Below are 112,601 nucleotides of genomic sequence, written 5' to 3' on the forward strand. Positions count from 1 at the left end.
CTTTGCGGCGCAGGCGCCGCAGGCGGGCAAGGACGACCGGGGCGAGGCCGTGGCGCAGGCCCTCGTCGTCAACATCATCGACCAGCGGGTGGAAAAGCTGACGCCGGAATTCATGACCTATACGATTGCCAAGATGGGTCTTTGGGCCTTTACCCGCACCGCGGCGCAGGCGCTTGCGCCGATGATCCGGGTCAACGGCATCGCACCCGGGCCAACGCTTCGCGGCGCGCGTCAGGATGACGAACACTACCGCCGCCAACGGGCCGCCACCATTCTGGAACGCGGGGCTGATCCTTCTGACATTACTGCGGCTCTCGGATATCTGATCGAGGCGCGATCCGTTACCGGGCAGCTTCTGTTCGTTGACGGGGGGCAGCGGCTTGCCTGGCAGACGCCGGGCATCCTCGGCACGAAATAACCTTTCTTGTTCTTTCTGGCGGTGACAAGCGGCGGCGAGACTTGACTTTTCCATAGCGGGCTTTGCCCGTCACGAATTGTTCACGATTCATACGCATTTGCGGCCGCTTTGCCTGCGTCAAAAAAATTAATCATCAAAATCAATATGTTGTAGTGATGCTCAAAAAATGGGCAGCTTGACGAAGGGGCAGGAAAACAAGGAAAAAGGCTCTCTGCCAGGAAGTTGTCTCCAGACTTATCCACAAAAATGGTGGACTCCTTTTCCCTTGCATACCGAGTGCCCAGATTGCAGCCCATGCCGGGAATCGACCCGGTTGCCAAAAGGAGAGCCAGCCCGTGACCGCTGCCGAACCCAGACCGGACCAGCCGAAAACCGGACATGCGGTGATCGCGGATTATCTTCGCACGCTCGACGCCTCGCCCGGTGTTTACCGGATGCTGGATGGCGAGGGGCGGGTGCTCTACGTCGGAAAAGCGCGAAACCTCAAGGCGCGGGTGTCGAACTACGCGCGCCCCTCCGGTCATTCAGGGCGCATTGCCCGGATGATCCGCGAGACGGCCTCCATGATGTTCCTGACGACCCGGACGGAGGTGGAGGCTCTGCTGCTTGAGCAGAACCTCATCAAGCAACTGAAGCCGCGCTACAACGTTCTGTTGCGCGACGACAAGAGCTTTCCGAACATCCTGTTGTCGCGGGAGCACCCCTTTCCGCCGATCAAGAAGCACCGTGGGCGCAAGGCGGAAAAGGGGGATTATTTCGGCCCCTTCGCCTCGGCCGATGCGGTGAATCGGACAATCAACCAGTTGCAGAAGGTGTTCTTGTTGCGCACCTGCTCCGACGCGACCTTCTCCAGCAGGACGCGCCCCTGTCTGCTCTATCAGATCAAGCGGTGTTCCGCGCCCTGCGTCGGCCACGTCTCGGAGGAGGGCTATGCGGGCCTCGTCCATGATGCGAAGGAGTTTCTGGAAGGCCGTACGACCCATGTGCAGGCCGAACTCGCCACCGAGATGCAGGCCGCCTCGGAAGCGATGGAGTTCGAGCGTGCCGCCGCGCTGCGGGATCGGATCCGGGCGCTGACGCAGGTGCAGTCCTCGCAGGGGATCAACCCGCGCGGAGTGGCGGAAGCGGATGTGATCTCGCTCTACATGGAGGGTGGACAGGCCTGTGTGCAGGTCTTCTTCATCCGTGCGAACCAGAGCTGGGGCAACCGCGATTACTATCCCCGGACCGGTTCCGGTGCAGAGGCGGGGGAGGTGCTGGAGGCGTTTCTGACGCAGTTCTACGATGACAAGACGCCCCCGCGCCTGATCCTGCTCTCGCAGGAGATCGACAATGCCGATCTGGTGGCGGAGGCCCTGCGGGAGCGCGCGGGCAGAAAGGTGGAGATCAGCGTACCGCTCCGGGGTGAAAAGGCGGAACTGGTGGCCAATGCCCTCCGCAACGCGCGGGAGAGCCTTGCCCGCCGCCTGTCGGAGAGCGCGACGCAGGCCCGGCTGCTGGAAGGGCTGGCGGAGGCTTTCGGGCTTGAGGGGCCGCCCACGCGGATCGAGGTCTACGACAACTCCCACATTCAGGGCACGAACGCGGTCGGCGGCATGATCGTCGCGGGGGCGGAGGGGTTCATCAAGTCTCAGTATCGCAAGTTCAACATCAAGGGCACCGAGATCACGCCCGGCGATGACTTCGGCATGATGAAGGAGGTGCTGACCCGGCGTTTCCAGCGGCTGCTGAAGGAAGACCCGGAACGGCAGGGAGAAGCCTGGCCCGACCTGCTGCTGATCGACGGCGGGGCGGGGCAGGTTTCCGCCGTGCACGAGATCATGGCGGAACTCGGGGTCGAGGACATCCCCATGGTCGGCGTTGCCAAGGGGATTGACCGGGATGCCGGCAAGGAGGAGTTCTACCGCCCCGGCGCGCCGCCCTTCGCGCTCCGCCACAATGACCCGGTGCTCTACTTCGTCCAGCGCCTCCGCGATGAAGCGCACCGATTCGCGATCGGCACCCACCGGGCAAAGCGGGCGAAATCCGTCGGGGCCACGCCGCTGGACGAAATCCCGGGCGTCGGCGCGTCGCGGAAACGCGCGCTGCTTCAGCATTTTGGTTCCGCCAAGGCCGTGGCGCGCGCGGGCCTTTCCGATCTCAAGGCAGCGCCCGGCATATCTGAGGCCATCGCTCAGACGGTTTACGACTTCTTCCACAAGGACTGAGGCCCCTAGATCTCCGCTTCATCGAAGAAATCCCGATCGACCGTCCTGACGAGATAGGTGGCGCGGGTCCGCACGCCTACGCCATGGGCAAGCATCAGCTCGGCCAGCCGGCGGCCGTTGATCAGGACGACACGGTGTTGCACCCGCCGCAGATAATCCGCGGCATCCCGCGAAAAATCGGAAGTCGTGACGAAAACCCCCTTCGTGGCGCCTTCACCGGTGAGCGATCCGATGAACTTCTGCATGTCCGGCCGACCCACCCGATGATCCTCCGCATAGCGCTTGGCCTGCACGAAAACCGCATCGAGGCCCAGGGCGTCCTCATGGATGATCCCGTCAATCCCGTCATCAGCGCCCTGGGCCGTCAGGCGTCCGTTCGTCAGGTCTCCGCCTCCGAACCCCATTGCCCCAAGCAGCTCCAGGATGACCCGCTCAAAGCGCCGCGGGGTCATCTGGCGCACAAGGGTCAACAACTCGTCCCGCACCGCGGCATTGAGCTGTTGTGATGCTGTTTCGATGGCGTCTTCGGGGGTCTGCTCTATTGCAGAACGTTCCTCGGCAGCACCTGCGACTGGCGAAGAGAATGTCTGTCCCGGAGCCGAACCCCCCGTACGTGAGATTTCCTGCCAGTGAAGGTAGGTTGGATATCGTTCCAGCATTTTGAGGTCGATCTTGTCTGGCCTGGAAGCCAGCAACGCCCTTCCTTCCGCTGTGATCTCATGGGTGCCTCGCCCGACCGACCTTAAAAGCCCGGCTTTGGCGAGATAGGTCCGGGCCCAGTGTATGCGATTATGAAGGACTGTCTGCTTCCCGCTGGAAAGAAGGGCATCGGCATCTTCATCACTGATATGCAGCTGCGACTGCAGGGCGCCAACACACTCGCCGACGCGCCGCGGTCGTTCGTCCTCAAGCAGTGTAAGGAGCGGAAGCATGAAAGCCTGAAAGTTTGGAAGGGTCATGATACACCGGAGCAGAAATCTTGGTATTGGTAGACCGGTCGCAACCTCCGCCGCAAGAAGCGGGCTCTCCTCTTTCAACCCCCGGTCCGAAGGGCTAGGTATGTCGCCGAGACAAGAGGGGCGTCGCGCATGAAATGGAACATTCCGAACATCCTCACCGTGTTCCGGCTGATCGCGGCAGCGGGGATACCGGTGATGTTTCTCTACTTCGCCCGCCCCTGGGCCGACTGGTTCGCGCTGGCGCTTTTCATCGGCGCGGCGGTGACCGACTGGATCGACGGCTACCTCGCCCGGGCCTGGGGGCAGGAGAGCCATTTCGGCGCGGCGATGGATCCGATCGCCGACAAGGCCATGGTGGTGATCGCCCTGCTGGTGATTACCGGCTATTCCGGCATGAACCCGTGGCTCATCCTTCCGGCGACCGTCATCCTGTTTCGCGAAGTGTTCGTCACCGGCCTGCGGGAGTATCTGGGGGACCGCTCGCGGCTCCTGAAGGTGACCAGGCTCGCCAAGTGGAAGACGACGGCTCAGATGGTCGCGATCGCCGTGCTGTTTCTGGGTACCGGCCTCGACTATCTCAAGGGCATCCACCTGCGTGGCATGACGCCAGAGGCCTATGCCCGTGCGGTGGAACTGGGAACGGCAGATCCGGTCCGCACCTGCTTTGCCAGTGGCTGCGCCGGCGCGGCGACCGTCCTGGGTCTGGGACTGATCTGGATCGCGGCCGGACTTACCATCGTCACCGGCTTTGACTATTTCAGAAAGGCTCTGCCCTATCTGAAGGAGCCGAAATGATCGACGTTCTTTATTTCGCCTGGGTGCGGGAGCGGATCGGTCTGCCGAGGGAGCGGCTTGAAACAACTGCCCCCGATGTCGCCGCGCTGGTTGAGGAGCTCAAGGCGCGGGAGCCGCGCTATGCCGCCGCTTTCGCCGATACGCGCGCTCTGCGTGTCGCGCTGGACCAGGAGCTTGCCGATTTCGACGCGCCGCTGGCCGGTGTGAGGGAGGTCGCCTTCTTCCCGCCGATGACCGGGGGCTGAGACATGGAGATTCGCGTCCAGAGCGAGGCCTTTGCAGCGGGGCAGGAGCTTGACACCTTTACCCGTCGGGCCTGCGCTGCGGGGGCTGTGGTCAGCTTTACCGGCGTGGTGCGCGATGTGGCGGGCGGTCTTGTCGCCATGGAGATCGAGCATTACCCCGGCATGACCGAACGCGCCATCGCCGGGATGGCGGAGGAGGCCGTACGCCGCTTCGCGCTGGTGGATGCGCTGGTGATCCACCGATACGGAAGGCTCGCGCCGGGAGAGCAGATCATGATGGTCGCCACCGCCTCCGCTCACCGTGGAGCGGCCTTCGCTGCGGCGGAGTTCCTGATGGACTGGCTCAAATCCCGCGCGCCCTTCTGGAAGAAGGAACTGACGTTGGGTGCTGCCGACTGGGTTGCCGCGCGTCAGGAGGATGAAGATCAGCTTGACCGCTGGCGGGACTGACCGCACGCCAGAAGCACGGTCCACGTGCCGGGTACTGATGGGGGCGGCGGCGGGTCGGTGAGATCGGCTCTCGGGCTCCCACGACAGCCGCAGCCATGGGCGCGGCGCGCGACCAGCCTCCATCCCGGGGTGCCTTCCTGCATTTCCCTGATACGGTTGGAGATTGATCGGCGCGTCCGGCGCCGGGGCGGGAGACCACAGATAAAATCAGCCGGACCTACCCCGGGCGGCCCGCCAGGCCACTGAAAATCCTCGCGTTTCCGCTTGGGTGTTCCGCCGGCCTGCCTGCTATCCATGGCGAGCGCCTGAAAGGTATGCCCTGTCCCGGATGTGCTCCGCGCAGGTGGGCGCAGGACCACATCAAGGGTGTGGCAAGCCTCTCTCCACCGGGGTCAGGCTTCCTGAGCCAGAAGCAGAATGTCGTTGCGACGCGCGACCTGGCATTCATGGAGCCGCGAGGCGGGCAGGCTTCTTAAGCCAGAAGGAGAATGTCGTTGCGACTGCGGAGACGAAGGTCCGGGCGGCAATCATCGCGGGCATGGATGCGTCACCAGCCCCTGGAACATGTTCTCGCTCCGGTGGCGCTGTCGGGAGAGCGGGTGCTCATGCGCGGGTTTTGCGATGTCTGGAGGACGGCTGCAGGCGATCCTCCATGACGGCTCCCGTTACAAGCTCGACACGCCGTAGACCACTTTAACGGGTCTTTCGGACTGGTCCTCCGACCGTCAGGAAACCCTTCTGACCATTCGGGGGCATGTCAGGAACACGGGTGGCGGTGCATGAAAGATACCCTTTGATGGGGTCGAGACAGGTCAGGGTGTTGCGATTGCCCTGTCACAGCCGGGCTGTCCGCGGGGGGAGGCATGTATGGGGCCTGGCTCACTCCTCTGGGAGCCGGAGGCCCGCCGTGCGCATGGGCAGGGTCGACACGAAGAAGGGGCGGAATATCCCGGACTGGACCTCACCCGCCGCGAAGGGCATCCAGAGGGTGCCCGATGCTGCGCCCTCATCCCCGCGAGACGGGGCCGAAAAGCTCGCCCGGCGCCTGTCAAAAGGCTCAGGAAAGGGCATCACAGCGCAGGCGTAGGAAGAGGCCGATGGAGGGAGCAGGGGAGAGGCATCCGGTCAGCTTTCGCCCACCGATCGGCGGTGGAGGCTCGAGGGCGAGATGGCGTGGCGCAATGGCAGATACTGCCCCCTTCGCCTCCAGCAAGCGCACATCAGGGTAAAGCTTCGCTGGTGCGCCTCACGATCATGTAGCGCAGCCAAGCCGAGGTTCCGTCACACCGAAGTCCGGTCGCTCGGCCGGCGAGCCGCCACTGTTGCGCCGCTCAGGGCTCCCCCAGCTTGTGCCGGAGGCGTTCATTTTCCTCCCGTGCCTGCCGCACGGCGTCCATCGCCGCCATCAGTTCGGCTTCCCGGCCCTCGCTCTCGTGGCGCATCTCTTCCTCCCGCGCGGAGAGATGGGCGAGCGCCGCGTCCCGTGTCTCCTCTGCATCGTGGAGCGATTGCGCCATGCTCTCCAGCTCGTCCAGATCGGCCTGCGATACGCGGGTCAGCCGGTGGACGAGCCAGTGTGCGATCCAGCCCAGCAAAAAGGCGATGAACAGCGCAATGGCGGTGGCGATGATGAATTCGGTGCGGTTCATGGGCTCGGTCGTCGCTAAGTTGCCGGGGGGATCGCCTGCAGGAGAGCGGCGGATCAGTTCGTATCTGGAGTTGCGGCGGAGGGGGCCTCGTCGCCATCGATCGTATCCATCGGTTCACCCCCTTCACTCGCATCATCATTCAGGGTGGACGGCTCCTCTCCCGGCGGTGCTTCTGCTGCGCGGGCGGCGTCGGTCACTGCCTCCGGTCGGGCATTCGGGGCGGGTACCGGCTCGGGCAGTGCGGGTTGATCGGGGGATCCTATGATGAGGGTGAAGGCGATGCGCCGATTGGCCTCCCGGCCCTCCTCCTTGCCGTTATCGGCAATGGGGCGCGTCTCGCCATAGCCACGCGCGGTGAGATTGGAGATCGGCACCCGGCGCGCGAGCAGCGCCTCCAGCACGGCTTCCGCCCGCGCCTGGCTGAGCTGGAGGTTCATTTCGTCCCGTCCCTGGCTGTCGGTATGGCCGCCGATCTCCATCTTCACGTCGATGCAGGGGATCATTGCCTCCGCTACCCTGTCGAGCGTCTGGCGGGCATCGGCGTTGATCGTGGCAGAGCCGGGTGCGAAGGTGATCTTGTGGCTATCGAGGATCGTGTTGATCGTCCGTACGCATTCCTGTGGCGTCGGCAGCGCGGCCTGCGGATCCAGCCGTTCGTCATAGCTGACATCCACGGTATAGGCCGCGCGCCCGAGACGGGAGGAAAGGGTGCGGGTGATGTTGCCGCGTGCGGCCTTGTCGCCGGTGACGCCGCGGACGGCGATGCGGTCCTTCGTGACCAGCAATTCACCGCGATTCAGCTCTCCCAGCGCCTCCAGCCCCGCCAGCACGCGGAGCGCCCAGCCCTGCGGCAACCCGTCATCGAGCCGGGTCGAGACGTTGACCGCCCCGGCGCCGAAACGGGCGCGGGCATAGCTTTCGACGGCCGCGCGCTGGCGTTCGTCAAGGAACCGGCCGCGCAGCACGACGCCGCCCTCGGCATCCAGCGTCGCGGTGAACTCGGGCGGGCCGCTCTCGGCGGCGGCTGTCTCCTGCACCGGCGCGACCGGACGGCTGGCATGGAGGGAGAAGAGGCCTGGGAGGGACGCGTCGAGATTGCTGACCACTTCCTCGAACCGCTGCGCCTCGGTGCCTTCGGCGGCTTCGAGCGTGATATCCGCATCCGCGAGCGTCACGGTGCCGCCGCCAAGGGCCGCCAGCGCCGCGATGCTTCGCGCGGCGGCCTGCCCCCAGTCCTGCGAGGGCGCGCCGAGGCCGATCTGACAGTCGACCGGGCTTGCCACCCCCGCCTCCCGTGCGGCGACGATGATCTCGCCCAGAGCCGCGTCATCCGGTGCGGCGCAGGCGTCGAAATGCGGGCCTTGACCGTCCATCACGAAGCGCAAGGTGAACGGCGTGATGACCGGACGGGGTGCAGAGATGTCGAGCGTGACGGGAACGCTCCCGGGTATCTGGGCCCGCAGTTCCCGTTCCAGCCGCTGTTTCTGCTCCGGGCTGTCGGCGACGGCGGTTACCGCCACCTTTCCCGCCGCGATGGAGATCTTGGAACGCGGCAGGAGTTCCGCCGCCTTCACCCCGAAACCGACCGCCTCCGCCCAGCCTTCCGGCACCGGCTGCTGCGTGGCCTCCACCATGTCGGAGACGCGCACGCCGTTCGCCACGCGGATGAGAGGGTTGAGGATCGCCTCCCGCCCTGTCGCCACCGGGATCAGGCCGATCACGGAGATGCCGTCGCGGTTGCGCAGGATTTCCACCGAGAGGGTCGGGGCGGGGATGACGGCGGCTGCCGCCACCTCCAGCGCATCGACGACGCGGGACGGCTCCACCACGCCCCCCGCTACGGTGAGCGCGCGGAACCGGGCAGCCTCCGTCGGCGCGGTCCCTGCCAGCGTCACCGTCAGGCCATCGGCCGAGGCGCGCGCCCATGTCAGGTTCGCCGTGTCGAGCGCGCCATCCACCGCCCGAACGGCACGGTCCTCCACCGCGCGGGCGGCAAAGCTCGCCCCGATCAGGGAAAGGCCCGCCGCGGCGGCGAGCGCAAGAGTGCTGAGAAGCGCAGGGGAAAGACGCATATGGGCCCCGTGTCGGTTCCGGTCGGCGCCTGCTTAAGTCCCCTGTCCCCCGGCTTCAATCAAACGAAAAGTGAGATGGCAAGAAACAGCGCAGGGATCAGCCCCGCATCGCGGTTGGAGCGGAAGAGCCGGAGGCACAGTTCCGAATCGTCGATACGGAGCTTGGTCAGTTGCCACCACAGGTGAAAGCCGAAGCACCACACGCCCGCCAGCCCGAGGATCAGCTTCAGCGGGCTGCCCGTCGGCCCGAGGGCGGAGAGGAAGGCAAAGCTCATCAGCACGACGGAGATGCCGAGGAAGATGGTCAGCCAGAGGTGGGTATCCTCGCCGAACAGCCGGGCGGTGGATTTCACGCCGATCAGCGCGTCGTCCTCCTTGTCCTGATGGGCATAGATGGTGTCGTAGAACAGCGTCCAGGAAATCCCCGCGAGGTAGAGGAACACCGGCGCCCAGGACAGGCTGCCCATATGCGCCGCCCAGCCGAGCAGAGCCCCCCAGTTGAACGCGAGACCAAGAAACACCTGCGGCCACCAGGTGAACCGCTTGGCGAAGGGGTATATCGCGACCAGCCCCAGCGACAGCACACCGAGTGCGATCGCGAACCAGTTGAAAGTGAACAGGATCAGGGCGGCGATGCCGGCCTGCACGCCCATCCAGATCGCTGCCTGCCGGACCGTGACCTGACCCGACGGAATGGGGCGGGAGCGGGTCCGCGCAACGGAGCCGTCGAAATCCCGGTCGGTGATGTCGTTCCAGGTGCAGCCCGCGCCGCGCATCAGGATCGCGCCGACGCCGCTGGCGAGGATCAGCCACAGGTCGAACAGCGTGAACCGCGTGGCCGAGGCGGCGAGCAGGATGGACCACAGCATCGGCAGGTAGAGCAACCATGTCCCGATCGGGCGGTCCGCGCGCGACAGGCGGAGGTAAGGCCGGAACACGCGGGGCGCGCGGGTATCGACCCAACTTCCGCTGACCGCGTCGGCGACGCGTCCGTCCGCCTCTGGCATTCCGAAGGGGTGGGTCATAATCTCGCCCTCATGTCACGCATCAGACTTCATGTAGACCACCCGCTCGCCCAAGGGCAATCGCTCCCGCTGACGGAGGCGCAGGCGCATTACCTGTTCGGTGTCATGCGGCTTGGCCCGGGCGATGACATCCTCGTGTTCAACGGGCGGGAGGGGGAGTTCCTCGCCCGTGTCACCCGTGCGGCCAAGCGGGGGGGAGAGCTCGAGGTGGAGGAGGAGACGCGGCCCCTGCAGATCCCGCCCGATCTGTGGCTGCTCTTTGCCCCGATCAAGAAGGCGCGTACCGATTTCATCGTGGAGAAGGCGACGGAGCTTGGCGCGGCGCGTATCTGCCCGGTTCAGACCGATTTCACCAATGCCGAGCGCATCCGGCAGGACCGGTTGCAGGCCCATGCCATTGAGGCGGCGGAGCAATGCGGAGGAACCTTCGTGCCGGTGGTGGAGGAGTTGCGCCCGCTCTCCCGCTGGCTCTCCGGCTGGGACGCGGAGCGGAGGATCCTCTGGGCGGACGAAAGCCTCGTCGGCGCGGCCGCGGCGCTTTCGGGCGCCATGCCGGGACCATGGGCCATCCTCATCGGGCCTGAGGGTGGCTTCTCCCCCGCCGAAAGGGACAGGCTCCGGGCATTGCCCTTCGTCTTGCCGGTTTCCCTCGGCCCGCGCATTCTGCGGGCGGATACGGCTGCCGTCGCGGCGTTGACCTTGTGGCAGGCTGCGCTGGGGGACTGGGGATGAGAGCTGTCATGGGGCCTCATGCGGCAGCGGGGGCAGGGGGCTGCGCGCCCTTGTCCCTCCCGGCTGCCGGCTTCCGCCTCTCGGCGATAGGCAGGCCGCTCCGGGAATCAGCGCATGCGCGGCCCGCTGGCATCGGGCCACAGGGGAGTGGAGGAGATGATCTCTGAAATCGTCATGAACACCGATTCCTCCGACGCCCCGCCCATCGTGCGGCGGGTCAGGGCGCAGGACGTGCCCGCGCTCTCGGCCTTTCTCGCCCGCCATGCGGAAACCTCCATGTTCTTGCGGGAAGCCCTGCTTTCCGGTGTCGACGGAGGGCCAGGGCCGAGGGATGCGCGCTTCTGGTGGGTTGGCGAGGGCGTCGTCGCGCTCAGCACGGCCGGGTTTCTGTCGATTCAGATGCCCTCCAGCACACCCGGCGATCTGGACGCGCTGCGTGCCGCTCTGGCAGGGGAGAGTGTTTTCGGTATTGCCGGCGAAGCGGCGCAGGTGGCGGCGCTCCTGCCGGCGCTGGCGCTCGGAACACCGCAGTTCGACGGGGCGGAGCCGCTGTGCCGGCTGCCTCTCCACGACCTTCGCCTGCCGGAGGGGGACGCAGTCCTGCGCCGTCCGCTGCCCGGAGATCTGGGGTGGCTGGGCCGCTGGCGGCAGCGCTATGAGGCGGAGCTTCACGGTGCGGCGGAACTTGCGGCCGTGACCCGTCATGTCGCTACATTGATGGCGCAGGACCGGCTCCGCATCCTGATGCAGGGTGGCGTGCCTTTGGCGCTCACGGCGTTCAACGCGCGCCTGCCCGCGCCTGCGCAGATGGTGCAGGTGGGCGGCGTCTATACGCCTCCCGCTTATCGCGGACGCGGCTATGCCCGCCGCGCCGTCGCGCTGCATCTGGCGGAAGCAAGGGGGGAGGGGGCGGAAACGGCCATTCTCTTCGCGTCCGGCCCGCCGGCGCTCCGCGCTTATCAGGCCATCGGCTTCCGGCAGATCGGCGCCTATCGGCTGACGCTCTTTCCCGGGGCGCGCCTTGTACCTGCATTGCCATCGTCCAGGGCTGACACCGCTGCCGGTTCCGACCGGAACGCCGATCGCACACCTTCACCGCGGAAGGAAAGGCTATGAGCCCGCCGCTTCTCCGCCCCGAGGCGGTGGCGACGCTGCGCCGCTGGCAGGAGGTGCTCATCGGCCTCGGCATCGCTGCCGTGGGCCTGTGGGTGGGGCTCTTCGGAGGCTGGTTCTTTGGCGCGGTTGGCGTGCTTGCCGGCATGACGGGACTGGGATTGGCAGTGATCGGGATCCGGCGGCTGCGCTTCCGGCCCGTCACCACGGGCGTCGGGGCGGTCGATGTGCTGGAGGGGCAGATCGCCTATCTCTCGCCGATACCGGAACGGGGCGGCTTTGCTTCGATCCCCGAGATCACCTCCCTCTCCCTCGTTCTTTCGGATGAGGGGCGGGCCTGGCGGATCGGGCAGGCGGGGGCACCGCCGCTGGTCGTTCCTGTGGATGCAAGGGGGGCGGAGCGCCTGTATGACGTGTTCGCGAGCCTTCCAGGCCTGCATCTGGGAGCCGTGCTGGCGGCGCTGGAGCGGAACGAGGGCGATGTGCTCATCTGGCGCCGTCCTGTTCGTCAGGTCACGTCGAAGCCTTGACTTGGGCCGCGCCGATTGCGACGAGTTGCGACCGTTAAGAACTTCCCCAGAACTGCCCGGAGAGCGACATGTCCATTCCCCAGTCCGGCGGCGGGCCGATCGAGAACCGGGCCGCGCTGGCCGACTACCTCGCCTCCGGGTGCAAGCCGGCGTCCGAGTGGCGCATCGGCACGGAGCATGAGAAGTTCGGCTTCCTGACCGACAGCCACGCCCCGCTACCCTATGACGGCGAGCGTTCGATCCATGCACTGCTGAAGGGCCTGCAACGCTTCGGCTGGGCGCCGGTGGAGGAACAGGGCAAGCTCATCGGCCTCTCCCGCGATGGCGCGAGCGTGAGCCTCGAACCCGGCGGGCAGTTCGAACTGTCCGGCGCTCCCCTCGCCACGGTGCATGAGACGGCCGCGGAAACCGCATGCCATCTGGCCGAAGTGGCGGCGGTCACGGCCGATATGGGCGTGGCGTTCATGGGTCTCGGGGCCGCGCCGGAATGGTCGCAGAACGAGATGCCGGTGATGCCGAAGGGCCGCTATCGGCTGATGACCGAATACATGGGCCGCGTGGGCACCCACGGCACCCAGATGATGTATCGCACCTCCACCGTGCAGGTGAACCTCGACTTCGGGTCGGAAGCCGACATGGTGAAGAAGTTCCGCGTGAGTCTCGCGCTGCAGCCCGTGGCGACGGCGCTGTTTGCCAACTCGCCGTTCTTCGACGGCAGGCCCAATGGCCATATGAGCTGGCGGAGCCGGATCTGGCGCGATCTCGATGCCTCCCGCACCGGAATGCTGCCCTTCGTCTTCGAGGAGGGCTTCGGGTTCGAACGGTATGCGGAGTGGGTGCTCGATGTGCCGATGTACTTCGTCTATCGCGACGGCAATTACGTCGATGCACGCGGGCAGTCCTTCGGCGATTTCCTCGACGGGCGTCTGCCCGCCCTGCCGGGAGAGACGCCGACCCTTTCCGATTGGGCTGACCATCTGACCACGGTCTTCCCGGAGGTCCGTATCAAGAAGTTCATGGAGATGCGCGGCGCGGATGCGGGCGACAGGGCGCAGCTTGCGGCGTTGCCCGCCTTCTGGGTCGGGCTGCTCTACGATCAGGGGGCGCTGGATGCGGCCTGGGATCTGGTGAAGGGCTGGGACGCGGCCACGCGGGAGGACTTGCGCATCGCCGCCTCCGTCTCGGCGCTCCGCGGCGAAGCGAATGGCGTCCGGCTCCACGACGTGGCGCGGGAGGCGCTGGCGCTGGCGGAAGGCGGGCTGAAGGCGCGGAACCGGCTGGATTCCGAGGGGCGTGACGAAACGGTATTCCTCGCGACCCTGCGGGACAGGGTGGCAAGCGGCAAGGTGCCTGCCGACCGGCTGCTTGATCTCTATGACGGGGAATGGGGGCGCGACCTGTCCCGGATCTACGCCTCCCAGCGGTATTGAGCAGGGGCGGGAGGGAAGGCCCTCTCGCCGTCCGTCACATCATTTCTTCGCCCCGATCCGGGACTCGGTTCCCGCGATCAGGCGGGAGATGTTCTCGTGATGGCGCAGGAAGATCAGTACCACGAGCAGCAGGATCAGCCCCACCGTCTGCTGATATCCCAGCATCCATGCCCAGACGGGCGACAGCGCCGCCGCCACCAGCGCGGAGAGCGAGGAGTATCGTGTGGCATAGGCCACCACGAGCCATGTCATGCAGGCCGCGACCCCCACCGGCCAGGCCAGCGCCAGCACCACGCCAAGGAAGGTCGCAACCCCCTTGCCGCCGCGAAAGCCGATCCAGACCGGAAACAGATGGCCAAGGAAGGCCGCCAGACCGGCCACCTGCGCCGCATCCTCGCCCAGCAGGTTGCGGGCGATGAGGACAGGCACCGCGCCCTTCACCGCATCGAGCAGCAGGGTCAGCGCCGCCGCTTTCTTGCTGCCCGTCCTGAGCACGTTGGTCGCGCCGATATTGCCCGAGCCGATCTCGCGCAGGTTGCCAAGCCCCATTGCACGGGCCAGCAGCAGCCCGAAGGGGATCGACCCCACCAGATAGGCCAGGGCCGCCGTGACGATCAGCGCGAGCGGGGTGGAGGTCAGCGCAGGGATCACGCCTGCCCCCCCAGTTTCGCGCCATAGACCTGCCGGCCGGAGACGAAGGTGGCAGCGACCTTGCCCTGCATCCGCTCTCCGTCGAACGGCGTGTTCTTGGATTTCGACAGCAGGGTGAAGCGATCCAGCACGAAAGGCGCATCCGGGTCGAAGAGAACGAGGTCGGCGGGCGCACCCTCCGCGAGCCGCCCCCCTTCAAGCCCGAGCCTGCGCGCGGGATTCAGCGCCATGGCACGGAACAGCACCGGCAGGCTCACCAGCCCGGCATGATGAAGGCGCATGGCGGCGGGCAGCAGCGTCTGAAGCCCGACAGCGCCGGGGGCGGCCTCCTCGAAGGGGAGACGCTTGGACTCCTCGTCCTGCGGCGTGTGGAAGGAGGAGATCGTATCGATCAGCCCCGAGGCCACGGCCTCCACCACCGCGCGGCGATCCTCCTCCGAGCGAAGCGGCGGCGTCACCTTGAAGAAGGTGCGGTAGTCGCCGACATCGAGGTCGTTCAGCGTAAGGTGATGGATCGACACACCGGCGGTAACGTCCAGCCGCGCCTTCGCCCGTTCGAGCACCGGCAGCGCGCGGGCGGTGGTGATCTGATCGGCGTGGTAGCGCACGCCGGTCATCTCGACGAGCGTCATGTCCCGCTCCAGCCCCATGCGTTCGGCGATGGGCGAGACACTGGGCAGGCCGCGAAGCGAGGCGAACTTGCCTGAAGTCGCCGCGGCGCCCTCGGAAAGGCCCGGTTCCTGCGGATGGCCGATCACCAGCGCGCCCAGCGACTTCGCATAGATCAGGCAGCGGGACAGCACCTTGGTGTTGGTCACTACGTGATCGCAATCGGAGAAGGCGACGGCGCCCGCGTCGATCAGGAAGCCGATCTCCACCATCTCCCGGCCCGCCCGCGCGCGGGTCAGCGCGGCGATATGGCGGATATGGACGGGGGAGACCTCCGCCGCGCGGCGGGTGACGAACTCCAGCATCTCCGGGCTGTCGATCGCGGGGTTGGTGTCGGGGCGCACGACCATCGTCGTCACCCCACCGGCCGCCGCCGCCAAGCCGGCGGAGCGGAAGCTCTCCTTATGGCGCTCGCCCGGCTCGCCGACCTTCACGCCCATATCGACGATGCCGGGGGCGAGGTAGAGGCCCCGCGCGTCCACTGTCTCGCCGGTCCTGTCCTGTCCGTCCACGGCGGCGATGCGGCCCTCTGCGATGCGGACGGTGCCGGGGCGCACCTCGCCCGCCTCGGGATCGACCAGCCGGACATTGGTAAGCAACAGGCCCGCACCGCTGTTGGCGGGCGGTGCGGCAAGAGCTTCGCCGCTCCCCGTCAGAGCTTCGTTCGCCTCGGTCATGGCAGCCTCCGCCTCCGTTTTCGTCGCGGCGTCATGCCGCGTCATTTCCATTGCGGCGTCGAGCCGCTGTAACTTGCACAATCCCGCGGCGCTCGATCTGCGATTTCGCCGTGGCGGCGCTGCTGCATTCGCCCGGGTGTCGCGCGGCCGCGTAGGTTTCCATGTGGGTTTCCATACCGTCCCGCAAGGCGCGGGTCCATGGTCCGGCCGGGTGATGAGGCTCGGTCGCTGGGTAAACGCCTGCCCGCATCGCAGCCCCCGGCCTCTCCGCCAAAGACCCGCATCGCGACGCCGGCGGGGTGATTCCAGATGCCTTCCAGGGTCTCGTCGGTCGCATATCCCTGACCCGACCTTCGCGATTGAGTGCCGGTCCTCAAGGCCGTACGATCTCCCCACCTGCGCGGATCTTCCGCATCATGTCATAGACGCGGCGGGCCTCGGCGATCCGCTGAAAGCCGACGCGGCGGCGCCCGGGGCGATTGGGGTTGAACTGTTGCCCGAACCAGATCGTGCCGGGCACCTCTCCGTCGTAGTCGAGCAGCACCATCTCATCCAGCGGCCAGGATTTCAGCCGTTTGCGCCCCATCGGATCGGTCGCGATGAAGGCCCGCCTGTCGGTGAGCGTATAGACGGTGTGCCGCAGGACGTAGGAGTCCCAGAGAAGCCGCAGGCCGCCATGCCACAGCCCGCCGATGAGGATCATCACGCCGAACAAGGGAAACAGCCGCGCGATGAGGTCGTCTCCCCCCGCCTCGACCGTCACGGCGATCCAGAAGAGGCCGAAGATCACCAGCGGCAGGGCCGAGGCAAGGCGGCCCAGCGAGGCACGTGACAGGTCCAGCCCCGGCTCGGGCTGCCCCTGCCAGAGAACCCGCTCTCCCGGTTCGAGGATGCCTTCCCAGCCGCCGGAGGCGGAAGCGCCCTGTGTCAGGCCCACTCACCCACCGCCTGCCGCCCGCGCTCCGCCCGCAGGTTGCGGGCCAGCAGGTCCATCGCCGCCATGCGGACGGCCACGCCCATCTCCACCTGCTCCTGAATGACCGAGCGGTTGATGTCGTCGGCGATGGTGCCGTCGATCTCCACCCCCCGGTTCATCGGGCCAGGATGCATGACGATGGCATCCTCCTTTGCGTGGGAGAGCTTCTCCGCATCCAGACCGTAGCGGTGGAAGTACTCGCGCTCCGACGGGATGAACGCCCCGTCCATCCGCTCCTTCTGAAGGCGGAGCATCATGACCACATCGGCGTCGGCAAGCCCGGCCTTCATGTCGTCATATACCTCCACCCCGAACTCCTGCACCCCCGTGGGCATGAGCGTCGGCGGGCCGATGAGGCGGACACGATTCTCCATCTTGCCGAGCAGGATGATATTGGACCGCGCGACCCGGCTGTGGGCGATGTCGCCGCAGATCGCGATGGTCAGCCGGTGGAGCCGCCCCTTCGCCCGCCGGATGGTCAGGGCGTCCAGCAGGGCCTGCGTCGGATGTTCGTGCCGCCCGTCGCCTGCGTTTAGCACGGCGCAGTTCACCTTCTGCGCGAGCTGGTCCACGGCGCCGGAATTCTGATGGCGCACCACGAGAAGATCCGGGTGCATGGCGTTGAGGGTGAGCGCCGTGTCGATCAGCGTCTCCCCCTTCTTCACGGAGGACTGCGACACGGCCATGTTCATCACATCGGCGCCGAGCCGCTTGCCCGCGAGCTCGAAGCTCGCCTGCGTGCGAGTCGAATTCTCGAAGAACATGTTGATCTGGGTCATGCCCGCCAGCACGTCCGACTGCTTCACCGTGCGCCGGTTCAGCTCCACATATTTGTCGGACAGATCGAGGACGGTGCGGATTTCCTCGGGGTGCAGGGGTTCGATACCCAAGAGATGCTTCGCCCGGAACGTCATGCGTGCCCCCTTCGCTGCCTGCCCGCTTATAGGGCAGGGCGGACGGGCGGGCAAGGCGGCGCCGGGGCCTCACAAGGGAGTTTACCCAACACGCGGCGCGGCGTAGGGAAGGGACATGCTGGAATCGCTCGATCACGAGACGGCCCTCGCGCTGCTGGAATGGCAGATCGAGCTCGGTGCGACCGAGGCGATCGGCGAGGGTCCGGTCGATCGCTTCGCCGAAAGCGCCGCAGCCCGTGCCGCGCGTCCCGCGACCCTTTCTCCGGCGGTCCCCGAGGCCCCGCCCGCCCGTGCCCCCCGCCAGAGCCGCCCCGCGACCCCTCAGCGTGATGGGGAGAGCGCTGGTGATGCGGTGGCCGAGGCTCGCGCCCTTGCCGCCGCCGCGCCCGACCTCGCCGCGCTGCGGGAGGCAATGGCGGGCTATGGCCATTGCGAACTGAAGAAAGGCGCACGGAACCTCGTCTTTGCTGATGGCCAACCCGGTGCCCGGGTGATGATCGTTGGCGAGGCGCCGGGGCGGGAGGAGGATCAGCGCGGCCTGCCCTTCGTCGGGCGTGCAGGGCGGCTGCTCGACCTCATGTTCGGTGCCATCGGCATGAGCCGGGCCGCGCCCGATCCGGCGAAGGCGCTCTATATCACCAATATCCTGCCCTGGCGGCCCCCGCAGAACCGCGATCCGTCGCCGGAGGAGATCGCGATGATGCTGCCCTTCGTGGAGCGGCATGTGGCGCTGGCCGACCCGGATTTCCTTGTCCTCATGGGCAATATCTCCTGTCAGGCGCTGCTGGGGCGCAAGGGGATCACCCGGCTCCGCGGTAATTGGCAGACGGTGTTCGGGCGTCCGGCCCTGCCGATGTTTCACCCTGCCTTCCTGCTCCGCAATCCGGTGTGCAAGCGGGAAAGCTGGTCCGACCTGCTGCTTCTGCAATCCCGGCTGGAGGGAAGATGACCGATTTCATACCCGTGCGTTTCGCTATCCTGACGGTTTCCGACACACGCACGGCGGCGGAAGACCGTTCCGGCGATACGCTGGGCGCGCGGATCACGGAGGCCGGGCATGTGCTTGCCGCGCGCGGCCTGCTGCCTGACGACCGCGCCGCCATCGCGGGCCGGCTGCGGGAATGGATCGCGGAGGAGGGGATCGACGTGATCCTGACCACCGGAGGCACGGGGCTCACGGGCCGCGATGTCACGGTGGAAGCGCATCGGGACGTCTACGAGAAGGAGATCGAGGCGTTCGGCACAATCTTCACCATCGTCTCCATGCAGAAGATCGGCACCTCCGCGGTGCAATCACGCGCCTGCGGGGGTGTGGCGGGCGGAACCTATCTCTTTGCTCTTCCCGGCAGTCCGGGCGCCTGCAGGGACGCCTGGGACGAGATACTCGTCCACCAGTTCGACTATCGCCACAAGCCCTGCAACTTCGTGGAAATCCTGCCTCGTCTCGACGAACACCTGAAGCGCAAGTGATCAGCAGTTGGGCACGTTGACGGCGAGGCCCCCCAGCGAGGTTTCCTTGTACTTGTGGCTCATGTCCGCACCGGTCTGACGCATCGTCTCGATACAGGCGTCGAGCGGAACGAAATGCGTCCCGTCTCCCCGGAGCGCCAGCGACGCGGCAGAGACGGCCTTGATCGCCCCAAGCCCGTTCCGCTCGATACAGGGCACCTGAACCAGACCCTTCACCGGGTCGCAGGTCATGCCGAGATGGTGCTCGAGCGCGATCTCTGCCGCGTTCTCCACCTGCTCCGGTGTGCCGCCCATCACCTGCGCCAGCCCCGCCGCCGCCATTGCCGCCGCCGATCCGACCTCTGCCTGACAGCCGCATTCCGCCCCGGAGATGGAGGCATTGTGCTTCACGATCCCGCCGATGGCGGAGGCGGTCAGCAGGAAATCCCCGATCCGCGACGCGCTGGCCCCCGGCACATGGTCGAGCCAGTAGCGCAGCACCGCAGGCACCACGCCCGCCGCACCGTTGGTGGGTGCGGTCACCACTTGTCCGCCCGCTGCATTCTCCTCGTTCACCGCCATGGCGTAGCAGCCGATCCAGTCATTGACGGTATGCGGCGGCGCGATGTTCAACCCCCGCTCCCGGAGCAGCGCCGCGTGGATGGCGGGGGCCCGGCGCCGCACGTTCAGGCCGCCCGGCAGAATTCCCTCGCTCGCCAGCCCCCGGTCTATGCAGCCCGACATGACCGTCCACAGACGGTTCAGGCCGTCCTCCACTTCCCGCCTGGAATAGACCGCGCGTTCATTGGCCCGTTTCATCTCCGCTATGGAAAGGCCGGCCGCGGCAGACATGCGCAGCATCTCCGCCGCGCTGGCGAAGGGATAGGGCACACTGATCCGAGCCGCGCCGCCCGGACCCGCCGCCTGTTCCTCCGGCGTCACCACGAAGCCGCCGCCGATGGAGTAGTAGGTTTCGCTGACAAGGGTATCGCCCTGTGCATCACGGGCGGAGAGGGTCATCCCGTTCGGATGGCCGGGAAGCGGCGGGCCGTAGTCGAACACCAGATCGAGATCGGGCCGGAAGCCGAGCGGCGGCAGGCCCGGCGGTGAAACCTCGCCCGTCTCGCGAATGCGGGCGAGCGCCGCTTCGGCGTGATCCGCGTCATAGGTCGCGGGCAGGAAGCCATCCAGGCCGAGGATCACCGCGCGGTCCGTCGCATGGCCGACCCCGGTGAAGGCCAGCGACCCGTGCAGGCTGCACCTGAGCGCCACGGGCCGGAAGGGAGAGCCGCGGAGCAGGTCGAGAAACCGCCCCGCCGCCACCATCGGTCCCATCGTATGGGAAGACGACGGGCCGATGCCGATCTTGAAGACGTCGAAAACGGACAGAAACATGATGCCTCGCGATTTACCTTCTACATAGTACCCGCCGCCGCCCGCGTCTCCCCCCTTGCCAATGCTTGGGTTGTAGTCAGTCTTCCGCTCTCCGCTCTCCGCTCTCCGCTCTCCGCTCTCCGCTCTCCGCTCTCCGCTCTCCGCTCTCCGCTCTCCGCTCTCCGCTCTCCGCTCTCCGCTCTCCGCTCTCCGCTCTCCGCTCTCCGCTCTCCGCTCTCCGCTCTCCGCTCTCCGCTCTCCGCTCTCCGCTCTCCGCTCTCCGCTCTCCGCTCTCCGCTCTCCGCTCTCCGCTCTCCGCTCTCCGCTCTCCGCTCTCCGCTCTCCGCTCTCCGCTCTCCGCTCTCCGCTCTCCGCTCTCCGCTCTCCGCTCTCCGCTCTCCGCTCTCCGCTCTCCGCTCTCCGCTCTCCGCTCTCCGCTCTCCGCTCTCCGCTCTCCGCTCTCCGCTCTCCGCTCTCCGCTCTCCGCTCTCCGCTCTCCGCTCTCCGCTCTCCGCTCTCCGCTCTCCGCTCTCCGCATTTCGTTTGTTGGGCTGTCGTGTTGAGGTTCCGCCATCCGACTCGCGCCGGGAAGCGGTTCTGTACACTGCCTTGGTTGTCGGCGAGCCTCGTCGCCGGGCTGGCCTTGGAAATAACGGAATTCCATATCGCGGGCCGGTGGGCGCCGGACAGACGGCGGAAGTGATCCTGTCGGTTTGACCAGCAGAGTGCCGCTTTGCCGTCATCGCAACGCTCCGAGCGAAGAGCGCGTGACGCTGATCTGACCGTGGTAGCCGCACTCTCCCGGGTCAACGGCGACATTGCCCCTGCTCCCTGCCGCAGCCTTCGAGGGGCGAGCAGGGTCGAGGCGTCGAGTCTTCCCCTCCGGCCTGACGTGGATATCCGTAGCGGCACGACACGCACCGATAAGACAGAGGCACGGATCATGCCGATAAGGGGCTTGCAGAACATGCCAGTTCTGCTTCGTCCCTTCGTCCCTTCGTCCCTTCGTCCCTTCGTCCCTTCGTCCCTTCGTCCCTTCGTCCCTTCGTCCCTTCGTCCCTTCGTCCCTTCGTCCCTTCGTCCCTTCGTCCCTTCGTCCCTTCGTCCCTTCGTCCCTTCGTCCCTTCGTCCCTTCGTCCCTTCGTCCCTTCGTCCCTTCGTCCCTTCGTCCCTTCGTCCCTTCGTCCCTTCGTCCCTTCGTCCCTTCGTCCCTTCGTCCCTTCGTCCCTTCGTCCCTTCGTCCCTTCGTCCCTTCGTCCCTTCGTCCCTTCGTCCCTTCGTCCCTTCGTCCCTTCGTCCCTTCGTCCCTTCGTCCCTTCGTCCCTTCGTCCCTTCGTCCCTTCGTCCCTTCGTCCCTTCGTCCCTTCGTACCTTCGTACCTTCGTACCTTCGTAACGCCCCGGAGCTTCTCCTTGACCAGCCAGTTGACCGGTCAGCCGGCCGGAGCATTCCCTGTCCAATCGGGGATCCCGGACTGACGTGCCGAACGCGGCCTTCCCTCGCTCCCGGCGATCCGCTAGAGGCTTTGGCTGAAACCCTCGGCCCGAAAGGGAATATCTCCATGGACCATTTCCTTTATCGCGACGGTATCCTCCACGCCGAGGATGTCGCGATTCCCGACATCGCCCACACCGTCGGCACGCCGTTCTATGTCTATTCGGCGGCAACTCTGACCCGGCATTACCGGCTGTTCACCGAGGCGTTGGCAGGGGTGCCGCATCTGGTCTGCTTCTCGGTGAAGTCCAACTCCAACCTCGCAGTGCTGAAGCTGCTGGGCGATCTCGGGGCCGGGATGGATGTGGTCTCGGGCGGCGAATATCGGCGGGCGCGGGCAGCGGGTGTGCCGGGTGAGCGCATCGTCTTCTCCGGCGTCGGCAAGACGGGGGAGGAGATGGCCCTCGCGCTGGAGGGCGGGATTCGCCAGTTCAATGTGGAGAGCGAGGCGGAGTTGCGCGCGCTCTCCCGTATCGCGGAAGGTCTTGGGCTACAGGCCCCGGTCACCGTCCGCGTCAATCCCGATGTGGACGCCCATACGCATGAGAAGATCTCCACCGGCCGGAAGGAGGACAAATTCGGCATCCCGATCTCCCGCGCGTCGGAGGTCTACGCGCTGGCGGCCTCCCTGCCGGGGATAGAGGTGGTCGGGATCGACGTGCATATCGGCTCGCAGCTCACCGATCTTGCCCCCTTCGAGGCCGCTTTCGCCAAGGTGGCGGAACTCACGCGGCAGCTTCGGGCGGAGGGGCACGATATTCGCAGGCTCGATCTGGGGGGCGGTCTGGGCATCCCTTATACCCGCTCCAATGAGGCGCCGCCCCTGCCGCTCGACTACGGCGCGCTGGTGAAGCGGACGCTCGGCGATCTGGAGTGCGAGATCGAGATCGAACCCGGGCGGCTCATCTCCGGCAATGCGGGGTTGCTTGTGTCGGAGGTCATCTACGTCAAGGAAGGCGAGGAACGGGAGTTCCTGATCGTGGATGCGGCGATGAACGACCTGATCCGCCCGGCGATGTATGGTGCCCATCACGATATCGTCCCGGTGACGGAGCCTGCGGCGGGCGCGGCCTCATCGCCTTATGACGTGGTCGGGCCGATCTGCGAGACTTCCGACACCTTCGCCCGTCAGTGGCCGCTCCCGTCGCTCGCGCCCGGCGATCTGATCGCCTTCCGGTCTGCGGGGGCTTATGGCGCGGTGATGGCCTCGGAATACAACAGCCGTCCGCTCGTCCCTGAGGTGCTGGTCCAGGGCGATCACTTCGCCGTCATTCGCAAAAGACCTGACTTTGACGAAATCCTCGCGCGAGATACCATACCCGAGTGGCTCTGACACGCATGTCGCGTGCCGTAGTCCCCAGGATGAGGTATGACCGCACAGGATCGTGACCCTGCCGCAGCGCTCGACCGATTGAAATGGCCCCTGCGTCTGACGCGCTGGGGGATGCTGGCCGAACGTCTGACGCAGGCCTTCTGGCCGGTTCCGGTGATCCTCTTCGCGACGCTGGCGATCATCTTCTTCGGTGCGCTGGATGCGGTGAGCATCGAGGTCGCATGGGCTGGGGCGGTACTGATCGTTGTAGCTCTTGTTGCGGCGCTGGTTCTGGGTGCGCGGCGCTTCCGCTGGCCCAGCCGGGCGGAGGCAGCAACGCGACTTGACGCCACCCTGCCGGGACGTCCCATATCCGCGCTTGGCGACCGTATCGCCATCGGCGAGGGGGACGAGGCCGCGCAGCGGGTCTGGCGGGCGCATCTGGCCCGCATGGCGGAGCGCACGCGGGGCGCAAGGCCGGTGCAACCTGATCTCAACGTTTCCCGCCGCGATCCCTATGCGCTGCGCTATGTGGCGCTTACCGCATTGGTGGTGGGGCTGATGTTCGGCTCCATCTGGCGGGTGGCCTCCGTGGCGGATCTGGCGCAGATGCCGGGGGGCGGGACCGTGGCTTCCGGCCCGTCCTGGGAGGGCTGGATCCAGCCGCCCGACTATACGGGCAAGCCCACGCTCTATCTCAACGACATCCGGCAATCCGCCCTTTCGGTGCCGGTCGGAAGCAAGGTGGTGCTGCGTCTTTACGGTGAGGGAGGCAGTCTCACCGTCGATGAAACGGTATCTGGCCGCACCGGCGTGGTGGACAGCGCTTCCGCCCCCCTTCAGGAATTCACCGTTACCCGCTCGGGCCGGCTCAATATAAACGGGCCGCGCGGCGCGGGCTGGGAGGTCACGACCATTGCCGACCGTGCCCCCAGTGTCGAGCTCTCTGGCCCCATCGGGCGGGAGGCGGATGGCGCGATGCGCCAGCCCTTCACGGCACATGACGACTATGGCGTCGCCGGAGGGCAGGCACGAATGGAGCTGGATACCGCGGCCCTCGACCGGCGCTATGGCCTGACGGTGGAGCCGGAGCCGCGGGAATCGCTGCTGGTGGACCTGCCCATGCCGATCACCGGCAGCCGTGCGGATTTCACCGAGACGCTGGCAGAGAACTTTTCCCAGAACCCTTGGGCCAACCTGCCCGTGAAGATCACTCTGACGGTGCAGGATGCGGCCGGACAAACGGGTACGACAGAGGCACGCAGCATCGTCCTGCCGGGGCGGCGGTTCTTCGATCCGCTGGCAGCGGCACTGATCGAGAACCGGCGCGATCTGCTGTGGTCGCGGGAGAACGGAGGGCGTTCCCTGCAGGTTCTCCGTGCGGTGACCAACCGGCCGGAGGGGTTCATCCGCAACCAGCGGGCCTATCTCCAACTGCGCGTCGCGATGCGGCAGCTCGAAACCGGCGTCTCGCAGGGATTGACCGCCGAAACGCGTGACGAGGTGGCATCTGCGCTCTGGGACATCGCCGTCCTGCTGGAAGATGGCGACCTCAACAACGCGATGGAACGGCTGCAGCGCGCGCAGGACCGGCTGTCCGAGGCGATCCGCAATGGCGCCAGCGACGAGGAAATCGCCCAGCTCATGCAGGAACTGCAGGAGGCGATGAACGACTACATCCGCCAGCTTGCGGAGCAGCAGCAGAATGATCCCAACCGCCAGACTGCCGAGGATCAGCAGGGGCAGGAGATCACCGGCGATCAGCTTCAGCAGATGCTCGACCGGCTCCAGCAGCTCATGCAGGAGGGCCGGATGGCCGAGGCCCAGCAGCTTCTGGACCAGCTGCGCCGGATGATGGAGAACATGCGCGTCACCCAGGGTCAGGGGGGGCAGGGCAGCCCCGGCCAGCAGGCAATGCGCGATCTGGCCGAAACCCTCCGTCAGCAGCAGGGCCTCTCTGACGAGGCGTTTCAGGGGATGCAGGGCCAGCAGCCCGGCCAGCAGCCCGGACAGGGCCAGCAGGGCCAAGGGCAGGGCCAAGGACAAGGTCAGCAGCAAGGTCAGGGGCAAGGCCAAGGTCAGGGTCAGGGCGGTGGTCCCGGCCAGGGTGGTAGTCTTGCAGACCGGCAGCAGGGTTTGCGGAACCAGCTTGACGGGCTGATGCAGCGCGGGCTTCCGGGGCTGGGCACGCCCGAGGGGCAGGCGGGGCGCGACGCGCTTGACCGAGCGGGCCGTGCCATGGAGGAAGCGGAGCAGGCGCTCAGGGACGGCGACAACGGGCGGGCGCTCGACCGGCAGGCCGACGCGATGGAAAGCATGCGCGAGGGGATGCGCAACCTTGGCGATGCCATGGCGCAAAACCAGCAGCAGGGACAACCGGGCGAAGGCGGGGGCGGCGACCAGTTCGGTGCGGGCGATCCAAACGGGCAGCGCGACCCGCTGGGCCGTCGTCCGGGAGAGGTGGGCCGCGGTATCGGAACCCAGGATTCCATGCTTCAGGGGGACGATGTCTATCGGCGCGCACAAGACATCCTGAACGAACTTCGCCGCCGCTCAGGGGAGCAGGAGCGCCCTGATCTGGAGCGGGATTATCTGCGGCGTCTGCTGGACCTGTTCTGAAGGCTCCCGAGAACGCAATTCGAGAAGCGCTCGTCCTATTGCGGTCTCTGGCTGCACTCTGCACCTCCTCCGTTGACCGGGCGCGGTTGGTTTGGATACATCTCCTGCAGTTTCCGCTCTGGTGAAATTACCTCGACCCGGTCAGCTTATGCGGTTGTCCACCTTGGGTGACTGGCGCTTCTTCGACCAGCGTTGCCGAGCGTGACCACGCTACCTGACGTGCCGCCGGGGAACGAAGACGGCCGCGCCGGGAGGTGCCGCGCGAGTACCTTCGTGCTCCTGCGAGGCTGAAGACTGTCAGACTGCCGGTGCTTCCGTTGGGCAGGGTCTTCGTGGGAACGCGATGACATTGCCGCCCCACACCCCGCCGAGCAGCAAGGTCAGCAACGCGGCTTCCGTCACCGGCAGGGTGATGAAGCCGGTGGCTCCCGCCTCCAGCGCGGCGGCCCGGTCGCCCCGGTGCCCAAGTGCGATAAGGCTGCGTTGGCCGGGGAGGAACCGCACGGCATCGTGGAGAGCCTCGACCCCCTGCGCCATATCGACGATGACAAAGCTCGGCCGATAGCTTGCCAGATGCCGAAGCATGGCCGCGTGTCCGTCAGCGTGACGAAGCCGGGCGCCTGCCCGCTGGAGCGCTGCAAAAACCGTAATCGACGGGGCCACGACAAGCACCGTCTGACCCGTAAGCGGGCGCCTGGGCGCAACCTGCGGCGGTCGGTTCAGGGTGAGGAGGGCCATGCGATTCTCCTTTCCATTCTTCTACACCCATTCCAGCAGGAATTCCTCACCGCATGGTTAACGGAGCGTCCTCCCTTGCGACTGCGGGGTGCAACGCCCATAAACCGGGCGGAGCGGAGGGAGATTGCGAAAATGATTGGACGCCTCAACCATGTCGCCATTGCGGTGCCGGACCTTGCGGCGGCTGCGGCGCAATACGCAGATACGCTGGGAGCACGGGTTGGCGCCCCGCAGGACGAGCCGGATCACGGTGTGACGGTCGTCTTCATCGAGTTGCCGAACACGAAGATCGAGCTGCTGCACCCTTTGGGTGAGAACTCGCCGATCCAGGGGTTCCTGGACAAGAACCCGGCGGGAGGCATCCATCATATCTGCTACGAGGTCGCAGATATCCTTGCCGCGCGGGACCGGCTTCTTGAACAGGGCGTCCGCGTGCTTGGCAACGGAGAGCCGAAGATCGGGGCGCATGGCAAGCCCGTCCTGTTTCTGCACCCGAAGGATTTCACCGGAACGCTAATCGAATTGGAGCAGGTCTGATGACCATCACCGGCGCAGTGGTCCTTTTTGCCGTCATATGGTTCATGGTGTTCCTCGTCATCCTGCCGATCGGCATGAGGAGTCAGGCGGATGCGGGCCATGTGGAGCCGGGCACACCGGCCTCCGCCCCGTCCGAGGCGGCGGTAGGGCGAAAGGCGAAGCTCACCACGCTCATCACCGTCGGCCTGTGGGTGCTGGTGGCGGGGATCATCATGTCGGGGGTGATCTCCATCCGCGACATAGACTTCTATCACCGCATGAACCCGCCTGCCGCCGGGGAATAGTCAACCTGCATCGCGCGTCAGCCGGTGGTAAAGGTGGGTGAAGGTCGCGGCCCCGATCACCGGCACGAAAAGATTTATGATCGGCACGGTAAGCGGTGCGGCCATCAGCGTGCCGGCGAGCCAGATCTGGCCGAAGTGGCGGGTGCGGAGGATACGCGCCTCCTCCTCGCTCACGCGGCGCAGAGCGACGAGCTGAAAATACTCTCGCCCGAGCAGAAATCCGTTCACTACCCAGAAAAGCACGGGGCCCAGAGGCCCGATGAACAGATAGACCACAAACAGCCCGAGGTTCAGCACGATCACCAGCAGGAAAAGCCCCAGGGAGTCGCGCAGCATCTCCAGCAGCGGCACATCGCGGGCGGGGGGAAGGCCGGGATAGTAGCGTGCCTCCACGGCATCGGCCACTTCCTCCAGAAAGAAGCCGGTGACGGCGGAGGCGACGGGCACCATCAGAAAGACCGACAGGGCCATCATCACCACGACACCCGCCCAGGACAGGAACAGGTTCAGCCCGCCCACCTGTCCGATCCACGGCAGGGAGAAGCTCTCCGGCGCGAAATGGTCGATGAGCCAGAATATCCCCGTCGCCAGCGCGACGAAAACCAGGAGGGTGATGAGGATGCCCCGTCAGAACACGCTCTGGAACCTGCGGTCGCCGAGCTGCGAAAGGGCGCGGTAGAGATCGGTGAAGATCACGCCGCCACCCATGTGACGATCCGGTCCAGCGCTGGCCGGGGGCGATCCCCCACGGCGGAACCGGGTGTTCCCATATGGACAAAGCCCGCCACCCATTCCTGCGGCGCCAGGCTGAGCGCCTCCTCCGCAAAGCCACGGTCGAAGGCAGGCCAGCCGGTGATCCAGGCGGCCCCCCAGCCGGAGGCCAGCGCCGCGTTGACCAGACTCACGCAGGCCGCGCCGGTGGAAAGCGTCTGCTCTACTTCCGGGGCCTTCTCGCTGATCGCCGGGCTCGCGATCACCGCGACGGCGAGGGAAGACCGGGCGAACTGACCCTCGCCCTTGCCGATCTTCTCCGCATCATAGCCGAGCGCTGCGCCCCGCGCGGCGGCGATGCGGGCAAGCCGCTCCAGCGCCGGCCGTTCCAGCACGATGAACCGCCACGGAGCCAGCCCGCCATGATCGGGCACGCGGGCGGCGGCGGTCAGCATCGTCTCCAACTCCGCGCGGGAGGGAACGGGCGGACGGAGCGTCTTGGCGGAGACAGACTGCCGGGTCAGCAGAAAGTCGAGAGCGGCGGGGTTGGCGTCCGGCATGGGTATCTCCTTGATCCGGGCACAGATGTCGGCGATCACCGGAGGCGGTTCAAGAGGATAGGGGTCATGGCGCGCGGGGAACTGGCACATCTGGCAGTGGAAGGCGCACGGATCGAGGTGCGCGTAACGCCTCGTGCCCGCCGTCCGGGCCTGACGGTGCCGGAGGACGGTCCGATTCGCATCGCCGTGACGGAGGTGGCGGAGGACGGGCGTGCCAATGCCGCCGTGACCCGGGTACTGGCGGAGGCGCTTGGCATAGCTCCATCGCGGCTGACGCTGGAGCGGGGCGCCACGGCGCGGCTCAAACTGTTCCGCGTGGACTAGATCCGGTCGAATACAGACCCCATCCGGGGCGAAAACAGCCGCTCATAAGTGCGCAGCAAATGGGCATCGGTCATGCCTGCAACATAGTCACAGATCGCACGTTCATCTTTTTCCAGGCGGATCAGCCAGTCGCGCGGCAGAAGGCGGCCGGGGTCGGATGCCAGAGCCTCGAACACCGCCATCACCATTCCCTGGCCCTTGAACTCCAGCTGCTGGACGGCGGGGCTGTGGATCACCTCATCCAAGGCCAGCCGTTTGAGCGAGCGCAGGAAGGTCGCTTCCCCCTCGGGCAGCGCCACGCGATAGCGCAGCAGCGGATCCGCAAAGGCTTCGGTGGTGGTATAGTGCACGGCGCTTATGAAATGATGGACAAGCTCGCCGATCCGCCGTTTCCGCGCGCGCGGGCTTTCGTAGAGATCACGGATCAGGGCATCACGAGCCGATGCCTCCGCACAGAAAGAGCGGCAGTCCGCCACTGCCAGCCTGTCCCGGAACCGCCCTTCCGGTATCAGGCCGAGGGTGATCGCGTCCTCCAGATCATGGATGCTGTAGGCGATGTCGTCGGCTACATCCATGAGCGCGCAATCGAGCGATTTGTGCAGGCTGCGCCCGTGTTTGCCCGCGGCTGTCTCCACCGCGGCGAAGGTCGTGCGCTCCGCCGCTGTCAGCGGGGCAAGCAGCCAGTCCACTACCTCGGCCTCGCTATCCAGATAGCATTTCGGCGGGGTGGAGGAGGGAATGTCCAGCGTACGGATCTTGCCCTCGCCCGGCTGAAGCGCGGGGCGGAGAGCAGGATTGAGCGCCCGGCTGTAGGCCACGGGATATTTCAGCAGGCCGAGCAGCGTCCGTCGCGTCAGGTTCGCGCCAGCACCGTCGGAGAAATGCTCCAGCCGCGCGACGATTCTGAGCGTCTGGCCGTTGCCCTCGAACCCGCCCGCATCGCGCATGGCATAGTTCAGCGCGACCTCCCCGCCATGGCCGAAAGGCGGGTGCCCCAGGTCATGGGCGCAACCGATGGCCTCGATCATGCTGCGCTCTGGCAGGATGGCGCTCGCGGGATGATCCGGGAAGGAAAGGGCAAGTTGCCGGGCCAGTCCGGCGGCGATCTGGGCCACTTCCAGAGAATGCGTCAGCCGGGTGCGATAGAAATCGCCATCGCCCACGCTCAGGATTTGTGTCTTGCCCTGCAGGCGCCGGAAGGAGGCCGAATGGATGACACGGGCATAATCCACATCACCCGGAGAGCGGGCATCCGTCGGCGGCGCGCGGCGCGGCTCCCGCCGCTCCTGCCAGACATCCGCCGCGAGAGCCGGAGTCAATGCGTCCACGCGCCCCGGCGATTGGTGGCAAAATTCTCGCCATATCCCATGGCCCGGACATTGGCCTTCCGACCATGGACCGGCAGCACGATGTAGTCGATGCCGTTTTCCTTGGCGTAGGTCTCCGCCTCCTCCTGCGTGTCGAAGCGCAGGCGGACCTGGGTCTGGGTATCGTCACTGGATGTCCAGCCCATGAGCGGGTCGATCTGACGCGCGTGTTCCGGGGCGTATTCGAGAATCCAGCGCTTCGTCCGGGCGACGCCGGATTGCATGGCTGTCTTGGCTGGCTTGTAGATGCGCGCGACCATGGCCTTCTCCGTGATGTGGCCTCGTTATGGAAAAACCCGCGCCGCTGCGCAAGGGGCGGCTGCCCCCTTGAACGGGAACAAAAACAGATCAAATGTGAGAGGCCGGTCGCCGGAGGTCCGCTCATGCCCCATAACAACACCAATGCCCCGATGAATCGCTTCGACGTGCTCACCCGTCCCAAGCTGGAGGGGGGGCGTGCCTTCGTCATGCATACGGAATTCTCACCGGCAGGAGACCAGCCCGCCGCCATCGCCGAAATCGCGGAGGCGGTGAACGCCGGGGAACGCAATCAGGTGCTGCTCGGCGCCACCGGCACGGGCAAGACCTTCACCATGGCCAAGGTCATCGAGGAGACGCAGCGCCCGGCGATCATCCTCGCGCCCAACAAGACGCTTGCCGCGCAGCTTTACGGGGAGTTCAAGGGGTTCTTCCCTGAGAACGCCGTGGAGTATTTCGTCAGCTACTACGACTACTACCAGCCGGAAGCCTATGTTCCCCGATCGGACACGTATATCGAGAAGGAAAGCCAGATCAACGACCAGATCGACCGGATGCGCCATTCGGCCACCCGGGCGCTTCTGGAACGCGACGACGTGATCATCGTCGCTTCCGTTTCCTGTATCTACGGTATCGGCTCGGTCGAGACCTATTCCGCGATGACGCAGGATCTGGTGGTCGGGCAGTCCTATGACCAGCGGCAGGTGATTGCGGAACTGGTGGCGCAGCAATACCGGCGCAACGATCAGGCGTTTCAGCGCGGTTCGTTCCGTGTCAGGGGTGACAGCCTTGAGGTCTGGCCCGCGCACCTTGAGGATCGGGCATGGCGGTTCTCCTTCTTCGGAGAGGAGCTCGAATCCATCACCGAATTCGACCCGCTGACGGGGGCCAAGACCGATGCCTTCAAGCAGATCCGCGTCTATGCCAACAGCCACTACGTCACGCCGCGTCCGACGCTGAAACAGGCGATCGACGGGATCAAGAAGGAACTCCGCCAGCGCCTCGACCAGCTTGTCGCAGAGGGGCGGCTTCTGGAAGCACAGCGGCTGGAACAGCGGACGAATTTCGATCTGGAGATGCTGGACGCCACGGGGGTGTGCAACGGGATCGAGAACTATTCCCGTTATCTGACGGGCCGTGCGCCGGGAGAGCCGCCGCCGACGCTTTTCGAATTCATCCCCGACAATGCCATCGTCTTTGCCGACGAATCCCATGTCACCGTGCCGCAGATCGGCGGCATGTACCGAGGCGACTACCGGCGCAAGTTCACGCTGGCCGAGCATGGCTTCCGTCTGCCCTCCTGCATGGACAACCGCCCGCTGAAGTTCGAGGAATGGGATGCGATGCGCCCGCAGTCGGTGTTCGTCTCCGCCACGCCTGCCGCGTGGGAGATGGAGCAGGCGGGCGGTGTCTTCGCGGAGCAGGTGATCCGCCCGACGGGCCTTCTGGATCCCCAGGTGGAAATCCGTCCCGTCACCATGCAGGTCGATGATCTGCTGGACGAGGTACGGCGCGTTTCCCTGGCGGGATATCGGAGCCTTGTCACCGTGCTGACCAAGCGGATGGCCGAGGATCTGACTGAATACCTGCATGAACAGGGGATCCGCGTTCGCTACATGCATTCCGATATCGACACGATCGAGCGGATCGAGATCCTGCGTGACCTGCGCCTCGGCGCGTTTGACGTTCTGGTGGGGATCAACCTGCTGCGTGAGGGGCTGGATATCCCGGAATGCGGGCTGGTGGCCATTCTGGACGCCGACAAGGAGGGGTTCCTGCGTTCGGAAACCTCGCTCATCCAGACCATCGGGCGCGCGGCGCGGAACGCCGATGGGCGCGTCATCATGTATGCCGACCGCATCACCGGCTCCATGGAGCGCGCCATGCGGGAGACGGAGCGGCGGCGCGAGAAGCAGGTTGCCTATAACGAGGCGCATGGCATCACCCCCCAGACCGTTCGGAAGAATGTGGAGGATGTGCTGGCCGGGCTGTGGAAAGGCGACACGGACCAGTTGCGCATCACCACGAAGGTGGAAAAGGCGATGGTCGGCGGCAATCTGTCGGCCCATCTGGAAGCGCTGCGCACCCAGATGCGCAAGGCTGCCGAGAATCTGGAGTTCGAGGAGGCCGCCCGGCTCCGCGACGAGGTGAAGCGGCTGGAGGCGGTGGAACTCGCCGTGGCAGACGATCCGTTGGCCCGGCAATCGGTGGTGGAGGAGGCTGCGGAGGCCGCCGTCGCTGCCTCCGGTCGCTCGACCGCAGGCCGTGCGGGAGCCCGTCCCAACCGCCGCAAGCGACGGTCCTGACCTGGTCCGTTGGGCGGGACCGTGCGAGGCAGTCGTCCGGGGAGGGGGAGGCACAGGGCTTCCCCCGGAACCGTAGGCGAACAAGGCGGTGTGGCCTGCGGGAGATGGCTTGATGTCCCTCCGATGAAGACTGCCGATGCTCCCGGCGGGCGGGAAGATACTCTTCTCTGGTGGTGGACAAGGCGTTGCATTCGGGCGCTTGCTAAAGCTCACCGCTCCCGCAGGCGGGAGTTGGTCCGCCACCACAAGGCGCTGATCTCGCTCCGGCGAACGTGGGTCGGGAACCTGTCCGGTGCTCGTACCTTTTCCCGATGGCGAGCCTGTCGCGCGGCCTCGTAGAGGGTACGCCGTGAACATGGCTGGCTCTGGCGACAGAGCGGCCGAGTATGGAAGCGTATGGGCTCCTTGCTCTCGGCCGCGCGCAGACAGCGGAGCGGAGACCGCCGACGCTGTTACCGCAAAGGCGTTGCTGTGCGGGATTGTCGCCACGTTCAATTTTCCGGTGCTGCAGAAGCGCATCCGCAGATGGCAGAAGCCAGAGCATGCCCCGCCATCGCCAGCAGAACTGCGAGAGGCTGCTCTCCTTACAATGGCCAACTGGGCACCTCGCGCCCGGCACAGGAACTTTCCGGTCTCCGGATGCCAGCTCCCGCGCGACAGCAGGGGGCTACTCCGACGCCGCCACGACGGCCCCCTCGCTCACCCCAGATTGCCCCTTTGGACCAGCATCGGGAGCAAGGGGTCTACCGTAAAGAGGGGAACCTCGGGGAAGCAACGGCGTTCACTTCACATGGACCGAAACGATCCATGGAGGATATGATGCAAACCGAACTCGCCAATCCGATGATCTCGTCCGCCGATGTGAACGGCACCGCTGTTTATAACACGGAGGGCGATAAGCTCGGTACGATTGACCACCTTATGCTGGACAAGAAATCCGGCAAGGTTGCCTATGCCGTGATGGGTTCGGGCGGATTTCTGGGGATCGGGGAGGATTACAGCCCAATTCCTTGGAACGCCTTGAAATACGACACGACCCTGGAAGGATACGTGACGGGTATTACGGTTGAGCAGTATCGCACTGCTCCCAAATGGGAGCGTGACTGGGATCGCGACCGTGATTGGGAAACCCGTGTCTGGAGCCATTACGGGCTTCAGCCGTATTGGGTCTGATAAGCGGCAGAGCGGGCGGGGTGCAGACGCGCCCCGCACTGCGTTTCAACTTATGGCGAAACGCTAGTCGTGAAATGCCACTCGGGATTCTTGGGCGTGCAGACACGCCCGGAATACCTACACGCGATCTCTTTTTTGACGCGTTACTGCCCCCTTGTAACCCAATGCAGGGCAGACGTTACGTCAGCGATCCCCAGAGATCGTATTCTCCCGCCTCATCCACCTCGACGGTAACGATGTCACCCGGCTTCAGGTTCTCGAAGCCTGTGTCGATGAACAGGTTCCCGTCGATTTCCGGTGCATCAAAGCGGGTTCGGCAGGTTGCCCCGTCCTCATCCACGTCGTCCACGATCACCTCTTGGCGCGTACCTATGCGGTCCGCAAGGCGCGCCTCGGAAATGGCCTGAGCCTTCTCCATGAAACGCTCCCAACGGTCCTGCTTCACGTCTTCCGGCACATGATCCGGCAAGTCGTTGGAGCGCGCCCCGGCGACGTTTTCGTATTTGAAGCAACCGACGCGATCGAGCTGGGCCTCGTCCAGCCAGTCGAGCAGGGTCTGAAACTCTGCTTCCGTCTCGCCGGGATAACCGACGATGAAGGTGGAGCGCAGGGATAGTTCGGGACAATCGCTCCGCCAGGCAGCGATCTCATCCAGCGTCCGCGCGGCGGCGGCGGGGCGCGCCATGCGGCGCAGGACATCCGGGTGCGCGTGCTGGAAGGGGATATCCAGATAAGGCAGCACCAGCCCCTCCGCCATCAGCGGGATAAGCTGGCGGACATGCGGGTAGGGATAGACGTAGTGGAGCCTCACCCACGCGCCGAGCCCCCCGAGTTCGCGGGCCAGATCGGTGATATGCGCGCGAACATCCCCGCCCTTCCAGGGGGAGAGATCGTGCTTGCGATCCACGCCATAGGCTGACGTGTCCTGACTGATGACGAGGAGTTCCTTGACCCCCGCTTCCACCAGCTTCTCCGCCTCGCGCAGCACTGCATGGGCGGGGCGGCTCTGCAACTTGCCCCGCATGTCGGGGATGATGCAGAACTTGCACTTGTGATTGCAGCCTTCCGAAATCTTCAGGTAGCTGAAATGGCGCGGTGTCAGTTTGATGCCGGAGGCGGGCAGCAGATCCACGAACGGGTCTGGCGCGGGCGGCACGGCCCTGTGCACGGCGTCCAGCACCTGTTCATACTGATGCGGTCCCGTGACGGCGAGCACCGAGGGATGGGTTCCGGTGATGAATTCCGGTTCCGCGCCAAGACACCCCGTGACGATCACCCGCCCGTTCTCTGTCAGCGCCTCGCCTATGGCTTCGAGGCTCTCCGCCTTGGCGCTGTCGAGAAAGCCGCAGGTGTTGACGATCACGGCATCGGCGCCCTGATAATCGGGCGAGATCTGATAGCCTTCCGCGCGGAGCCGCGTCAGGATCCGCTCGCTGTCCACGAGAGCCTTGGGGCAGCCGAGGGATACGATCCCGATCGACGGCTGTCCCGTACGACGGACGCCCGCGTCGAAAGTCGGCGCAGGGGCAAGATCGGGGCGGAGGTTGGGCGGGTTCAGAACCATCGCGCGCATATAATGCAGCGCGGACGCCGGGAAAAGCCCCGCTTCGTCCCTTGCTTCTGTTTCGCCGCGTCCGCACCGCCCACAAACTGTCTCCAACGGTATCGCGGGGAGTCTTTCGATTTGCTGGTTCCCTCACCCGCAGGCCGAGATCTCTCCACCCCGCGGGTCATGAGCGACATCTTCGAGGGAGAATTATGCAATCTCGAAATCCCGTCTCGCGGGCGTGGATCCGGCAACGGCTACGGGCCATCGCAGGCGCTCTGGCGCGATGGCTGTCACCAACCTTACGCTGGAAGCTGCAGGGATGGCAGGTCGCTCGGCGTTGGTTGGGCTGAACCCCGTCCGCGCTCGCCGGGCTGGCCCTGACATGGAAACTGGACGACCCGGTTAGCGGGACGTGACCGGGCACAGCTCGGCGCGCCCAGCTGAATCCGCTGACCGAGGCGGCAGCACGGCTGGGTCTGGCGCGGAGGAGATCTGCGGTGCTGCCTCGCGGAGATCTTCGGACCGCAGTCGCATGGCCAATGTAGGGAGGTCAGGACACCGGGCGATACCCACCACGGATAGCTTATTGCATGCTGCTCCGGCTCGACGGGGGCGGCTGCCCGCCATGGCCAAAGGTTGCTTAAAGCACGTCAGCTTTATCGGGCGGCCGCGGCTCACCCACCCCAGGTTTTCTCCAGCACCCGCAGCCAGTTCTCATGCGTAAGTTTCGCGATGAGCGGCGCGTCGTAGCCATGCGCGGCCATTGCCTCCTGCAGGGCCGCCATCCCTGTCACATCGCCGATTTCGTCAGGGACGGTCGCGCCGTCGAAGTCGGAACCAAGCCCTACCCGCGTGTCGCCCAGCTTCTCGATCAGATGGTCGAGATGCGCGAGAACCGGTTCCCAGCCGATATCCGAGCCGCGCCGCCCGTCGGGCCGCAGGAAGCTGGTCGCGTAATTCAGTCCCACCATCCCGTCGCTTTCGGCGATGACGGCCAACTGCCGGTCGGTCAGGTTCCGTGCGGAAGCCGTCACGGCATGGGCATTGGAATGCGTCGCGACCAGCGGCGCATCGGAGAGCGCGGCGACGTCGTTGAAGCCAGCCTCATTCAGATGGCTGAGGTCGATCATTACTCTCAGCTCGTTGCAGCGGCGGACGAGCCGTTTTCCCGCCTCCGTCAGCCCCGGCCCGGTATCGGGCGAGGAGGGGAAGCGGAACGGCACACCATGTCCGAAGATCGTCGGACGGCTCCATACCGGACCGAGCGAGCGCAGGCCCATCTCATAATAGAGGTCGAGTTCGTCGAGGCTTTCCGAAATCGCCTCAGCCCCCTCCATATGCATGATCGCAGCGATCCCACCCGCCTGCATCGTGGCGCGGATCTCCTCCGCCGTGCGGCAGACGCGGAAACTGCCGCCGGAGGAGCGCTCCATCCACAGCAGAAGGGACGCCTCCGTCACCGCGACATGCTGGGCTGCGGCGGTGCCGACCATCGCCGGCAGACCGATGGCATAGGGCGGGTTGTCCATCAGCGCGTCCACATCGCCGCCTTCGTGCGGCGTGGGGATCCAGATTGCGAAGAAGCCACCCGCGAAGCCGGCCTGTTTCATCCGGGGCAGGTCCAGATGGCCACGGCCTTCGCCCTTGAGCCAGATCTGCTCCCGCCGCTCCGGCGCACGATAGAGGCGGAGGAGGAAGTCGTTGTGACCATCGAAGACAGGCTGGCGCATGGAAGTTCCTTCAGGAGGCAGGCGCGGCAAGAGGCGTATAACCTTCGGAGGCCGCAAGAAGTGTCCGGGTATAGGGTTCGCGCGCCTCGTGCCGGCGCAGGGCGTCACGCGTCAACTCCTCCACCGTTCGTCCGTGCTGCATGACCATCAGCCGCTCGCACATATGCGCCACGACGGCAAGATCATGGCTCACGAGCACATAGGTCAGCCCGCGTTCCGCGCGGAGCCGTTCGAGCAAGTTGAGCACTTCCGCCTGGATGGAAGCGTCGAGCGCGGAGGTCGGTTCGTCCAGAAGCGGGATCCGCGGCTCCAGGATGAGGGCGCGCGCGATGGCGACCCGCTGCCGCTGCCCGCCTGACAGCTGGTGCGGATAGCGGAAGCGGAAACTGGGGCCGAGGCCGACATCCGTCAGCGCGGCCTCTATCCGCCTCTCCCGGTTGTCGAAGCCGTGGATCGCAAGCGGCTCCGCCAGCACCCTGTCCACCGTGTGGCGGGGATGGAGCGAGGCATAGGGATCCTGAAACACCATCTGCACCCGGCGATAGAAGTCGGCGGTGCGCGGGCTCGCGATCTCCCGCCCCTCGATCAGCAGATGGCCACCGCTCACGGGCGCCAGCCCGCAGAGAGCGCGCAGGACGGTGGACTTGCCCGAGCCGGATTCGCCGACGAGGCCGTAGCTCTCCCCCTCCGCGACGTTGAAGCTCACACCCTTCACGGCGCGGACCTCATCCATGCCGGACTGGAAGGTGACTTCGAGGGCTTTCACTTCGAGAATGGAGGTCATGTCGCCCAGGCCGCGTCGCGTTGCAGGGTGGGAAGGGGGTGACTGTCCCCCTCGATCTTCGGCAGGCAGGAGAACAGCCCGCGCGTATAGGGATGCTGCGCCTCCGCCAGACGCGAGGCGGCGATTTCCTCCACCACGCGGCCGGCATACATGACGAGCACCCTGTCGCAGAAGGTGGAGACGAGCCGGAGGTCATGGCTGATGAAGATCAGACCCATGCCCCGCTCCCTCACCAGCCGGTCGAGGATGCGCAGCACCTCTATCTGCACCGTCACGTCGAGCGCGGAAGTAGGCTCATCCGCGATCAGAAGATCCGGCTCGGTGATGAGCATCATCGCGATCATCGCCCGCTGACCCATACCGCCCGAAAGCTCATGCGGATAGGCGCGGAACACCCGTTCCGGATCACGGATCTGCACGGCCTCCAGCATCGAAAGCGCGCTTGCCTTCGCCTGTCTCCGGGAGGCGCCGTGCAGACGCGCCGTTTCCATGAGCTGCTTGCCAATGGTCATGACCGGGTTGAGAGAGAATTTTGGGTCCTGCATGACCATGGAAATCCGCCCGCCGCGGATCGAGCGCCAGGTGGACTTGTCGGCATTGCGCAGGTCGATCCCGTCAAAGGTCAGACGGTCCGCCGTGGCCTTGCCCGGGGACGGCGTCAATCCGAGGATCGCCCGGCCCGTCTGGGACTTGCCGGAGCCGGATTCGCCCACGATCCCCAGCCGCTCTCGCCCGAGCGAAAAGCTCACGCCCCGCACGACCTCGACAGGGCCGTGGCGGGCCGGGAAGGCGATGCGCAGATTTTCGACCTCAAGAAGCGCCATTACTTCTCTCCCTTGGGATCGAGTACGTCGCGCAGCCCGTCGCCGAGCAGGTTGAAGCCGAGTGAGACCACGAAAATCGCGATCCCCGGCATGGTGGCGCCCCACCATTGGTCGATGAGGAACCGGCGTCCCGATGCTACCATCGCACCCCATTCCGGGCTGGGCGGCTGTGCGCCGAGACCCAGAAAGCCCAGCCCCGCCGCTGTCAGGATGATGCCTGCCATGTCCAGTGTGACCCGCACGATGACCGACGGCATGCAGAGCGGCACCACATGTCCCCAGATGATCCGGGTGGAGGAGGCGCCCTGCAGCTTGGATGCGGCGATGAAGTCGGTGTTGCGGATCGTCAGCGTCTCTGCCCGGGCCAGACGCGCATAGGGTGGCCAGGAGGTGAGGGCGATGGCGATGATCGCATTCTCTATCCCCGGACCCAGCGCCGCCACGAAGGCGAGGGCGAGGATCAGCCGCGGAAAGGCCAGCGCGATATCGGTGATCCGCATGAGCACGGTATCGACCCAGCCGCCGAAATAGCCCGCCGTGGTGCCGATCAGCAGCCCGATGGGTGTGGCGATCACCGCAACCAGCGCCACGATCATCAGCGTCAGCCGCGCGCCGTGGATGACCCGGCTGAAGATATCGCGCGCCTGATCGTCCGTGCCGAACCAGTGGGCGGCGGAGGGCGGGAGCAGCCGCTCCGTCCGCAGATCGCCTCCGACCAGCGGATCATAGGGGGCGATCACATTGGCGAAGAGCGCGACCAGTATCAGCACCACGATGATGCCAAGGCCGACCATCGCCAGCGGGTTGGAGCGGAGGGCAAGCCAGGTCCGGTAAAGCTGGCCAAGGCGTGCCTGACGGCGGGAGCTTGGCTGCTCCGTCAGCAGCCATTCGCGGCGGGAGAGGGACTGGCTCATCTGCTCCTCCTCACACGGGGGTCGAGCAGCGAATAGAGCAGGTCGGACACGAGGTTCAGCAGCACGAAGGTCGCCCCGATGACCAGCGTTCCCCCCAGAACCGCGTTCATGTCGGCATTCTGCAGCGAATTGGTGAGATACATGCCCAGCCCCGGCCAGGCAAAGACCGTCTCCGTCAGCACGGACCCTTCGAGCAGGTTGGCATAGGACAGGGCGATCACCGTGATGAGCGGCACGGCCGCATTGCGCAGCGCATGGACCCAGACGATCCGCCATTCCGGCACGCCCTTCACCCGCGCTGTGGTCACGTATTCCTGGCTGAGTTCCGCCAGCATGAAACTCCGTGTCATGCGGCTGATATAAGCCATGGAGAAATAACCCAGCAGGCAGCCCGGCAGGGCGATATGGCTGAATACATTGCGGAATGCGGCCCATTGACCCTGCATCGCCGTGTCGATCAGCAACAGACCCGTGCCGGGGGAGATGGAATATTCATAGGCGATGTCGATCCGCCCCGGCCCCGCAACCCAGCCCAGGCGCGCATAGAAGATCAGCATGCCAAGCAGCGCCAGCCAGAAGATCGGCGCGGAATAGCCCACCAGCCCGATGATCCGCACGATCTGATCGCCGAGTTTTCCCTTGTTCACCGCAGAATAGACGCCGAGCGGCACCCCCAGAAGGGTGCCGATGATGATCCCGAATGTCGAAAGCTCCAGCGTGGCGGGAAATACCCGCCGCAGGTCATCCACGATGGGCCGCTTGGTGAGGAACGACGTGCCAAGATCGCCGGCCATCACGGAGCGCCCGTAAATCCAGAACTGCTCGATCAGCGGCTTGTCGAGGCCGAGTTGCTGATAGACCTGATCGTAGGTGCTCTGCGAAGCGCGATCCCCGACCACGGCCAGCACCGGGTCCACCGGAACGATGCGGCCGATCATGAAGGTCACGAAGAGCAGGCCCAGCAGCGTCACCGCAAGGGTGACGAGCACCTTCCCCAGCCTCCACAGCAGTCCCGGAAGGGCGCGCCTGCGCCCCACCGGCCGGTCTTCCGCAACGTCCATTTACTTCGTCACGGCCTTGAAGGAGTTGTCGTTGAACGAGGGGCCAAGCACGAAGTTCTGCACATTCGCCCGCACCGCCACGTTCTCCACCTGCTGGAACATGATGACGAAGGGCGAGTCCTGCTGCTGTTCGCGTTGCAGCGCCTCATACATCTCTGCCCGCTTGCCGGTATCCCGCTCCAGCATGGCGGCGCGGGTGCGCGCCGTCATCTCCGGGATGTCCCAGGAATTCCGCCAGGCCAGCGTCTTGGAGGAGGCACCGTCTTTATTGTCGGGGTTGGAGGCGAAGGTGTCGGCGTTGGTATGCGGATCCTGATAATCCGGGCCCCACTGACCGATATAGATGTCATGCGTCCGCGCGCGATACTTGGTGAGCGTCTGGCCACCATCGCCGGGAATGAGGCTGAGCTTGATCCCCGCCTGTCCGAAGGTCTGCTGGATGGCAGTCCCCATCGCCGTGATATCGGCGGTGTTGCGCGTGTCCATCGTCACGGTGAACCCGTCGGGAACACCGGCCTCCGCCAGCAGTTCCTTGGCCTTTGCCACGTTGAGGGCGAAGGGCGTGTCATCGATCTCCCCAAGGAAGCCCCTCGGCAGGAAGGACTGATGCACCATGGCGCGGCCCTTCATGATCGTGTCGGAGATCGCCGCGTAATCGACGAGGTATTTCATCGCCTGCCGGACCTGCGGTTTCGACAGGAACTCGTTCTTCTGGTTCAGGCCGAGGTAGTAGATCGACCCCTTCACGCCGGCCTGGCTCTTGATGTCGGCATTGGAGGAGAGGGCCTCCATCTCCTCCGGGCCGAGGTTGCGGGCGATGTCCACGTCGCCCTGTTCGAGCAGCAGCCGCTGTGCCGCGGGTTCCGGGATGTGGCGCATGATGGCCCGCGCGATCTTTGGGGCCTCGCCGGAATAGTTGTCGTTGCGCTCCATCACGACGACCTCGTTCGCCCGCCATTCACGGATGGTGAACGGGCCGGAACCGGCATACCCGGTCTTCAGCCAGTCATAGCCGAAGTCGCCGTTCGCCTCATGCGACATGGCGAGCTTCTGATCCACCACCGAGGCGACCGTCGCCGTCAGGCAGTAGAGCACCAGCGACGGCGCATAGGCCTGGTCCATCTTGAAGTCGAACGTGTAATCGCCGGTCTGGACGATCTGGGCATCGACATTCTCGGGCGAGAAGCCGAACTGCGTCAGGATGAAGGCGGGCGACTTGTCCAGCTTCACAGCGCGCGTCAGCGAGAAGACGACATCGGCCGCGGTGATCGGGTTGCCGGAGGCGAACTTGCGCCCCTCGCGCACCTTGAAATGGAGGGTCTTGCCATCCTCCGAGACTTCCCAGCTCTCGGCGACGACACCGAAGATCTGCGACACGTCCTTCACATCATAACCGATCAGCGTCTCATAGGAGTTGCCGATCAGCTCGGAGGCGGTGAACTCGAATACCTCCGCCGGGTCGAGGGAGATGATGTCGTCGATCGCCCAGGCCTGGATCAGCGTGTCGGATGGCGTCGCGGCAAAGGCGGGCAAGCCCGGTTGGAAGGCTGCGAGGGCACCCGTGATTGCCGTCGCGGCAAGGAAGCGGCTCGTGTGTCGCATGATCGTCCCTGTTGATTTTGCTCAGCCCTCGACTGGGGCCATGCGCGGATAGGACGCCTTGAACCGGAGCAAGTCAAGCCGCGCCGGTCTACTTCGCGACGCCTGTCCTGGCGCCCCGGCCCGCGACGTGGCGCAGGAAGATCTGCGGGGTGATGATCACCGCGATCAGGATGCGGAAGACGTGATGTGCCGTGACGAAAACCGGGTTCGCACCGATGGAAAGTGCGATCAGCCCCATCTCCACCACGCCTCCGGGGATATAGGAGAGAAGGAGCGCCGAAATCGGGATGTCGATGAAGGGCCTTACGATGGCGATGATCGCTGCGACCGCCACCGCCGATATGCCGAGCGCCACGAGTGCCCCGCCCAGACATTGCACGAGCCGCGCCCGCTGCATTCCCGCAAACCGCAGCCCCAAGGCCGTGCCGATGAGCCATTGTGCGCCTGAGACAAGGGCAGGCGGTACCTGTCCGCCGATCAGCCCCGTGGCATGGGCGATCGCACTGACGATGAGCGGCCCGACGACCACGCCCGCCGGCAGGGAAAGCCGCCGCGCGCCCCACTGGCCAAGCACCAGTGCCGCGACGAGGAGCAGCCCATCGGTCGCGGTCAGCGGCGGGCCGGGAACCTGCACGCCTGCCGAACTGCCGACCGGAGCGCCGTTCCAGATCGAGAACGCTGCCGGCAGCGTGATGACGACGAGGATGATGCGCAGGAACTGGAGCGCGGAGATCACCCGAAGATCACCGCCATGCGCCTCGCCAAGCGCGATGTTCTCCATCAGGCCGCCAGGCGAGCCGGAGAACCAGGCCGTCGTCGGATCCAATCCCATGCCGCGCCGGAACCAGAGGTAGTTGAGCCATTGAAGCACCAGTGTCACCACCGCCATGCCCAGCAGCGTGATCCACCATTCACCGGCCGAACTCATCAGAGCAGGTGTGAAGCTTCCGCCGATCATGAGCCCCACGACTCCTACGCAGATGCTCCGAATGTTGTTGGGAAAGAGCGGCACCAGCCAATGTCCTGCCGGCCGGCTCATCGCAAGTGTCGCCGCAGCGATGAGCGGGCCGAGCATCCAGGGGAGCGGCATCCCGCCCCAGCGTGCAACCTGAGCCGCCGCCAGAGTGACGAGCAGCACGCTGCCCAGGCGGGCGAGCAGACGGAGGGTGAGGCGGGTTGTCGGCATTGTCATCAGATCCGGTCAACCGACCGTCGCGCCATTGGGAGCGATGCTCAACCCCGTTTTGCTGAAAGACCAAGAGGATGTGTTCCAAACGCCCGGCATTCGGTGTCGGCAGGGGTTCCGGGGAACCGCGGGCGCGCCTAGCCTGCACCGCTTGACCGTGTGCCAAGGTCGCCCGAGTAGCGCGCACCCGAGAATGCGCGCGGCGGAATGCAGGAAGCGCTGCCCCAAAAGTGCCTCCTGGAGCGGGGCGGGTGAGCACTACGTTCTGGCCCAGTGTGGAGAACGTTCTGGGCCATCGGATACCAGGTCGTGTTGACAAAGGGGATTTTGCTGGCCGGCGGCCTATGATTCAAGGTCATCTCGACGTGGGAGAGGGGCTTGCTTGATATCCGACGCTGAATGGACCTTCCTCGAGAGCTTCATTCAGGCCTTTCGACACTCGAAGGGACGGAAGCCTGCGGATCATCGGCTTGTTCTGGATGGTATTCTCCGGATCGCAAGAACCGGTGCGCCTTCGCGCCACCTGCCCGAAGGGTTCGGCAAGCGGTCCTCGGTCTGCCGTCAGTTCCGCCGCTGGAACTTGGCGGGACTGTGGGAGGACATCCTGGATGCGCTGAACCCTGAGGGGGGATTGCGCATGACAAGCTGCAGATGCTCGACATCGAGCCGGTAAGCGCCACCGGTTCGAACGCACTGGAGAGGGCGATCCGCGCCCTCATCATGCGACGGGTGCAAAAGGGGCTCCGAAGAAGGCTCCTGGCCGTTCGGACGATGGGTTCTCGACGAAAGTCCACCTCAGCGTCAACGGCGCAGGCCTCCCGACAGAACCGAGATCACCTCGGGGGCAATATTCCGACTACACCGGCTATGATCTGGGGGCCGCCGACCATCTGCCGCGGCCCGCCGTGCTCATGGCCGACAGGGGGCATGACTCTGATAAAATTCGGCAAGACATCGAGAGCCGCAACGCCCTGCCAATGGTTCCGATGCCGAAGAACCGAAAGGTGTGCAAGGCTGTGGACATGACCTCTAGATCCTGCTCATTATGGTTGAGTGCTGCTTCAACAAGTTGAAAAACAGCCGCCGTCTGGCAACCCGCTACGACAAAACTGCGGATAGTTTCCCGGCTTTGCCGACCTCTTCTCCATCGGGCTCTGGCTCCGCCATTTGTCAACATGACCTAAGGATACGGCGGCTTCGTCCGCATCGCTCCTATCATGGCCGGGTGTCTGCTGCGAAGCAAGACGAGCGGCAGCATTCCGAGAATGGGGCAAAGCAGCATATGTCGGGGTCGACCGGCAGGCATGGGCCTACAGTGTAAGCGCCACCTCCACCTGTGCAGTTTGTAGCCGCCTGATCGCGGCAACGCTCGGCATTCATTTCCGGTAGCAACGAAAAACCACAAATAGGGAGTCAGCCAACCTCTGCAGCCGTGTGATGCAAAGCTTGTGTAACAAAAAAGCCAGCAGAGCGACCTCTACCGGCTTCGTGTTTCTCCGCGAACATGAGATTTCCAATAAAATGGAAAAATCTCTGTCACTAATGGAACATCTATCTGGCATTTGCCATGAGAGATTTGGTGGAGCCAAGGGGAGTCGAACCCCTGACCTCTTGAATGCCATTCAAGCGCTCTCCCAACTGAGCTATGGCCCCACCGGAGGTCCGGGCGTTGCCGCCCGTGTGCGGTGCTTCTAGGCAGCTGCGGGGGGAAGCGCAAGGGGAAAAATCCGCCTGCCGTCATTTCCCCCGCGGGCCTTCAAGGATCAGTTGTCCTCGTCGTCCCCTGCCACGTCGGCAAGATCGTCGAGCGAGACGTTGTCGTCCTCGTCATCCTCGAGAAGATCGTCATCGATATCGGCTTCCGGGGTGTCTTCTTCGAGAACCTCGTCATCCGTGTCGATGTTGTTGTCATTGAGGGTCGACTTGCTCTTATCCGCGGCCATCACGCGGCCACGCCCTGCGAGCAGGCTTTCGAGCGAGAATGTATGGCCGCATTCGGGGCAGGTCATCGGATCGCGCTGAAGGTCGTAGAAACGGCTCCCGCAGTGCGGGCAAAGGCGTTTGACGCCCCATTCGTCCTTGGGCATGGGAACCCCTTTCATGTCAGGTCGTCGAGTGAATCGGGGCCAACTGCCACAGCTGGCGAAGGCTGTCAAAGCCTTTCCATGTAAGGGCGGCGGGCACAAGGCTTCGCATATGGGAAAGGCTGCGGAGGAATGCCAGAGGGCTTTTGCGGGCACGCGGCGGAGGTTAATCTCAGCCGCATGACATCCCTTGTTCTGCCGGGCAGCCCGCCCATCGACATATCGCTCCGACGTTCCGCCCGCGCGCGGCGATTCTCTCTCCGGGTTTCCCGGCTGGATGGCCGTGTCACGCTCTCCCTGCCGGAGCGCGCACGGGTATCCGATGCAGTGGCCTTTGCGCGTGATCGCGAAGGGTGGATCCGCGACATTCTCTCCGTCCGGCCGCAGGAGGTGCGAATCGCTCCCGGTGCCGTGCTACCGGTGGAAGGCAGGCCATGTGTCCTGCGGCTCGCCCCCGTGCCAAGGATCGTGGAGGATGGGGCAGGCGGGCTTCTGGTGCCGCAGGCGGCCGCGGCGCGGACGGCGGCGCGGGTGGAGACTTTCCTGAAACGCTTCGCCCGTGACCGGCTGGAGGCAGCATGCAACCGCCATGCGCGTGCCATTGGGCGCGATTTCACCAACCTGTCGCTGCGGGATACCCGGTCCCGCTGGGGGTCGTGCACTTCCGATGGTCGGCTCATGTTCTCCTGGCGGCTGATCCTCGCGCCTCCGGACGTGCTGGACTATGTGGCAGCGCATGAGGTGGCGCATCTCGTCCGCATGGACCATTCGCCGGCGTTCTGGGCGGAAGTGGCGCGGCTGATGCCAGACCATGCCGCCCCCCGCCGCTGGCTCCGCGATCACGGGCAGGAACTGCACCGATACATCTTTCGAGGGGATTGACGGCGGCTCCCTCCGGGTGTGATCACTGACGCCATGCTGCCCCAGATCCGCCCCTCAGACACCACGCCCGCCGCGCATGAACGGCTGTATCGCACATTGCGCCAGCAGGTCATGCACGGCGAACTCGCTCCCGGCCAATCCCTGACGCTGCGAGGTCTCGGGCGGACATTCGGCGTCTCCATGACCCCCGCGCGGGAAGCCGTGCGGCGGCTGGTGGCAGAGGGCGCGCTGACGCTCTCCTCTTCCGGGCGGGTGTCCACGCCGGAGCTGTCGAACGAGCGCATCGAGGAGCTTGCTGCCATCCGCGCCCTGCTGGAGCCGGAGCTTGGCACACGCGCCCTGCCGCGCGCCCACATGGCGTTGATAGAGCGGCTCCAGACCATCAACGCCGCCAATGCGGAGGCGGTCGCCAAGCATGACGCCGTGGCCTATATCCGCACCAATCTGGAGTTCCACCGCACCCTCTATCTCCGAGCGCAGGCCCCCGCGATGCTGGCCATGGTGGAGACAGTGTGGCTGCAGCTCGGCCCGACAATGCGGGCGCTCTACGGGCGGCTCCGGCGGAACGAGGCCCCGCCCTATCACCGCCATATCATCGCCGCGCTGAAGGCGGGGGATGATCCCGGACTGCGGCTCGCGATCCGCACGGATGTCACGCAGGGCCTGCGCCATCTGACGGCATGACAGGCGCGCCGAAAAGCTGAGCAGAGTTCGCCCTTTGCAATCTGCTGAGAAGGGCTTTCGGTCTGCGTTGGGGCGGAACCGTCGCGATCTTGGGAAAGCCAGGCGAAAATCTACCTATACAGGCTCATTCGCTGACCAATTCTCCGATCTTCGGAGCATAAGACCTCAGGACTTTCCCGCAGTCTGTCAATCGTCGTGTAACACCTCACGAGCCCTTGCGGGAAGGCATCTCGGTTGCGACGGGACGTAGAGCTTGGTCGGCTCTTGATGGACGTGGTGCCGCGCGCAAGGAAAAGGGCGGCGCTGGTGACGCCGCCCTTTTCGCCATGAAACCGTTCTTACGAGTGGATCGGGCCGTCACCGCAAGCCAGCGCCGCCTCCCGCACCGCTTCCGAATAGGTCGGGTGCGCGTGGCAGGTGCGGGCCAGATCTTCTGCCGCAGCGCCGAACTCCATCGCCACGCAGGCCTCGTGAATGATCTCGCCAGCCGACGGGCCGATGATATGCACGCCGAGGATCCGGTCCGTTTCCTTGTCGGCGAGGATCTTGACGAATCCTTCCGCCGCCAGCGTCGCCTTGGCCCGGCCATTGCCCATGAAGGAGAACTTGCCGACCTTGTAGGCCCGGCCCTCCTTCTTCAGCGCTTCCTCCGTCGCACCGACCGAGGCGACCTCCGGTGTGGTGTAGATCACGCCCGGAATGACCTCGTAGTTCACGTGGCCATGCTTCCCGGCGATCGTCTCCGCCACGGCCATGCCCTCATCTTCCGCCTTGTGGGCGAGCATCGGGCCCTGAATCGCATCTCCGATGGCGTAGATGCCGGGAACGGTGGTCTGCCACTGGCCGTTCGTGACGATCTGGCCGCGCGGCGTCAGCTCGACACCGAGAGCGTCGAGGCCAAGACCCTCCGTGTAAGGCTTGCGCCCGGTGGCGACCAGAACGACATCGGCTTCCACCGTCGCCTCGCTGTCATCCTTGCGGAGCTTGTAGGTCACGGTCGCCCCGCTCGCGCCCTTCTCCACCTTCTGGACAGCGGCGCCCAGCACGAACTTCAGTCCCTGCTTGGCGAGGATACGCTGAAACTGCTTCTGCACCTCCGCATCCATGCCGGGGGTGATGGCGTCGAGATATTCGATCACTGTCACTTCCGCGCCGAGCCGCTTGTAGACCGAACCCAGCTCCAGCCCGATCACACCCGCGCCGATCACGGCAAGCCGCTTCGGGATGTCCTTCAGCGCCAGCGCGCCGGTGGAGGTGACGACGGTTTCTTCATCGACCTCCACACCGGGCAGGCTGGAGGAGACGGAGCCGGAGGCGATGACGATGTTCTTCGCCTCATGCACCTCGTCTCCGACCTTGACCTTGCCGGCCTCCGGGATCGAAGCCCAGCCCTTGATCCAGTCGATCTTGTTCTTCTTGAACAGGAATTCGATACCCTTCGTGTTCTGCCCGATCACGTCTTCCTTGAAGGCGAGCATCTTCGGCCAGTCCACGGTAGGATGGGCATCCATGAGGCCCATCTTCTCGAAATTCTCGTGGCTTTCGTGCAGCAGATGCGTCGCATGCAGCAGCGCCTTGGAGGGGATGCAGCCGACGTTGAGACAGGTGCCTCCAAGCGCTTCGCGGCCCTCGACGCAGGCGGTCTTCAATCCCAGCTGGGCCGCGCGGATGGCGCAGACATAGCCGCCCGGGCCGCCACCGATCACGATCACATCATAACTTGCCATAACTTGACTCCTTGCGGGCGCCGCTCTTGCCGTACGCCCAGATCAGATAAGTGCCGCGAGGATCATCACAAAGGTGGCAAGAAATCCCACCCCGAAGATGACGGAGCGCCATGGCGTCCAGCCAAAGGCATAAGCGGGAATGTAAAGCACCCGCGCCGCCAGATAAATCCACGCGCAGAGAGCGGTGAGTGACGTGGCCGCACCGGACAGCGTGACGACGACCACCGCGATGGTGAAGAAGCAGAGTGCTTCGAAATGGTTGTTGACGGCACGCCGGAGGCGACCGGTCAGGGGGGAGAAATCGGGCTGGGTGTCGCGTGGTCCCACGTTCCACTCAGGCCCGATATCGCGGTTCATCGCCACGGCGGCCAGCCCGATCTGAACTGCCTGCAGCAGCGCCGCGAGCGCGAGGACCGTGAGTTCAGGGGTCATGCGAAGGTCACGCCGTTTCGACGAATTCGGTGCTGGAAAAGCCGGTGCCGAGCGCGTTTTGCTTGCTCAGCCACGTTTGCGCCCGGCCGCGGTCATGCACTTCGAACAGCACGACGACCCGGGAGGGTTGATCGGCGTTCCGCCAGATCTGGAGGGTGGACAGCCCGGCCGCCTCGATGTTCTCGACCTCGGCGTCGAACGCGGCCTTCCAGGCGGTGTAGTCGGGAACGTCAGCGTGACAGATGAGCTGCATCGAAGCCTCACAGGTTGAAGGGAGGCGCCCCCGATGAAAACCGGAGGCGCCAGGGTCGTCAGAGATCCATCAGCAGGCGGCGCGGATCCTCCAGCGCTTCCTTGACGCGGACGAGGAACGTCACGGCGCCCTGACCGTCCACAATGCGGTGATCGTAGGAGAGGGCGAGATACATCATCGGACGGATGACGATCTGTCCCTTCACGACCATGGGCCGCTCCTGGATCTTGTGCATGCCGAGGATGCCCGACTGCGGCGGGTTCAGAATCGGCGAGGACAGCAGCGAGCCGTAGACGCCGCCGTTGGAGATCGTGAAAGTGCCGCCCTGCATGTCGTTCATGGAGAGCTTGCCATCCCGCGCCTTGGCGCCAAGCTCGGCAATGGTCTTTTCGATCTGCGCGAACGACATCTGATCGGCATTGCGCACCACCGGCACGACAAGACCGTTCGGGGTGCCCACAGCCACGCCCATATGGACGAAGTGCTTGTAGACGATATCGGTCCCGTCGATCTCTGCGTTGACTTCCGGCACTTCCTGAAGCGCATGGACGCAGGCCTTGGTGAAGAAGGACATGAAGCCGAGCTTCACCTTGTGCTTCTTCTCGAACTGCTCCTTGTACTCATTGCGCAGCGACATGACCGCCGACATGTCCACCTCGTTATAGGTGGTCAGCATGGCGGCGCTGTTCTGCGCATCCTTCAGGCGGCGGGCGATGGTCTGACGCAGGCGCGTCATCTTCACCCGTTCCTCGCGGCCAACGTCATCAGCCGCAATCGGCGCGCGGGCGACGGGCGCCGCGGCAGGCGCGGCAGCGGCGGCGGGCGGGTTGGTCAGCGCCTTCAGCACGTCTTCCTTCATGATGCGGCCATCGCGCCCGGTGCCTGTCACGGCATCGCGGGACAGGCCCGCATCAGCCATGGCGACCTTGGCTGAGGGAGCGTCCTCCACATCCTTGCGGCCGGCGGCCGGCGCCGAAGCGGCAGGGGCCGGAGCAGCGGCAGCAGGCGCGGCAGCAGCGGCACCCACGCCGGAGGTGATCACCGCGAGCTTGCCCGCAGCCTCGACCGTGGTGCCTTCCGCGGCGAGGATCTCGGTCAGAACGCCCGAAGCCGGGGCGGGAACCTCGACAGAGACCTTGTCGGTTTCCAGTTCGCACAGCATCTCGTCGGCGGTGACCTTGTCGCCGACGCGCTTGAACCAGGTTGCGACCGTGGCTTCCGTCACACTCTCGCCCAGAGCAGGAACCTTGACCTCGACACGCTCGCCGCCGGGGCTGGCCGGCTTGGCCTCGGGAGCCTTCGCTTCCGCAGGCTTGGCGGCAGCCGACGTGGGCTCAGACGTGGCAGCGCCGGCACCTTCGGTAATCGTCGCCAGCAGCGCATCAACGCCTACGGTTTCGCCTTCCTTCGCCACGATCTCACCCAGTGTTCCGGCGGCGGGGGCCGGAACCTCCACCGTCACCTTGTCGGTCTCCAGTTCGCAGAGCATCTCGTCAGCCGCGACCTTGTCGCCCGGTTTCTTGAACCAGGTCGCCACGGTCGCTTCGGTGACGCTTTCCCCCAGCGTGGGGACGCGGACTTCAACGGTCATTAGTCTTTACCCTTCGATCGTGAGCGCTTCATTCACGAGCGCTTCCTGCTGTGCCTTGTGCTGGCTGGAAAGCCCCGTCGCCACCGAGGCGGAGGCCGCACGGCCGACATAGCGCGGCCGCTGATGGGTGGAGCCGAGGCGGGTCAGAACCCACTCGATATTCGGCTCGACAAAGGTCCAGGCGCCCTGGTTCTTGGGCTCCTCCTGGCACCAGACGATTTCCGCATCCTTGAACCGGCCCAGTTCCCGGACCATCGTCAGTGCGGGGAACGGATAGAGCTGTTCGAGCCGCAGGATGTAGACATCGGTGATGCCCCGCGCGTCCCGCTCCTCCAGGAGATCGTAATAGACCTTGCCGGAGCACAGGACGACGCGCCGGATCTGCTCGTCGGCGACCAGTTCGGTAGTGGAGTTACCCTTCTGTGCATCATCCCACAGCACGCGGTGGAAGTTGGAGCCGGTGGTGAAATCCTCTGCCGTGGAGACGGCGAGCTTGTGCCGCAGCAGCGACTTTGGCGTCATCATCACCAGCGGCTTGCGGAAGGTGCGGTGCAACTGGCGGCGGAGGATGTGGAAGTAGTTCGCAGGCGTCGTGCAGTTCGCGACTATCCAGTTCTCCTGCGCGGAAAGCTGAAGGAACCGCTCCAACCGTGCCGACGAATGCTCCGGCCCCTGGCCCTCATAGCCATGCGGCAGCAGCATCACGAGCCCCGACATCCGCAGCCATTTCGATTCGCCCGACGAAATGAACTGGTCGAACATGATCTGCGCGCCGTTTGCAAAGTCGCCGAACTGCGCTTCCCACAGGGTCAGTGCGTTCGGCTCGGCAAGCGAGTAGCCATACTCGAAGCCCAGCACCGCATATTCGGAGAGCATCGAATCGATGACCTCATAGCGGGACTGCCCCTCGCGGATATGGTTGAGCGGATAGTAACGCTCCTCCGTCGCCTGGTCGATGAAGGCGGAGTGCCGCTGGGAGAAGGTGCCCCGCGTCGAATCCTGTCCCGACAGACGAACCGGGAAGCCCTCCGTCAGCAGGGAGCCGAAGGCCAATGCCTCGCCGGTCGCCCAGTCGAATCCGGCGCCCGTCTCGAACATCTGCTTCTTGGCGTCGATGAGGCGAGTAACGGTCTTGTGGATCTCGAACTCGTCCGGTGCGGTGGTGAGCGCTCGGCCGATATCCTTCAGCGTTTCGGGCGTGATCGCGGTATCGCCGGGCTGATAGTCCTCGCCCTCGCGGTTGATGTTCTTCCACCGCCCGTCCAGCCAGTCGGCCTTGTTCGGTTTGTAGTCCCGACCGGCTTCGAACTCTCCGTTCAGCATCGCCTGGAAGGCGGCCTTCATATCCTCGATCTCTCCCTCGGGGATGAGGCCGTCGGCGACGAGGCGGTCGGTATAGAGCTGAAGCGTGGTCTTGTGCTTCTTGATCTGGGTATACATCACCGGGTTGGTGAACATCGGCTCGTCGCCTTCGTTGTGACCGAAGCGACGGTAGCAGAAGATGTCGATGACAGCGTCCTTGTGGAACTTCTGCCGGAACTCCGTTGCCACCTTGGCGGCATGGACGACCGCCTCGGGATCATCGCCGTTCACGTGGAAGATCGGCGCTTCGACCATCAGCGCGATATCGGTCGGATAGGGCGAGGAGCGGGAGAAATGCGGCGCCGTGGTGAAGCCGATCTGGTTGTTCACCACGATATGGATCGTGCCGCCGGTCCGATGGCCCCGAATACCGGAAAGCTGGAAGCACTCCGCGACGATGCCCTGACCGGCAAAGGCCGCATCGCCATGCATGAGGATCGGCAGGACGGCAACGCGTTCCGCCTGATCGTGAAGCTGGTCCTGCTTGGCGCGCGCCTTGCCCAGCACGACCGGGTCCACTGCCTCAAGGTGCGAGGGGTTCGCGGTCAGGCTGAGGTGAACGGTGTTTTCGTCGAACGTCCGGTCGGAGGAAGCGCCGAGGTGGTATTTCACGTCACCGGAGCCGTCCACGTCATCGGGCTTGAAGCTGCCGCCCTGGAACTCGTTGAAGATGGCGCGGTAGGGCTTGCGCAGCACGTTGGCGAGCACGTTCAGCCGGCCGCGGTGCGGCATGCCGATCACCACCTCCTTCACGCCGAGCGCGCCGCCCCGCTTGATGATCTGCTCCATCGCCGGCACGAGCGCTTCACCGCCGTCGAGGCCGAAGCGCTTGGTCCCCATGTATTTGACGTGGAGGAATTTCTCGAAACCCTCCGCCTCCACCAGCTTGTTCAGGATCGCGCGGCGACCTTCACGGGTAAAGGTGATTTCCTTGCCGTAGCCCTCAATGCGCTCTTTCAGCCAGGCGGATTGCTCGGGGTCGGAGATGTGCATGTATTGCAGCGCGAAGGTGCCACAGTAGGTCCGCTTCACGATGTCGACGATCTGCCGCATCGTGGCGTGCTCCATCCCGAGCACGTTGTCGAGGAAGATCGGCCGGTCCATGTCGGCTTCGGTGAAACCGTAAGACGCAGGATCGAGCTCCGGGTGGTCCGTGCTCTGACGCACGCCCAGCGGATCGAGATCGGCGGCGAGATGCCCTCGGATGCGGTAGGCGCGGATCAGCATGATCGCGCGGATGGAATCCAGCACGGCGCGGCGGATCTGGGCGTCCGACACCTCGACATCGAGGGCCTTGGCCTTCTCCGCGATCTTCTGACCGGCGGCTTTCGCTTCCTTCGCGGGGGTGGCGACCGGCCATTCGCCGGTGAGCGCTGCGGTCAGGTCATCATTGGGGAGGGGTGGCCAGTCGCTGCGTGTCCAGCTCGCGCCTTCCGCATTGCGCTTCGCATCCTGCTTGTCGTCACCCAGCGCCTTGAAGAATGCCTGCCAGCCCGCGTCGACGGAATTCGGATCCGTGGCGTAGCGCGCCTGCAGTTGCTCCACGTAATCCGCGTTCGCTCCCTGCAGGAAGGACGAGGCGTGGAACACGTCGTTCGGGGATTGGTCGGTCATTGTCTTACCTCAAGCGGGTCGGGGCCGAAGCGGTTCTGCCCGGCGGTGCCGCGCTGGATGAGCCAGTAGAGCGGCAGGAAAACGGCGGCGATGAACATCGCGAACCAGGCCAGTCCGGCCAGCGCTGGTGCGATGGTGAACAGGGCGGTAATGGCCAGAAGGCCGATCACCACGATGGCGAACGGGGCAAGCACGTACCAGCCGGAGCGGTTCGTGTCGTGCAGCCGTCGGATTATGACGGAAAGATGCGGCAGAAAGACGAGCAGCCCGAGCAGAGAGGAAACAGGCCCGCTCTCGGCCGCGGCCCAGGCGGAGGCACCATAGCCTTCGGCCGGGGCGGGCGGAGTGGATGTCGTGACACCGGTCGAAACCGTGGTTCCGAACAGCACTGCATCTATCAGCGATGCGACGATGCCGGCGATCATAAGCGCAAGCACGAACCACCAGTATTCCGAGCGCGGTGCGCGACCCCGGAAACCGACATATTGCCTCAGGCATGAACGAACAGCTTCTGCGAAGCCCATGATGCTCACCTGTTTCGGAGGGCGACCTCCGGCGAATGGGCGCCCTTCCGGGGCGCAGGCGGGGCCGTGGGCCGGCCCCGCGAGGGGGCGTTACTTGCCCATGGCCTTCAGCACGGCCTCACCGAGACCGGCGGGGCTGTCGGCAACGATGACGCCCGCAGACTTCATCGCCTCGATTTTCGATTCCGCATCGCCCTTGCCACCGGAGACGATCGCACCGGCATGACCCATGCGGCGGCCTTTCGGAGCGGTGCGCCCGGCGATGAACCCGGCGGTCGGCTTCCAGCGGCCTTTCTTCTTCTCGTCGGCGAGAAACTGCGCGGCGTCCTCCTCGGCGGAACCACCGATCTCACCGATCATGATGATGGACTCAGTTTCGGGGTCGGCAAGGAACATTTCCAGCACGTCGATGTGCTCAAGCCCCTTGATCGGGTCGCCGCCGATGCCCACGGCCGAGGACTGGCCCAGGCCCACGTCGGAGGTCTGCTTGACCGCCTCGTAGGTCAGCGTGCCGGAGCGGGAGACGACGCCCACCGAGCCGCGCTTGAAGATGTTGCCCGGCATGATGCCGATCTTGCACTCGCCCGGCGTCATGATGCCCGGGCAGTTCGGCCCGATGAGGCGCGACTTGCTGTTGGCGAGCGCGCGCTTCACCTTCATCATGTCGAGCACCGGGATCCCCTCGGTGATCGCAACGATCAGCGGGATTTCCGCGTCGATGGCTTCGAGAATCGAATCGGCGGCAAAGGGCGGCGGAACATAGATCACGGAGGCGTCTGCTCCGGTCTTTTCCTTCGCTTCCAGAACCGAGTTGTAGACCGGCAGGCCGAGATGCTCGGTGCCGCCCTTGCCCGGCGTCACGCCGCCAACCATCCGCGTGCCATAGGCGATGGCCTGCTCGGTGTGGAAGGTGCCTTGGGACCCGGTGATCCCCTGGCAGATAACCTTGGTGTCTTTGTTGACGAGAACGGACATTCCTTACCCCTTCACCGCTTTCACGATCTTCTGAGCAGCGTCGCTCAGATCGTCGGCAGCGATCACGTTCAGCCCGGAGTTCGCGATGATCTCCTTGCCAAGTTCCACGTTGGTGCCTTCAAGCCGCACGACCAGCGGAACCTGCAGGCCCACTTCCTTCACCGCGGCAATGATGCCTTCGGCGATGATGTCGCAGCGCATGATCCCGCCGAAGATGTTGACGAGGATGCCTTTGACGTTCGGATCGGAGGTGATGATCTTGAAGGCTTCCGTCACCTTCTCCTTCGTCGCACCGCCGCCCACGTCGAGGAAGTTCGCCGGTTCCGCGCCATAGAGCTTGATGATGTCCATCGTCGCCATGGCAAGGCCCGCGCCGTTGACCATGCAGCCGATCTCACCGTCGAGCGCGATGTAGTTCAGATCGTATTTGGAGGCGGCGAGTTCCTTCGGATCCTCCTCCGTCTCGTCACGCAGTGCGAGGATGTCGGCATGGCGGTAGAGGGCGTTGTTGTCGAAGCCCACTTTCGCATCCAGCGCCTTCATGTCGCCGTCGGTGGTCACGATCAGCGGGTTGATCTCCACCATCTCCGCGTCCTTGTCGACGAAGAGCTTGTAGAGCTTGCCGATCAAGTCCACGCATTGCTTGACCTGCTTGCCTTCCAGACCGAGCGCAAAGGCTACCTTGCGACCGTGGAACGGCTGGATGCCGGTCGCGGGGTCTACGGAGAAGGACAGGATCTTCTCGGGGGTGGAGGCGGCCACTTCCTCGATGTCCATGCCGCCCTCGGTGGAGACGACGAAGGACACGCGGGAGGTCACCCGGTCCACCAGCAGCGCGAGGTAAAGCTCACGGCTGATGTCGGAGCCATCCTCGATATAGATGCGGTTGACCTGCTTGCCGGCGGGGCCGGTCTGATGCGTGACCAGCGTGCGGCCCAGCATCTGCTTGGCGAGTTCGGCCGCTTCCTCGACCGACTTGGCCAGACGGACGCCGCCCTTTTCGCCGGCTTCCGGCTCCTTGAACTTGCCCTTGCCGCGGCCGCCCGCGTGAATCTGCGCCTTGACGACCCAGAGCGGTCCGCCCAGTTCGCCTGCGGCGGTCTTCGCGTCTTCGGCCTTCAACACGGCGCGGCCGTCGGAGACCGGCACGCCGTAGTCGCGCAGGAGCTTCTTGGCCTGATATTCGTGGATGTTCATTCTCTCACCGGTTCCTCTGCTGAGTTCGGTCCTCTCCCGTCCCGGTCGTCGAACCGGGCCGACTGGGCGGTCTTTTGGCACGATCTGCCGGCAGGGGAAAGGGAAAGGCTTGGGAACCCGCGAGCCGCGAGCCAAAATCCGCCTTATGTGATCACAACAAAAAATCGTGTGATCACAAAATGCAGATGGCCGCCTCCGACGTGAGTCGAAAGCGGCCATCCGATGTTGAGGCTATCAGGCCAGCGAGCTGTCGATATTCTTGCAGGCCGCCACGAGACCCTTCACAGCATCCACCGACTTGTCGAACATCACCTGTTCATCGGCGGTGAGCTTGATGTCCACGATCTTCTCGATCCCGTCCTTGCCGATCACCGTCGGCACGCCGACGTAGAACCCGTCCAGACCAAAGGCGCCGTCGACATAGGCAGCGCAGGGCAGCAGGCGCTTCTGATCTTTCAGATAGGCTTCGGCCATCTCGATCGCCGAGGTCGCGGGAGCGTAGAAGGCAGACCCGGTTTTCAGCAGGCCGACGATTTCCGCGCCACCGTCACGGGTGCGCTGAATGATCGCGTCAAGCTTCTCCTGCGTGGTCCAGCCCATCTCCACCAGGTCGGGCAGCGGGATGCCGGCAACGGTGGAGTAGCGGGCAAGGGGAACCATCGTATCGCCATGGCCGCCCAGAACGAAGGCCGTCACGTCACGCATGGAGACGTTGAATTCCAGCGACAGGAAGTGCCGGAAGCGCGCCGAATCGAGCACGCCAGCCATCCCCACGACCTTCTCGTGCGGCAGGCCCGAGAATTCGCGCAGCGCCCAGACCATCGCGTCGAGCGGGTTGGTGATGCAGATCACGAAGGCGTTCGGCGCATATTTCGCGATGCCTTCGCCGACCGATTTCATCACCTTGAGGTTGATGCCCAGCAGGTCGTCGCGGCTCATGCCCGGCTTGCGCGGCACGCCGGCGGTCACGATGCAGACATCGGCACCTGCGATGTCTTCATAGGTATTGGTGCCTTTGAGCACCGCGTCGAACCCTTCGGAGGGGCCGGATTCCGCGATGTCGAGCGCCTTGCCCTGCGGGGTGCCTTCCGCGATGTCGAACAGGACGACGTCACCGAGTTCTTTCATCGCGGCGAGATGGGCGAGCGTTCCGCCGATCTGCCCCGCGCCGATGAGCGCGATCTTGGGTCTGGCCATGGAATTGTCTCCAAACGGTTGTTGACGGCGCGATGGGTAAGCCCTCCGGCCCCCTCGCGCAAGCTTGCGGCGCATACCGTTTGCGCTAAAGCGGACGGAAAGGGGGCAGAGAATGTCGATCATCGCACAATATGGGCCGGGATTCTGGGCGCTGGCGGTGCTGGCCTCCATGCTCGTGGGCATGAGCAAGGGCGGGCTGCCGGTTGTCGGAATGCTTGGTGTTCCCATTCTGGCACTGGTCTTGCCGCCTGTCATGGCGGCGGGGGTGCTGCTGCCGGTGTTCGTGGTTTCCGACATGTTCGGGCTCTGGGCCTATCGCCGCGCCTTCGACCGACGGGTGGTCACGCTTCTGGCCGTTGGGGCCACGTTCGGCGTCGCGCTCGGGGGCGCAACGGCAAGCATCGTGCCGGAGTGGATCGTCACCCTGTTGATCGGGCTGATCGGAGCGGCCTTTGCGGGGTCGATGCTGCTGCGGCGGGCCGCGACCCCGGTCGCCCGGCCCGCGCGGACGGGCCCCGGCTTGTTCTGGGGGCTGCTCACCGGTTTCACCAGTTTTGTCAGCCATGCGGGCGCGCCGCCCTATCAGGTCTATGTCCAGCCGCTCGGCCTGCCGAAGGCGGTGTTCGCAGGCACGACGACGGTGCTCTTCGCCTATGTCAACGCGATCAAGCTCGTCCCCTATTATCTGCTCGGCCAGCTTTCGGGCGAGAACCTGCATATCGCCGCCGTGCTTCTGCTGCCCGCTGCGGCCGCGGTGTTCTTTGGCGTGAAGCTGGTGAAGATAATCCCGACCGCCCTGTTCTACCGGCTCGTCACATGGGCCCTGCTGCTCATCTCGCTGCGGTTGATCTGGCAGGGGCTTCACGGCTGACGCGGGTTGCGGAGCGGCTGGTCTTACCGCATCGTGGCGCCGATCTGCGAGGAGATGACCCATGGACCTGCTGACCCGCCCGTGGCGCTCGGCGCTCTACATGCCTGCCAGCCGTGCGCGCGCCGTTGAGAAGGCGCGTGAGCTTGAAGCCGATGCCCTGATCTTCGATCTGGAAGACGCGGTCGCCCCAGCGGACAAGGCGGCGGCGCGTATATCCATCGCCAATGCTCTGGAAATGGGCGGTTTCGGCGACCGGACGCGGCTTGTCCGAATCAACGGGCTGGATACGCCATGGGGTGCGGAAGACCTCGCGGCGCTTGAGGGCGTACCGCTGGACGGTATCGTTCTGCCAAAGGTTTCTGGCCCGGAGGTGCTGGAGCGAATCGACTCCCCCCGAATCTTTGCGATGATCGAGACGCCGGCCGGCGTGCTCAATGCAGCGGCGATCGCGGCGCATCCCTCCACGGCGGGCCTGATCGCCGGCACGAACGATCTCGCGCGGGAGCTCCGCAGCAAGGACCGTCCGGACCGGCTCGCCCTGTTGCCATCGCTCGGCGCCATTGTTCTGGCAGCGCGTGCGGCGGGGGTAATCTGTCTGGATGGGGTCTATAATGCCTTCCGGGATGAGCAGGGCCTGACGTGGGAATGTGAGCAGGGCCGGGACCTGGGCTTCGATGGAAAGACCCTAATCCATCCCGGTCAACTCGCCATCGCCAACGCGATCTTTGCCCCGTCTTCGGAAGAAATCGACCTAGCCACCCGGCAGATCGCCGCTTGGGAGGAGGCCGAGTCGGGGGGCAGGGGTGTGGCGGTGCTAGACGGCAGGATCGTTGAGAATCTTCATGTGGCGACGGCACGTGATATCCTGATGCGAGCGGCAATCATCGCCGCGCGCGGTTGAGATACGGACACCATGAAACTGTATAGATTTCTGAGCGATGACGATACCTCTGCCTTCTGTCACAAGGTGACGGCGGCCCTCAACGCAGGCTGGGAACTGCATGGCGGGCCGACCTATGCCTTTGACGGGACAAACGGCATAATGCGCTGCGGTCAGGCAGTCGTTAAAGACGTAGCGGGAGACTACAGCCCCGAAATAAAGCTCGGCCAGTATTGAGGACCGTTGTGACTCCACATGTGATCACAGCAACCTTGCCGTGATCACATAGCTGCGATTTTTCTGGCACTTCGCTGCGTAATAGGGGAAACGGAGTTCAGCATGGGCGTGACACCGGCCGCAAATCGGCTATTCATGCCCGGATGAGGCCCGGTTGACCGGTCCGCACATCTTGGGAAAGCCAGACCCCGGGCGGCGCGGCCCGCGGGCCGCCAGTACGGAGAAGAACGTCATGGCCGATGTCGAGCGCGGTAATCGCCCGCTTTCGCCCCACCTTCAGATTTATCGCCCGCAGTTGACGGCGTTCACCTCGATCATGACGCGGATCACGGGCAATGGCCTGATCGTCACCGCCGTGCTGATCGTATGGTGGTTCGTCGCACTGGCGTCCGGGCCGGAAGCCTATGAGCGGGCGAACGGGTTCCTTACCTCATGGTTCGGTGACCTGATCATGACGCTGTCGGTGGCGGCGATGTGGTACCATCTCCTCGCAGGCTTGCGGCATGTGTGGTGGGACAACACCACCCGTGGCATGGATATCCCGACCGCCTACAAGATCGGCTATGCAATGCTGGCGGGCACGGTCGTCCTCACCCTCATTACCCTGATCATCGTCTGAGGCACGACATGCGTTACCTGACGTCCCGCAAGCAGGCCGAAGGGCTCGGCTCCGCCAAGACCGGCACGCATCACCACTGGCAGATGCAGGTCAAGGGCATGGCGCTCGTGATCCTCATCCCGCTTTTCATCTTCACTTTCGGCCCGATGCTCGGTCGCCCCTATGCGGAAGTCGCTGCCTATTACGCGCGTCCCTTCCCGGCGATCGTTGCGGGCCTTACCTTCATCGTGGGTCTGATCCACTTCAAGGAAGGCGCGCAGATCATGATCGAGGACTATACCGACGGCAACGCGCGGAAGATCCTGATCCTGCTCTCCACCTTCATCAGCTATGCCGCGGCGGCTGCGGGCGTTTACGCGCTGATCCGCCTCGCGCTTTGAGCCAACGGAGCTAAGAATGGCAGCCTATCCTTACGAGACCCATACCTATGACGTCGTTGTCGTGGGTGCGGGCGGCTCCGGGCTCCGCGCCACGCTCGGCATGGCCGAGCAGGGGCTTCGCACGGCGTGTATCACCAAGGTTTTCCCGACGCGTTCCCATACCGTCGCCGCACAGGGTGGCATCGCGGCCAGCCTTGCCAACATGGGGCCGGACAACTGGCAGTGGCACCTCTACGACACGGTGAAAGGGTCGGACTGGCTCGGCGACACCGACGCGATGGAGTACCTGGCTCGGCAGGCGCCCAAGGCGGTTTACGAGCTTGAGCACTACGGTGTCCCCTTCTCCCGCACGGAAGAGGGCAAAATCTACCAGCGCCCCTTTGGCGGCCACACGACGGAATTCGGCGAAGGCCCGCCCGTCCAGCGCACCTGCGCCGCGGCAGACCGCACCGGGCACGCCATCCTGCACACGCTCTATGGCCAGTCGCTGAAGGAGAAGGCGGAATTCTTCATCGAGTATTTCGCCATCGACCTCATCATGTCGGAAGACGGCAAGCAATGTGTCGGCGTGCTGGCATGGAAGCTTGATGACGGCACGATGCACGTCTTCTCTTCCAAGATGGTCGTGCTGGCCACCGGGGGCTACGGACGCGCCTACTTCTCCGCCACTTCCGCGCATACCTGCACGGGCGACGGCGGCGGGATGGTGGCCCGCGCGGGCCTTCCGCTGCAGGACATGGAGTTCGTGCAGTTCCACCCGACCGGCATCTATGGTTCCGGCTGCCTGATCACCGAAGGCGCGCGTGGCGAGGGCGGCTACCTCACCAACTCCGAGGGCGAGCGGTTCATGGAACGCTATGCGCCGACCTACAAGGATCTGGCCTCGCGCGACGTGGTCTCGCGCTGCATGACGCTGGAAATCCGGGAGGGTCGCGGCGTCGGGGAGCACAAGGACCACATCTTCCTCCACCTCAACCATCTGCCGCCGGAAACGCTTCACGAACGGCTTCCGGGTATTTCGGAATCGGCGCGCATTTTTGCGGGTGTGGACGTGACGAAGGAGCCGATCCCGGTTCTGCCGACCGTGCACTATAACATGGGCGGCATTCCCACGAACTATCACGGAGAGGTTCTCAACCCGACGCCGGACAATCCCGACGCAATCTTTCCCGGCCTGATGGCGGTGGGTGAGGCGGGCTGCGCCTCCGTGCACGGGGCGAACCGGCTGGGGTCGAACTCGCTGATCGACCTCGTGGTGTTCGGGCGCGCTGCTGCGATCCGGGCGGGCGAACTGCTGAAGCCCGAGGATGCGAACCCGCCGCTCAACAAGGCCTCGATCGACAAGGCGCTCGATCGGTTCGATCATTTTCGCCACGCCAACGGTTCTGTCCCGACGGCCGATCTGCGGCTTGAGATGCAGCGCACGATGCAAGCCGATGCCGCCGTGTTCCGCACCGACAAGACGCTTGCCGAAGGTGTGGAGAAGATGGACAGGGTCGCGGCCAAGATGGCCGACATCAAGGTCACGGATCGCAGCCTCGTCTGGAACTCCGACCTGATGGAGACGCTGGAGCTTGCCAACCTGATGCCGAACGCGCTGGCCACCATCGTGGGGGCGGAAGCGCGCAAGGAATCCCGTGGTGCCCATGCCCATGAGGATTACCCTGACCGGGACGACGCAAACTGGCGCAAGCACAGCCTTGCCTGGGTTGACGGGACGAAGGTGACGCTGGACTATCGACCGGTTCACCTCGACCCGCTGACGCCTGAATCTGAAGGCGGCATTCCGCTGAAGAAGATCGCGCCGAAAGCGCGGGTCTACTGATGCGTTGCGGGATCTCCCCCCCGGTTGCCATGCTGCCGCTTCTGGCGGCGCTGGCGGCCTGCGGGCCGATCCCGCTCGACGCCGCCGAACGGCAGTGCGCGGGTCAGGCCTATGACGCGGTCCGCCCGCGCGGACATGTGGCTTTCGGTCTGGGCACGGATGGCCGGCGGGTTTCTACCGGCACCAGCGTCGGCATAAGTGTGACCTCCGACTACCTCCGCGGACGCGATCCGAACGAGGTCTATACGAGCTGCGTCGTCCGGCGTTCGGGCGGCCTTTATCCGACCCGCCCCTATTATGAGCTTACGCCATGACCGGGGCGCCCGTGTCATCGTTCGAGCAAGCAAGGCCGCTTCACCGCGCCAGCAAGACAACGACAAGGTAGGACATCATGGTCCAGTTGACGCTTCCCAAGAACTCCAAGATCCGCACCGGCAAGACCTGGCCCAAGCCGGAAGGCGCGACGAATGTCCGCAAGTTCCAGATCTACCGCTGGAACCCGGATGACGGGCTCAATCCGTCCGTCGATACCTATTTCCTCGACATGGACAAGTGCGGCCCGATGGTTCTGGACGCGCTCATCAAGATCAAGAACGAGGTCGACCCGACCCTCACCTTCCGCCGCTCCTGCCGCGAGGGGATCTGCGGCTCCTGTGCGATGAACATCGGTGGGATCAATACGCTGGCCTGCGTCTACGGCTTGGATGAGGTCCATGGCGAGACGGTGAAGATCTATCCGCTGCCGCACATGCCGGTGGTGAAGGACCTGATCCCGGATCTGACCATGTTCTATGCCCAGCACGCCTCCATCATGCCCTGGTTGGAGACCAAGACCAATCGGCCGCAGAAGGAATGGCGCCAGTCGATCGAGGATCGCAAGAAGCTGGACGGCCTTTATGAATGCGTGATGTGCGCCTCCTGTTCCACCTCCTGCCCGAGCTACTGGTGGAACGGCGACAAGTACCTCGGCCCGGCGGCGCTGCTCCATGCCTATCGCTGGATCATCGACAGCCGCGACGAGGCGACGGGGGAGCGTCTGGACGGGCTGGAAGACCCGTTCAAGCTCTACCGCTGCCACACGATCATGAACTGCACCAAGACCTGCCCGAAGGGCTTGAACCCGGCGAAGGCGATCGCCGAGATCAAGAAGATGATGGTGGAACGCGCGATCTGATCGCAGATGGTTCGACAGGGAAGGGCGGCACCGGTCGGTGGCCGCCCTTTTCATCGCTTGCAAGAATTGTTCGGGACTGCGTCAGTCTGCAGCGTCACCCGGTAAGCCCAGCGAGCCCGCTAGCCAGCCTTGGGGGAAACGGCTGGAATACCGAGGACCACTCCCACACCGCGCGGGAGGCGGAGCGAGCTCCGTTCCCTCGCTCCTTGATCCACCGTCCGAAGCGTCCCCGAAGCAGTCGACCCGAGGGCAACCGGCTGGGGTTTCGGGCGGTCAGTCGGCGTGGCGCGGCACTGTCCTGGACGGGGCAAGATAGGGTCGGGTCACGTCCCGCAGGCGCAGATTGATACATTCCACATCTATCGCGATTGCCCCGTCACCGGCGAAGGTCAGGGTAATCCGCCCGGCGCCATCCTCGGCAGGCTCGAACGCAAGCGTAAGAAGGGACAGGACGACATCCGCGTCTCCGCGATCCAGCCCCTGTGTCGCCACCCGAAGCGCATCTTCGATGATGAGAAGGCTTTGCACCCGTTCCGGGGCGCTGTCCTTTTCGGTCGTCGCGGTGTCTTCCCAGCGGAAACGGTTGGCGAGCAGCGCGAAGCGGCGTTGAGCGGGCTGCCAGCGCATTTCCGTCACGGGCAGAACCGAGTCCTGTAACAGCGCCGAGATAACCATCACATCTTCGCCGTCCACTGCAGCGAGGTTCAGGGGCTGGCGCGGCGCGCCGTCTTCAAAGCGGGCGTCGGTCATTCTGCGGCCTCGTCACGACGAAGTTCCCCACGGATGCGTTCGATACGGGCTCCGCAGGCGCGCAGTTTTTCCTCCACCCGCTCATATCCCCGGTCGAGGTGGTAGACCCGGCTGACCACCGTCTCCCCCTCCGCACCCAGAGCCGCCAGGATCAGCGAGACCGAGGCGCGCAGGTCGGTCGCCATGACCGGCGCGCCGCGCAGGCGCTCGACGCCCGTCACGGTTGCAGTGCCGCCATGGACGGAAATGCGGGCGCCCATCCGGGAAAGCTCGGGGGCATGCATGAAGCGATTCTCGAAGATCCGCTCCTCCAGCACACTCGTTCCCTCCGCCGTGCAGAGGAGGGCCATCATCTGTGCCTGAAGGTCTGTGGGGAAACCCGGGAACGGCTCGGTCGTGACATCCACGGCGCGCGCACGACCGTTCCTGCGGGTCACCGTCAGACCGCGCTGGGTTTCCTGAACCTCGATCCCCGCCGCGTCCAGCCTCTCCGCAAAGGAGGCGACAAGGTCGAGCCGTCCGCCGAGCAGTTCAACCGTGCCGCCGGTAATAGCCGGCGCGAGCATGTAGGTACCGAGTTCGATCCGGTCGGTCACGACAGGATGGGTGGCGCCAGAGAGGCGGTCCACGCCCTCTATGGTCAATGTCGAACTGCCCTCACCCTCGATCCGCGCCCCCATGCGGCGAAGACAATGGACCAGGTCGACGATTTCTGGCTCCCGCGCCGCATTGGTGATGACCGTCGTGCCACGCGCCAGAGTGGCTGCCAGCACCGCATTTTCCGTAGCGCCCACGGAGACCAGCGGAAAATCTATCCGCGCGCCCTTCAAGCCATTCCGTGCCTCGGCATGGACATAGCCGTCCCGCAGGTCGAGGGTCGCTCCAAGAGCCTCCAGCGCCTTCAGATGCAGATCGACAGGCCGTGCCCCGATGGCGCAGCCCCCCGGCAGGGAGACGACGGCTTGCCCATACCGCGCGACCAGCGGCCCCAGCACGAGAATGGAGGCGCGCATCTTGCGCACGATCTCATAATCCGCGGTAAGATTGGTGATGTCGTGAGAGGAGAGCGCCAGAACCTGCCCCCCCTGCAACTGGGTGACTTCTGCGCCCAGCGATTTCAGCAGAGCGGTCATGGTATGTATATCCGAGAGCCGCGGTGCATTGGTGAGCGTCAGCGGCTCATCCGACAGCAGCGTCGCCGGCATCAGCGTCAGGCAAGCGTTCTTTGCCCCCGCGATCGGGATAGCCCCGTTCAGCGGTGTCCCGCCAGTGATCAGGATCGAATCCATTGCTCGCCTCATTCCTGCCGGTCTGTGCCGGTTTGGTCACCGTCCGCGTCCTGCGGGTTTTCCGTTTCCAAAGCGGCACGCGCGCGCGCCTGCACCTTGCGCCGGGCAAGATTCGCCCTGAGCGCCGCGCGCAACCGCTCCTCGCGTTCCGTAGCGGCTTTTCCACCGCCTTTGCCACTGTTTTGCCGGGTCATGTGCCGTCTGTATCGCAGGTGTCGCAATCCGTCCAGTTTGGCCTTGCACCCCTGCGGATTTCCGACTAATCACCCGGCGTCCACCCCGGGGAGGCCAAGAACCCCGCCCGGATTGGTTTGCTGTGGTAGCTCAGTGGTAGAGCACTCCCTTGGTAAGGGAGAGGTCGAGAGTTCAATCCTCTCTCACAGCACCATATTTTCTGTTCATATCCAGAAGCTTGGCTGTTGTCGAAAGCTCGAGTTGACTTCGGTGTTACACCGGAGTGCCGAGCTGTGGTCTTTCAGCATGACGCGCCCATTCACGCCTCAGCGGTGAGTGTTGCCGATGACGCAAGCGGCTGACTGGTTTCGGATCGGGCGTAGCGGGAAGGTGGCGGGGCCGGCATCCTCAGCCCTCTCGCATTTCTGGCGGCATGTTCCGCCGATCCTCACTCCCTCTTTGGCGGCAAGATCATAAGTCGCAGCGTTCCGCATCGTCGATGAGGCCGGCAGCAAGCGTTGATCTGATAGGGGTCATCGGGAGCGACGCGCCCCTCGCCTCACCGCGGCATCGGTATACTCTGGAGGATCGACCTCACTCTCGGAAAGGCGAACTGATCAAGCTCAAGCCATCGGATTAGAGCCGAAGGCCGCGAGATATGGGTTGCTGGGGTAACCTACTTGAGGCGGGTGGTAGGCCCGGAGGGACTCGAACCCCCAACCAAGGCGTTATGAGCGCCCTGCTCTAACCATTGAGCTACAGGCCCGCCACGCTCTGCCTAGGTTGCAGGCTCGTCCGGGTCAAGGGGGAAGGGAGGGGCATGGCGCGCCCTCCATCCGGTCATTGCACGACGATGTTGCGGAAGTTGTCGCTCGCCGAACTGTCGATCACTGACTTGGAAATCGTCAGCACAATCGAATCAGGCCCGATCATTTCGACGCCATTGGTGACGCGGAAGCTCGAGCCGTCTTCACCATAGACCACAATAAACGGAAGTTTCCCGTCCACCGCCTCGGGAGAGAAGGTCACGCGACCGACCGGGATCCCTTCCTTCGACAGAACCGGCCAACCTGCATAAGGGCCGGGTGCGGCGCTGTCGGCAGCGGAAACGGCAGTCTGGCTCGTGCCTTGGGTCGTGCCCTGTGCAAAGGCGGTGCCCGTCATGCCAAGCGCCAGCAGGGCGCCAAAAACAGCGGATTTTCCATTCAGGATCATCTTACCCTCCGAAAAAAGTTGCTGCCCACAAACCCCTTTGACCGCTCCCCGGTTCCCGCAAACATCAACTGAGCCGAAAGCGTTGTGGAAAGCCCGCGTATCGTCTATCGGTCGCGCGGACGAATCTCGGAGGCGCAGATGACCACAGACCCGCAGAAGCGGAACGGTCTCACCTATGCTGAGGCAGGCGTGGATATCGCCGCTGGAAATGCGCTCGTCGAGCGGATCAAGCCTGCGGCGAAACGCACCAACAGGCCCGGTACCGTGGCGGGACTGGGCGGGTTCGGTGCGCTCTTCGATCTGAAGGGTGCAGGCTACAATGACCCCATCCTGGTCGCGGCGACGGATGGGGTGGGTACCAAGCTTCGCATTGCCATCGACACGGGCCGGGTGGACACCATCGGTATCGATCTGGTCGCGATGTGCGTGAACGACCTCGTCTGTCAGGGGGCGGAGCCACTGTTCTTCCTCGACTATTTCGCGACCGGCAAGCTGGAGCTGGAGGCTGCGACCCGCATCATCGAGGGTATCGCCGAAGGATGTGCTGCCTCCGGTTGCGCGCTCATCGGGGGTGAGACGGCGGAGATGCCCGGCATGTATCACGGGGGCGATTTCGATCTCGCCGGTTTCGCAGTCGGGGCGATGGAGCGGGGGGATGACTTGCCTCAGGGCGTGAAGGAGGGCGACGTCCTTCTGGGTCTCGCCTCCTCCGGTGTGCATTCGAACGGCTATTCGCTGGTTCGGCGTGTGGTGGAGATGTCCGGGCTGGATTGGGACGATCCTTCGCCTTTTGGCGAGGGCACTCTCGGTGATGCGCTGCTGACCCCGACGCGGCTTTATGTGAAGCAGGTTCTTGCTGCGCGGACGGCAGGTGGTCTGCACGCCGCAGCGCATATCACCGGCGGGGGGATCACCGAGAACCTGCCTCGCGTGCTTCCCGAAGGTCTGGGGGCGGAGATCGACCTCTCCGCCTGGACGTTGCCGCCGGTCTTCCGTTGGTTGTCGGAGGTGTCGGGCATGGAGCGGGAGGAGCTTCTGCGCACGTTCAACAGCGGCGTCGGCATGATCCTCGCGGTATCCGATGACAGGGCGGAGGCGCTGACCACGCTCCTTGAAGGATGTGGTGAAACTGTCTTCCGCCTCGGGACGGTCACTTCGGGCGAGGGCGTGAGCTACCGGGGCGCGCTGGTGTGAAACGGGTCGCGATCCTCGTCTCGGGCGGGGGGTCCAACATGGTGGCTCTTGTCCGCAGCATGACGGGGGATCATCCGGCGCGGCCCGTGCTTGTCGCGTCCAACGATCCGGGAGCCCAAGGGCTCCTGCGTGCGGCAGAGCTTGGCGTGCCGACAGCCGCCGTGGATCACCGGGCCTTCAAGGGAGATCGGTCGGCTTTCGAGGCGGAGCTGCTTGGGCCTATTCTGGCGGCGGAGCCGGATATCCTGTGCCTTGCTGGCTTCATGCGGGTGCTGACCCCCGGTTTCGTTGAGCGGTTCGAGGGGCGAATGCTCAACATCCATCCCTCGCTCCTGCCGAAGTATCCTGGCCTGCACACCCATGCGCGCGCCATCGCGGCGGGAGACGAAGAGGCCGGCTGCACCGTGCATGAAGTGACGGCTGTGCTGGACGACGGCCCCATACTTGGTCAGGCGCGTGTTCCCATCCTGTCGGGCGATACGCCCGAGACGCTGGCGGCCCGTGTCCTGCGGCATGAGCATGTGCTCTACCCCGCAGTGCTCCGCCGTTATGCAGCGGGCGACCGCTCTCCAGTAAGGCTCGCGGAGACCTCGGAACGGCTCTGACGCCCTCGGCGCACGCATAAATCTTTCCGGGACTTTTCTTTCTTCTGGCTTTTCCTTATGCAGGGGCAGTCAAATTTTCGCGATGGCAGAGTCCTTGCCCGAAACCACTGTAAAGACACTCACAACTTCCGAAGAGCTGGCCGCTTTCTGCGACCGGGCGAAGGGGCAGCCCTATATCGCCATCGATACCGAGTTCCTGCGCGAGCGAACGTATTATTCAAAGCTCTGCCTCGTCCAGTTGGCCCTTCCCGGCAAGACCGGAGAGGCCGTGCTGGTAGATCCCATCGCGGGCGAAGTTTCGATGGAGCCGCTCTACGAGCTTTTCCGCGATGAAAGCATCATAAAGGTGTTTCACGCCGCGCGGCAGGATCTGGAGATATTCTTCGTTCAGGGCAACGTTCTGCCCAAGCCACTGTTCGATACGCAGGTCGCCGCCATGGTCTGCGGCTTCGGCGAGCAGGTCGCTTACGAGACGCTGGTGCGCAAGATCGCGCACGAGTCGCTCGATAAGACCTCGCGCTTCACCGATTGGTCCCGCCGGCCGCTTACGCCTGCGCAGAAGACCTACGCGATTGCGGATGTGACCCATCTCAGGGTGATCTACGAGGTGCTGGCGCGGCAGCTTGCCGAGACTGGCCGGCAGAAATGGGTGGAGGAGGAAATCGCCGTTCTTCTTGACCCGGAAACCTATGTCGTACGGCCCAATGAGGCCTGGCAGCGGGTCAAGACCCGGACGAATTCGGGCCGGTTTCTCGCCGTGGTGCGCGAGCTGGCGCGGTTCCGGGAGGAATATGCTCAGGGCCACAACGTTCCCCGGTCGCGTGTCTACAAGGATGACGCGCTTCTGGAGCTGGCCTCCACCAAGCCGACGACAGCGGAAGAGCTGGGACGCTCCCGCCTCCTGCAGCGTGAAGCGCGGCGGGGTGAGGTGGCGGAGGGAATTCTGGACTCGGTTCGCCAGGGACTCGCCCGGAAGCCCGAAGAGCTTCCGCATATCGAGGAGAACCGCGAGCAGCTGAACGTCAATCCCGCTTTGGCTGATCTGCTTCGGGTGCTGGTGAAGGCCAAGGCGGAGGAGGCAGGCGTAGCGCAGAAGCTTATCGCCACCGCGACCGACCTGGATGCGATTGCGGCGGGCCGCCGCGATGTGCCGGCTCTCAAGGGTTGGCGAAACGAAGTGTTCGGCGAAGATGCTCTTCGTCTATGCCGGGGCGAAATCGCGCTGACCGCTCGTGGACAGAATGTCAGGGTAATTTCCCTGAAAGATTGACGTCATGTGCAAGACTTTTTGCAGGCGTCATTATAATTTCATGGAACTGTGCTCTATATACATCTACCTGTCGCAGTTTATTACGATAATCGGCAAAAGTGAGCGATTCTGGGCCGAAAATGGCCAAATAAACGTTTAGAAATCCATCACTTCGCAGAAAATGCTCACGCTCGCGTGAGCCCCCCTTTGAAACCGCTTTCGGCGGCGATAGATGGCACGGCAACGATCGGACATAAACCCGGTCGGACGCCGCCTCAGCGCGGTTCGAGGAGATGGAGTATATCTAATGAAAAAACTTGCTCTTGCAGCTCTGGTTAGCGCCGTCGCCGCCCCGGCGGCCTTCGCTGGCAACGTCGCCGCCCCGGTTATCGAGCCGGCGCCGGCTCCCGTGACCTATGTCGCACCGATCGCTTCCCCGTGGACCGGCTTCTACGGCGGTGCTCAGGTCGGCTACGGCGATTTCTCCGCCGGTCGCGGCTGGGGTGACTCCGACGGCGCCGTTTACGGTCTGCACGCCGGTTACAACTACGGCTTCACCAATGGCTGGGTCCTCGGTGGTGAACTCACCTATGACTTCTCCGACGTGAGCGGCACCAATGCCGACCGCAGCAGCATCGACCAGGGCGACAGCTATGCCGCCAAACTGAAAGTCGGTTACGCTCCCGCCAACTGGCTGTTCTACGGCACCGCCGGCTGGTCGCGCACCGAGTTCACGGTTGGCCGCGATGACTACAAAGACAACGGCTGGGTCGCCGGTGTGGGCGCTGACTACCTCTACGACACCAACTGGGTCGTCGGTGTGGAAGCTCTCTACCACGACTACAGCGACTTCGACGGCAGCCGCGTTGACATCGACGGCTACACGCTGAAAGCGAAGCTGTCCTACAAGTTCTGATCCTTTCGGGTCAAAACGGAAAAGGCGGGCCTTGTGCCCGCCTTTTTTTTTCCCGCTTCAGGCAGTGATATGTGCTGCGAACGCCAGCAGGCGCGCGAGAGCCTCTTCGAACGCCGGGTCGGGAATAGTCATCGCCACCCTGAGATGTCCGGCCGCCGCGGCGCCGAAACTCTCTCCCGGCATCACGGCGATACGTTCCTCCTCCAGGAGCCGACCGGCAAAATCGTTGCCCGAAAGCCCGGTCGCGCGAATGTCCAGCATCAGATACATCGCGCCTGAGGACGGCACGAGCCGAACCAGATTCTGATCCGCGATGAGTCGGGTGGCAATATCCCGGCGTCTGCGAAACGGCTCTGCGATGCGCTCCTCGAAATCCGGCCCGAGACGCAAAGCGTGAAGCGCCGCATCCTGAACGAAAGGGGCAACGCCATAGGTCGTGTTGGTCGCGAGAACCGCCAGCGCCTCGATCACCTCTGGCTCGGCCACCACCCAGCCCAGCCGGGATCCGGTCATCGCATGGCTCTTCGACATGGAGCCGACCACCAGCACCCGCTCCCGAATCGCGGGAAGCGCGCGGGGCGAGATGTGCTCGCCCTCCCATATCTGGGTGTCATAGACCTCGTCCGAGATCAGCCACAGGTCGGCTTCTGTGACAGCCTGCGCGATGCCGTCCAGCGTCGGCCGGTCATAGACCACGCCGGTCGGGTTGTTGGGGGTGTTGATGAGCAGCGTTTTTGCCCCCTTGGCCCGCGCCATGATGTCTTCAGCCTTGGGCTGGAAGGCGTCCCGGGAACGGGTGGGAACGGCAACCGGAACGCCGCCTGCCGCGCGGATCGTGCCGGGGTAGGTGGCGTAATAGGGATCGGCGTGCAACGCGCGATCCCCCTTGTCCAGAAGCGCCATATGCGATGCAAAAAGCGCGGCCTGACCGCCCGGCGTGATGATGACGTTCTCCGCTCCTGTGGGGACGCCCGTCCGCGCCGCGACCCGCGCCGCCACCTCCGCCCGCAGTTCGGGATTGCCCGGACCAAAAGCGTAGCCGGTGTTTCCGGCGCGCGTGCTTTGGTGCATCGCCTCCAGAATCACGGGATCGGTCTTGATGTCGTGCTCTCCGATGGTGAGCGACAACACGCGTTCCCCGCGCGCGAGAAGCTCTCGCGTGCGGTAGTAGATCTCCCAACCGTCGGTACCGGCGGCGGTGATCGCCTCAATCCTTGGCGAAATTCTCATGGTCAACGGCTGACGAGCACCGAGCATTGCGCATGGCGGACGACGCGCGCCGCAGTCGAGCCGATGAAGTAGGTGCTGAATCCCGGCTTGTGGGAGGCGATCATGATGAGGTCGGAGCCATGTTCTTCTGCCGCGGCCATGATCTCTGCAGCCGCTCCTCCGACGCGGATCTCCGGCACGACGCTCTCATAGCCGACAAGCAGGTCCTGCATGTCCTTCTCCGCGCGCCCGCTCTGGTTCATGAACAAATCGGGCGGGATTTCGGCCGTGACATAGGCGGGAATCGGCTCAACCACGTTTACGGCGCGAATGGTGCCGCCGGGTTCCGCCAGCTGTTTCGCCCGGTCGAGGAGCGCTTTCGCGGCATCTCCGTGATCGAGAGCAACGGCAACGAGAATGGATTTATACATGTCTTCCTCCAACAGGATGACGGGATGCTAGCAGCGCCCCGGCGGACCCGCTAGCGGAAGCTCGTGCTTGCGGAGGGAGCTGCCAGTGATTAGCTTGGACGCAACACGTTACCCGGAGGGCGTAAAATGACGCCCATGCGTCCCCAGGCTGCGGGCGCGATCCCTGTAGAGGTCGAACCGACCGCCGCCAAGACCCCCGAGACGGGCGAGCTTTATGCCGCGCTCGACCTTGGAACCAACAGCTGTCGGATGCTGGTGGCCGAACCGCGCGGCAACCAATTCCATGTGATCGACAGCTTCTCCAAAGCGGTTCAGCTGGGCATGGGGCTTGAAGCCTCCGGCCGGTTGTCGCGTGCCTCTATGGCGCGCACCGTTCAGGCCATGCGCATCTGTCAGCGCAAGCTGGAGACACATCGCGTCCGCAAGATGCGACTGGTCGCGACGGAGGCCTGCCGGCGCGCTCGCAACGGGCGGGAGCTTCTGCGTCAGATCCGGGCGGAAACGGGTCTCAGTCTCGAAATCATCCCGCCGGAGGAGGAGGCGCGGCTCGCCGTCATCTCCTGCGCGCCGCTTGTGTCGCACCGGACGGAGCAATTGCTGGTCGTGGATATCGGCGGCGGCTCGACGGAGCTAGTCTGGATCGACCTGTCGCAGGTGCCGCGGGCGGACAGGCCCGCTGCGATCATGCGCCTTCACCGGGGCTTCAATGCGCCGCAGCGCGGGCCGGCGGCCAAGGTGGTGGACTGGATTTCCGTGCCGCTCGGCGTGGCCACGCTTCGCGATCAGTTCGAGGATGTGGAGGACGACGCTGCCCGTTTCGCCCTGATGAGCTGGCACTTCGAGGAGAATCTGGCAAGTTTCTCCCCCTACAACGCGGAAAATCCGCGGGCGGGGTTCCAGATCATCGGCACGTCCGGGACTGTCACGACGGTTGCGGCGTCTTTTCTTGGACTGCGCCGCTATGACAGGAACAAGGTTGACGGGTTGAGGATGACCTCCGCCCAGATCGATTCGGTTATTCGCAACTACCTCACACTCGGCCCTGAAGGGCGGCGGGCGGACCCGCGCATCGGGCGCGACCGCCATGCGCTCATCATGTCCGGCTCCGCCATCCTGCAGGCGCTGATGCGCGTCTGGCCGACAGACCGGTTGTCCGTCGCGGATCGCGGTCTGAGGGAGGGGTTGCTCTACGCCCAGATGTCGGCCGACGGCGTGCTGACGGACGGCTTCTGACGAGGAAGAAGATGACGACGGAAAAAGGAACATCCGGTCGCGGCCAGCGCGAGCTTCGCGTTCGGGTCAAGACCGCCAAGGGGCGCAAGCTCTCCTCCACCCGCTGGCTGGAGCGGCAGCTGAACGACCCTTATGTGCAGCGCGCCCGGCGGGAAGGCTACCGGGGACGCGCGGCATTCAAGATCCTCGAACTGGACGACAAGTTTCACTTCCTCGTGCCCGGCGCACGTGTGGTCGACCTTGGTTGCGCGCCGGGGGGATGGAGCCAGGTGGCCGTCGCCCGGGTCAACGCGCTCGGGGATCGCGGAGGGAAGAAACAGGGCACCGTCCTCGGCGTCGACCTGCAGGAGGTGGAACCCATTGCAGGGGCGGAGTTGCACCAACTCGACTTTCTATCCGACGGTGCGGACGATGCGGTGCGGGGTTGGCTTGGCGGCAAGGCGGATGTGGTCATGTCGGACATGGCGGCGGCCTCCTCCGGGCACAAGCAGACCGATCACCTGCGCATCATGGCGCTCTGCGAGGCGGCGGCGTATTTCGCCTTCGACGTACTGGAGGAAGGCGGCACTTTCGTCGCCAAGGTCCTGGCCGGCGGGGCGGAGGCGGAGTTGCAGCAGTTGCTCAAGCAGAACTTCCGCAAGGTCGCCCATGTGAAGCCGCCGGCCAGCCGGTCGGACAGTTCGGAGAAGTTTGTCGTGGCCACCGGCTTCCGTGGCGGTTCACGTCGAGGCGAGGACATGGGTGAGGCGGCGGGGGAGGAGTAAGCCCCGCTGAGACGAGGTTTCCCGCTCATCTTTCGTCCCACGACAAGTTTATTGCTACATCGCCCCGACTGAGCCATCCTCTCTGCTGGAGACAGGACAGAGTGGAGGCTGGAATGTTCTCGCAATTCGAGAGGGGCCACGTCGAAAACGTGATGGCTGTCGCGGCGTCCGGGGAAGCCGTCCGATCGCCGGTCGCGGCATCCTGGCGTCGTTCCCTCGTTCACCACAAGCTGGATCCGGCGGAAAGTCATGCCGTGGCCCGTCCGGAAAACGCGGCGCTCAGGCACCGGAGGGAGCGGGTTGGCCCGCTCCTGCGGATCGCCGCGCCTGTGCTGGACCGTCTGGCCGGCGCCGCGCTCGACGCGGGTTGCGCCGTGTTGCTGACCGATGGCGACGGGCTGGTGATCGATGATCGTACCCGCAGTTCGGATCAGGCGTGGTTCTCCGGCGCAGGTCTTGTCGCAGGCGCCAACTGGAGCGAGTCGGAGGAAGGGACGAACGGGATCGGCACCTGCCTTGCGGAGCGGCGCCCCGTCATCATCCATCGCGGCCAACATTTCCGCGCGACCCATACGCAGCTTTCCTGCATGGGCGCGCCGGTCTTTGGCCCGGAAGGGCAACTCAGCGCGGTGATCGACGTCTCCTCTGTGCGCGGGGATTTGACGGAGGGCCATGCCCGGCTTGTCTCTCTCGCTGTCGTCGATGCCGCGCGGCGGATCGAGCGTGAGCTGTTCCGGGCAGCCTTCGCCACCGCCCGGATACTGACGCTGGAGGGACGTGACACCACCGGCCCGATCCTCTTCGCGGTTGACCGGGATGACCTCATCCTCGGTGCGACGCGTGCCGCACGGCGGAGCTTCGGCCTGACGGAGGACGATATTCTTGCCCGGCGGCCTGCCAGCGACATTCTGGGGGAGGACGGCCCCGGCGGGCTGGATGAGGCGGCGCGCTCGGAGATGCTGCGGGCATTGCACCGTGCGGGGGGAAATGTTTCTGCCGCTGCGCGGGAGCTCGGCATCGGACGCGCGACCTTCTATCGCAAGATGAAGCAATTCGGTGTGCAAATTTCCTGAGGACGCCGCTGCGCACTGTATCGCGGGTGAGACAGTTGCGGGCGCAGCATGGCCTCCCGGGGGCTTTATCGCGCGGCGTAATGTCTAAACTCTCCTATCAGACGGCCCGAGGAGGGGCCGACGAACAGGAGGAAATCATGGCAGACACCCAGACCCATTCGGAGCAGCACCACAAGTCTCCGTTCAAGAAGCGCTATGAGAACTACATCGGCGGCGAGTGGGTCGCTCCGAAGTCTGGCCGCTACATGGAGAACATCTCCCCGATGACCGGCAAGGTCGTCTGCGAGGTTGCGCGGTCGGACGGCAAGGATATCGAAGCGGCGCTCGACGCTGCGCACAAGGCGAAGGATGCCTGGGGTCGGACTTCGCCCACCGAACGGTCCAACATTCTGCTGAAGATCGCAGAACGGATCGAGCAGAACCTTGAGACCATCGCGACGGCCGAGACCTGGGACAACGGCAAGCCGCTGCGCGAGACGATGGCCGCGGACATCCCTCTGACGGCGGATCACTTCCGCTACTTCGCGGGCTGCATCCGGGCGCAGGAAGGCACGATCTCCCAGATCGACAACGACACTGTAGCGTACCATTTCCATGAGCCGCTGGGCGTAGTGGGCCAGATCATCCCGTGGAACTTCCCGATCCTGATGGGGGCATGGAAGCTCGCCCCTGCGCTGGCCGCCGGGAACTGCGTTGTGCTGAAACCGGCGGAGCAGACGCCGGCCTCCATCATGGTGCTGTTCGAGATCATAGGCGATCTGCTGCCGCCGGGCGTGGTCAACATCGTGAACGGGCTGGGGACGGAGGCGGGCAAGCCGCTCGCCGAAAACCCGCGCATCGCCAAGATCGCCTTTACCGGCTCCACCGAGGTGGGCAAGCTCATCATGGGCTATGCCGCGCAGAACGTGACGAACATCACGCTGGAACTGGGGGGCAAGTCGCCCAACATCTTCTTTGCCGATGTAATGGACGAGGACGACGGTTTCCTCGACAAGGCGCTGGAGGGGTTTGCGTTTTTTGCGCTGAACCAGGGCGAAGTCTGCACCTGTCCGTCCCGCGCCCTGGTGCACGAGTCGATCTACGACCGCTTCATGGAGAAGGCGCTGAAACGTGTTCAGGCGATCACGCAGGATGATCCGCTGAAACCCTCCACCATGATCGGCGCGCAGGCCTCCGTCGAGCAGTACGAGAAGATCATGGGCTATCTCGACATCGGCAAGCGCGAGGGCGCCAAGGTGCTGACGGGTGGCGAAGCCGCCAAGCTCGGCGGCGATCTGTCCAGCGGCTATTACATCCAGCCGACGGTCTTCGAGGGCAACAACAAGATGCGGGTCTTCCAGGAGGAGATCTTCGGGCCTGTCGTTTCCGTCACCACGTTCAAGACCGCAGATGAGGCGATCGAGATCGCCAACGATACGGTCTATGGTCTGGGCGCAGGCGTATGGAGCCGGGATGGCAACACCGCCTATCGCATGGGGCGCGCGATCCAGGCGGGTCGGGTCTGGACGAACTGCTACCACGTGTATCCCGCGGGCGCGGCCTTCGGTGGCTACAAGCAGTCCGGCATCGGGCGCGAGACGCACAAGATGATGCTCGACCATTACCAGGAAACCAAGAACATGCTGGTGAGCTACAGCGCCAGCAAGCTTGGCTTCTTCTGATCCCCTGAAGGTTCCCGGCGCGTCCGGGAACCAGACCCTCTGTTCGGCGCGGGCCAGTCTGGCCCGCTGCCGCAGGACAGTTCCGGTTCGGGTGCTATCCCCTCCACACCTTGACCGGCGCTGCGGACGGGCCGCCTTCCATGCGTGCCCGTCCGCCCCCCGCTTCAAGCATAAGACGCCTCCGCGTCCCCACGGCGTGGAGGCTTTTCATTGCCAAAGGAAACGTCATGCAGAAAACCATGAAAGCCGCCGTCGTCAGAGAGTTCGGCAAGCCGCTCGTCATCGAGGAAGCAAAGGTGCCGGAAGTCGCGCCGGGCACGGTTCTCGTCAAGATAGAAGCCTGCGGTGTCTGCCATACCGATCTGAATGCCGCGCATGGCGACTGGCCGGTGAAGCCCAAGCCTCCGTTCATCCCGGGACATGAGGGCGTCGGTCACGTGGTCGGCGTGGGCCAGGGCGTGACGTCCGTGAAGGAGGGAGACCGGGTGGGCGTGCCGTGGCTCTATACCGCCTGCGGCCATTGCGAGCACTGCCTGGGCGGCTGGGAGACGCTGTGCGAATTGCAGCAGAACACAGGCTATTCGGTGAACGGTGGTTTTGCCGAATATGTGCTCGCCGATCCGAACTATCTGGGCCATCTGCCGAAGGAGGTGGGTTTCGTTGAAATCGCGCCGGTCCTCTGCGCCGGTGTGACGGTCTACAAAGGTCTGAAGATGACGGATACGCGCCCAGGTGAATGGGTGGTGATCTCCGGGATCGGGGGGCTGGGCCACATGGCCGTGCAATATGCCAAGGCGATGGGGTTGCATGTCGCCGCTGTGGACATCGACGAGTCCAAGCTGAAACTCGCCCGAGAACTGGGGGCGGAGGTGACGGTCAACGCAAAGACCACCGATCCCGTGGCCGCCATCAAGAAGGAAATCGGCGGCGCGCATGGCGTTCTGGTGACCGCAGTGTCGCCCAAGGCGTTCGAGCAGGCGCTGAAATTCGCGCGTCGGGGGGGCACCATCGCACTGAATGGCCTGCCGCCCGGAGATTTTCCTCTGCCGATCTTCGACATGGTGCTGGAGGGGATTACGGTGCGCGGTTCCATCGTCGGCACCCGGCTCGATCTGGCGGAATCGCTGGATTTCGCGGGGCGCGGGCTTGTGCATGCCCACACCTCTACCGCCAAGCTGGAGGAGGTGAACGACGTCTTTTCCCGGATGGAGAAGGGGCAGATCGACGGACGCGTGGTATTGGATTTCGCATAAGGGAAGGGGGGCCGGAAGGCCCCCTTACTTCTTCGGCTTGGCCTTTACGGTGATCCAGTCCATCAGCGCCAGCAGCACACCGGAAATCACGAATACAAGGTGGATGATGACCATCCAGCGGATCTGCTCGGGCGAGGTCGAGGTGACATCCATGAACACCTTGAGCAGATGGATCCCCGAAATCGCCACGATGGAGGCGATGAGTTTCAGCTTGAGGCCCGAGAAGTCGACCGTCCCCTGCCATTCGGGGCGGTCCTCATGCCCGTCCATGTTCATCTTGGAGACGAAGTTCTCGTAGCCCGAGAAGATCACGATGAGGACGAGGTTCCCCGCCAGCGTCAGGTCGATCAGCGCCAGCGTCCCGAGGATCACGTCATACTGCGTGATATTGCCGAGATCGGTGAACAGATGCAGGAGCTCCTTCAGGAACCCCCATAGCAGCAGCAGAAGAGCCCCGACCAGCCCGATATACATCGGCGCCATCAGCCAGCGGCTGGCAAAGAGGCCACGTTCGATAAGCTTTTCCATGCCGCGCGGCTCCGGGTTGGGACTGGTCTCTGTCCGATGCCCGAGCTGTCCGCTTCCGTCAAGACGTGTGACGTGTCAGGGAATGATGCGGGTATATTTCGTGCCCGCCAGCGTCGCGCCGACCAGCAGTCCTGCCTGACCGAAGACCAGCGCGATGACTGGCGCCAGCGCCGTTGTCGTGTCGAGCCCGAGGTTGCCGCCCTGATCGAAAACCGCGTATTTGAGGTCTGCCCCTGCGGCCCAGCCTTCTCCTGCGCGGAACTGGGCGAGCGACTGCTCCGTCATGAAGAACAGCGCATGGGCATATTGCTGCGCGCCGATCTGCAACCCGGCCGAGACCTTGGTTGCGGAGTAATAGTCCACCGTCACGTCATTGATGCGAAGCGCACCCTGACCGTAGGCGCCGCCGAAGCCGAACCCGGCCTCCGTCATCAGCGGGATGTAGAGCACCCCCTGCGACTTGGCGGCGAGATCGACGGTGCCGGGATAGCGGCTGAACAGGAAGTCACGCGTGGCATCCACGCGGGCATCAATGCGTTGGGAATTCGCAGTACCCACGCCGTTCCCGCAGGCCGCCGTGAGGCCGAGCGCCGCGCCGCCTGTCGCGATGAAGAAGCCCCTGCGGGAAATCTGGACCATCTGCTGCCCTTTTCGAGAACCGTTACCCGGCGTTGGTTGTCTCGGCCCGCCGCAAATTCGGCGCTCCGGTTGGGCCGGGAGGCTATCCTGTGAGACAAGGCTTGTCACCCCTGCCGCCGCATCGGCGGCCATCAGGAAGAACACAAGCCCGTCAAGGCGCCATGACCCCCGGATTAACCCCTGTGCCTTCCGCTCAGAAGCTCGGTGCAAGCATGCGTGCGACGCGCGGGGCGAAATAGGTCAGGATGCCGTGGCAACCCGCGCGCTTGAAGGCCATCAGGCTTTCCACCACGACCTTGTCGCCGTCCAGCCAGCCGTTGCGGATCGCGCCTTCCAGCATCGCGTATTCACCCGATACCTGATAGGCGAAGGTCGGCACGCCGAAACGGTCGCGCACCCGGCGACAGATGTCGAGATAGGGCATCCCCGGCTTCACCATCACCATGTCCGCGCCCTCCGCCAGATCGCGTTCGACAAGGCGGAGCGCCTCCTCCGCATTCGCGGGGTTCATCTGGTAGGTTTTCTTGTCGCCGACGAGCCGGCCCGAGGCCCCCACCGCATCGCGGAACGGGCCATAAAAGGCGGAGGCGTATTTCGCCGAATAGGACAGGATCGCCACGTCCTGATGGCCCGCGGCCTCCAGCGCTGCCCGCATCGCCCCGATCCGGCCATCCATCATGTCGGAAGGACCGAGGATATCCGCCCCCGCATCCGCCTGCGCCAGCGCCATTTTCACCAGCGCTTCGACCGTCTCGTCGTTGACGATGATGCCGTCCTTCACGAAGCCGTCGTGCCCGTTGGCATTGTAGGGATCGAGCGCGATATCCGTCATGATGGCAATTTCCGGCACCTCTGCCTTGATTGCCCGGATCGCCCGGTTGACGAGGTTTTCGTCGCTCCACGCTTCTTCACAGGTTTCCGTGCGGCGTTCGGCATCGGTATAGGGAAAGAGGCACAGCGCCGGGATGCCGAGCGTCGCCGCCTCTTCCGCCGCCCGCACGGCACGGTCGATGGAGAGCCGCTCCACCCCCGGCATGGAGGCGATGGGTTCCGCGATGTCATAGCCGTCGCGCACGAAGATCGGCCAGATGAGATCACCGACCGCCAGCGTATTCTCCTGCGCCAGAGACCGGATCTGCGCGGAACGGCGAAGCCGGCGCAGGCGGGTGGCAGGATAGGCGGCGAGGGTGGCTGGCATGACGGCTCTCCTTCTGGCTGCGCCTTGCCTGCCACGGAGAACCGTCCATCTCAAGGGTAGGATTCGCGGCAACGCAGCGATACGGTACCGCAACAGGCGAGAGGCGAGACCAACCGACGTGCTGAACTGGTATTCCATGCTGGCCGGATTGATAGACGTCCGGTCGTTCTCCAGCCTGTGGTTCTGGGCGATGCTCGCCGTGATGTGGTTTCTCCTCGGGCAGCGGGTGGCGGGTGTGCCGGTGGATGTCCTCGCCGCCGCCCATGCCGACCGGCCGGGCAGCATGGCGGAACTGGAGGAGGTCTCGCGGCTCTCGGCGCTTCGGCTTGCGCGGCGTTATGCGGCCTTCGGATTGCTGACCGTTGCGACCGCCTTCTTCCTGCTTGCCTCGCTGATGATCACAGGCTGGGGGTACGGGATAGAGCTCGGACAGGCGGTGTTCCTCCTGCTTCTGCCGTTGATGCTGGTACGCGGGCTGGACCTCTGGACAGCGCAACGGATCCTGTCGCACGGGCTGGCGGGGGAGAGATTGCGCTCTGCCCTGTTCTGGCAGAGGTTCCGGGTCCAATGCCTGGGGATCGTGTTCATTCTTGTCACTGCGCTCTGGGGAATGTGGCGGAACCTGACGGTCTCGGCCCTTGGCAGTTGACTTCGCCGCATGCGTGATTACCTCACCCGAAAATGGATGACATGACCCGCCCCAAAGGCCAGACAGTCACCCTCGGCGGCGCGCCGGAGGGATTTGACGCGCGCCTGCTCGCCCGAGAAGTCGAAAGACAGAACCGTCCGGTGATCCATATCGCCCGCGACGGGCGGCGGATGGAGGAGATGCGCCGCGCGCTGACCTTCTTCGCGCCCAGTCTTCCCGTGCTCGACCTGCCTGCGTGGGACTGCCTGCCCTATGACCGCGTTTCGCCCAATCCTGAGGTGACGGCGGCGCGCATGGCGACGCTGGCGGCGCTGGCGCGGGGGGTTCCGGGCAATTTCGTCCTGCTCACCACGCTCAACGCGGCGACACAGCGGCTACCGATGCGCGATCTGCTGCGGGATGCCTCCTTCAGCGCGAAGGTGGGCCAGCGGGTCGATGAGATGGGCTTGCGGGCCTATCTTGCGCGCATGGGTTTCACCCAAAGCCCCACGGTGACGGAGGCAGGGGATTTTGCGGTGCGGGGCGGCATCGTGGACATTTTCCCGCCGGGCGACACAGGGCCGATACGGCTCGACTTCTTCGGCGACGTTCTGGAGAGCGCGCGCCGATTTGACGCCGCGACTCAGCGAACCACCGACAAGCTGGACCGGATCGCCCTTGCCCCCATGTCGGAGGTGGTGCTGGACGATGCCTCGATCACCCGGTTCCGCCAGAATTATCGGCTGGAATTCGGTGCCGGCGGATCAGACGACCCGCTGTATGAGGCGGTAAGCGCAGGGCGGCGGCAGCAGGGGATGGAGCACTGGCTGCCGTTCTTCCATGAGCGGCTGGAGACGATCTTCGATTACCTGCCGGATGCGGGCGTGATGCTGGACGATCAGGTGACGCCCACGCGGCTCGCTCGATGGGAAGCGGTGGACGACGCCTATGATGCCCGGCGCGAGGCGATGGTGCAGAAGGGGCGGACCGACTCGGTCTACAAGCCCTGTCCGCCGGGCCTTCTCTATCTGGACGATGCTGCATGGGAGGCAGCGGTCGGGGGCCACCGTGTCGTGCAACTTTCCCCGCTGCCCCAGGCGCCGGGGCCGGGCGTGGTGGATGCGGGGGGGCGCGTCGGTCGGAATTTCGCCCCTGAGCGGCAACAGGAAAGCGTGAGCCTGTTCGGCGCGCTGGCCGATCATGTGCGCGCGAAACGCAAGGACAGCCAGGTCGTGATCGCCTCCTTCTCCGAGGGCCCGCGGGAGCGGCTGAGGGGGTTGCTGGAGGATCAGGGCCTGACGGCCTCCCGTGATGTGGAGGACGTGCGCGAGGTGCCCGAGGGCAAGGGCGGGCTGTTCCTTGCTGTCTGGCCGCTGGCGCAGGGGTTCGAGGCTCCCGGCCTGACGGTCATCTCGGAACAGGACGTGCTGGGCGACCGCATGGTGGGCCGGCCGAAGCGCAAGCGGAAGGCGGAGAACTTCCTGTCGGAAGCGCAATCGCTCAGCCCCGGCGATCTGGTCGTGCATGTGGAACACGGCGTGGGGCGCTACACCGGGTTGGAGACGATCACCGCGATGGGCGCGCCGCACGAGTGCATCGCACTCGAATATGCAGGCGGCGACCGGCTGTTCCTGCCGGTGGAAAACATCGAACTCCTCTCCCGCTACGGGCATGAGGATGGGCTGCTCGACAAGCTGGGCGGCGGCGCGTGGCAGGCGAAGAAAGCCAAGCTGAAGGAGCGTATCCGGCAGATCGCCGAAAAACTCATGCGGATCGCCGCCGAGCGCCACCTCCGTTCCGCCCCCGTCTACGACCCGCCGCATGGCATCTGGGAGAGTTTCGAGGCGCGCTTCCCCTATCAGGAGACGGAGGATCAGCTCTCCGCCATCGCGGACGTGATGCACGACCTGGAGGCAGGCGTGCCGATGGACCGGCTCGTGGTGGGCGATGTGGGCTTCGGCAAGACGGAGGTCGCGATCCGCGCCGCCTTTGCCGCGGTGCTGGGCGGGGGTCAGGTCGCGGTGATCTGTCCCACGACGCTGCTCGCCCGTCAGCATTACCGCAGCTTCGCCGACCGCTTTCGCGGCTTCCCCGTCACGGTGCGGCAGCTGTCGCGTTTCGTTCCGGCCAAGGAAGCGGCGAAGACGCGGGAGGGGATGGCAGACGGGACGATCGACATCGTCGTCGGCACCCATGCGCTGCTTGCCAAGGGGGTCCGGTTCAAGAACCTCGGCCTCATGGTCATCGACGAGGAGCAGCATTTTGGCGTCTCCCACAAGGAACGCCTGAAGGAGATGCGGACGGATGTTCACGTCCTGACGCTGACCGCGACGCCGATCCCCCGCACGTTGCAACTGTCGCTGACGGGGGTGCGTGACCTCTCCATCATCGGCACGCCGCCTGTGGATCGACTGGCGATCCGCACCTATGTGTCGGAGTTCGACGGCGTGACCATCCGGGAGGCGCTTTTGCGCGAACGCTATCGCGGCGGGCAGTCCTTCATCGTGGTTCCCCGGATCGCGGACCTCCCGGATATGGAAGGCTTCCTCAAGGAACATGTGCCGGAGGTAAGCTACATTGTCGCCCACGGGCAGCTTGCGGCAGGTGATCTCGACCAGCGGATGAACGATTTCTACGACGGCAAGGCGGATGTTCTGCTGGCCACCACCATCGTGGAATCCGGCCTGGATATTCCGACCGCCAACACGATGGTCGTGCACCGGGCGGACATGTTCGGGCTGGCCCAGCTTTACCAGATACGCGGACGGGTCGGCCGGTCCAAGACACGGGCCTATTGCTTCCTGACGACGAAGCCGCGCGCGCCGCTGACGCCTGCCGCGCAGAAGCGGCTGCGGCTCCTTGGGTCTCTGGACAGCCTCGGCGCGGGCTTCACGCTGGCGAGCCAGGACCTGGACCTCCGGGGCGCGGGCAACCTGCTGGGGGAGGAGCAGTCCGGCCACATCAAGGAAGTGGGCTACGAACTCTATCAGTCGATGCTGGAGGAGACGATCCAGAAGCTGCGCTCGGGGGAGATCGACGGGCTGACCGACGATGGCGAATGGTCGCCGCAGATCAACCTTGGTGTGCCGGTGCTGATCCCGGAGGATTACGTCCCGGATCTCGATGTGCGTCTGGGCCTCTACCGGCGGCTCTCCACACTGACGACGAAGGTGGAACTCGAAGGCTTCGCGGCGGAACTGATCGACAGGTTCGGACCGCTGCCGAAGGAGGTCAACACGCTCTTGCTCATCGTGCGGATCAAGGCGCTTTGCAAACGTGCGGGCATCGCACGGCTGGACGGTGGGCCCAAGGGCTGCACGGTGCAGTTCCACAAGGACAAGTTCGCCAATCCTGCCGGTCTGGTCGAATTTCTCCATGCCGAGGGCAATGCCGCCCGCATCAAGGACAACAAGGTGGTCATCCTGCGAGACTGGGCTAAGGAGGGCGACAAGATCAAGGGCGCCTTCGCCATCGCCCGTGACCTGGCCCAGAAGGTCGTCGATGCGGAGAAGTCTCGCAAACGGCCCGACACCGGTCCGCTGCCCGAAGGCAAAGCCGCGACGAAGGCCGTTCCGGCACCGCGCCGCCGGTAAGGGGAGGGCTGGTCTCGGAGGCATCGAGCCTCCTCCACCAGCGTTGCCACGGACGAACCTTGCGGAGAGCCACAGGGCCGTAGGTCAACGGCAGCGTTACCCAGCCGCTTTCCTTGCGCGTTGGCGGGCGGCAAAGATTTTCCTCGTTCCTCGTTCCTCGTTCCTCGCTCCTCGCGCTTGGCCGGCAAGCGGCATCACCACGCGCTCTGTCCCGGGGTCAGCGCCGCCGACAGTACGCGTTGCTCCCTGATGCGCTCTCCTGGTTCCTGTTGAACTGTTCTGTCTGTGCCCGATCACAGGGACAGGCGGAACAGTTCACCCGCGGCGGCTTTGTCCGAGCGCGGGTGCGCAGTCGCGGGGAGAGTGGTTGGCTCACTCACCCGCGCGGGTAAGGAGGTCGATCTCCTCGGCCTTCAGGTCGATCATCGCCGCGCGGGCGAAGCTGATGACCTGTTCCTCTCGCGTCGCGGAGGCGATGGGAGCGGTGACGCCCTTCCGGGCGATCAGCCAGGCGAGCGCGATCTCTGCCGGTTGCGCCCCATGAGCCTCCGCCACACGGTCGAGCGCATCGAGGATGCGCAGCCCTTTGGGTGTCAGATAGCCCTTGGCCTTGCCGCCCCGTGCGCTTTGACCAAGGTCGGCCTCGTCGCGATACTTGCCGCTGAGGAAACCGGAGGCGAGCGCGTAGTAGCAGACGACACCGATATCCTCCGCGATGCACAGGTCGCGGAGCGGCCCTTCAAACTTCTCCCGGTCGTAGAGGTTGTATTCCGGCTGGAGCACGCCATAGCGGGGCAGGCCTTCTGCGGCGGCCACGTCGAGCGCAGCGCGGAGCTGTCCTGCGTCGAAGTTGGAGCAGCCGATGGCGCCGATCTTGCCCGCTTTCAGAAGGCGGGAATAGGCATCCAACGTTTCCTCATGCGGGGTCGAATCGGGAAAGTGGGAGAAGTAGAGGTCGATGTGCTCCACCTGCAACCGGCGAAGCGAATCCTCGACGGCCTCCATGATCCAGGCCGCGCCAAGCCCCTTGTGGCCCGGCTTGCCCATGTCCGAGCCGACCTTGGTGAAGATCTTCACCCTGTCGCGCAGGCCGGGGCGGGTCTGAAGCCAGCGGCCGATGATCGTCTCCGACTCGCCGCCCTGATTGCCCTGCGCCCAGCGGGAATAGACATCGGCGGTGTCGATGGCGTTGAAACCATGGTCCACAAAGGCATCAAGCACGCGGAAGCTCTGCGCCTCGTCGATGGTCCAGCCGAAAACGTTGCCGCCGAAAACGAGCGGCGCGATGTCGATGCCGGTCCGGCCAAGTGGTCTGGTCTGCATGGGATGTCCTTTCCTTGGTGGTCTGAGCAGACACCCAAGGCTGCCCGAGATCCACCCCTAAGCGGCATTGCTCCGGGACCAGACCTCCGGCCATATGCTTTGGACGCGGGGATTGGCATGGAAGGGGGATGGCCCCCGGACTCCCGCGCCTGCAGTCATCGGTCGCGTGCCGTCATGCCGGGCCGCTGTCGCGAGCATCGCAGCGGCGGCGTGTCTCGCCGTCGCTACCGCAACCGGCGCCGCGCTGTCAGCCGTTGCCGCGGCGGACGAAAAGCCCCGCATCTTCGGCCGCGCGACGGAGCGCGCGCGATTTGTTCACCGTCTCCATCCATTCGGACTCAGGGTCGCTGTCGAAGACCACGCCGCCCCCCGCCTGAACGTAGAGTTTCTGATCCTTCAAGACCCCGGTGCGGAGGGCGATGCACATGTCCATCTCGCCATTGGCGGAGAAATAGCCGACGCCGCCGCCATAGACGCCGCGCTTCTCCGGCTCCAGCTCGTCGATGATCTGCATCGCCCGGACCTTCGGCGCGCCGGAGACGGTGCCTGCGGGCAGACCCGCCAGAAGGGCGGAGAGCGCATCCTGACCCTCCGCCAGCTGGCCCACCACGTTGGAGACGATGTGCATGACGTGGCTGTAGCGCTCGATGGTGAACTTCTCGGTCGGATGGACGGTGCCCACCCGCGCCACGCGGCCCACGTCGTTCCGCCCGAGGTCGAGCAGCATCAGATGCTCCGCCCGCTCCTTCGGGTCGGCGAGCAGGTCGGCTTCCAGCGCGCGATCCTCCTCCGGCGTCGCGCCACGGGGTCGGGTGCCCGCGATCGGGCGGACAGTCACCTCACCATCGCGGAGGCGCACGAGAATCTCCGGGCTGGCCCCGATGATCTGGAAATCGCCGAAGTTGAAGAAGAACATGAAAGGAGAGGGGTTGGTCCGCCGCAGGCTCCGATAAAGCGCAAAGGGCGGCAGGCGGAAATCCTGCGTCCAGCGCTGCGCCGGAACCACCTGAAAGATGTCACCCGCGCGGATGTATTCCTTGGCCTTCTCCACGGCGGCCTTGTAGCCCTCCTTGGTGAAGTTGGAGGCGGGCTCGCCCACGGGAGCTGTCTCGTGGAATACCCGGTTGTCGCTTTCCACGCTACGGTCGAGATCGCGGAGGGCGTCCATAACCCGCTCCGCCGCCTGCGCATAGGCGGCCCGCGCACCCAGACCGGAGGAAACCCATGCGGGTGAGACGATCGTCACCTCGCCCTTCACCCCGTCCAGAACGGCAATGACGGAGGGGCGGATCATCACCGCATCCGGTGCGCCGATCGGGTCCGGGCCGGGGGTGCCCAGCCTCTCCACCAGCCGGATCATGTCGTAGCCGAGGTAACCGAAAAGGCCGCAGGCGATGGCGGGGAGGTCGGCGGGCATCTCCACCCGCGATTCCTCGATGAGCGCGCGCAGCGTTTCGAGAGGGGAGCCGGGCAGAGTCTCGAAGGCGGCCGCGTCGAAGCGCGCCTGCCGGTTGATGCGGCTTTCCTCTCCCCGGCAATCCCAGATCAGGTCGGGTTTCATGCCGATGACAGAGAACCGACCCCGCACCTCTCCTCCCGTCACGGATTCCAGCAGGAAGCTGTCGGCCCGCGCCTCCGCGAGCTTCAGCATGAGCGAGACGGGCGTATCCAGATCTGCGGCGAGCCGAGTGTAGACAAGCTGGTTTTGGCCGGCATTCCAGCCGGCCTCGAAAGCGTCGAAGGAGGGTACAAGAGCCACGTCTGCCTCACGGGAAGCGCGAATGCACAGAGTTGATGACAGCCTGGTTGAAGCTGATCTTCGCGTCCGAGTGCAAAGCGGTGGAGAAATAGTCGAACATGTCCTGCGCGAGCGATTGGCCGGCCTGCTGTGTCAGACCATCATGCAGGGCGAGCACGTCGGGATCAGCTGCATCCGGGGTGTTCACGCTGTCGAGCTGAACGAGAGAGATCACGCCGTCGCCCGCAACCGTCTGCCGGGCGCCGGGCTGCAGGACAAAGACCGCCTCGGTGAAGCCGGGCGCAGTGCCTTCCACCACGGAATCGCGGCGCAGCGCTTCCACTTTCGCGGCAGGGTGGCCAAGCGCCGTGATCGCCTCGCCAGCCGCGAGACGGGTTTCCAGCGCCGCGGCCTCCGCCTCCAGCGCCTTCTGCACGGCATCGTGACGCCAGTCCGCCGCCACACGATCCCGCACATCGGCAAAGGGCACGGCCTGCGGGGGCAGGATCTCATCAAGGCGCAGCACGGCGAGCCCGCCGTCTGAAAGCTGAACCAGGCTGGGGAAGTCGTTCTTCTGCACGGTGCGGGCCGCCTCGCGGAACTCCGGATAGGCGGCAGGGCCTTCCTCCGTATCTGGGCGGAAGTCGATATGCCCCTCCTCCATGATCGTGTCGCGGGACAGCTCCTCCACCGTCGCGCCGCCGGCGATCAGGTCGTCGAACTTCGGCGTGTCCGCCGTGATCTGACGGCGGGCTTCCTCCACGGCGACCTCGCCGCGAAGCTGGTCCCGTGCTTCGTCGAAGGTGATGTTCTGGGCTTCGAGGATGCCGTTCATCCAGTAGAGCGCCGGGCCGAAATCCGAGGGCAGCGGTCCGACCACGCCGGGAGCCGCCAGCGCGAATACCTCGGCCCCCGCAGCCCCCAGTTCTGCCTCCGCCACATCGCCGAGGTCGATGTCCGCGGCCGTGATGCGGCGTTCGGCGAGCAGGCCGTCCCGCGTGATCTGTCCCGCGTCGAGCCGTGCCTTGGCATCCTGCGCTTCTGCCTCCGAGCCGAAGACCATGCGTTCCACCAGCCGCCGTTCGGGCTGAACGAACTCCTCCTGCCGCTGATCGTAGGCGCTTCGTAGCGCTGCATCGCTCACCTCCACCGTCGGGGCGAGCGTATCGGGCGTCACCCAGGCGTAGCTGATGCGCCGCGCTTCGGGGAGGGTGTAGCGGTCCTTGTGCGCGTCATACCAGGCGGTGAGTTCTGCCTCTCCCGGCTCGGGCACCGGCGTTGAAAGGTTCGCCCCGGTCAGCGTGACATGCGTGGCAGAGCGTGTCTCGGCCAGGAAAGAGACGAGCGTGTTGGCATAGATGCCCGGCTCGGCCACGCCGCTGGCGATCGCCGTCTGCAGGACACCGCGTGCCGCATCGTCGCGGAGCGTGCGTTCGAACTCCGCCTCCGTGTAGCCCGCACGGCGCAATCCGTCAGCATAGGCACGGCGGTCGAACTGCCCGTTCAGCCCATGGAAGGCGGAAATGGCGAGCACCTGCCGCTGCACTTCCTGATCTCCGGCAGAAAGGCCGATCCGCTCCAGCTCCGCATCGATGAGCGCGCGACCGACGAGCTGGTTGCGGACCGCCGCATCCAGCCCCATGGCCTGGGCATCCCGCAGAGTAAGCGCCCGGCCCGACTGGGCGGAGAAAGTGCGGAGTTGCTGCTCCAGCGCGCGGGCATAGTCGTTGGCGGTCACGTCACGCCCGTTCACCGTTGCGACGGCGGTCGCCCCTCCGCCGAAATTCGTGACGCCGAATCCGCCCAGACCGAAGATGAGCAGCCCCATCAGCACCCAGATGGTGACGTTTGCTCCCTTGCTCCGAAACTTGGCCATGCGCGGATCCCTCTGCTGGTCCGGGGCTTCCTACGGCACGGAACGGGGCCGGGCAAGCATCACATGGCAACCTGTGACAGCCGTCCGAACAACTCCCCGATACCCGCGTGGTCGATATTGGCGAAGGCGATGCGGAAGGCGCGTGCGCCGGCGGCATCGCCTTCGGGCATGAACATCGTGCCCGGCAGCAGCAATACGCCCGCGTCCCGCACCAGCCGTTGGGCCGCCTGATCGGAAGGGAGAGAGAAGGGATGCTCCACATAGGCGAAATAGGCGCCGCAGCCGAGAAGCTTCCAGCCCTCCAACTGCGGGAAGCCTTCCACGATGGCGGCGCGACGGTCGAGGATCTCCGCCCGCTCCCCCGCGACCCATTGTGCGAGGTTCCGCATCCCCCAGAGCGCGCCCCGCTGCCCGAGCTGGCCCGCACAGATTGCCACGGTGTCGAGAAATTTCTCCGCCTCCGCCAACTGCCGCTCCGACGCGACGATGGCGCCGACGCGGTGGCCGGTCAGGCGGTAGGCCTTGGAGAAAGAGTAGAGATGGATCAGCGTGCCGTGCCAGTCCGGGTCGGCGAACAGGTCGTGCGGTGCGCCCGAGCGGGCGTCGAAATCCCGGTATGTCTCATCCAGCACCAGCGCGATGCCGCGTTCCCTTGCAAGCTCGAAGAAAGCGCGGACCGTTTCGGGCGGATATTCCACCCCGCCCGGATTGTTGGGCGAGACGAGCACGATGGCGCGGGTCCGGGGAGTGATGAGCCGCAGTGCGGCCTCCGCTTCGGGGATCAGGTCTGGGCCGGTTGCAAGCGGCACGGCGGTGACGCCCTGCATGTCGAGCCACATCTTGTGGTTGAAGTACCACGGTGTCGGCAGGATCACCTCATCGCCTTCGCCAGCGAGCGTGGACAGGATGGCGGTGAAGGCCTGATTGCAACCCTGCGTGATCGCGACCTGCGAGGGGCGGATTTCTCCCCCATAGGCGGCGGACCACTGCATGGCGATCTCCTCACGCAGCTCCGGCATCCCGAGCACCGGGCCGTAGAGATGGGCGGCGGGATCGTTCAGCGATGCCTCTGCGATGGCGCGGCGGAGCGGCTCGGGCGGCGGCTCCACCGGGGCGGCCTGGCTCACGTTGATGAGAGGACGGTCCGCCGGGAACTCCACGCCGGAGAGCCAGCGCCGGGCCTCCATGACGGGGGGAGGGAACGTGGCGGCCATGCGGGGGTTCAAGGGGAGGGACATAGGGGCTCCGTCAGATGCGCGACGAGATGTAGCGCCCCATGCGCCCTCCGCGCAAGCGCGCCGGTCTGGAAGCGTAGCAAGCGGTGGAAGCCGCCTGCTATCGCCAGTGTTCCCCCGCGAGGGGTAAACATGCGCTCCACCTCCCCGCCGAGAGGACCGGCGGACCAGCGTTCCCCCGCAAGGGGCAAACAGATATGCGAGCCCTCCGGGTGCCGGGCCCCATTGCGAGAGAGAGCTCCCAACGGGTCAGCGACTGCCGTCCATCGGCAAGTGCGCGCGGCTACGTGCAATCGTGAGCCGGGCCGAAGTCCGGCGGGACTCGTTGCCGGTCGTGACTAGATGGGAGGTGACTCATCCGCACGGCCCGATCCTGCGCCCGGCCGTGCGGGGGGACTCCCGCCAGCGGAAGTCATTTCTTGCTCCCAAGCGCGGGCTGCGCGGGGGGACGCCCCCCGCGACCCCCGGTTTCAAGCGCGTGAGGACCGGCCTTCGGCCCGCTCCCAGCGGAGGGAGGATGCGGAGGGAGGATTCTGCGCGACTTCCATCACATCCATCGACCGGGCTGACTTACCCGAGCAGGCCATGATAGGCAGGCGGCGAGTCGCGACATCAGGGCAGGAGACGGCAGTGGGCTACGCTTACGACGACCAGAACATCTTCGCGAAAATCCTTCGCGGAGAGATCCCGAACAAGACGGTACTGGAGACCGAACACACGCTCGCCTTTGCGGATATCCAGCCGCAGGCGCCGGTGCATGTGCTGGTGATCCCGAAAGGGCCCTATGTCAGCCTCGATCATTTCACCCAGGAAGCCTCCGACGCGGAGATCCTCGATTTCAACCGTGCCATCGGCAAGGTCTGCGAGATGACGAAGGTCGAGACGAAGGACGGCGGCATGGGCTTCCGTGCGATCACCAATGCCGGGGAGCATGGCCATCAGGAAGTGCCGCATCTCCACGTCCATATTCTGGGCGGACGGCAACTGGGCCGGATGCTGCCGCGGGACTGAGACCGGCACCGGCTCGCCGGCTGCATCCGACCGGCTGCATCCGACCGGTGGCGTGCGAGCGCCGGGGAGGCGTTGACCTTTGAGCAGGTTCCGGGTGGCGGGACAGCGCCCCGACAGGCGATGTTGCGGAAAAAGGAGGTTGCCATGGTCCTGTTCTCCGCGCTTCCCGGCCCTGCGGTTGCCCGTCTGCGGACGGGCGGGCTGGATGCCTATGATATGCTGCCCGAGCTTCGCCGCGCGGAGGAGGCCGCGCTGCCCTGCCGCCATTGTCTGCGCCACATTCCGGTGGGGCGGGATTACCTTACGCTTGCGTGGCGGCCGTTCCCGGCGCTCCAGCCCTATGCGGAAACCGGGCCGATCTTCCTGTGCGCTGCATGTGAGCGGAGGCCGGATGGCGGGGAGCTGCCGGATATCCTGTCTTCGCCCGACTATATCCTGCGCGGTTACGGTGCGGATCATCGCATCGTCTACGGAACGGGGCAGGTTGTCGCGACAGGCGACCTGACCCAACGGGCTGACGAGCTTCTGTCAAACAAGACGGTGGCCTATCTGCACGTGCGCTCCGCGCGCAACAACTGCTACCAGCTTCGGATCGACCGGGAACCGTCCTAGCGCAAGACAGTCTGCATTCCCCGATGCGCTGATACGCGCCGGGGCAGGGGGCAGGTGGCGTAGCCACGCGTGTGAGGCGCTTCATGACGATGCGCCGCTTGCCCGCAGGCGGCATGCGCGGCTATCCTTGGACGCAACCTCGCGGCGCCCCCTTGCTGGGCGAAGGTGAGGCAGATAAGCAGCACCTGCTGAGCCGATCCAGTTTGAGCCACGAGCGGAGCCAAGGCATGACCATCGAAGCCCCCGAAACGGAAATCGTCCATTCCCGCCGCATCGCCTGCGACGGTGGCGAAGGCGCGCTCGGCCATCCGCGGGTATGGCTGACGATCCCGGAGGAGCCGGGCTGGGTCGAATGCGGCTACTGCGACAAGCGCTTCGTGCTTGACCCGAACGCGGTGCCCGACGCGCACTGACCGTCCCGGAAGGCACGTTCCGGTTCCGCCGGCCCTCGCATCCCGCCGCCCTCCGGAGTAAAAGGACGGCCTGACGGCGATGGAGGCGGATATGGCGAAGGACGATACGACAGGCGGCGCGGCGACGGTGCCCTTCGGCAAGGGGCATCACCTGCACCTGATCGACGGTTCCGCCTTCATCTTTCGCGCCTATCATGCCCTACCGCCGCTGACCCGCAAGTCGGACGGCCTGCCGATCGGTGCGGTCGCGGGCTTCTGCAACATGCTGTTCAAATATGTGGACGGCAACAACAGCTCCGCCGATGCGGCCACGCATCTCGCGGTGATCTTCGACTATTCGTCCAAGACATTCCGCAACGACATCTACCCGCTCTACAAGGCGAACCGCCCGGAACTGCCGGAGGATCTGCGCCCTCAGTTCCCCCTCACCCGCGAAGCGGTCCGCGCCTTCAGCATCCCCTGTATCGAGATCGAGGAATACGAAGCCGACGACATCATCGCCACGCTGGCCTGCCGGGCGCGCGATGCGGGGGGCCGGGTTACGATCATCTCCTCCGACAAGGACCTGATGCAGCTCGTCGGCGACGGGGTGGAGATGCTGGATGCGATGAAGAACCGCCGCATCGGGCCGGAGGAGGTCGAGGAGAAATTCGGCGTCCCGCCTGCCAAGGTGGTGGATGTGCAGGCTCTGGCCGGCGACTCGGTGGACAATATCCCCGGCGCGCCGGGGATCGGCATCAAGACCGCAGCGCTGCTCATTCAGGAATACGGCGACGTGGAGACGCTGCTGGAGCGGGCGGGTGAGATCAAGCAGCCGAAGCGGCGGGAGACGCTGCTGAACAATGCGGAGCAGATCCGCATCTCCCGCAGGCTGGTGGAACTGCATTGCGACATGCCGCTCGATTGCGATCTGGCAACGCTGGAAGTGCAGGAACCGGAGGCGGAGGTTCTGATGGACTTCCTCGCCCGGATGGAGCTTCGCACCCTGACGAAGCGCATCGCGGACCGGAAGGGCATCCTGCCGCCCGCCGTCTCCGACGTGCCGCCCGCGGACGAAGAACCGGCGGAGGCAGTGGAGGAGCCGCCCTTCACGCCTGCCGATTACGTGTGGATCCGGGATATGGACACGCTGGAGGCCTGGATCGCGGAAATTCGCGATACGGGGCTCGTGGCCTTTGACACGGAGACCACCTCGCTTGACGAGATGCGGGCCGAGCTGGTCGGCATCTCGCTGGCCACCGCGCCGGGTCGCGCGGCCTATATCCCGCTGTCCCACCGGGTGGGGGAGGGCGACCTGTTCGGCGGTTCCGATCTGGCGGAGGGGCAGCTTCCGCTGGACATGGTGGTCGATGCTCTCCGGCCCGTGCTGGAGGATGCCGCGATCCTCAAGATCGGTCAGAACGTGAAATACGATCTGAAGATCCTGCGCCGCTACGGCATCGACGTGGCTCCGATCGACGACACGATGCTGATGTCCTATGCGATGAATTCCGGGCTGCACAATCATGGGATGGATGTGCTGGCGGAAAGCTATCTTCAGCATCAGTGCATTCCGATCAAGTCGCTGATCGGTTCGGGCAAGAGCCAGATCACCTTTGACCGCGTACCGGTCGCGGAGGCGGTGAAATATGCCGCGGAGGACGCGGATGTCACCTTCCGGCTCTGGCGGCGGTTCAAGCCGCAGTTGCACAGGGCGCGGGTGACCACGATCTATGAGACGCTGGAGCGCCCGCTCGTTCCGGTGCTCGCGGGCATGGAAATGGCGGGGATCCTCGTCAACCGCGACGCGCTCTCCCGCATGTCGAACGCTTTTGCGCAGAAGATGGCCGGGCTGGAGGCAGAGATCCATGAGCTCGCGGGGGAGCCTTTCAACGTGGGCTCGCCGAAGCAGCTGGGGGAAATCCTGTTCGAGCGCATGAGCCTGGCGGGCGGCTCCAAGGGCAAGAACGGCGCCTACGGAACGGGGGCGGACATTCTTGAGGATCTGGCTGCGGAAGGTCATGACCTGCCCGCGCGGGTGCTGGACTGGCGCCAGCTTTCCAAGCTCAAGTCGACCTATACGGATGCGCTGCAGACCCATATCCACCCGGAGACGGGCCGCGTTCATACCAGCTACTCCATCGCCGGGGCGAACACCGGGCGTCTCGCCTCCACCGATCCGAACCTGCAGAACATCCCCGTGCGGACGGAGGAAGGACGGCGCATCCGCGAGGCCTTCGTGGCCCAGCCGGGCTGCAAGCTCGTCTCTCTTGACTACAGCCAGATCGAGCTTCGCATCCTTGCCCATGTGGCGGAAATCCCGGAGCTCCGCACCGCCTTTGACGAAGGGCTGGACATCCATGCGATGACCGCCTCCGAGATGTTCGGGGTACCGATCGAAGGTATGGATCCGATGATCCGTCGGCAGGCGAAGGCCATCAACTTCGGGGTGATCTACGGGATTTCCGGTTTCGGTCTCGCCCGGAACCTGCGCATCCCGCGCGATCAGGCACAGCGGTTCATCGACACTTATTTCGAGCGGTTTCCCGGTATCCGGGGATATATGAACGGCACGATCGAATTCGCGAAGAAACACGGTTTCGTCCGCACGCTGTTCGGCCGCAAGATCCATACGCCGGAGATCAACGCCAAGGGGCCGACCGCAGGTTTCGCCCGCCGCGCGGCGATCAACGCCCCCATTCAGGGCACTGCCGCCGATGTGATCCGCCGGGCCATGATCCGCGTGCCGCAGACCATCGCGGATCTGCCCGCCAAGATGCTGCTCCAGGTGCACGACGAACTAGTGTTTGAGGTGGAGGATCGCGCGGTGGAGGAACTCATCGGGCGTGTCCGCGCCGTCATGGAGGGTGCGGCTCTGCCTGCTGTCGAGCTTTCCGTGCCGCTGGTGGTGGATGCGGGCTGGGGTGACAACTGGGCGGAGGCGCATTGAGCGCAGATTCCGGAGGGCAGTCCTGCCTCACAAGCTCAGGGTCGCCTCCGGGTCATGAGGGTGCCGTCAGGGCACTCTCGCCCTCCGGCACGCTGGGAGAACGTGTAAAAGCCTTCAGCACTCTGGCAGCGCTCTGTCAGCACTGTGCGAGAGCGGAAATCATGCGTGATCCGCCGAAATCCGGCGGGATAACCACCGTCCAAGAGGCCGATTTCCCGGTTTCTTTTAATAGAAACGTGGCGCTTCGGGGCTTTTCAGCAGCCCCTGTCAGACGCTCGTCGCCTCCGCTACGGCCCAGATATCCATCGCACCGCGGTAGATCATGTCGAGCGCGATATAGAGGATGATGAGCAGCCCCACATAGCCGATCCAGCGGTAGCGGTGCAGAAGCCGCGCCACCAGCGAGGCTGCAAACCCCATGAGCGCGACGGAAAACACCAGTCCGAGGGCCAGCAATCCCGGATGTTCCCGCGCGGCGCCCGCGACCGCCAGCACATTGTCGAGCGACATGGAGACGTCGGCGATGACGATCTGCCGCACAGCCTGGCCCAGCGTCTTGCGCGGGGCACGCTCGCCCACCTGTCCCTCGCCCGTCAGGTCTGCATCGCCGAGCGCTTCATGCGCGGCGATTTCTTGCTCCTCCGGCGTGCGGAGTTCGCGATACATCTTCCAGCAGACCCAGAGGAGCAGGATGCCGCCGACGAGGATCAGCCCCACCACATCGAGCAGTTGCGTCGTCACGGTCGCGAGGATCACCCGGAGCACCGTGGCCGCGATGATGCCGATGAAGATCGCCTTGCGCCGCTGATCCGCGGGAAGGCCGGCGGCGGCCAGTCCGATGACCACGGCATTGTCCCCGGCAAGCACCAGGTCGATGGCGATCACCTGAAACAGCACTGCAAGACCAGAGGAGAGAAAGTCCATTGAACCCCCTTCATGCTGCAAGGCACACGATGGACCTGCGGCATTTCATCCCATAGGCCGCGCCCCCTCGTTCGGCAATCCCTTCGCGCCTGACCGCTGGCGGAGGCCGGGAGCCTGCGCTAAAGGAGGCGCAGACCGGCAAGCAAAGTGGCAGGCAATCTGGCAGGCCCGACAGGAAAGACGCGCATGGCCCGTATTCTCATCACCTCGGCAATCCCCTACATCAACGGGATCAAGCATCTGGGCAACCTGGTGGGCTCGCAGCTGCCTGCCGATCTGTTCGCCCGCTACATGCGGGCGCGGGGCCACGAGGTCATGTTCATCTGCGCGACCGACGAGCATGGCACCCCGGCCGAGCTGGCCGCGGCGAAGGCGGGCAAGCCGGTGGAGGAGTACTGCGCCGAGATGCATGAGGTGCAGAAAGGGCTTGCCGAGGGCTTCCGGCTGTCCTTCGATCACTTCGGACGGTCGTCCTCCGAGCGCAATCGCAAGCTCACCCAGCATTTCGCCGGCAAGCTCGCCGACAACGGCATGATTGCCGAGGTCGCGGAGCGCCAGGTGTTTTCCATCGACGACAACCGCTTCCTGCCCGACCGCTACATTGAGGGCACCTGCCCGAACTGCGGCTATGATCGGGCGCGGGGCGACCAGTGCGAGAACTGCACCAAGCAGCTCGACCCGACGGACCTGATCAACCCGCGCTCCGCCATCTCCGGCTCCACCAATCTGGAAGTGCGGGAGACAAAGCACCTCTACCTCCGCCAGTCCCTGATGCGCGATCAGCTGGAGGCGTGGATCGGGTCCAAGACGGACTGGCCGATCCTTACGACCTCCATCGCCAAGAAATGGCTGAACGACGGCGACGGGCTGCAGGACCGCGGCATCACCCGCGACCTGCACTGGGGCGTGCCGGTGAAGCGGGGCGATCAGGACTGGCCGGGCATGGAGGGCAAGGTCTTCTACGTGTGGTTCGACGCGCCCATCGAATATATCGCGGCAACCGCGGAATGGGCCGATGCGCAGGGTCTGCCCGACAGCGCCTGGCGCCGGTGGTGGCGGCTGGATGAGGGGGGCGATGACGTCACCTATTTCCAGTTCATGGGCAAGGACAACGTCCCCTTCCATACCCTGTCCTTCCCCGCGACGATCATGGGATCGGGCGAACCGTGGCGGCTTGTGGATTACATCAAGTCGTTCAACTACCTGAACTATGACGGCGGCCAGTTCTCCACCAGCCAGGGGCGCGGCGTGTTCATGGATCAGGCTCTGTCGATCCTGCCCGCCGACTACTGGCGCTGGTGGCTGCTGAGCCATGCGCCGGAGAACTCCGACAGCGAATTCACCTGGGAGAATTTCCAGACGAGCGTGAACAAGGATCTGGCCGATGTGCTGGGCAACCTCGTTTCCCGCGTCACGAAGTTCTGCCGCTCCAAGTTCGGGGAGGCAGTACCGCAGGGCGGGGACTGGGGACCGCAGGAGGAGGCGCTGATCGCCGAACTCACCACGCGTCTTCGCGCCTATGAAACCTTCATGGAGCAGATGGAGATCCGCAAGGCCTCCTCCGAACTGCGCGCGATGTGGGTGGCAGGCAACGAATACCTGCAATCGGCCGCACCCTGGACCGCCGTGAAGACGGATCCAGAGCGGGCGGCGGCGATCACCCGGCTCTCGCTGAACCTCATCCGGGTCTACGCGGTGATTTCCGCGCCGTTCATCCCCGATACATCGGCACGGATGCTGGCCTCGCTCCGTACGATGGAGGGGGTATGGCCCGACGATCTGGCAGAAGCGTTGACGCAGCTGAAACCCGGACATGCCTTCGAGGTGCCGGAGGTGCTGTTCAACAAGATCCCGGATGAAGACCGCGAGGACTGGGAACGCCGCTTCGCCGGCACGCGGAGTTGAGGTCGTCCGTCCCGTCACGACTGGACGTCTTGGCGGCGATGGGCCATATCAGGGCAGGCAAGGCCCGGAGGGACGGATGGACTTTCTCAAACGTGTGCTGACCTGGTGGAACGGCCAGACCATTGGAACGCAGGTCTTTACCTGGCGCAACGGCATCCGCGTCGGTGAAGATGAGCAGGGCAACGTGTTCTACCGCAACAAGGACAGTAGCCGCCGCTGGGTCATCTACAACGGAGAGGCAGAGGCTTCCCGTATCAGCCCCGACTGGCATGGCTGGTTGCATCACACCTGGGACAGGACCCCGGAGCAGGCGCCGCTGGCCCACAAGGGCTGGGAAAAGCCGCATCAGGAGAACCTGACCGGCACGCCGCTCGCCTATGTGCCGCCGGGTTCGCTGCTGCGGCCCGAACCTGCCGAACGGCGGGACTACGAGGCCTGGCAGCCGGAGTAAGCAGATGGCGGAAACAAAGATCTCCGAAGTTCTGGTTGGCGGACTTGTGCTCGTCGTGGCAGCAGGCTTCCTGCTGTATTCCTCCGGTACAATTGGTCTGCATCGTTCGGGCGGCAGCTATGACCTGCATGCGAGCTTCCGCTCGACGGAGGGTATCGCGGTGGGCACCGATGTGCGGCTTGCCGGCGTCCGTGTGGGGTCTGTCACCGGTCTTGCGCTGAATCCGCAGACCTACTTCGCGGATATGACGATCTCCGTGCAGAACGGGCTGGAACTTCCGCAGGATACCGCGTTGCTCGTGTCCTCCGAAGGGCTGCTCGGCGGCAACTTCATGGAGCTGGTTCCGGGCGGGATGCCGATGAACCTCGCCCCGGGGGATGAGATCGTCGATACCCAAGGCTCGGTGAGCCTCATTTCGTTGCTCATGAAATTTGTAGGCGGCTCCGCCAGCGATGCGCTGAGCGGTGGCGGCGATGCCGGGGAGCACTCCTCCACAGAGCCTAATTTGGCGCCTGCGGAGCAATGAAAGGCGGGCGTATGCTGTTGATGGCGGCTCTGCTTGCGGTCTCGGCAGGCAGTGCCGGAGCGGCGTCGGTGTCTTCCGCGACGGGTGGCATGGTCCGCTGGCTCGACAAGGTCTCTGGCGAGACGCGGGACATTCCCCTGCGTCGCGGGGAAACGAAGACGGAAGGGCGGCTTTCCATCACGCTTGATGAGTGCCGCTTTCCCAGCGCCGACCCCGCCTCCAACGCCTATGCCCATCTGACGATCGTGGATTCGCTCCAGACCAGCGGCCCGGTATTCGCGGGCTGGATGATCGCCGACAGTCCTGCGCTCTCCGCGCTGGAAAGTTCCCGCTACGACGTGTGGATCCTCCGCTGCACCAACTGACGGCTCATTGCGCCTGACGGGAGAGCAGAACCTCCACCGTGGGTATTTCTCCGGGTGCCTCGAAGCTCGCATCCCTTCTGATCGCAGCCTGCAACTGCCGCAGATAGGCGGCGCGAGGGATCTCAATAGCGCCGAGCCTGGCGAGATGGGGTGTCAGGAATTGCGTATCGAACAGGATGTAACCCCCGGCGCGCAGGCGATCCACCAGATAGGCCAGGGCCACCTTGGAAGCATCCGTCTGGCGGGAGAACATGCTCTCTCCAAAGAACGCGGCTCCCAATGTCACGCCGTAGACCCCTCCGACCAGCCTCTCCTCCTCCCACACTTCTATGGAATGGGCGTGCCCCGCGCGATGCAGCGCGCCATAGAGCGACATGATCTGGGCGTTGATCCAGGTTTCCGCCCTTGCGGCGCAACCCTCCATGACGGCGGCAAAGGCACGATCCGCGGTCACCTGAAAGCGGCCGCTGCGGATGCGGCGGGCCAGCGACCGGGAAATGTGGAAGTCATCCAATGAAAAGACCCCCCGAAGCGGAGGGTCTATCCAGCGCAGCTCTGTCGCCTCACGGCTATCCGCCATGGGAAACAGGCCAGCGGCGTAGGCACGGAGCAGAAGCTCCGGCGCGAGCGGCAGCACCTCGGTGCCTGCCGCCCCCCGGTCAGGCATAGGCCTGGGCCAGCCAGCGTTCCAGCCAGTGGATGTCGTAGGTTCCCGTCTGAATGTCCGGCTCGCCGATCAGGTCGTAGAAGAGCGGCACGGTGGTATCCACCCCGTCCACGATCAACTCGCCCAGCGACCGGCGCAGCCGCGCCAGCGCCTCCTCCCGGTCGCGCCCATGCACGATGAGCTTGCCGATGAGGCTGTCGTAGTAGGGCGGGATCCTGTAGCCGCTGTAGAGTGCTGAATCCATCCGCACGCCGAGACCGCCCGGCGCATGGAACATCTTCACGAGTCCGGGGCAGGGCGCAAAGTTCGGCAGCCGCTCGGCGTTGATCCGCACCTCGATGGCATGGCCGTTGATGACCAGATCGTCCTGTCCGAAGGAAAGCGGCATGCCGGAGGCCACGCGGATCTGTTCACGCACGAGATCGACGCCGAAGATCGCCTCCGTCACCGGATGCTCGACCTGCAGTCGGGTGTTCATCTCGATGAAGAAGAACTCGCCGTTCTCGTAGAGGAACTCGACAGTGCCCGCCCCGGAATAGCCGATCTTGGCAACGGCATCGGCACAGATCGCCCCGATGCGCGCACGGGTTTCCGCGTCGATCACCGGGCCGGGGGCCTCTTCCAGAACCTTCTGGTGGCGGCGCTGGAGCGAGCAGTCCCGCTCCCCCAGATGCACGGCATGACCCTTGCCATCGCCGAAGATTTGTATCTCGATATGACGGGGTTTCTCGAGGTATTTCTCGATATAGACCTCGTCGTTGCCAAAGGCGACCTTGGCTTCGGACCGAGCGGTGCGGAAAGCGATTTCCAGCTCCTCCTCGCTCCGCGCGGTCTTCATCCCGCGCCCGCCGCCGCCGGCCGTGGCCTTGATGATGACGGGATAACCGATCTCTCTCGCGATGATCTTTGCGGTGTCCACGTCCGGTACGCCGCCGTCGGAGCCGGGAACGCAGGGCACGCCAAGCGCGCGCATCGTTTCCTTGGCGGTGATCTTGTCGCCCATGATGCGGATATGCTCGGCGCGCGGACCGATGAAGGTCAGGCCGTGATCCTCCACCATCTGCACGAAGCTGGCGTTTTCCGACAGGAAGCCGTAGCCCGGATGGATCGCCTCCGCCCCGGTGATCTCGCAGGCGGAGATGATCGCGGCGGGGGACAGGTAGCTTTCGGAGGAGGGGGGCGGCCCGATGCAGACGCTCTCATCGGCCATGCGGACATGCATCGCGTCAGAATCTGCCGTGGAATGCACGGCGACGGAGCGGATGCCCATCTCCTGACAGGCGCGCACGACGCGAAGGGCGATCTCGCCCCGGTTGGCGATCAGGATCTTCTCGAACATTCCCGCCTCACTCGATGATCATGAGCGGCGCGCCGTATTCGACAGGGGTGCCGTCCTCGATGAGGATCCGCTTGACCGTCCCGGCCCGTGGCGCGGGAATATGGTTCATGGTCTTCATCGCCTCGATGATGAGGACGGTCTGCCCCTCGCGCACCTGTGCGCCGATCGTCACGAACGGCTGCGCGCCGGGTTCGGGCTGGAGATAGGCGGTACCGACCATGGGAGAGGTCACGGCGCCCGGATGCTGGGCCGGATCCTCAACCGCTGCCGCCGCGGGGCCCGCCGGTGCCGCCGGAGCAGCAGCGACAGGGGCCGCGAACGCCGCCTGCGGGACGGGAGCATAGGTAACGGTCGACTGGCGAGAGATGCGCACGTCGAGGCTGTCATCCTCGCCATAGTCGCGTTTCACGGCGATTTCCGCCAGGTCGCTCTTGTTCAGGATCTCTGCCAGCGCTTCGATGAACGCGACATCTGCCTCCCGCGTGGATTTCGTCATGCTTTTCCTCTTCGTGCGGCGATAGGACGTTCGGCCTTTGGACGCGCTTATATGCGACACGGCCCGCGGTTGAAAGCCGGCATCGCAGAGGCGTGAGGGCCCGCTCGTGCACGATGTCATGCACAGGGCCACATCAATTTTCTTGGCCTTTCGGTAAAAATATAGTTAATCTTCTAAAAGAAAGCGATTAGCTTTCGTCCAGGCTCCGAGCACTGGTCCAAGAGCCTATTGTATTGGGGAGGTTTTATGAAACTAGCTTTTGTGGGCGCATTCGCGCTCTCCATGTCTGCACTCATGGCGCAAGCAACAACCCTGACAGTTTATGACGGGGTCAAGGCGGGCAAGCAGAAGTTCGACGCGACGGTCACCGCGGCGGAGGGCGTGGTCAAGAACGATGTCCTTGATGATCTGCCGTATGCTTCGGACAGCTTCGACAGGGGCGATTACACCATCACCAAGAACGATGGCGGAACGCTCTACTCCACTACCTACGGTACTCTGTCCGGTCAGGTGCTGGGCATAAGTCCTTCGGGAACAGGTCCAGGGCTGGGGGCCTTCGGAAGCGGCATTACCTTCACCTTCAAGGACAAGGTCAACGCCTTCGGTTTCGAGGTGGGCGATTGGGCGACCTGCTGCTTCCTTCCGACAAACCTCTATATTTCGTTTGACGGGGGTGCTCCGATCCTCGTGGGGAGCGCGACGGAGCAATCCGAAGGACAGTTTCCGTCGCAGGATGGAAACGGCTCCATCGTCAACGAAATCTTCGTGGCGGCGTTCGACGATACCGGCAGCTTCGAGACGGTCTCCTTCTGGGGCGACGGTTTCGGAGAGTATCTGGTTGCGGGAGGGCAGGTGAAATACGCGCTGCTTGATGAAGGCAGCCTGCCGCCGCCCTCCACGGTTCCGCTGCCTGCGGCGGGCCTGCTGCTGATGGGCGGTATCGCGGCGGCGGCCGGTCTGCGGCTGCGCCGTCGTTGAAGAAAGGGGCGTGGCTCACGGGCCGCGCCCTCTACGCCACCGAGGCGCGCTCGAAATCGAGTATGTCGGCTTCGGCTTCTTCCAGCAGATCCTCCAGCCGTTCGGCGCCCTGCTTCAGGGCCAGGCCACGCTCAGCTTCGCTGATCGGGATGGCCTGCAGGAATAGCACCAGCCTTTCGGGCAGGCGAAGCGGCGCAGGTGGCGTATTCCAGAGGAAAGGCGCGGAGAGGAGCACATGGGGCAGATGCGGCGCGATGCCTTTGCGCCCCTTCAGCGCATCGGTCAGGATCATGTCGGGCACCAGCGCCTTGCCATGCTCCGCGACCTGCTGCGCGATATCGGCCAGCAGTCCCGCGCCTTCTTCACCGACCACAGAGGCAAGCACGATCTCCGCGCCGTGGCCGGCCATTGTGCCGTCATCCAGCCGGAGCGGAAGCGCCGACAGGCCGAGCGTGACGTGGCTCTCCACTCCCGGTTCGGGACTGTCCTCGACCGTCAGGAGCGCGGACCCGCCCTCCTTGCGCAAGCGTGCGGACTGTCCGAGGCTGTCGCGCAGATGCCTGACAAGCGCATCGCGGGGCACGTCATGGATCGTATCGGTCATGGTTGCAGCAGCTTTCTGAACAGCAGGTCGAGATGGGCTTCCGCCGACGGGAAGGGGTCGCTTTCATGGGGGCCGAGCACGGCGCGCACCTGCACATCGAAATCGGCATAGTGCTGCGTCTCCGCCCAGATGGAGAAGATCAGGTGCTTGGGATGGACCACAGCGATCCGCCCTTCTGACGACCAGCGCGCGATGAGCTGCGCCTTCTCCTCCACCAGTTCCGCCAGCGCCCCTGCAAGCACCCCGCCGATATGCGGAGCACCTTGCAGAACCTCATTGGCGAACAATCGGCTTTCACGCGGGAACTGTCGGCTCATCTCCAGCTTGCGGCGGACATAGGCGAGGATCTCCTCCACCGGCTCGCCCGCCGGGTCCAGTGCGCGGAGGGGGTCTAGCCAGCTTTCCAGCATCCGGCCGATCAGCGCGAGATAGATCGCCTCCTTCGAAGGGAAGTAATAGAGCAGGTTCGGTTTCGACAGCCCGGCCGCCCCCGAGATGGCGTCGAGCGTGGTGCCTCGAAACCCCTGCTGGGAGAATAGGTCGAGCGCGGCCTCAAGGATCGCGTCGGAATTCTTGCGTTGTATCCGCGTCTTGCGAGCGGGGCGGACCGTGATCTCTGGCTTCATCGCGATCTCCTGTTGCCTCGATGATAGGCGTTTCCGCGGCTTTGCGCCAGAGAAGCGACCGCGGCCCTTCTCGCCGGGTTGACTGGCTACCGGCCTTTGATAGCGTCCAGAGGCGCTGCCGGACAGGCGCGCGGAAGAACAGGCAGGACGGAATATGACGGCAGCAGCCGGGAATCTGAAGGTCGACGGCGCGCGGCTGTGGACGAGTCTCATGGACATGGCGGAGATCGGGCCGGGGGTGGCAGGCGGCAACAACCGCCAGACGCTCACCGATGCGGATGGCGAGGGACGCGCGCTCTTTGCCCGCTGGTGCGAGGCCGCGGGATTGACGATGGGCGTCGATGCGATGGGCACGATGTTCGCGACCCGTCCCGGCACGGATGAGGCGGCGCTGCCGATCTATGTCGGATCCCATCTCGACACCCAGCCGACGGGCGGGAGGTTCGATGGGGTGCTGGGCGTGCTCGCCGGGCTGGAGGTGATCCGCACGCTGAACGATCTGGACATCCGCACGAAGCATCCGATCGTCGTCACGAACTGGGCGAACGAGGAAGGGGCGCGCTTTGCCCCGGCAATGCTGGCATCCGGCGTCTTTGCCGGCGTGATCGACCTTGAGCATGCCTACAGCCGCAGCGATGCGGATGGGCTGACCTACGGCGCGGAGCTTGAGCGCATCGGCTGGAAGGGGGATGAAGAGGTCGGTGCCCGCCGCATGCACGCCTATTACGAACTCCACATCGAACAGGGTCCGATCCTTGAGGCGGAGGATGTCGATATCGGGGTCGTTACCCACTGTCAGGGCCTTTGGTGGCTGGAGTTCACGCTGGAGGGCCGGGAGGCGCATACCGGCTCCACGCCGATGGCGATGCGGGTGAACGCGGGCCTCGCCATAGGCCGGATCCTCGAGAGCGTGCAGCGGATCGCGATGGAGGAGCAACCCGATGCGGTCGCGGGTGTGGGGCAGGCGCGCTTCTTCCCGAACTCGCGCAATGTCCTCCCCGGAAAGGTCGTTTTCACGGTGGATCTCCGCACCCCGGACGCCGAAAAGCTGGCCCGCATGCGCTACCGGATCGAGACGGAGGCCGCGGCCATCTGTGAGGGGCTCGGCGTCGGCTGCGCGGTGGAGGCGGTTGGCCATTTCGAGCCGGTGACATTCGACGAAGCCCTGGTCGGGAATGTGCGCGCGGCGGCAGAGGAACTGTGCTACAGCCACTGCAACATCGTCTCCGGCGCGGGTCATGACGCCTGCTGGGCTGCCCAGGTTGCCCCCGCGACGATGATCTTCTGCCCCTGCAAGGATGGCGTGAGCCATAACGAGGCCGAGGAAATCACCCCGGAATGGGCGGAGAAGGGCACGAACGTGCTGCTGCACGCGGTCCTGAAAAGCGCGGAGGTCGTCGTTTGAGAATGGTCTGCGCCCGGACCCTGCGGGAGGCGAAGCCCGTAAAGGGCCGCCTCGACCCGCTGCCGGTCCGCGAGTGCTTCCCGCCCGGTGGCGGAGAGACAGGATGAAAACGCCGTGAAGTTCCGGCTGATCGGAGATGACGCATACTGGCGTCGCAAGACCCCCGGCGGCGGGGCAGGGGTTGCTCCCGATGGCACCTTCGCAGGTCAGGGAAGCGCAATCCTGAACCGGGGTCTGGCGATCGAACATGATAACGGAAGGCGGGGGTTCTTATGTCCACGGTAATAAAGAACGGCACCGTCCTTACAGCGGACCTGACCTACAGGGCCGATGTTCTGGTGGAAGACGGGCGTATCGCCGCCATCGGGCCTGACCTTTCGGGCGATACCGTTCTTGACGCCACCGGTTGCTATGTCGCGCCGGGCGGGATCGACCCGCATACGCATTTCGAGATGCCTTTCATGGGCACCTATTCCGCCGATGATTTCGACAGCGGCACCCGCGCCGCGCTGGCGGGCGGGACAACGATGACGGTTGATTTCGTTCTGCCGGAACCGGGGCAGTCGCTTCTCGATGCGCTGAAGATGTGGGACAACAAATCCGCCCGCGCGCATTGCGACTATTCCTTCCACATGGCGATCACCTGGTGGGGTCAGCAGGTGTTTGACGAAATGAAGGCCGTGACGGAGCGCGGCATCAACTCCTTCAAACACTTCATGGCCTACAAGGGCTCGCTGATGGTGAACGACGAGGAGATGTTCGCCTCCTTCCGCCGCTGCGCGGATCTGGGTGCCATCCCCTTCGTGCATGCCGAGAACGGCGATATCGTGGCCCAGATGCAGGCGCGCCTCATGGCCGAGGGCAATACCGGGCCGGAGGCACATGCCTACAGTCGCCCGACCGCCGTGGAAGGGGAGGCCGCGAACCGCGCCATCGTCATCGCCGACATGGCGGGGGTGCCGGTCTATATCGTCCATGTCTCCTGCGAGGAGGCGCATGAGGCCATCCGGCGGGCACGGATGCAGGGCAAACGCGTCTGGGGCGAGCCGCTGGTGCAGCATCTGCTGCTGGACGAGAGCGAATATGCCAACCCCGACTGGGACCATGCCGCCCGGCGCGTGATGTCGCCGCCCTTCCGCAGCAAGGCGCATCAGGACGGGCTATGGGCCGGGCTGGCCGCGGGGACGTTGTCCTGCGTGGCGACGGATCACTGCGCCTTCACCACTGCGCAGAAGCGCACCGGGCTGGGCGATTTCACGAAGATCCCCAATGGCACCGGCGGGCTGGAAGATCGCCTTGCGTTGCTCTGGACCTATGGGGTGGAACAGGGGCGGCTCACGCCGAACGAGTTCGTGTCCGTGACCTCGACGAATATCGCCAAGATCCTGAATATCTATCCCCGGAAGGGGGCCGTGCTGGTCGGTGCGGATGCTGATCTGGTGGTCATCGACCCTGAAAGGCGCAAGGTCATCGGCGCGGCCTCGCAGCAGTCCGCCATCGACTACAACGTGTTCGAGGGGATGGAAGTGCGGGGCCTGCCGCGCTTCGTGCTCTCCCGCGGGCGCGTGATGGCGGAGGAGGGCGCGCTCCGTCCCGCAGAAGGGCACGGCCGCTTCGTGGACCGCCCGCCCGCAGGTCCGGTCAGCCGTGCTCTGTCCACCTGGAAGGAACTGACCGAACCCCGCGCCATCCCCCGTGGGCCCATCCCAGCAACCGGAGTATGACATGACACAACCCTCCCGCAGGCCCTCGCACCTGCCCTCCGCCTACATGAAATCCGCCTGGTGGATTTATCGGCATCCCGTTCGCTCCATGGCGATCGTGGCGGGTTCCATGGCACTGGCCACACTGTTTGGCGCGCGGTTCGGGGGACGGCGATGAAGGTTGCCCTCGTGACGGCGGGCGGATCGGGCATGGGTGCTGCAGCAGCCCGGCGCCTGGCCGAGGACGGTTTCGCGGTCGGTATCCTGTCGTCCTCCGGCAAGGGGGAGGCGCTCGCGGAGGAGCTCGGGGGCCTCGGCATCACGGGTTCCAACCAATCGCAGGACGATATCGGCCGGCTCGTCGATGGCGCCATGGAGCGCTGGGGGCGGATCGACGTGCTGGTGAATTCCGCCGGGCATGGGCCGCGTGCCGATATCCTCGACCTGACGGACCAGGACTGGCACCGGGGAATCGACACCTATTTTCTGAACGCGGTGCGCCCGACGCGGCTGGTCACGCCCATCATGGTGGTGCAGGGCGGCGGCGCGATCATCAACATCTCCACTTTCGCGGCGTTCGAACCCGACCCCGCGTTTCCGACATCGGGCGTGGCACGGGCGGGGCTGGCAGCCTTCACCAAGCTCTTCTCGGACCGCTATGCCCGCGACAATGTCCGGATGAACAACGTTCTGCCCGGTTTCATCGACAGCCTGCCTGAGAAGGAAGCGGCGCGCGCGCGAATCCCGATGGGCCGGTATGGGCATATGGAGGAGATCGCGGCGACCGTGTCCTTCCTTGCTTCTCCCGGGGGCGGCTACATTACCGGACAGAACATCCGCGTGGACGGCGGCATCACGAGGTCCGTATGAACCCAACCGCTTGCCGGGCGTCGGAAAGTCCGGGGCATCGAACCCCGGCCTTTCCGGCTGCCGCGGGATATCGGGCGCGGCATGGGGCCGACCGGGGCCGGGCATGGGCGGTTCAGGCGCGCCATTCGGCCCGAAAGCCCGCGACGCCACCGTGCAGATGGATGACGAAAGCCGGACCGGCGGGCAGACAGCCATGAGGGAGCGGCAGCCCGTGATCGCCGCGGATGGCCTCGGCCTGACCTTCGTCACGGCAGATGGGCCTGTCGTCGCGCTGAAGGATGTGAACCTCACCATCCGGCAGGGAGACTTCGTTTCCTTCATCGGCCCCTCCGGCTGCGGCAAGACGACATTCCTGCGCGCCATCGCGGGGCTGGAGGAGCCGACATCCGGCAGCCTGACCGTCAACGGCATGCCTCCGGACGAGGCGCGGCGGGCGCGCTCCTATGGCTATGTCTTTCAGGCGGCGGGGCTTTATCCCTGGCGCACCATCGCCGCCAATGTCCGACTGCCGCTGGAGATCATGGGTCTTCCGCGCGCGGAGCAGCGGGAGCGTGTGGCGCGTGTCCTCGATATGGTGGAACTCGGCGGTTTCGCGCGGAAGTACCCGTGGCAGCTCTCAGGCGGCATGCAGCAGCGCGCCTCCATCGCCCGAGCGCTGGCCTTCGACGCGGACATCCTGCTGATGGACGAGCCCTTCGGCGCGCTGGATGAGATCGTGCGCGACCGGCTGAACGAACAGCTTCTGGCGCTCTGGGCGCGCACGGGCAAGACGGTGGGCTTCGTCACCCATTCGATCCCGGAGGCGGTCTATCTCTCCACTCACATCGTGGTCATGTCGCCACGCCCCGGGCGGATCACCGATGTGATCGAAAGCCCGCTGCCCCGCCACCGCCCGCTCGACATCCGCGACAGCCAGGAGTTCATCGCCATCGCCCATCGTGTCCGCGAGGGGCTTCGCGCGGGGCATGGCGATGCCGTTTGACCTGCGCCTCGCCACGCCCGCCGACATTCCGGCCTGCGCGGCGCTCCTGCAAGGCTGGCTGGACGCGGAGGAATGGATGCCCCGCCTGCATGACCTGCCGGAGACCGCCGGATGGATGCGGGCGCGGTTGTTCCCGGAAAACGAAGTGATTGTGGCGGGCCAGCCGCCCGCGGGTTTCCTCGCCCTGTCGCCGGAAGGCGTCGTGGTGCAGCTTGTCGTGGCACCCGCGGCGCGGGGCCGGGGGCTGGGCCATGCGCTGATCGCTCACGCCAAGGCGCGCCATCCCGGCGGCCTCACCCTGTGGTGTTTTGAGGCCAACACCCCGGCCCGTGCCTTCTACGCCCGGCAGGGGTTCCGTGAGGTGGCCCGCACGGATGGCGCGGGCAATGAAGAGGGCCTGCCCGACATCCTGCTCCGCTGGGGCCATGATGCGTAGGGCCTCCGCCGCGATCCTGCCGGTCCTCACGGTCGTCCTTGCGATCATCGCGCTCTGGTATCTGGCGGCCATCTGGCTGAACGCCGCCTGGACTTGGGATCAGGCGGCCCGCGCCGGCACCACGCCGGGCCTTCTGGACGTGCTGCGCGACACCATGGCGCAGGACCGCCCGAAGCTGCCCGCGCCGCATCAGGTGGCGGCGGAGCTCTGGAAATCCGTGGCCACCCTGCCGCCCACGTCGAAACGCAGCCTCCTCTACCACGCCTGGATCACGCTTTCCGCCACGCTTCTGGGCTTTGCCATCGGGACAGCGGCGGGCATCGCGCTCGCTATCGGCATCGTCCACTCCCGCGTGATGGACATGAGCGTCATGCCCTGGGCCATCGCCAGCCAGACGATCCCCATCCTCGCCATCGCGCCGATGATCATCGTGGTGCTGAATTCGGTGGGGGTGACAGGGCTGCTCCCGAAGGCGGTGATTGCGGCCTATCTGTCGTTCTTCCCCGTCGTGGTTGGCATGGCCAAGGGGTTGCGAAGCCCCGAGGTATCGGATCTCGACCTCATGCGCACCTATTCGGCCAGCGGTTTGCAGACCTTTCTGAAACTCCGCGTCCCGGCCTCTCTGCCGTGGCTCTTTACCGCGCTGAAGGTGGCGGCGGCCGCGGCCCTCGTCGGCGCGATCGTGGGGGAAATGCCCACTGGTGCGGTCGCGGGGCTGGGGGCGCGGCTGCTCTCCGGTTCCTATTACGGGCAGACCGTGCAGATCTGGACGGCGCTCTTCATGGCAGCCGCGCTGGCTGCGGCTCTTGTGGGGGTGGTGGGGCTTGTGCAGCGGCTGGTGCTGGGAAGCATGGGGCTTGCGAAGTGACTGGCAGCTCTGTCCTCACCAGTCGCGGGCGGCAGCCGGAAAGGCCGGGGTTCGATGCCCCGGCCTTTCCGTGCCCCGACATCCGAAAGGCAGTCGCGTGTCGGGCTGGCTGATCGGTGCACTTCTCTTCTGGCTCGCAGCCTGGGCGATGAACGTCGGTCTGGCGAACGGGCGCTTCGCCCGCCGCCGCTGGGTCAGGGTCGCGGTGCCGCTTCTTTTCGGTGTGACGGTGCTCGTGCTGTGGGAGGGCGTGGTTCGCGGCCTCGGCGTGCCGGGCGCGATCCTGCCTCCGCCCTCCGCTATCGGATTGGCGGTCTGGCGGAACGCGGCTCTGCTCCGGGAGGATTTCGTCCAGACCTTCCTCAAGGGCGCGCTGACCGGCTGGGCCATCGGCTCCGTGGCAGCGCTGCTGACCGCCGTCGCCGTCGACCGCTCCCCCTTTCTTCAGCGCGGTCTGCTGCCGATCGGCAACTTCGTGGCGGCCCTTCCCGTCATCGGTATCGCCCCCATCCTTGTCATGTGGTTCGGGTTCGACTGGCAG

The 112,601-nt window shown here is 65.0% G+C and carries 107 protein-coding genes, 3 tRNA genes and 2 pseudogenes (2 of these 112 only partly in view); 58 read left to right on the forward strand and 54 right to left on the reverse strand.

What is annotated here, in order from left to right; genetic code table 11:
• A protein-coding gene (locus CN97_RS04720) for an SDR family oxidoreductase (RefSeq protein ID WP_035707836.1) crosses the window boundary here: on the forward strand, positions 1-418 show its 3' portion. 365 nt of this gene lie to the left of the window's left edge; the window shows 418 of its 783 coding nt (coding positions 366-783); the start codon falls outside the window, past its left edge; its stop codon occupies positions 416-418.
• 335 nt (positions 419-753) lie between these two features.
• Positions 754-2,625 (forward strand): excinuclease ABC subunit UvrC, encoded by a 1,872-nt coding sequence (uvrC, locus tag CN97_RS04725; RefSeq protein ID WP_035707839.1) that lies wholly within the window; start codon positions 754-756, stop codon positions 2,623-2,625.
• Positions 2,626-2,630: 5 nt separating this feature from the next.
• Here uvrC and CN97_RS21190 read toward each other — a convergent pair whose 3' ends face one another.
• Both CN97_RS21190 and CN97_RS21430 read right to left on the reverse strand, forming a co-directional pair.
• Entirely contained in the window at positions 2,631-3,086 is a 456-nt protein-coding gene (locus CN97_RS21190) for a restriction endonuclease (RefSeq protein ID WP_242685234.1), read from the reverse strand.
• 237 nt (positions 3,087-3,323) lie between these two features.
• Positions 3,324-3,584 (reverse strand): annotated as a pseudogene (locus CN97_RS21430) (winged helix-turn-helix domain-containing protein); the annotation flags it as partial.
• Positions 3,585-3,713: 129 nt separating this feature from the next.
• Here CN97_RS21430 and pgsA point away from each other — a divergent pair.
• Genes pgsA through CN97_RS04745 form a run of 3 tightly spaced genes read left to right on the forward strand, consistent with a single transcriptional unit; the run spans position 3,714 to position 5,074 of the window.
• Positions 3,714-4,379: a CDP-diacylglycerol--glycerol-3-phosphate 3-phosphatidyltransferase gene (gene pgsA, locus CN97_RS04735; RefSeq protein ID WP_035707843.1), complete on the forward strand. Its 666-nt coding sequence runs from the start codon at positions 3,714-3,716 to the stop codon at positions 4,377-4,379.
• Positions 4,376-4,624 (forward strand): molybdopterin converting factor subunit 1, encoded by a 249-nt coding sequence (gene moaD / locus CN97_RS04740; RefSeq protein ID WP_035707846.1) that lies wholly within the window; start codon positions 4,376-4,378, stop codon positions 4,622-4,624. Before pgsA ends, moaD begins: the two co-directional genes overlap by 4 nt.
• 3 nt (positions 4,625-4,627) lie before the next feature.
• On the forward strand, positions 4,628-5,074 hold the full coding sequence (locus CN97_RS04745; RefSeq protein ID WP_035707848.1) for a molybdenum cofactor biosynthesis protein MoaE: 447 nt from the start codon (positions 4,628-4,630) through the stop codon (positions 5,072-5,074).
• Between the two features lie 1,331 nt (positions 5,075-6,405).
• On the opposite strand, the gene CN97_RS04750 is transcribed toward CN97_RS04745, so the two are convergent.
• Genes CN97_RS04750 through ubiA form a run of 3 tightly spaced genes read right to left on the reverse strand, consistent with a single transcriptional unit; the run spans position 6,406 to position 9,820 of the window.
• A complete protein-coding gene (locus CN97_RS04750; protein ID WP_035707851.1) occupies positions 6,406-6,723 on the reverse strand; it encodes a hypothetical protein in 318 nt (105 codons plus the stop codon).
• Positions 6,724-6,776: 53 nt separating this feature from the next.
• Positions 6,777-8,795: an OmpA family protein gene (locus CN97_RS04755; RefSeq protein WP_051910961.1), complete on the reverse strand. Its 2,019-nt coding sequence runs from the start codon at positions 8,793-8,795 to the stop codon at positions 6,777-6,779.
• Positions 8,796-8,854: 59 nt separating this feature from the next.
• Positions 8,855-9,820, reverse strand: a complete 966-nt coding sequence (ubiA, locus tag CN97_RS04760) for a 4-hydroxybenzoate octaprenyltransferase (RefSeq protein ID WP_051910962.1) — start codon at positions 9,818-9,820, stop codon at positions 8,855-8,857.
• 12 nt (positions 9,821-9,832) lie between these two features.
• Here ubiA and CN97_RS04765 point away from each other — a divergent pair, with 12 nt between their 5' ends.
• The 4 genes from CN97_RS04765 to CN97_RS04780 all read left to right on the forward strand — a co-directional run bounded on the left by CN97_RS04765 (position 9,833) and on the right by CN97_RS04780 (position 13,625).
• Complete coding sequence (locus tag CN97_RS04765; RefSeq protein WP_035707854.1) at positions 9,833-10,552, forward strand: 16S rRNA (uracil(1498)-N(3))-methyltransferase; 720 nt, start codon at positions 9,833-9,835, stop codon at positions 10,550-10,552.
• Positions 10,553-10,666: 114 nt separating this feature from the next.
• On the forward strand, positions 10,667-11,668 hold the full coding sequence (locus tag CN97_RS19740) for a GNAT family N-acetyltransferase (protein WP_051910963.1): 1,002 nt from the start codon (positions 10,667-10,669) through the stop codon (positions 11,666-11,668).
• Positions 11,665-12,195, forward strand: a complete 531-nt coding sequence (locus CN97_RS04775) for a hypothetical protein (protein WP_035707857.1) — start codon at positions 11,665-11,667, stop codon at positions 12,193-12,195. The genes CN97_RS19740 and CN97_RS04775 overlap by 4 nt, the downstream gene beginning before the upstream one ends.
• Before the next feature lie 68 nt (positions 12,196-12,263).
• A complete protein-coding gene (locus CN97_RS04780) occupies positions 12,264-13,625 on the forward strand; it encodes a glutamate--cysteine ligase (protein WP_035707859.1) in 1,362 nt (453 codons plus the stop codon).
• Between the two features lie 39 nt (positions 13,626-13,664).
• Here the strand turns inward: CN97_RS04780 and plsY are convergent, their stop codons facing one another.
• The 4 genes from plsY to CN97_RS04800 form a co-directional block, all read right to left on the reverse strand.
• Positions 13,665-14,273, reverse strand: coding sequence for a glycerol-3-phosphate 1-O-acyltransferase PlsY (plsY, locus tag CN97_RS04785; RefSeq protein ID WP_035708393.1), 609 nt, complete (start codon positions 14,271-14,273; stop codon positions 13,665-13,667).
• Complete coding sequence (gene pyrC, locus CN97_RS04790; RefSeq protein ID WP_084684010.1) at positions 14,273-15,622, reverse strand: dihydroorotase; 1,350 nt, start codon at positions 15,620-15,622, stop codon at positions 14,273-14,275. The genes plsY and pyrC overlap by 1 nt, the downstream gene beginning before the upstream one ends.
• Positions 15,623-15,995: 373 nt before the next feature.
• Positions 15,996-16,559 carry a hypothetical protein gene (locus tag CN97_RS04795; protein ID WP_035707864.1) on the reverse strand — a complete coding sequence of 188 codons (564 nt, stop codon included), beginning with the start codon at positions 16,557-16,559 and terminating at the stop codon, positions 15,996-15,998.
• Entirely contained in the window at positions 16,550-17,512 is a 963-nt protein-coding gene (locus CN97_RS04800; protein WP_035707867.1) for an aspartate carbamoyltransferase catalytic subunit, read from the reverse strand. Before CN97_RS04800 ends, CN97_RS04795 begins: the two co-directional genes overlap by 10 nt.
• Positions 17,513-17,627: 115 nt before the next feature.
• Here CN97_RS04800 and CN97_RS04805 point away from each other — a divergent pair, with 115 nt between their 5' ends.
• Entirely contained in the window at positions 17,628-18,461 is an 834-nt protein-coding gene (locus CN97_RS04805) for a uracil-DNA glycosylase (RefSeq protein ID WP_035707870.1), read from the forward strand.
• Entirely contained in the window at positions 18,458-18,982 is a 525-nt protein-coding gene (moaB, locus tag CN97_RS04810; protein ID WP_035707873.1) for a molybdenum cofactor biosynthesis protein B, read from the forward strand. The genes CN97_RS04805 and moaB overlap by 4 nt, the downstream gene beginning before the upstream one ends.
• Here the strand turns inward: moaB and CN97_RS04815 are convergent, their stop codons facing one another.
• Positions 18,983-20,356, reverse strand: a complete 1,374-nt coding sequence (locus CN97_RS04815) for an L-serine ammonia-lyase (protein WP_035707876.1) — start codon at positions 20,354-20,356, stop codon at positions 18,983-18,985.
• Positions 20,357-21,896: 1,540 nt separating this feature from the next.
• Between CN97_RS04815 and lysA the strand changes: the two genes are divergently transcribed.
• Positions 21,897-23,162, forward strand: a complete 1,266-nt coding sequence (gene lysA, locus CN97_RS04820; protein ID WP_035707879.1) for a diaminopimelate decarboxylase — start codon at positions 21,897-21,899, stop codon at positions 23,160-23,162.
• A gap of 36 nt (positions 23,163-23,198) precedes the next feature.
• The gene (locus CN97_RS04825; RefSeq protein ID WP_035707880.1) at positions 23,199-25,760 is read left to right on the forward strand and encodes a TIGR02302 family protein; all 2,562 of its coding nucleotides are present in this window, start codon (positions 23,199-23,201) and stop codon (positions 25,758-25,760) included.
• A 297-nt stretch (positions 25,761-26,057) separates the two neighbouring features.
• Here CN97_RS04825 and CN97_RS04830 read toward each other — a convergent pair whose 3' ends face one another.
• Entirely contained in the window at positions 26,058-26,498 is a 441-nt protein-coding gene (locus CN97_RS04830) for a response regulator (RefSeq protein ID WP_051910964.1), read from the reverse strand.
• Positions 26,499-26,630: 132 nt separating this feature from the next.
• Between CN97_RS04830 and mce the strand changes: the two genes are divergently transcribed.
• Entirely contained in the window at positions 26,631-27,035 is a 405-nt protein-coding gene (gene mce / locus CN97_RS04835) for a methylmalonyl-CoA epimerase (protein WP_035707883.1), read from the forward strand.
• Positions 27,035-27,319 carry a DUF1467 family protein gene (locus tag CN97_RS04840; RefSeq protein ID WP_035707887.1) on the forward strand — a complete coding sequence of 95 codons (285 nt, stop codon included), beginning with the start codon at positions 27,035-27,037 and terminating at the stop codon, positions 27,317-27,319. The genes mce and CN97_RS04840 overlap by 1 nt, the downstream gene beginning before the upstream one ends.
• On the opposite strand, the gene CN97_RS04845 is transcribed toward CN97_RS04840, so the two are convergent.
• The gene (locus CN97_RS04845; protein ID WP_345997956.1) at positions 27,320-27,940 is read right to left on the reverse strand and encodes an EI24 domain-containing protein; all 621 of its coding nucleotides are present in this window, start codon (positions 27,938-27,940) and stop codon (positions 27,320-27,322) included. It lies immediately after the preceding gene.
• 71 nt (positions 27,941-28,011) lie between these two features.
• Positions 28,012-28,590 (reverse strand): nitroreductase family protein, encoded by a 579-nt coding sequence (locus CN97_RS04850; RefSeq protein WP_035707890.1) that lies wholly within the window; start codon positions 28,588-28,590, stop codon positions 28,012-28,014.
• Positions 28,591-28,656: 66 nt separating this feature from the next.
• On the opposite strand from CN97_RS04850, the gene CN97_RS04855 reads away from it, so the two are divergent.
• Positions 28,657-28,914, forward strand: coding sequence for a DUF167 domain-containing protein (locus CN97_RS04855; RefSeq protein WP_035707895.1), 258 nt, complete (start codon positions 28,657-28,659; stop codon positions 28,912-28,914).
• On the opposite strand, the gene CN97_RS04860 is transcribed toward CN97_RS04855, so the two are convergent.
• Together CN97_RS04860 and CN97_RS04865 are read right to left on the reverse strand one after the other, a co-directional pair.
• Positions 28,911-30,242 carry an anti-phage deoxyguanosine triphosphatase gene (locus CN97_RS04860; RefSeq protein ID WP_242685209.1) on the reverse strand — a complete coding sequence of 444 codons (1,332 nt, stop codon included), beginning with the start codon at positions 30,240-30,242 and terminating at the stop codon, positions 28,911-28,913. The genes CN97_RS04855 and CN97_RS04860 overlap by 4 nt on opposite strands.
• Positions 30,230-30,541: an ETC complex I subunit gene (locus tag CN97_RS04865; protein ID WP_035707898.1), complete on the reverse strand. Its 312-nt coding sequence runs from the start codon at positions 30,539-30,541 to the stop codon at positions 30,230-30,232. Before CN97_RS04865 ends, CN97_RS04860 begins: the two co-directional genes overlap by 13 nt.
• A 123-nt stretch (positions 30,542-30,664) precedes the next feature.
• On the opposite strand from CN97_RS04865, the gene uvrB reads away from it, so the two are divergent.
• A complete protein-coding gene (uvrB, locus tag CN97_RS04870) occupies positions 30,665-32,845 on the forward strand; it encodes an excinuclease ABC subunit UvrB (protein ID WP_035707900.1) in 2,181 nt (726 codons plus the stop codon).
• An 819-nt stretch (positions 32,846-33,664) separates the two neighbouring features.
• Positions 33,665-34,018: a PRC-barrel domain-containing protein gene (locus tag CN97_RS04875; protein ID WP_242685210.1), complete on the forward strand. Its 354-nt coding sequence runs from the start codon at positions 33,665-33,667 to the stop codon at positions 34,016-34,018.
• Between the two features lie 178 nt (positions 34,019-34,196).
• Here CN97_RS04875 and rimO read toward each other — a convergent pair whose 3' ends face one another.
• The 8 genes from rimO to CN97_RS04915 form a co-directional block, all read right to left on the reverse strand.
• The gene (rimO, locus tag CN97_RS04880) at positions 34,197-35,591 is read right to left on the reverse strand and encodes a 30S ribosomal protein S12 methylthiotransferase RimO (RefSeq protein WP_035707906.1); all 1,395 of its coding nucleotides are present in this window, start codon (positions 35,589-35,591) and stop codon (positions 34,197-34,199) included.
• Positions 35,592-36,241: 650 nt separating this feature from the next.
• The gene (locus tag CN97_RS04885; RefSeq protein ID WP_035707907.1) at positions 36,242-37,297 is read right to left on the reverse strand and encodes a dipeptidase; all 1,056 of its coding nucleotides are present in this window, start codon (positions 37,295-37,297) and stop codon (positions 36,242-36,244) included.
• 10 nt (positions 37,298-37,307) lie between these two features.
• Positions 37,308-38,081, reverse strand: a complete 774-nt coding sequence (locus tag CN97_RS04890) for an ABC transporter ATP-binding protein (protein ID WP_035707910.1) — start codon at positions 38,079-38,081, stop codon at positions 37,308-37,310.
• Complete coding sequence (locus CN97_RS04895) at positions 38,078-38,905, reverse strand: ABC transporter ATP-binding protein (protein ID WP_035707912.1); 828 nt, start codon at positions 38,903-38,905, stop codon at positions 38,078-38,080. Before CN97_RS04895 ends, CN97_RS04890 begins: the two co-directional genes overlap by 4 nt.
• Positions 38,905-39,819, reverse strand: a complete 915-nt coding sequence (locus tag CN97_RS04900; protein WP_035707916.1) for an ABC transporter permease — start codon at positions 39,817-39,819, stop codon at positions 38,905-38,907. The genes CN97_RS04895 and CN97_RS04900 overlap by 1 nt, the downstream gene beginning before the upstream one ends.
• On the reverse strand, positions 39,816-40,880 hold the full coding sequence (locus CN97_RS04905) for an ABC transporter permease (RefSeq protein WP_035707917.1): 1,065 nt from the start codon (positions 40,878-40,880) through the stop codon (positions 39,816-39,818). Before CN97_RS04905 ends, CN97_RS04900 begins: the two co-directional genes overlap by 4 nt.
• Positions 40,881-42,482 carry an ABC transporter substrate-binding protein gene (locus CN97_RS04910; RefSeq protein WP_035707919.1) on the reverse strand — a complete coding sequence of 534 codons (1,602 nt, stop codon included), beginning with the start codon at positions 42,480-42,482 and terminating at the stop codon, positions 40,881-40,883. It lies immediately after the preceding gene.
• An 88-nt stretch (positions 42,483-42,570) separates the two neighbouring features.
• Entirely contained in the window at positions 42,571-43,674 is a 1,104-nt protein-coding gene (locus CN97_RS04915; RefSeq protein WP_084683998.1) for an AbrB family transcriptional regulator, read from the reverse strand.
• 376 nt (positions 43,675-44,050) lie between these two features.
• Between CN97_RS04915 and CN97_RS20130 the strand changes: the two are divergent.
• Positions 44,051-44,847: pseudogene (locus tag CN97_RS20130) on the forward strand (IS5 family transposase).
• Positions 44,848-45,245: 398 nt separating this feature from the next.
• Here the strand turns inward: CN97_RS20130 and CN97_RS04925 are convergent.
• Positions 45,246-45,321: transfer RNA gene (locus tag CN97_RS04925), tRNA-Ala, on the reverse strand.
• A gap of 110 nt (positions 45,322-45,431) precedes the next feature.
• Positions 45,432-45,755: a TIGR02300 family protein gene (locus tag CN97_RS04930; protein ID WP_035707920.1), complete on the reverse strand. Its 324-nt coding sequence runs from the start codon at positions 45,753-45,755 to the stop codon at positions 45,432-45,434.
• A gap of 177 nt (positions 45,756-45,932) precedes the next feature.
• Between CN97_RS04930 and CN97_RS04935 the strand changes: the two genes are divergently transcribed.
• Together CN97_RS04935 and CN97_RS04940 are read left to right on the forward strand one after the other, a co-directional pair.
• Positions 45,933-46,634, forward strand: a complete 702-nt coding sequence (locus CN97_RS04935; protein WP_035707922.1) for a M48 family metallopeptidase — start codon at positions 45,933-45,935, stop codon at positions 46,632-46,634.
• Positions 46,635-46,667: 33 nt separating this feature from the next.
• Positions 46,668-47,318 (forward strand): GntR family transcriptional regulator, encoded by a 651-nt coding sequence (locus tag CN97_RS04940; protein ID WP_035707924.1) that lies wholly within the window; start codon positions 46,668-46,670, stop codon positions 47,316-47,318.
• Between the two features lie 338 nt (positions 47,319-47,656).
• On the opposite strand, the gene lpdA is transcribed toward CN97_RS04940, so the two are convergent.
• From lpdA to mdh, 9 genes are all read right to left on the reverse strand, one after another.
• A complete protein-coding gene (gene lpdA / locus CN97_RS04945; RefSeq protein WP_035707925.1) occupies positions 47,657-49,045 on the reverse strand; it encodes a dihydrolipoyl dehydrogenase in 1,389 nt (462 codons plus the stop codon).
• A 42-nt stretch (positions 49,046-49,087) separates the two neighbouring features.
• Complete coding sequence (locus tag CN97_RS04950) at positions 49,088-49,477, reverse strand: MAPEG family protein (RefSeq protein ID WP_035707926.1); 390 nt, start codon at positions 49,475-49,477, stop codon at positions 49,088-49,090.
• A gap of 7 nt (positions 49,478-49,484) precedes the next feature.
• Positions 49,485-49,730, reverse strand: coding sequence for a hypothetical protein (locus tag CN97_RS04955; RefSeq protein WP_035707927.1), 246 nt, complete (start codon positions 49,728-49,730; stop codon positions 49,485-49,487).
• Positions 49,731-49,788: 58 nt separating this feature from the next.
• Positions 49,789-51,321: a 2-oxoglutarate dehydrogenase complex dihydrolipoyllysine-residue succinyltransferase gene (odhB, locus tag CN97_RS04960; protein ID WP_035707929.1), complete on the reverse strand. Its 1,533-nt coding sequence runs from the start codon at positions 51,319-51,321 to the stop codon at positions 49,789-49,791.
• A gap of 6 nt (positions 51,322-51,327) precedes the next feature.
• Positions 51,328-54,297 (reverse strand): 2-oxoglutarate dehydrogenase E1 component, encoded by a 2,970-nt coding sequence (locus CN97_RS04965; RefSeq protein WP_035707932.1) that lies wholly within the window; start codon positions 54,295-54,297, stop codon positions 51,328-51,330.
• On the reverse strand, positions 54,294-54,821 hold the full coding sequence (locus CN97_RS04970; RefSeq protein ID WP_035707936.1) for a DUF805 domain-containing protein: 528 nt from the start codon (positions 54,819-54,821) through the stop codon (positions 54,294-54,296). Before CN97_RS04970 ends, CN97_RS04965 begins: the two co-directional genes overlap by 4 nt.
• Positions 54,822-54,911: 90 nt before the next feature.
• Positions 54,912-55,796 carry a succinate--CoA ligase subunit alpha gene (gene sucD / locus CN97_RS04975; RefSeq protein ID WP_035707938.1) on the reverse strand — a complete coding sequence of 295 codons (885 nt, stop codon included), beginning with the start codon at positions 55,794-55,796 and terminating at the stop codon, positions 54,912-54,914.
• Positions 55,797-55,799: 3 nt separating this feature from the next.
• On the reverse strand, positions 55,800-56,993 hold the full coding sequence (gene sucC / locus CN97_RS04980; RefSeq protein ID WP_035707940.1) for an ADP-forming succinate--CoA ligase subunit beta: 1,194 nt from the start codon (positions 56,991-56,993) through the stop codon (positions 55,800-55,802).
• A gap of 234 nt (positions 56,994-57,227) precedes the next feature.
• Positions 57,228-58,190 (reverse strand): malate dehydrogenase, encoded by a 963-nt coding sequence (gene mdh / locus CN97_RS04985; protein WP_035707941.1) that lies wholly within the window; start codon positions 58,188-58,190, stop codon positions 57,228-57,230.
• 112 nt (positions 58,191-58,302) lie between these two features.
• Here mdh and CN97_RS04990 point away from each other — a divergent pair, with 112 nt between their 5' ends.
• The 8 genes from CN97_RS04990 to CN97_RS05025 all read left to right on the forward strand — a co-directional run bounded on the left by CN97_RS04990 (position 58,303) and on the right by CN97_RS05025 (position 64,176).
• Positions 58,303-59,061: a sulfite exporter TauE/SafE family protein gene (locus CN97_RS04990; protein WP_035707944.1), complete on the forward strand. Its 759-nt coding sequence runs from the start codon at positions 58,303-58,305 to the stop codon at positions 59,059-59,061.
• A 61-nt stretch (positions 59,062-59,122) separates the two neighbouring features.
• Positions 59,123-59,962, forward strand: a complete 840-nt coding sequence (locus CN97_RS04995; protein WP_035707948.1) for an HpcH/HpaI aldolase/citrate lyase family protein — start codon at positions 59,123-59,125, stop codon at positions 59,960-59,962.
• Positions 59,963-59,974: 12 nt separating this feature from the next.
• The gene (locus tag CN97_RS05000) at positions 59,975-60,178 is read left to right on the forward strand and encodes a DUF1737 domain-containing protein (protein ID WP_035707951.1); all 204 of its coding nucleotides are present in this window, start codon (positions 59,975-59,977) and stop codon (positions 60,176-60,178) included.
• 232 nt (positions 60,179-60,410) lie between these two features.
• Positions 60,411-60,797 carry a succinate dehydrogenase, cytochrome b556 subunit gene (gene sdhC / locus CN97_RS05005; protein WP_035707954.1) on the forward strand — a complete coding sequence of 129 codons (387 nt, stop codon included), beginning with the start codon at positions 60,411-60,413 and terminating at the stop codon, positions 60,795-60,797.
• Between the two features lie 8 nt (positions 60,798-60,805).
• Positions 60,806-61,177: a succinate dehydrogenase, hydrophobic membrane anchor protein gene (sdhD, locus tag CN97_RS05010; RefSeq protein WP_035707957.1), complete on the forward strand. Its 372-nt coding sequence runs from the start codon at positions 60,806-60,808 to the stop codon at positions 61,175-61,177.
• 16 nt (positions 61,178-61,193) lie between these two features.
• Positions 61,194-63,002, forward strand: coding sequence for a succinate dehydrogenase flavoprotein subunit (sdhA, locus tag CN97_RS05015; RefSeq protein WP_035707960.1), 1,809 nt, complete (start codon positions 61,194-61,196; stop codon positions 63,000-63,002).
• On the forward strand, positions 63,002-63,316 hold the full coding sequence (locus CN97_RS05020) for a hypothetical protein (RefSeq protein WP_051910968.1): 315 nt from the start codon (positions 63,002-63,004) through the stop codon (positions 63,314-63,316). The genes sdhA and CN97_RS05020 overlap by 1 nt, the downstream gene beginning before the upstream one ends.
• Positions 63,317-63,393: 77 nt before the next feature.
• Positions 63,394-64,176: a succinate dehydrogenase iron-sulfur subunit gene (locus CN97_RS05025; RefSeq protein ID WP_035707964.1), complete on the forward strand. Its 783-nt coding sequence runs from the start codon at positions 63,394-63,396 to the stop codon at positions 64,174-64,176.
• 273 nt (positions 64,177-64,449) lie between these two features.
• Here the strand turns inward: CN97_RS05025 and CN97_RS05030 are convergent, their stop codons facing one another.
• From CN97_RS05030 to CN97_RS20875, 3 genes are read right to left on the reverse strand one after another with little or no spacing between them, the layout of a single operon-like run.
• A complete protein-coding gene (locus CN97_RS05030) occupies positions 64,450-64,926 on the reverse strand; it encodes a DUF2948 family protein (RefSeq protein WP_035707967.1) in 477 nt (158 codons plus the stop codon).
• A complete protein-coding gene (murA, locus tag CN97_RS05035; protein ID WP_035707970.1) occupies positions 64,923-66,215 on the reverse strand; it encodes a UDP-N-acetylglucosamine 1-carboxyvinyltransferase in 1,293 nt (430 codons plus the stop codon). Before murA ends, CN97_RS05030 begins: the two co-directional genes overlap by 4 nt.
• Before the next feature lie 8 nt (positions 66,216-66,223).
• Positions 66,224-66,409, reverse strand: a complete 186-nt coding sequence (locus tag CN97_RS20875; protein ID WP_088217213.1) for a hypothetical protein — start codon at positions 66,407-66,409, stop codon at positions 66,224-66,226.
• Between the two features lie 119 nt (positions 66,410-66,528).
• On the opposite strand from CN97_RS20875, the gene CN97_RS05040 reads away from it, so the two are divergent.
• Positions 66,529-66,603: transfer RNA gene (locus tag CN97_RS05040), tRNA-Thr, on the forward strand.
• 476 nt (positions 66,604-67,079) lie between these two features.
• Here CN97_RS05040 and CN97_RS05045 read toward each other — a convergent pair.
• Together CN97_RS05045 and CN97_RS05050 are read right to left on the reverse strand one after the other, a co-directional pair.
• A tRNA-Ile gene (locus tag CN97_RS05045) sits at positions 67,080-67,155 on the reverse strand.
• A gap of 74 nt (positions 67,156-67,229) precedes the next feature.
• The gene (locus CN97_RS05050) at positions 67,230-67,604 is read right to left on the reverse strand and encodes a hypothetical protein (protein WP_035707973.1); all 375 of its coding nucleotides are present in this window, start codon (positions 67,602-67,604) and stop codon (positions 67,230-67,232) included.
• 138 nt (positions 67,605-67,742) lie between these two features.
• Here CN97_RS05050 and purM point away from each other — a divergent pair, with 138 nt between their 5' ends.
• From purM to CN97_RS05070, 4 genes are all read left to right on the forward strand, one after another.
• Positions 67,743-68,798 carry a phosphoribosylformylglycinamidine cyclo-ligase gene (purM, locus tag CN97_RS05055; RefSeq protein WP_035707977.1) on the forward strand — a complete coding sequence of 352 codons (1,056 nt, stop codon included), beginning with the start codon at positions 67,743-67,745 and terminating at the stop codon, positions 68,796-68,798.
• Positions 68,795-69,403 (forward strand): phosphoribosylglycinamide formyltransferase, encoded by a 609-nt coding sequence (gene purN / locus CN97_RS05060; RefSeq protein WP_035707980.1) that lies wholly within the window; start codon positions 68,795-68,797, stop codon positions 69,401-69,403. The genes purM and purN overlap by 4 nt, the downstream gene beginning before the upstream one ends.
• A gap of 94 nt (positions 69,404-69,497) precedes the next feature.
• On the forward strand, positions 69,498-70,673 hold the full coding sequence (gene rnd / locus CN97_RS05065) for a ribonuclease D (RefSeq protein ID WP_242685211.1): 1,176 nt from the start codon (positions 69,498-69,500) through the stop codon (positions 70,671-70,673).
• 286 nt (positions 70,674-70,959) lie between these two features.
• On the forward strand, positions 70,960-71,568 hold the full coding sequence (locus CN97_RS05070) for an outer membrane protein (protein ID WP_035707987.1): 609 nt from the start codon (positions 70,960-70,962) through the stop codon (positions 71,566-71,568).
• A gap of 57 nt (positions 71,569-71,625) precedes the next feature.
• Here CN97_RS05070 and CN97_RS05075 read toward each other — a convergent pair whose 3' ends face one another.
• Positions 71,626-72,798 carry a pyridoxal phosphate-dependent aminotransferase gene (locus CN97_RS05075; protein ID WP_035707989.1) on the reverse strand — a complete coding sequence of 391 codons (1,173 nt, stop codon included), beginning with the start codon at positions 72,796-72,798 and terminating at the stop codon, positions 71,626-71,628.
• A 2-nt stretch (positions 72,799-72,800) separates the two neighbouring features.
• Complete coding sequence (locus tag CN97_RS05080; RefSeq protein ID WP_035707992.1) at positions 72,801-73,208, reverse strand: universal stress protein; 408 nt, start codon at positions 73,206-73,208, stop codon at positions 72,801-72,803.
• Positions 73,209-73,334: 126 nt separating this feature from the next.
• Here CN97_RS05080 and CN97_RS05085 point away from each other — a divergent pair, with 126 nt between their 5' ends.
• The 5 genes from CN97_RS05085 to adhP all read left to right on the forward strand — a co-directional run bounded on the left by CN97_RS05085 (position 73,335) and on the right by adhP (position 79,192).
• Positions 73,335-74,441 carry a Ppx/GppA phosphatase family protein gene (locus tag CN97_RS05085; RefSeq protein WP_035707995.1) on the forward strand — a complete coding sequence of 369 codons (1,107 nt, stop codon included), beginning with the start codon at positions 73,335-73,337 and terminating at the stop codon, positions 74,439-74,441.
• A gap of 11 nt (positions 74,442-74,452) precedes the next feature.
• Entirely contained in the window at positions 74,453-75,205 is a 753-nt protein-coding gene (locus CN97_RS05090) for an RlmE family RNA methyltransferase (RefSeq protein ID WP_035707998.1), read from the forward strand.
• A 113-nt stretch (positions 75,206-75,318) separates the two neighbouring features.
• Entirely contained in the window at positions 75,319-76,278 is a 960-nt protein-coding gene (locus CN97_RS05095; RefSeq protein WP_035708001.1) for a GAF domain-containing protein, read from the forward strand.
• Between the two features lie 137 nt (positions 76,279-76,415).
• Positions 76,416-77,939: an aldehyde dehydrogenase gene (gene adh / locus CN97_RS05100; RefSeq protein WP_035708003.1), complete on the forward strand. Its 1,524-nt coding sequence runs from the start codon at positions 76,416-76,418 to the stop codon at positions 77,937-77,939.
• Positions 77,940-78,166: 227 nt separating this feature from the next.
• Positions 78,167-79,192, forward strand: coding sequence for an alcohol dehydrogenase AdhP (gene adhP / locus CN97_RS05105; protein WP_035708005.1), 1,026 nt, complete (start codon positions 78,167-78,169; stop codon positions 79,190-79,192).
• A gap of 24 nt (positions 79,193-79,216) precedes the next feature.
• Here adhP and CN97_RS05110 read toward each other — a convergent pair whose 3' ends face one another.
• The 3 genes from CN97_RS05110 to hemB form a co-directional block, all read right to left on the reverse strand.
• Positions 79,217-79,720, reverse strand: a complete 504-nt coding sequence (locus CN97_RS05110) for a TIGR00645 family protein (RefSeq protein ID WP_035708008.1) — start codon at positions 79,718-79,720, stop codon at positions 79,217-79,219.
• A gap of 75 nt (positions 79,721-79,795) precedes the next feature.
• A complete protein-coding gene (locus tag CN97_RS05115; protein WP_035708011.1) occupies positions 79,796-80,359 on the reverse strand; it encodes a lipid-binding SYLF domain-containing protein in 564 nt (187 codons plus the stop codon).
• A gap of 193 nt (positions 80,360-80,552) precedes the next feature.
• On the reverse strand, positions 80,553-81,557 hold the full coding sequence (gene hemB / locus CN97_RS05120) for a porphobilinogen synthase (RefSeq protein ID WP_035708016.1): 1,005 nt from the start codon (positions 81,555-81,557) through the stop codon (positions 80,553-80,555).
• 118 nt (positions 81,558-81,675) lie between these two features.
• Here hemB and CN97_RS05125 point away from each other — a divergent pair, with 118 nt between their 5' ends.
• Together CN97_RS05125 and mfd are read left to right on the forward strand one after the other, a co-directional pair.
• Positions 81,676-82,206 carry a hypothetical protein gene (locus CN97_RS05125; protein ID WP_051910969.1) on the forward strand — a complete coding sequence of 177 codons (531 nt, stop codon included), beginning with the start codon at positions 81,676-81,678 and terminating at the stop codon, positions 82,204-82,206.
• Between the two features lie 41 nt (positions 82,207-82,247).
• Complete coding sequence (mfd, locus tag CN97_RS05130; RefSeq protein WP_051910994.1) at positions 82,248-85,778, forward strand: transcription-repair coupling factor; 3,531 nt, start codon at positions 82,248-82,250, stop codon at positions 85,776-85,778.
• Positions 85,779-86,150: 372 nt separating this feature from the next.
• Here the strand turns inward: mfd and CN97_RS05135 are convergent, their stop codons facing one another.
• From CN97_RS05135 to CN97_RS05150, 4 genes are all read right to left on the reverse strand, one after another.
• A complete protein-coding gene (locus tag CN97_RS05135; RefSeq protein ID WP_035708019.1) occupies positions 86,151-87,101 on the reverse strand; it encodes an aldo/keto reductase in 951 nt (316 codons plus the stop codon).
• Between the two features lie 247 nt (positions 87,102-87,348).
• A complete protein-coding gene (trpE, locus tag CN97_RS05140) occupies positions 87,349-88,860 on the reverse strand; it encodes an anthranilate synthase component I (protein WP_035708023.1) in 1,512 nt (503 codons plus the stop codon).
• Between the two features lie 7 nt (positions 88,861-88,867).
• A complete protein-coding gene (locus CN97_RS05145) occupies positions 88,868-90,715 on the reverse strand; it encodes a peptidylprolyl isomerase (protein WP_051910970.1) in 1,848 nt (615 codons plus the stop codon).
• 59 nt (positions 90,716-90,774) lie between these two features.
• Entirely contained in the window at positions 90,775-91,953 is a 1,179-nt protein-coding gene (locus CN97_RS05150) for an aminotransferase (protein WP_035708027.1), read from the reverse strand.
• 627 nt (positions 91,954-92,580) lie between these two features.
• Between CN97_RS05150 and CN97_RS05155 the strand changes: the two genes are divergently transcribed.
• The 4 genes from CN97_RS05155 (at position 92,581) to polA (ending at position 96,915) form a co-directional block, all read left to right on the forward strand.
• The gene (locus CN97_RS05155; protein WP_035708030.1) at positions 92,581-92,961 is read left to right on the forward strand and encodes an HIT domain-containing protein; all 381 of its coding nucleotides are present in this window, start codon (positions 92,581-92,583) and stop codon (positions 92,959-92,961) included.
• 144 nt (positions 92,962-93,105) lie between these two features.
• Complete coding sequence (locus tag CN97_RS05160; protein ID WP_035708033.1) at positions 93,106-93,573, forward strand: DUF1203 domain-containing protein; 468 nt, start codon at positions 93,106-93,108, stop codon at positions 93,571-93,573.
• A 227-nt stretch (positions 93,574-93,800) separates the two neighbouring features.
• Complete coding sequence (locus CN97_RS05165; RefSeq protein ID WP_035708036.1) at positions 93,801-93,986, forward strand: zinc-finger domain-containing protein; 186 nt, start codon at positions 93,801-93,803, stop codon at positions 93,984-93,986.
• 127 nt (positions 93,987-94,113) lie between these two features.
• Complete coding sequence (gene polA / locus CN97_RS05170) at positions 94,114-96,915, forward strand: DNA polymerase I (RefSeq protein WP_035708414.1); 2,802 nt, start codon at positions 94,114-94,116, stop codon at positions 96,913-96,915.
• A 267-nt stretch (positions 96,916-97,182) separates the two neighbouring features.
• Here the strand turns inward: polA and CN97_RS05175 are convergent, their stop codons facing one another.
• Positions 97,183-97,839 (reverse strand): TerC family protein, encoded by a 657-nt coding sequence (locus CN97_RS05175; RefSeq protein ID WP_035708039.1) that lies wholly within the window; start codon positions 97,837-97,839, stop codon positions 97,183-97,185.
• Between the two features lie 186 nt (positions 97,840-98,025).
• On the opposite strand from CN97_RS05175, the gene metG reads away from it, so the two are divergent.
• From metG to CN97_RS05195, 4 genes are all read left to right on the forward strand, one after another.
• The gene (gene metG, locus CN97_RS05180) at positions 98,026-99,744 is read left to right on the forward strand and encodes a methionine--tRNA ligase (protein WP_035708041.1); all 1,719 of its coding nucleotides are present in this window, start codon (positions 98,026-98,028) and stop codon (positions 99,742-99,744) included.
• A 76-nt stretch (positions 99,745-99,820) separates the two neighbouring features.
• Positions 99,821-100,195, forward strand: a complete 375-nt coding sequence (locus tag CN97_RS05185) for an NADH:ubiquinone oxidoreductase subunit NDUFA12 (protein ID WP_035708043.1) — start codon at positions 99,821-99,823, stop codon at positions 100,193-100,195.
• Positions 100,196-100,199: 4 nt separating this feature from the next.
• The gene (gene mlaD / locus CN97_RS05190; RefSeq protein ID WP_035708046.1) at positions 100,200-100,721 is read left to right on the forward strand and encodes an outer membrane lipid asymmetry maintenance protein MlaD; all 522 of its coding nucleotides are present in this window, start codon (positions 100,200-100,202) and stop codon (positions 100,719-100,721) included.
• A gap of 11 nt (positions 100,722-100,732) precedes the next feature.
• Positions 100,733-101,086: a DUF2155 domain-containing protein gene (locus CN97_RS05195; protein ID WP_035708047.1), complete on the forward strand. Its 354-nt coding sequence runs from the start codon at positions 100,733-100,735 to the stop codon at positions 101,084-101,086.
• Between the two features lie 4 nt (positions 101,087-101,090).
• Here CN97_RS05195 and aat read toward each other — a convergent pair whose 3' ends face one another.
• The 3 genes from aat to accB are packed head-to-tail and all read right to left on the reverse strand — an operon-like array spanning position 101,091 to position 103,588.
• Positions 101,091-101,753, reverse strand: a complete 663-nt coding sequence (gene aat, locus CN97_RS05200) for a leucyl/phenylalanyl-tRNA--protein transferase (protein WP_084684000.1) — start codon at positions 101,751-101,753, stop codon at positions 101,091-101,093.
• Positions 101,746-103,092 (reverse strand): acetyl-CoA carboxylase biotin carboxylase subunit, encoded by a 1,347-nt coding sequence (gene accC / locus CN97_RS05205; protein WP_035708049.1) that lies wholly within the window; start codon positions 103,090-103,092, stop codon positions 101,746-101,748. The genes aat and accC overlap by 8 nt, the downstream gene beginning before the upstream one ends.
• A gap of 7 nt (positions 103,093-103,099) precedes the next feature.
• Positions 103,100-103,588, reverse strand: coding sequence for an acetyl-CoA carboxylase biotin carboxyl carrier protein (accB, locus tag CN97_RS05210; protein WP_035708052.1), 489 nt, complete (start codon positions 103,586-103,588; stop codon positions 103,100-103,102).
• A gap of 246 nt (positions 103,589-103,834) precedes the next feature.
• Between accB and CN97_RS05215 the strand changes: the two genes are divergently transcribed.
• Positions 103,835-104,566 (forward strand): VPLPA-CTERM sorting domain-containing protein, encoded by a 732-nt coding sequence (locus tag CN97_RS05215; protein WP_035708055.1) that lies wholly within the window; start codon positions 103,835-103,837, stop codon positions 104,564-104,566.
• 31 nt (positions 104,567-104,597) lie between these two features.
• Here the strand turns inward: CN97_RS05215 and CN97_RS19745 are convergent, their stop codons facing one another.
• Both CN97_RS19745 and CN97_RS05225 read right to left on the reverse strand, forming a co-directional pair.
• Positions 104,598-105,170 (reverse strand): suppressor of fused domain protein, encoded by a 573-nt coding sequence (locus CN97_RS19745; protein WP_051910971.1) that lies wholly within the window; start codon positions 105,168-105,170, stop codon positions 104,598-104,600.
• Entirely contained in the window at positions 105,167-105,796 is a 630-nt protein-coding gene (locus tag CN97_RS05225) for a TetR family transcriptional regulator C-terminal domain-containing protein (RefSeq protein ID WP_035708058.1), read from the reverse strand. Before CN97_RS05225 ends, CN97_RS19745 begins: the two co-directional genes overlap by 4 nt.
• A gap of 154 nt (positions 105,797-105,950) precedes the next feature.
• Here CN97_RS05225 and CN97_RS05230 point away from each other — a divergent pair, with 154 nt between their 5' ends.
• The 8 genes from CN97_RS05230 to CN97_RS05260 form a co-directional block, all read left to right on the forward strand.
• Positions 105,951-107,201 carry a Zn-dependent hydrolase gene (locus CN97_RS05230; protein ID WP_035708061.1) on the forward strand — a complete coding sequence of 417 codons (1,251 nt, stop codon included), beginning with the start codon at positions 105,951-105,953 and terminating at the stop codon, positions 107,199-107,201.
• Between the two features lie 272 nt (positions 107,202-107,473).
• On the forward strand, positions 107,474-108,925 hold the full coding sequence (gene hydA / locus CN97_RS05235) for a dihydropyrimidinase (RefSeq protein ID WP_035708065.1): 1,452 nt from the start codon (positions 107,474-107,476) through the stop codon (positions 108,923-108,925).
• Position 108,926: 1 nt separating this feature from the next.
• Positions 108,927-109,082: a hypothetical protein gene (locus tag CN97_RS20545; protein WP_156969574.1), complete on the forward strand. Its 156-nt coding sequence runs from the start codon at positions 108,927-108,929 to the stop codon at positions 109,080-109,082.
• Entirely contained in the window at positions 109,079-109,774 is a 696-nt protein-coding gene (locus tag CN97_RS05240; protein WP_035708068.1) for an SDR family oxidoreductase, read from the forward strand. Before CN97_RS20545 ends, CN97_RS05240 begins: the two co-directional genes overlap by 4 nt.
• A gap of 193 nt (positions 109,775-109,967) precedes the next feature.
• The gene (locus tag CN97_RS05245; protein WP_035708422.1) at positions 109,968-110,756 is read left to right on the forward strand and encodes an ABC transporter ATP-binding protein; all 789 of its coding nucleotides are present in this window, start codon (positions 109,968-109,970) and stop codon (positions 110,754-110,756) included.
• Positions 110,740-111,192, forward strand: a complete 453-nt coding sequence (locus CN97_RS05250; RefSeq protein WP_051910995.1) for a GNAT family N-acetyltransferase — start codon at positions 110,740-110,742, stop codon at positions 111,190-111,192. Before CN97_RS05245 ends, CN97_RS05250 begins: the two co-directional genes overlap by 17 nt.
• On the forward strand, positions 111,185-112,060 hold the full coding sequence (locus CN97_RS05255) for an ABC transporter permease (protein WP_035708428.1): 876 nt from the start codon (positions 111,185-111,187) through the stop codon (positions 112,058-112,060). The genes CN97_RS05250 and CN97_RS05255 overlap by 8 nt, the downstream gene beginning before the upstream one ends.
• A 148-nt stretch (positions 112,061-112,208) precedes the next feature.
• Positions 112,209-112,601 carry the 5' portion of an ABC transporter permease gene (locus CN97_RS05260; protein WP_051910996.1) on the forward strand. Its footprint extends 408 nt past the window's final position, so 393 of the gene's 801 nt are visible here — the first part of the coding sequence; it begins with the start codon at positions 112,209-112,211; its stop codon lies off the right edge, out of view.

Origin of the sequence: Haematobacter massiliensis (genome assembly GCF_000740795.1) — a bacterium.
In the GTDB taxonomy this organism is placed as follows: Bacteria; Pseudomonadota; Alphaproteobacteria; order Rhodobacterales; family Rhodobacteraceae; genus Haematobacter; species Haematobacter massiliensis.

Excerpts from the sequence above, each read along its gene's own strand:
- murA (WP_035707970.1), bottom strand. The coding sequence starts at position 66,215 with ATGGATTCGATCCTGATCACTGGCGGGACACCGCTGAACGGGGCTATC.
- CN97_RS04800 (WP_035707867.1), bottom strand. The coding sequence starts at position 17,512 with ATGACGTTCCGGGCGAAGCATCTCTTGGGTATCGAACCCCTGCACCCC.
- ubiA (WP_051910962.1), bottom strand. The coding sequence starts at position 9,820 with ATGACCCACCCCTTCGGAATGCCAGAGGCGGACGGACGCGTCGCCGAC.
- hydA (WP_035708065.1), top strand. The coding sequence starts at position 107,474 with ATGTCCACGGTAATAAAGAACGGCACCGTCCTTACAGCGGACCTGACC.
- pyrC (WP_084684010.1), bottom strand. The coding sequence starts at position 15,622 with ATGACCGAGGCGAACGAAGCTCTGACGGGGAGCGGCGAAGCTCTTGCC.
- CN97_RS05020 (WP_051910968.1), top strand. The coding sequence starts at position 63,002 with ATGCGTTGCGGGATCTCCCCCCCGGTTGCCATGCTGCCGCTTCTGGCG.
- CN97_RS04965 (WP_035707932.1), bottom strand. The coding sequence starts at position 54,297 with ATGACCGACCAATCCCCGAACGACGTGTTCCACGCCTCGTCCTTCCTG.
- CN97_RS04755 (WP_051910961.1), bottom strand. The coding sequence starts at position 8,795 with ATGCGTCTTTCCCCTGCGCTTCTCAGCACTCTTGCGCTCGCCGCCGCG.
- CN97_RS05075 (WP_035707989.1), bottom strand. The coding sequence starts at position 72,798 with ATGAGAATTTCGCCAAGGATTGAGGCGATCACCGCCGCCGGTACCGAC.
- CN97_RS04840 (WP_035707887.1), top strand. The coding sequence starts at position 27,035 with ATGACCATCACCGGCGCAGTGGTCCTTTTTGCCGTCATATGGTTCATG.
- mce (WP_035707883.1), top strand. The coding sequence starts at position 26,631 with ATGATTGGACGCCTCAACCATGTCGCCATTGCGGTGCCGGACCTTGCG.
- CN97_RS04970 (WP_035707936.1), bottom strand. The coding sequence starts at position 54,821 with ATGGGCTTCGCAGAAGCTGTTCGTTCATGCCTGAGGCAATATGTCGGT.
- CN97_RS19740 (WP_051910963.1), top strand. The coding sequence starts at position 10,667 with ATGCGCGGCCCGCTGGCATCGGGCCACAGGGGAGTGGAGGAGATGATC.
- aat (WP_084684000.1), bottom strand. The coding sequence starts at position 101,753 with ATGCCTGACCGGGGGGCGGCAGGCACCGAGGTGCTGCCGCTCGCGCCG.
- CN97_RS05255 (WP_035708428.1), top strand. The coding sequence starts at position 111,185 with ATGCGTAGGGCCTCCGCCGCGATCCTGCCGGTCCTCACGGTCGTCCTT.
- CN97_RS05165 (WP_035708036.1), top strand. The coding sequence starts at position 93,801 with ATGACCATCGAAGCCCCCGAAACGGAAATCGTCCATTCCCGCCGCATC.
- CN97_RS04865 (WP_035707898.1), bottom strand. The coding sequence starts at position 30,541 with ATGGTCGCGCGCATCTACAAGCCAGCCAAGACAGCCATGCAATCCGGC.
- sucC (WP_035707940.1), bottom strand. The coding sequence starts at position 56,993 with ATGAACATCCACGAATATCAGGCCAAGAAGCTCCTGCGCGACTACGGC.
- CN97_RS04900 (WP_035707916.1), bottom strand. The coding sequence starts at position 39,819 with ATGAGCCAGTCCCTCTCCCGCCGCGAATGGCTGCTGACGGAGCAGCCA.
- rimO (WP_035707906.1), bottom strand. The coding sequence starts at position 35,591 with ATGCGCGCGATGGTTCTGAACCCGCCCAACCTCCGCCCCGATCTTGCC.
- CN97_RS20545 (WP_156969574.1), top strand. The coding sequence starts at position 108,927 with ATGACACAACCCTCCCGCAGGCCCTCGCACCTGCCCTCCGCCTACATG.
- CN97_RS05080 (WP_035707992.1), bottom strand. The coding sequence starts at position 73,208 with ATGTATAAATCCATTCTCGTTGCCGTTGCTCTCGATCACGGAGATGCC.
- moaD (WP_035707846.1), top strand. The coding sequence starts at position 4,376 with ATGATCGACGTTCTTTATTTCGCCTGGGTGCGGGAGCGGATCGGTCTG.
- uvrB (WP_035707900.1), top strand. The coding sequence starts at position 30,665 with ATGCCCCATAACAACACCAATGCCCCGATGAATCGCTTCGACGTGCTC.
- CN97_RS05030 (WP_035707967.1), bottom strand. The coding sequence starts at position 64,926 with ATGACCGACGCCCGCTTTGAAGACGGCGCGCCGCGCCAGCCCCTGAAC.
- CN97_RS19745 (WP_051910971.1), bottom strand. The coding sequence starts at position 105,170 with ATGACCGATACGATCCATGACGTGCCCCGCGATGCGCTTGTCAGGCAT.
- purM (WP_035707977.1), top strand. The coding sequence starts at position 67,743 with ATGACCACAGACCCGCAGAAGCGGAACGGTCTCACCTATGCTGAGGCA.
- mfd (WP_051910994.1), top strand. The coding sequence starts at position 82,248 with ATGACCCGCCCCAAAGGCCAGACAGTCACCCTCGGCGGCGCGCCGGAG.
- CN97_RS05185 (WP_035708043.1), top strand. The coding sequence starts at position 99,821 with ATGGACTTTCTCAAACGTGTGCTGACCTGGTGGAACGGCCAGACCATT.
- CN97_RS05175 (WP_035708039.1), bottom strand. The coding sequence starts at position 97,839 with ATGGACTTTCTCTCCTCTGGTCTTGCAGTGCTGTTTCAGGTGATCGCC.
- lpdA (WP_035707925.1), bottom strand. The coding sequence starts at position 49,045 with ATGGCAAGTTATGATGTGATCGTGATCGGTGGCGGCCCGGGCGGCTAT.
- CN97_RS04745 (WP_035707848.1), top strand. The coding sequence starts at position 4,628 with ATGGAGATTCGCGTCCAGAGCGAGGCCTTTGCAGCGGGGCAGGAGCTT.
- CN97_RS04850 (WP_035707890.1), bottom strand. The coding sequence starts at position 28,590 with ATGCCGGACGCCAACCCCGCCGCTCTCGACTTTCTGCTGACCCGGCAG.
- CN97_RS05245 (WP_035708422.1), top strand. The coding sequence starts at position 109,968 with ATGAGGGAGCGGCAGCCCGTGATCGCCGCGGATGGCCTCGGCCTGACC.
- CN97_RS04825 (WP_035707880.1), top strand. The coding sequence starts at position 23,199 with ATGACCGCACAGGATCGTGACCCTGCCGCAGCGCTCGACCGATTGAAA.
- pgsA (WP_035707843.1), top strand. The coding sequence starts at position 3,714 with ATGAAATGGAACATTCCGAACATCCTCACCGTGTTCCGGCTGATCGCG.
- accC (WP_035708049.1), bottom strand. The coding sequence starts at position 103,092 with ATGTTCGAGAAGATCCTGATCGCCAACCGGGGCGAGATCGCCCTTCGC.
- CN97_RS04950 (WP_035707926.1), bottom strand. The coding sequence starts at position 49,477 with ATGACCCCTGAACTCACGGTCCTCGCGCTCGCGGCGCTGCTGCAGGCA.
- CN97_RS05110 (WP_035708008.1), bottom strand. The coding sequence starts at position 79,720 with ATGGAAAAGCTTATCGAACGTGGCCTCTTTGCCAGCCGCTGGCTGATG.
- CN97_RS05160 (WP_035708033.1), top strand. The coding sequence starts at position 93,106 with ATGGTCCTGTTCTCCGCGCTTCCCGGCCCTGCGGTTGCCCGTCTGCGG.
- CN97_RS05135 (WP_035708019.1), bottom strand. The coding sequence starts at position 87,101 with ATGCAGACCAGACCACTTGGCCGGACCGGCATCGACATCGCGCCGCTC.
- CN97_RS05095 (WP_035708001.1), top strand. The coding sequence starts at position 75,319 with ATGTTCTCGCAATTCGAGAGGGGCCACGTCGAAAACGTGATGGCTGTC.
- CN97_RS04775 (WP_035707857.1), top strand. The coding sequence starts at position 11,665 with ATGAGCCCGCCGCTTCTCCGCCCCGAGGCGGTGGCGACGCTGCGCCGC.
- CN97_RS04955 (WP_035707927.1), bottom strand. The coding sequence starts at position 49,730 with ATGCAGCTCATCTGTCACGCTGACGTTCCCGACTACACCGCCTGGAAG.
- CN97_RS04765 (WP_035707854.1), top strand. The coding sequence starts at position 9,833 with ATGTCACGCATCAGACTTCATGTAGACCACCCGCTCGCCCAAGGGCAA.
- CN97_RS05070 (WP_035707987.1), top strand. The coding sequence starts at position 70,960 with ATGAAAAAACTTGCTCTTGCAGCTCTGGTTAGCGCCGTCGCCGCCCCG.
- moaB (WP_035707873.1), top strand. The coding sequence starts at position 18,458 with ATGACCGATTTCATACCCGTGCGTTTCGCTATCCTGACGGTTTCCGAC.
- CN97_RS04815 (WP_035707876.1), bottom strand. The coding sequence starts at position 20,356 with ATGTTTCTGTCCGTTTTCGACGTCTTCAAGATCGGCATCGGCCCGTCG.
- CN97_RS04875 (WP_242685210.1), top strand. The coding sequence starts at position 33,665 with ATGCAAACCGAACTCGCCAATCCGATGATCTCGTCCGCCGATGTGAAC.
- mlaD (WP_035708046.1), top strand. The coding sequence starts at position 100,200 with ATGGCGGAAACAAAGATCTCCGAAGTTCTGGTTGGCGGACTTGTGCTC.
- CN97_RS05085 (WP_035707995.1), top strand. The coding sequence starts at position 73,335 with ATGACGCCCATGCGTCCCCAGGCTGCGGGCGCGATCCCTGTAGAGGTC.
- CN97_RS04905 (WP_035707917.1), bottom strand. The coding sequence starts at position 40,880 with ATGGACGTTGCGGAAGACCGGCCGGTGGGGCGCAGGCGCGCCCTTCCG.
- CN97_RS05225 (WP_035708058.1), bottom strand. The coding sequence starts at position 105,796 with ATGAAGCCAGAGATCACGGTCCGCCCCGCTCGCAAGACGCGGATACAA.
- CN97_RS04910 (WP_035707919.1), bottom strand. The coding sequence starts at position 42,482 with ATGCGACACACGAGCCGCTTCCTTGCCGCGACGGCAATCACGGGTGCC.
- CN97_RS04890 (WP_035707910.1), bottom strand. The coding sequence starts at position 38,081 with ATGACCTCCATTCTCGAAGTGAAAGCCCTCGAAGTCACCTTCCAGTCC.
- CN97_RS04780 (WP_035707859.1), top strand. The coding sequence starts at position 12,264 with ATGTCCATTCCCCAGTCCGGCGGCGGGCCGATCGAGAACCGGGCCGCG.
- adh (WP_035708003.1), top strand. The coding sequence starts at position 76,416 with ATGGCAGACACCCAGACCCATTCGGAGCAGCACCACAAGTCTCCGTTC.
- mdh (WP_035707941.1), bottom strand. The coding sequence starts at position 58,190 with ATGGCCAGACCCAAGATCGCGCTCATCGGCGCGGGGCAGATCGGCGGA.
- CN97_RS04750 (WP_035707851.1), bottom strand. The coding sequence starts at position 6,723 with ATGAACCGCACCGAATTCATCATCGCCACCGCCATTGCGCTGTTCATC.
- CN97_RS05250 (WP_051910995.1), top strand. The coding sequence starts at position 110,740 with ATGGCGATGCCGTTTGACCTGCGCCTCGCCACGCCCGCCGACATTCCG.
- CN97_RS05195 (WP_035708047.1), top strand. The coding sequence starts at position 100,733 with ATGCTGTTGATGGCGGCTCTGCTTGCGGTCTCGGCAGGCAGTGCCGGA.
- sdhC (WP_035707954.1), top strand. The coding sequence starts at position 60,411 with ATGGCCGATGTCGAGCGCGGTAATCGCCCGCTTTCGCCCCACCTTCAG.
- CN97_RS04990 (WP_035707944.1), top strand. The coding sequence starts at position 58,303 with ATGTCGATCATCGCACAATATGGGCCGGGATTCTGGGCGCTGGCGGTG.
- CN97_RS04895 (WP_035707912.1), bottom strand. The coding sequence starts at position 38,905 with ATGGCGCTTCTTGAGGTCGAAAATCTGCGCATCGCCTTCCCGGCCCGC.
- CN97_RS04915 (WP_084683998.1), bottom strand. The coding sequence starts at position 43,674 with ATGACAATGCCGACAACCCGCCTCACCCTCCGTCTGCTCGCCCGCCTG.
- CN97_RS05240 (WP_035708068.1), top strand. The coding sequence starts at position 109,079 with ATGAAGGTTGCCCTCGTGACGGCGGGCGGATCGGGCATGGGTGCTGCA.
- CN97_RS20875 (WP_088217213.1), bottom strand. The coding sequence starts at position 66,409 with ATGACCCGGCAAAACAGTGGCAAAGGCGGTGGAAAAGCCGCTACGGAA.
- CN97_RS05050 (WP_035707973.1), bottom strand. The coding sequence starts at position 67,604 with ATGATCCTGAATGGAAAATCCGCTGTTTTTGGCGCCCTGCTGGCGCTT.
- CN97_RS04805 (WP_035707870.1), top strand. The coding sequence starts at position 17,628 with ATGCTGGAATCGCTCGATCACGAGACGGCCCTCGCGCTGCTGGAATGG.
- CN97_RS05145 (WP_051910970.1), bottom strand. The coding sequence starts at position 90,715 with ATGGCCAAGTTTCGGAGCAAGGGAGCAAACGTCACCATCTGGGTGCTG.
- CN97_RS05150 (WP_035708027.1), bottom strand. The coding sequence starts at position 91,953 with ATGTCCCTCCCCTTGAACCCCCGCATGGCCGCCACGTTCCCTCCCCCC.
- CN97_RS05215 (WP_035708055.1), top strand. The coding sequence starts at position 103,835 with ATGAAACTAGCTTTTGTGGGCGCATTCGCGCTCTCCATGTCTGCACTC.
- accB (WP_035708052.1), bottom strand. The coding sequence starts at position 103,588 with ATGACGAAATCCACGCGGGAGGCAGATGTCGCGTTCATCGAAGCGCTG.
- adhP (WP_035708005.1), top strand. The coding sequence starts at position 78,167 with ATGCAGAAAACCATGAAAGCCGCCGTCGTCAGAGAGTTCGGCAAGCCG.
- CN97_RS04855 (WP_035707895.1), top strand. The coding sequence starts at position 28,657 with ATGGCGCGCGGGGAACTGGCACATCTGGCAGTGGAAGGCGCACGGATC.
- CN97_RS04995 (WP_035707948.1), top strand. The coding sequence starts at position 59,123 with ATGGACCTGCTGACCCGCCCGTGGCGCTCGGCGCTCTACATGCCTGCC.
- CN97_RS04940 (WP_035707924.1), top strand. The coding sequence starts at position 46,668 with ATGCTGCCCCAGATCCGCCCCTCAGACACCACGCCCGCCGCGCATGAA.
- CN97_RS05230 (WP_035708061.1), top strand. The coding sequence starts at position 105,951 with ATGACGGCAGCAGCCGGGAATCTGAAGGTCGACGGCGCGCGGCTGTGG.
- hemB (WP_035708016.1), bottom strand. The coding sequence starts at position 81,557 with ATGCCAGCCACCCTCGCCGCCTATCCTGCCACCCGCCTGCGCCGGCTT.
- CN97_RS04830 (WP_051910964.1), bottom strand. The coding sequence starts at position 26,498 with ATGGCCCTCCTCACCCTGAACCGACCGCCGCAGGTTGCGCCCAGGCGC.
- CN97_RS05000 (WP_035707951.1), top strand. The coding sequence starts at position 59,975 with ATGAAACTGTATAGATTTCTGAGCGATGACGATACCTCTGCCTTCTGT.
- CN97_RS04935 (WP_035707922.1), top strand. The coding sequence starts at position 45,933 with ATGACATCCCTTGTTCTGCCGGGCAGCCCGCCCATCGACATATCGCTC.
- sdhA (WP_035707960.1), top strand. The coding sequence starts at position 61,194 with ATGGCAGCCTATCCTTACGAGACCCATACCTATGACGTCGTTGTCGTG.
- CN97_RS05115 (WP_035708011.1), bottom strand. The coding sequence starts at position 80,359 with ATGGTCCAGATTTCCCGCAGGGGCTTCTTCATCGCGACAGGCGGCGCG.
- CN97_RS04885 (WP_035707907.1), bottom strand. The coding sequence starts at position 37,297 with ATGCGCCAGCCTGTCTTCGATGGTCACAACGACTTCCTCCTCCGCCTC.
- odhB (WP_035707929.1), bottom strand. The coding sequence starts at position 51,321 with ATGACCGTTGAAGTCCGCGTCCCCACGCTGGGGGAAAGCGTCACCGAA.
- CN97_RS05025 (WP_035707964.1), top strand. The coding sequence starts at position 63,394 with ATGGTCCAGTTGACGCTTCCCAAGAACTCCAAGATCCGCACCGGCAAG.
- sdhD (WP_035707957.1), top strand. The coding sequence starts at position 60,806 with ATGCGTTACCTGACGTCCCGCAAGCAGGCCGAAGGGCTCGGCTCCGCC.
- metG (WP_035708041.1), top strand. The coding sequence starts at position 98,026 with ATGGCCCGTATTCTCATCACCTCGGCAATCCCCTACATCAACGGGATC.
- CN97_RS04930 (WP_035707920.1), bottom strand. The coding sequence starts at position 45,755 with ATGCCCAAGGACGAATGGGGCGTCAAACGCCTTTGCCCGCACTGCGGG.
- CN97_RS05090 (WP_035707998.1), top strand. The coding sequence starts at position 74,453 with ATGACGACGGAAAAAGGAACATCCGGTCGCGGCCAGCGCGAGCTTCGC.
- lysA (WP_035707879.1), top strand. The coding sequence starts at position 21,897 with ATGGACCATTTCCTTTATCGCGACGGTATCCTCCACGCCGAGGATGTC.
- sucD (WP_035707938.1), bottom strand. The coding sequence starts at position 55,796 with ATGTCCGTTCTCGTCAACAAAGACACCAAGGTTATCTGCCAGGGGATC.